Below are 115,343 nucleotides of genomic sequence, written 5' to 3' on the forward strand. Positions count from 1 at the left end.
AAGATGTCGCAGCGGTACTGAAAAGCGCCTATCCAGCTATGAAAATACCCAGGGCTGTAATGCCCAATGTCTTTGTCCGTTGGTTTTCACGGTTTGATACGGCATTGAAACCAATTTTGATCGATTTGGGGAAAACCCGGAAATTGGATAGCAGTAAAGCGAGAAAAGAATTAAATTGGACCCCGATATCTAATGAAAAGGCTATTCTCTCCTGTGCTAAAAGTGTACTGGAGCTGGGACTGATTAAACGATTCTAAAAATGCTGAATTTAAAAATGGCGTTAAGCTTCGGCGGGACATTGAACCAGGAGGAGGTCATCACGGTGTGCGCCGCGTTCAAGGAGTACCGATTTAAGCCGGGTGAGCAATTTCTTTCGATAGGTACCATCTCCAGAAAGATAGGTTTTCTGGATTCAGGCATATTGAGGGCTTACATTGTAGACACGAAGCTTAATGAAGTCACCACTTACTTCATCAGAGAAAACCAATTCGCAGTCGAGATAAAGAGCTTCTATGACAACGAACCTAGCCACTTGGCTTTTGAAGCAGTTACAGACTGTTGTGTGTTTGCGATAGACCGAATGGAATGGGTCAGGCTGAGCGAGAGGGTGCCAAAGTTGTACATCCTGACCAAAAGCCTGACGGAAGCGGCCCTATTAAACAAAATAAAGGATAACGAATTTTTGCATTTCGGTGCGGCAAAAGACAAATACCTTTTTTTTCTTGAAAATTATCCCGAATTAGCACTTCGCGTTCCGATGCAATATATTGCCTCCTATTTGAAGATTACGCCGCAATCATTAAGCCGAATACGCAAAGGGCTCGGCGAACAACAAAAAGCAACCAACGATTAAACTGCCACGCGCTATTGTGTAATACGCCAGCCTATGCAATGCACCACGCAATTTACAGCTGCGCTTCAAAACATGTCGTACCTGTTATTGTTGTCACAGAAAGTCATAGCTATAATATGCTTTATCCAGGTGGCAAAAAGAGAGTAATTATTACCAACGTATCTCCAAAGGTTGAAGAAGGTAGATTCCCCGCTAAGGCCGTTGTCGAACAAGACGTAATCATCGCAGCAGATATTTTTAGCGATGGACATGATGCCATCGCAGCCAGCGCATACATAAGAACTGCCGGCGAACGGCAGTGGGCCGAGTTGCCAATGCGGTTTGTGATCAATGATTATTGGCAAGCCGTCTTCAGGGCAACGCAAAAGGGGATGCATGAGTTTCGGGTCACTGCCTGGGTCGACCACTACACGACCTGGAAGAAAGGCGTGAAAAAAAAGTATGATGCCGGACAGGATGTACGGGTTGAGCTGCAGATCGGGGCCGAGCTGTTAAGGGATGCCGCGTCTAAGAACAAAGGCGAAGCGGACCGGTTAAATGCCTGGGCAGCTCAACTACTGGAGTTTACAGATCCAGGCCAGGGCGTGCTTCTGGCACTTAGCAATGATGTTGCGGCAGTAATGTACTGGCATCGCGACCGCGATACCATAACCGAATACCCTGTTACGTATCGCGTGGAGGTTGAGCGCAAGAAAGCGGGCTTTAGCACGTGGTACGAGTTGTTTCCTCGGTCCGCGTCTCCCGACGTCTCCCGACACGGGACCTTCCGGGATGTGGCTAAGTTATTACCCCGCATTGCTCGGATGGGGTTTGATGTGCTGTATTTCCCGCCCATACACCCCATCGGCGAGGTAAACCGAAAGGGGAAGAACAATTCACTGACCGCGAATCCTGGCGACCCCGGCTCGCCATGGGCAATAGGGAATCGGCTGGGGGGTCACAAAGCCATTCACCCCGAATTGGGCAGCTTGGCTGATTTCAAAGAGCTGATAAAAGCGGCTGGTGACCATGATATTGAAATCGCGATGGACATTGCCTATCAATGCGCACCTGACCACCCCTATGTGAAACAACACCCGCAATGGTTTACCTGGCGGCCGGACGGAACGGTGCAATATGCTGAAAACCCGCCAAAGAAATATGAAGACATATTGCCTTTCAATTTTGAGACCGACGATTGGGAAAACCTATGGAAGGAACTGAAGAGTGTGGTAGATTATTGGATAGATGCGGGTATACGAGTGTTTAGAATCGACAACCCCCACACCAAAGCGTTTGCTTTCTGGGAGTGGATGATCCGTGAGGTCAGAGAGCAATACCCCGATGTCATTTTTCTGGCAGAGGCCTTTACCCGCCCGCGTGTTATGGAGCGGTTGGCTAAGGCCGGCTTCAATCAATCGTATACCTATTTTACCTGGCGCAACACCAAGCATGAGATCGAACAATACATGACCGAACTGACGGGTACGGAAATGCGGCACTATTTCCGGCCCAACTTCTGGCCGAATACTCCGGACATCTTGCCGCCGATATTGACGCACGGTGGTGAAAATGCGCACATCATGCGCGTGGTCCTGGCTGCCACGCTTTCTTCGAATTACGGGCTTTACGGCCCCGTTTACGAATTCGGGATAAACACCCCGCACGGCGCTAAAGAGGAGTATTTGGATAATGAGAAATACGAAATCAAACATTGGGAATGGGATCAGTACACGCGTATAGGTGACATCATCACGCGGTTAAACCGCATACGGAGGGAAAATGCGGCATTGCAGTCAACGTGGAATATTCAGTTTGCGCAAACCAGTAACGACCAGATTACCTGTTATGTTAAAATAGATGCAGATGCGGATAACCAGCTGATTATTGTGGTAAACCTGGATGTGTACCATACGCAGGCCGCGCATGTAACCCTTCCTGTCGGCATGTTAGGCATCGGCCATCACGAGCCTTACATGGTGGTCGACTTATTAGGCGGCGGAAAATATCGCTGGGTCGGCGATATCAATTATGTAGAGCTGAATCCCTATCAGATGCCAGCGCATATCTTTAAAGTAGTAAAGCTGCAACAGCATGAGCAATAGCAACAAACTGGACGATAAATTACACTGGTATAAAGATGCCATTATCTATGAGCTTCACATCAAAGCTTTTCGCGATGGGAACGGCGATGGTATAGGGGACTTTGACGGGTTAATGGAAAAGCTCGACTACTTGCAGGACCTGGGTGTGACAGCAATCTGGTTGCTGCCCTTTTACCCATCGCCCTTGCGTGACGATGGCTACGACATTGCCGATTACTACACCATCAACCCATCATACGGAGACATTAAGCAGTTTAAGCGGTTTTTAAACGCGGCACACAAAAGGGGGCTTAAGGTGATTACCGAGCTGGTCATTAACCATACCTCTGATCAGCATCCCTGGTTTCAGCGGGCCCGAAGCGCACCTAGGGGATCAGACGAACGTAACTACTATGTATGGACCGATGATCCTCACCAATTCAAAGATGCGCGAATTATCTTCCAGGATTTCGAAACGTCTAACTGGACATGGGACCCGGTGGCACAGCAATATTATTGGCACCGGTTTTTCTTTCACCAGCCTGATCTGAATTACGACAGTCCGTTGGTTCAACAGGAAATAATCAAAATCCTGGATTATTGGTGCAAAATGGGAGTAGACGGTTTCAGGCTGGATGCCGTTCCGTACCTCTTCGAACGCGACGGTACCAATTGCGAAAACCTGCCCGAGACCCATGCCTTCCTGAAGAAGCTGCGAAAGCATGTTGATGAGCGTTACCCCGGAACGTTGCTGCTTGCTGAAGCCAATATGTGGCCGGAGGATTCAGCTGCTTATTTCGGAAATGGCGATGAATGTCAGATGAACTATCACTTTCCGGTGATGCCCCGCATGTTCATGGCCCTCCAAATGGAGGACAAATATCCGATTACCGATATTTTTGATCAGACGCCGGAAATTCCGGAAACCTGCCAATGGGCCATTTTCCTGCGCAATCATGACGAGTTGACGTTGGAAATGGTCACTGACGAGGAGCGTGATTACATGTATAAAGTTTATGTGAAGGACCCGAAAGCACGTATCAATCTTGGTATCAGACACCGATTGGCGCCGTTGCTCGACAACAACGGGAAGAAAATTGAACTACTCAATACGCTTCTGTTTTCGCTACCCGGAACACCCGTTATTTATTATGGCGATGAGATTGGCATGGGCGACAACTTTTACCTTGGAGACCGGGACGGGGTGCGCACACCGATGCAATGGCACTCGGGTCGTAACGCCGGCTTCTCAGAAGCCAACCCGCATCGCCTCTATCTTCCCTTGATCCTGGACCCTCAGTTTCACTACGAGTCGGTAAATGTAGAATTGCAATCGTACAACACCTCGTCACTGTTATGGTGGATGAAAAGAGCAATAAGCACACGGAAAAGGTATAAAGCGTTTAGCCGGGGGGATCTGAAGTTCGTGGAAAGCGAAAACGCAAAGGTGCTCGCTTTCACACGCACGTATGAAAGCCAGACGATGTTGGTCATCACCAACCTCTCCCGTTTCTCCCAGCCTGTTGAGCTGCAGTTAGGCGACTACAAGGGATATGTACCGGTAGAAATAGCCAGCCGTAACCGATTCCCTGTGATTCGGGACGATGTTCCGTACTTCGTGACTTTAGGCGCTTATGGAAGCCAGTTGTTTGTGCTAGAAAAAGTTCACCCGGAGATGGAAAATGAAGACCGCCTGCATACCTTTAGGCTGGAGAGATGGAGAGACTTGCTAAACAGGGCCGTGGTAGACGAGCTTGAAAACGAGGTGTTGCCAGATTATTTGATGCGCTTGCGCTGGTTTGGCGGAAAGAGCCGGGGATTGGAAAGTGTTCGCGTTGTAGACTACGCGAATGTACCGATAGACGAGGTTAGCACCTACATTTTGTTAGTGGAAGTTAGCTACCGTGATGGCCTGCCTGACCTGTATCAGTTGCCCGTCGCGTTCGCGAAAAGCCAGCTTGCTTACAAACTAAACACAAACTGTCCACAATCAGTCATCGCCTATGTCGTGCTGAACGGCGATGAAGGCATTTTGTACGACGCTATATACGGCTTACCCTTTCAACAGGGCATCATAAAAAACATGGCGGGGAGCCATAGTGTACCGCAGCCCGGCGGGGAAGTTCAATTTTCGGGCAGCCCTGCACTGAAGGAGTATGTCCGCGATAACCCTGAAATCAAACCAAGAGTGCTTTCGGGCGAGCAGAGCAACACCTCGCTGACGTATGATGGTAAGTTTTACCTGAAAATATACCGGAAGGTAGACCGGGCAATCAACCCCGATGTTGAGTTGACCAAGTTTTTGAGTCAGAAAGCCGGGTTTAAGAACATTCCCGGATACATCGGTTTGGTAACATGGAAATTCGGGAAAGAGGCCATGGTGTTGGGAATGATGCAGGAGATGGTGACAGGTGCCAGTGATGGCTGGGAATATATGCTCGATCGGCTTAATGACTATAATGAAGCACTTCTTTCTGATGCAAACGCCTCCGAACCGGGTGAGCTGATAGGTAGCCTGACTTCACCTGCAGCTTATGAAGAACTTCCCGAAGTATTGCAGCAGAAGCTGGAAGCAACGGTTGCCGAGCTTGTAGGCCTTTTGGGTGTGCGAACGGCCGAAATGCATCAAGCATTGGCTTCTGAACACAACGATCCTGCGTTTAGGCCGGAGGCATATTCGTTGCATTATCAGCGTTCCATTTTTTCCTCGTTGCAGTCCATGGTCCGGGCTGCTTTCCAAAGCCTGAGCCGAAACTTCGAAAAGCTGCCGCATGATGTACGAAAGGTGGCAAAGGAAGTGCTTGGTATGAAGGATGAGATTCTCGGCATCCTGAAACGGATTTACAGCCATAAGATTGATGTCACCAGAATACGCATCCACGGAGATTATCATTTAGGTCAAACGTTATACGCAGGCAACGACTTTTTTATCCTTGATTTTGAGGGCGAGCCTGCCCGAAGTTACAGCGAAAGGCGGTTGAAGTACTCGCCGATGCGCGATGTGGCAGGTATGATACGGTCATTTCATTATGCGGCATACGGAAGTCTGCTTCTTGATAATCAAATCAGACCTGAAGATGTAGATAAATTGATACCGCATATCGAGCAATGGTACCACTATATGTCCGGCTTCTTCATCAAAGCATATCTGGAGCGAGTGCAAGGTGCATCTTTTGTCCCTCGGGAAAGCGGCGATCTGGACATCCTGTTGCAGACTTTTATTCTGCAAAAAGCCATTTATGAGCTCAATTACGAACTTAATAATCGGCCTGGCTGGGTATTGGTTCCGTTGAGGGGCATTCAATCAATAGTGATGAAAAACAGGCTTGAAAAGGTCTAATAGGACGTAAAAATGGAAATAATGGTCGATTTACCTGAGCAGACGCATGGATCATCCGGTTGGTTTTCGCTGTTTTCTGACTTTGATATCGCGCTGTTCAAAGCAGGCAAGCACTACCAACTGTACAATAAGCTGGGCGCACATCAGGTCGAGCATCTGGGAGAAGCAGGGACATACTTTGCCGTTTGGGCACCGAATGCAGCATATGTGTCCGTCGTTGGCGACTTCAATGGATGGGACAGGCACAGTCATCCCATGCAAGTCAGGTGGGATGGTTCCGGCATATGGGAAATATTCTTAGCAGGTGTCGGCCTCGGACAATGTTATAAATATTTCATCAGGTCAAATAACGGATACCAAGTTGAAAAAGGCGATCCCTACGCCTATCAATGGGAGACGCCGCCGCAGACAGCTACAAAAACGGCAATGATCGACCACACATGGTCCGATGAAAACTGGATGGAGAGCCGGCGGACGTTGAATGCGTTGGAACAGCCGTTGTCCATATACGAGGTGCATGTCGGATCCTGGCGGAGGGTGGAAGACGCCGGGACGAGGTACATGACCTACCGGGAAATGGCCGTTGAACTTGTAGCCTATTGCAACGAGATGAAATTTACCCATGTAGAGTTCATGCCCATTATGGAACACCCATTTTTCGGCTCGTGGGGCTATCAGATAACCGGATACTTTGCGCCATCGAGCCGTTATGGTTCAGCACAGGATTTTATGTACCTCGTCGACCAACTCCATCAAGCAGGTGTTGGCGTGATCCTGGATTGGGTACCTTCTCATTTTCCAACGGATGAGCACGGGTTGGGCTATTTCGACGGGACCCACCTTTATGAGTATGCAGATCCGCGAAAAGGTTTTCACCCAGACTGGCAAAGCCTTATTTTTGACTATGGCCGAAATGAGGTCCGGGCCTTTTTAATATCAAACGCCCTGTATTGGCTGGATAAGTACCACATTGACGCGCTTCGAGTGGATGCGGTGGCGTCAATGCTTTACCTTGACTATTCACGTAGCGAAGGTGAATGGATTCCCAATCAATACGGAGGACGGGAAAACCTGGAGGCGATCAGTTTCTTAAAGGAGCTAAACGACGCCGTACACCACCATCATCCCGGAGTGATGACTATTGCAGAGGAATCAACGGCGTGGCCAGGTGTCACCCAGTCCACGGGCGGCGGTGGTTTGGGCTTTGATCTGAAATGGATGATGGGCTGGATGCACGACACGCTGGATTATTTTCAAAAGGACCCGCTTTACCGCAGTCACCACCAAAATCAATTGACGTTTAGTTTGGCCTATGCCTTTGCCGAGAAGTTTGTGCTTCCGTTGTCGCACGATGAGGTAGTTTACGGCAAGTACTCCCTAATCAACAAAATGCCCGGTGATACCTGGCAACAATTTGCCAACCTGCGGCTGCTCTACGGCTATATGTTTGGTCATCCAGGAGCAAAGATGATCTTCATGGGTGGTGAGTTTGCCCAGCGGCATGAATGGCGGCACGACTTTAGCCTAGATTGGCACGAATGCGATGACCCGGACCATCGGGGCCTGCAACGGTGGGTGCAGCAGCTGAATTCGTTTTATCAGGCGCAGCCCGCACTTTTTGAACAAAATTACTCGCCGGAAGGTTTTGAGTGGATAGATATCAATGATCACGTGAACTGTGTGATCTCGTGGATACGAAAAGGGCATCATAATGATGGAAATCTGATATTTGTGGCTAATTTTACGCCGGCAGTGAGAGAAAATTATCGCATAGGGGTGCCGGCTATGGGGAAATATATTGAATTGCTGAATTCGGATAGTCTGACCTATGGCGGGAGTGGCGTATCGAATACCGGCGAATTGGAAACATATCCCATTCCAGTGGCGGGAAAAAGCCACTCGTTGATTTTGACATTACCGCCATTGGCCATCATAGTTCTAAAGCTCCATGCCCAGGAAAGCGACCTGCCGCCCATTGATTAGCCTTTAGTTTTCGTGACAGGGGCTGGCTTTTCCGTTGGTGGTGGATTGGCATGTCAATAAAACGGAGATTAAGATGGATATAATTAAACTTATACAGCTGCGACACGCAACACTTGGCAGGCGGATAGCGCTCGTTGATGAGCCGATGGTCACGCTACTAGACAGTTCCGTCACGTCCAGTTATGACTTTGTGACGGAAGCGCTAGCTAGCGAAACAGCCATCCACGATTTTCTGATGGCACGTTTATCTGCGGAGTCCATGGCTTATGACCCGATTTACAACGGTGAATCTCCCTGGCAACTGCTTCCCGCGTTTGATCATCCAACAAATCCGTTCGCCTGCTTGGTGTCCGGGACAGGGCTTACCCATCACTCCAGCGCCAAAAGCCGGCAGCTGATGCACCTTAAAAATGTCGGCAACCTCACGGATAGTATGAAAATGTACCAGTGGGGGGTGGAGGGAGGCAATCCGCCTCTGGGAAGCATCGGCGTTCAACCGGAGTGGTTTTACAAAGGCAATGGATATATCCTAAAGGCTCATGGTGAGCCATTGGAAGTTCCGCCATATGCCGACGATGGTGGCGAAGAAGCAGAGCTAGCAGGCATTTACCTGGTCGACCAAGCCGGAACACCCGTGCGCATCGGATTCTGCAATGGCAACGAATTTTCGGACCACCTAATGGAGAGCAAAAACTACCTATATTTAGCTCCGTCAAAAATGCGCGAATGTGCCATTGGTCCGGAGCTTGTAATGGGGCTTGATTTCAATGAGTTTCGGGGGGAGGTAAGCGTTGTCCGCCAAGAAGAGATGATGTGGCGGAAACCTGTTAAAAGCGGCAGCGCCCATATGGCACATTCGCTTGCCAACCTCGAATATCATCATTTTAAATACCCCACCCATCGGATACCCGGTCAGGTGCATGTTCATTTTTATGGTGCGGATGCTTTTAGTTATGGAGAGCAGGTACGGCTAGCTGAGGGCGATAAGATGATTATCCATTGGGAAAAATTAGGAAGGCCGTTGATCAATACCATGAAGAGCGGTGCCAAAGTCGACGAATTGGTCGCGTTGAAGCAAATTTGCTGACATTGAGTGACCACTTCCCCTATCCCGAAATCGCATCGATGATATCGTATTGAGTGATGATGGCAATGTGGCCGTACTCATCTTCCACCAATACCGCTTGGTTGTCTTTATGAATGAGTGCCGATATTTTGTCTATAGAAGTTTGGAGGTCGACAAAAGGGAAGGGGGCGGTACATATTTCTGCGACCTTCGCCGATTTCAATGTGGGGTCTTCCAATAAGGCATGCAGGATGTCGGCTTCTGTGACTTTGCCAATCACCATCTCTTGCTGGGTCACGGGTATCTGTGATATATTGAGCGTTTTCATGATGCTGAACGTTTCCATCACAGACTGCTCCACATCTGCCGTGACGATGGGTACATCGCCGCGTTTCCTGAGGATCGCTTGTGCCGTTAGTTTCTCGTCGTTAAGAAAGCCACGCTCCCGGAGCCAGTCATCATTGTACATCTTGGCCATGTAGCGCGATCCATGGTCGTGCAGGATAACCACCACGACCGCGTCGTCGTGAAGCCTATCCTTAAGCTGTAAAAGTCCAGCGATGGCAGCTCCTGCGGAGTTGCCCGCAAAAATTCCTTCTTTACGGGCGATTTCACGGGTCATAAGAGCCGCATCCTTGTCGGTCACCTTTTCGAACAAATCAATGACGCTGAAATCCACATTTTTCGGCAAAAAGTCTTCGCCGATACCCTCTGTGATGTAGGGATGGATTTCGCTCTTGTCGAAAATTCCGGTCTCCTTGTACTTTTTGAAAACGGATCCGTAGGAATCAATGCCCCATACCTGTATCCCCGGGTTCTTTTCCTTGAGGTACCTGCCGGCACCGCTGATGGTACCACCGGTACCGACGCCCACAACGAGGTGGGTCACTCTGCCCTCGGTCTGCTCCCAAATTTCCGGCCCCGTTTGTTCGTAGTGCGCTTGCGTATTTGAAAGATTGTCGTATTGGTTAGCCTTCCATGAGTTGGGGATTTCCCGCGCCAACCGGCTCGATACAGCGTAGTACGACCGGGGATCTTCCGGATCAACGTTGGTAGGGCACACGATTACCTGTGCGCCGAATGCACGCAGAGCATCGATTTTTTCTTTCGATTGCTTGTCCGTTGTGGTGAAAATGCACTTATATCCTTTGATCACGGCTGCAATCGCCAACCCCATCCCCGTGTTGCCGGAAGTGCCCTCAATAATGGTTCCCCCTGGCTTGAGAAGGCCCGCCTTTTCGGCGTCCTCAACCATCTTTACGGCCATGCGGTCCTTAATGGAGTTGCCGGGATTGGTAGTTTCGACTTTTACTAAAATCGTACCCCTCACATCCTGGGTGATGTTGTTGAGCTTCACTAACGGCGTGTTGCCGATAGTTTCCAGTATGTTGTTATACCACATAGCACTACCCTCTAAAATTTCAGGTGCTTCACTGTCAACCCATTGTTGATGAGTTGCTTGAGTGAATCGATGCCGACTTTGAGGTGTGTTTCCACAAAATTGGCGGTCACACTGGAGTCGCTTTCCACTGTTTTCACCCCTTCCGGAATCATGGGCTGGTCCGAGACGAGCAACAGGGCACCCGTCGGAATTTTATTCGCAAAACCAACGGAAAATATGGTGGCGGTTTCCATATCGACCAGCATGGCCCGGATGCTTTTCAAGTATTTTTTAAACTCACGGTCGTGCTCCCATACCCGACGGTTGGTGGTGTACACCGTTCCGGTCCAGTAGTCCAGTGCGTGGTCGCGTATTGTCGTGGAAATTGCCTTTTGAAGCGCAAAAGCCGGCAACGCCGGGACCTCCGGCGGAAAGTAATCGTTTGATGTCCCTTCGCCGCGGATTGCAGCGATGGGAAGTACAAGGTCGCCGATCTTGTTTTTTTTCTTCAGCCCGCCGGCTTTGCCGAGAAATAGCACGGCTTTGGGGCTTATTGCAGACAGTAGGTCCATGGCCGTCGCGGCCATGGGGCTGCCCATGCCGAAATTGATGATGGTGATGCCCTGTGCAGTGACGCTTTGCATGGGTTTGTCGAGACCCATGATCGGGGCATTATCATGCATTTCGGAAAACAGCTTGACGTAGTGGGAAAAGTTGGTTAGCAGTATGTAATCCCCGAATCCGCTCAGTGGGCGGCCGGTATACCTCGGAAGCCAATTCCTGACGATTTCCGGCTTGGACTTCAATCCGGGTTCAATCGGACTCTGAACGGGTTTCGCTGGTTTCTGCTTAGCCATCTACTACGCTGCTTTCAACTTCTGTAAATCAGATTTTTCAAACTTATGTTTGGCATATTCGAGCGATATGTAGAGCTCTTTTTGTTCGTTTTTACTGCCCTTGGTTGAGGGAACTTCGAACATGGCATCAAGCAAGATGGCCTCGCAGATAGAACGCAGTCCGCGTGCCCCGAGTTTAAACTCGTCCGCCTTGTCGACGATGAACTTGAATACATCGGTTTCGAACTTAAGTTCTACGCCCTCATAGTCAAACAGTTTCTTATACTGCTTAACCAACGCATTTCTAGGTTCGGTAAGGATGCTCAGCAACGTTTCTTTGTCCAACGGATTGAGGTAGGTGAGCACCGGCAATCTACCGATCAACTCGGGAATGAGCCCGAAATTTTTCAGATCCTGCGGTGTGATGTATTTATACAGGTTGTTAAGATCGATATCCGTATCCTCTTTGTTGACCTTGTATCCGATCGTTTGCGTGCGCAGGCGGTTGGCGATTTTTTTCTGAATGCCATCGAATGCCCCCCCACAGATAAACAGGATGTTATTGGTGTTTACCGCAATCATTTTCTGGTCGGGGTGCTTACGGCCTCCTTGTGGCGGCACGTTGACTATGGTCCCTTCCAAAATCTTCAGCAGCGCCTGTTGTACGCCTTCACCCGATACATCCCGGGTGATGGAGGGATTATCGCTTTTACGGGCTATTTTGTCGATCTCATCAATGTAGATGATGCCCCTTTCTGCCGCGGCAACGTCATAGTCTGCCGCTTGCAGCAGGCGGGTAAGAATACTTTCGACATCTTCACCCACATAGCCCGCCTCCGTAAGTACGGTAGCATCGCATATGCAGAACGGCACGTTTAGAATCCTTGCGATGGTCTTGGCCAGCAGGGTTTTTCCGGTGCCGGTTTCGCCCACCATGATGATGTTCGACTTCTCAATTTCGATTTCGTCCTTTTCCACCTTCTGATTGAGCCGTTTGTAATGGTTATATACCGATACGGCCATCACCTTCTTGGCATCATCCTGCCCGATAACATATTGGTCGAGATGCTCTTTAATCTCGATGGGTCTGATCAGCTTCAGTGTAGTCTGCAGTGCCTTGCTTTTGCGGAGGTTCATCTCCTCAGCCAGTATCTCGCCGGCTTGGGTGATGCAGCGGTCACAGATATGCGCGCCATCGCCCGCGATAAGCATGAGCGCATCTTGTTTTCTAATGCCGCAAAATGAGCAGTTCACTTCCTTCATATTTTTTGCCATTTTATTTTTCCTTTTTGGCGGTCAGTACTTCGTCTACCATGCCATGCTCTTTCGCTTCGGATGACGTCATCCAGAAATCACGATCAGAGGCTTTTTCTACCCATTCATAAGGTTTCCCCGAATGGCTAGCGATAATTTCGTATAGCTCTTTCTTCAGTTTCAACATTTCACGGAGGTTGATTTCCATATCCGTAGCCACGCCCTGAGCACCTCCGGAGGGCTGGTGAATCATCACCCGCGAGTGGTTCAATGCCGCACGCTTTCCCTTGGCGCCGGCGCAAAGGAGCACTGCGCCCATAGAAGCCGCCATTCCGGTACATATGGTAGCCACATCGGGGGTGATATACTGCATGGTATCGTAGATGCCCAATCCAGCATACACGCTGCCACCCGGGGAGTTAATATAAATCTGGATGTCACGTTGCGCATCGGCCGATTGCAGGAACAGCAGCTGCGCTTGTATAATGTTGGCTACCTGGTCGCTCACCGCATCGCCGAGAAAGATGATTCGATCCATCATCAGCCGGGAGAAGACGTCCATCTGCGCGACGTTCAATTGCCGCTCTTCGATGATATACGGGGTGAGGGATGTAGGAATCTTGCGCTCTGCGCGCGATATGAAACCATCTACATGGTGGCTGCCGATCCGATGGTGTTTAATTGCATATTTCCGGAATTCGTTTTTATCTATACTCATGGTTTTTATCTATTAATTTGCTAATATATGTGATTTCGTTTAAATGTTGAAAAGCAGAATGTATTATCTCTGTCATTTCCGGTCGACAAACATCGAGCCACTGGGTGTCCATCAGGCGGTAGACTGCCAAAATGCCGTATACATTCGCCAGCCTGTCTGTATTTTCAGGTTGGGTTCAATGCGTATAATCGGGCAGGTCTGGTAAAAACTCAAAGGTGCCGAAATCAAAATGAATGCGGCAATAAAAATGTTGCATTCCGTTGCTTACCAATAAAAACGGAATGCGGTATACGGTATTATAGCGAGCTACCTGCTCAAACGCAGCTTGGGTGATCTTCACAGTCGGCGCCTTGAATTCGGCCAACAGTATCTTGTTTCCTGATGTGTCATAGATAACCAGGTCGCTTCTCCTGCGCATATCATTAACCGTAAGGCCGCCCTCTATTTTAATCAGGGAACGGGGGTACTTTTTCACGTGGATCAGGTGCTGCACCCAATGCTGGCGCACCCATTCCTCAGGGGTCAGCACCAACCGTTTTTTGCGCAGTTCATCAAAAATAAACAATTTAGCTCCCTCCCGTTGGATTTTGGCGGAATACGTAGGCAAATTGAGCGGAATGGGAGTAAACATATTGCAAACTTAGGCAACTTACCGGTAAATGACAAGCTGGAGATATCCCATCCGCCATTGAAAACTTCCCTTTGCGGATGACAACATAATGCTTAATTTGGCAACGCGAAAAGAAGGGACGTAGACGCCGTGATGTGACGGATTATTCGTTATCTGGGCTGTGATCCGTATGTTCCGTGCTCAATTGCTGTTAAGTTAGATGGATGCAAGTAAAATTATTGCCGATATAAAAGGAGGGAAGCTACAGCCAGTGTATCTGCTGCACGGCGAGGAGCCGTACTACATTGATCTGGTGAGCTACTGTATTGAGCACCAGGTGTTAGACGAGGCGCAGAAAGGGTTTGACCAAACGGTGTTGTATGGCAAGGACACCGATATTGTTACGATTGTGAATGCGGCCAAGCGCTATCCGATGATGAGCGATCATCAGGTTATCATTGTCAAGGAAGCCCAGAACCTAAAGTGGAAAGATGACGATCTCCTGCTTGCGTACCTGGAAAACCCCATGAAAAGCACCGTGCTGGTGCTCGCGCATAAGCACGGCAAGTTTGACAAGCGCAAGAAGCTTTATAAAGTGGCTCAGAAGGCAGGCGTAGTGCTTGAGTCGGCTAAATTGTATGACGACAAGGTGGCGCCATGGATCACTGCTTTTGTGAAAGACAGGGGGTGGAATATCCACCCGCAAGCGGCGGCGATGATGGCCGATTACCTCGGCGCTGATCTGTCCAAAGTAGTGAACGAGCTGGAGAAGCTTATGCTCAACGTACCACCCGGACAGGAAATATCGGCGGTGGAAATCGAGCGTAATATTGGTATTAGCAAGGATTTCAACGTATTCGAGCTCAATACCGCACTGGCAAAACGTGATGCGGCTAGGGCGTTCCAGATCGTAGCTTATTTCGCAGCCAATCCGCGCAGTAATCCCATACAGGTAATACTGGGAGCTATGGCGGGCTACTTCATTAAGATATTGAAGTACCACTACCTTACCGATAAGTCGCCGCAGGCCGTGGCGAGAGAGCTGGGCGTCCACCCGTTTTTTACAAAGGAGTACGACCAGGCTGCCCGCAGCTACAACCGCCGTAAAACCTTCGACATCGTGGCCGACCTCCGAGCATATGACCTCAAGTCGAAAGGGCTGAATGCCACGAATGTGGAGTCAGGCGACCTGCTCAAAGAATTGGTTTATAAAATCCTTAACTGATCACTATGTTTAGCTTTTTTCCCCGAGTTAAGTTTTCGCGCCGTTGCCTGACCTGCATTGTCACTACGGCCTTCGTCTGTTGTTTGATGCAAGCCAACGCTCAGCGGAGGGGTACATATACCGCGTTGCAGGCGGGCGGCATTTTCGGGCTGGCCAGCACGGGCATACAAGATCCGATGTCCGGTTATCAGTTTCAGTTTTCATTCGGCCGCAACTTTTACGACCGGATGTACCTCGGGCTGGGAATCAGCAATGATGTGTACCGGGGCAAGTCTACGCTGGCCGACGGTAGTCGGTCTACGCGCCGGGTAAATACATTACCTGTTTTCGCAGACTTCAAAGCCCCGTTTGCGCGGTTGTCACCCCTGGGTACGCTTGGCACGATGGTCAATGCCGGGTACGCGCCCAGTATCGGCAACGACTATTTCAAGGGGTTTGTCGGCAAGGCAGGTATCACCTATGGACACCTGCTTGTAGAAGGATCTGACCTGTTGTTCAGTGCAGGGTATAGCTTCCAGCAATTCGATTCGCGTTTTGCCAGCAACCCGTTCAGCCAGCATAACGTTTTCATCACTATAGGGCTGTTTGTACATTAACGGATATCGGGATGGCGAAGCAATACGTATGGCAGGGACTTTATTATCGTACAATGGAATACCTTTCCGTAGAGCAGCTTGCTTCTGGTTGGTGGATGCATGGCAAAATCGTTGGCGAAACCTCCGGAAAACCGATGAACATGCGATACAACATCTCGACGGATGCGGATTGGGTCACACAACAGGTGTCCGTTTGGGTCGATGGCGATCCCGTAGTTGAGTTGACCGTTCCGAACAAGGATTTCGGTGAATGTAAGGACGTGGACATCTCAATGACACCATTTACCAACACACTGACCATCAACCGAACAAAATTAACAGTCGGTGAAGTTACCGAAAACACGGTGCTGTATATCGATGTTGAAAATCGCCTCCGAAAACCAGTACGCCAACGGTATTCACGCGTGGATGCCGATTGGTACCGTTATGAAAACCTGGAGAGTGGCTTTGTGTCGATGATCAAAACCGATGCGGATGGCATTGTTATCCACTATCCCGGTATATTCGAGCGGGTATATCCAGCCAGCTGATGCCAAAACAGCCCGCGTCGCGGCTCAAAGCATGCAATTAAACCGTCTTCACGCATACATCGCTTCGCGTTGCTCCTTTACGGCCTCACTGTTGATGTAATCGTCATAGCTCATTAGCTTGTCGATAACGCCGTTTGGTGTGAGCTCGATGATGCGGTTGGCCACAGTCTGCGTAAGCTCGTGGTCACGCGAGGTGAAGAGGATGTTGCCCCGGAAGTCTTTCATGCCATTGTTGAGCGCCGTGATTGATTCAAGGTCGAGGTGGTTGGTAGGCTCGTCAAACAGCAACGTATTGGCCTGCTGCAGCATCATCCGTGAAAACATGCAGCGCATTTTTTCGCCGCCTGACAGTACGGAGCATTTTTTGAGCACTTCCTCTCCGGAAAACAGCATCTTGCCTAGGAATCCGCGGATAAACTGTTCATCCTTGTCCGTTGCGGAATACTCGCGCAACCAGTCAATGAGGTTTTCGTCCTTGCCATCGAAATACGAGCTGTTGTCCATCGGAATATCTGCGACGCTGATGGTAACCCCCCATTTGAAACTACCTTCGTAGTCTGTTTCGCGCCCGGTCATGATGTCATAAAACGCTGTAGTAGCTAAGCTGTTCTGCGAGAGCACGGCGATTTTGTCGCCCTTATTCACCATGAAACTGACATCCTTGAATAGCACTTCGCCGTTTAGGTCCTTGCCCAGCTTTTCCACCTGCAAGATTTGGTCGCCGGCCTCCCGTGCCATCGTGTTAAACATAATGGCGGGGTATTTCCGGTTGGACGGTTTGATATCTTCGAAATTGATTTTTTCAAGCGCCTTTTTACGGCTGGTGGCCTGCTTGGATTTGGAAGCATTGGCGCTGAACCGGCGGATGAATTCCTGTAGCTCCTTGACCTTGTCTTCCATTTTTTTATTCTGTTCGGCGCGCTGTTTCAGGGCAAGCTGGCTGGATTCATACCAGAACGTATAATTGCCGGTATAGATGGTCATCTTGCTGAAGTCGATATCAACCACATGTGTACAGACCGAGTCCAGGAAGTGCCTATCATGCGATACCACCAACACAATGGCTTCGTAACCGGCCAGAAAATCCTCCAGCCAGGCAATGGTATTGATGTCGAGGTCGTTGGTGGGCTCGTCCAGCAGCAGGATGTCCGGATTGCCGAACAGTGCTTGTGCAAGCAGAACCCGTACTTTCTGGTTTCCGTCCAGTTCCTTGACCAGTTTATAATGCAGGCCTTCATCTATGCCCAGGTTGCTGAGCAGTGTTGCGGCATCGCTCTCGGCATTCCAGCCGTCCATCTCCGCAAATTTTGCCTCCAGCTCGCCGGCACGCTCGCCGTCTGCATCAGAAAAGTCTTCCTTAGCGTATACGGCATCTTTTTCCTTCATGATGTCATAAAGCTCCTTGTGGCCCATCATGACCGTTTCGATAACCGAAAATTCGTCAAAGGCATAGTGGTCTTGTTTCAATACGGCCATCCGTTCACCAGGCGTAAAGCTTACCGAACCGGTGGTGGGATCCACATCGCCGGAAATGATTTTCAGAAAAGTGGATTTCCCTGCTCCGTTGGCACCGATGATGCCGTAGCAATTGCCTTGAGTGAATTTAAGGTTGACGTCTTCAAACAACACACGCTTACCATAGCGCAACGAAAGATTGGATACATTAATCATAAATGCAAAGGTACGGTTATTATATGAGGTACGGAATACAGAGGACGAGATAGGGGCACCCAAAGCCGGCTATCGCGAAATCAATTCCGTGCTTAATACAGTGTTCTCAAACTCATACACAGGATAATGGCTTTCGATGAGTTGGATAAGCATTTCCATGGCTACACGGCCCATTTCGAAGGCGGGTTGCCGGATGCACGTAAAGCCCGGCTGCAGGAGATCAAGTACATCCGAATTGGAAAAGCCTGCAACGGAGAGGTGCTCGTCTTCAGGGGCCAGTTTGTTGAAAGCGCTCAGGCAGCCCATGCTCAGGCGGTCGCTGGCTACAAAAATAGCATCGGGTTTTTCATCAAGGCTAAGGAAATAGCGTACAGCATCCTCGACCTCCTGTTGCACCCGGCCGCCGTGATGACAATAGCGGACGAGCGATTCGTCTAATGGAATGCCATGTTGCTTCAACGCAGTCTTATAGCCGTCCAGCCGTTCGGCGGTAATGGAAAGGTGCGGAGCGTTAGCCAGATGGGCGATTTTTCGAAAGCCACGGTCAATCAGTGATTGGGTACCCATACGGGCGCCCTCGCGATTGTTTGAGGTAACCGTGTGTGTCTCGAACGAGTCAATGATGCGATCAAAGAATACAATGGGCAAGCCATGTCCATGCAGGTTGGCGATATGCGAGAAATCCTTTGTTTCGGCCGACATCGAAATGAGCAAGCCGTCGACCGCCCGGTTAGCCAGGTGCTGGATGTTGACCACCTCACGCTCATAGGAGTCATGGCTCTGCGATATGATCACATGATAGCCTTTGCCGTAAGCTACCGATTCGATGCCGTCGATGGCCTGAGAAAAAAAACTATTGGCCACTTCGCAAACCACCACGCCGATGGAATAGCTGCGCCCATGGCGCAAGCTGGAAGCCATAGGGTTGCGACGGTAATTGTGCTTCTCGGCGTATTCGATGATACGCTTTTTGGTTTCCTCGTTGATCTCGTAACTGTCGCTCAATGCCCGCGAAACCGTTGATGGGGACAGTTCAAGCGCTTGCGCGATGTCTTTTATGGTGATGGGTTTGAACACGGTTTAAACTTAGTTTATACAAAACTAAGAAAAATCATCGGGTTCCGCAATCGATACCGGTATCGATTGCGTAGATTCCGTTAATTGCCAAATTTTATACTTATCATGCTTATAATGTATGATTTATGCTATTTTATAAGCTGTCCGGTCAGGACGCAGCAGGATGCCAAAACTCGATTCTACTAATAATATTGCATGAGCTGACCAAGCAAAAAGTGAGTTATAAACCAAATTTGATAATTCGTTATGTTTAGTTTCTATTTACAAACGCTCTTCATTTTTCGAGTAACCACGTGTCCATATTTCTGTTGACGATTGCCGGCGGAAGGTATTATGGCCGGTTTATGAGCGCTGATGAATTGAATAGGCTTGAAGCAATGAATACTTCCAATATTTAGAAAGGAGACGAGACGATGGTTATCAACATCATCAATAGAAGACGTTTTTTGACAGCAGCCGGACTGCTGTCGCTCGGCCTGACCTCGGTGCCACGTGCTAACGGTCTGTGGAATGCCCCAGAGCCTTCGACGTTCAGCAAGCGTTTGCGGCCGGTGGGGCGGGCCTTGGAGTCGGAGGGATATTATGTTTGGTGCAACAGCCCCATCTTTGGAGAGGATGGGAAGGTTCATCTATTCTATTCCCGCTGGCCGGCCGACAAAGGCATGAGCGGATGGATCAGCAAATCGGAAATAACCCATGCCGTGGCAGACAGCCCTGAAGGGCCCTTCGAATACGTCGGTACGGTGCTGGCCCCACGGCCGGGATACTGGGACGCCACCACGTGCCATAACCCGCTGATTAAGCAGGTGAACGGAAGGTATTGCCTGTTCTATATGGGCAATTCCAATGGCAAAACGAATACCAAGCGCATCGGACTGGCTACTGCCGACTCCCTATATGGTCCCTGGAAACGGGGTGACGCACCGTTGTTGGAGGCCGGTGAGCCGGGGGCGTGGGACGACCATTGCACCACCAATCCGGCTTTTGTGGAGGCGCCCGACGGAACCTGCCAGCTTTTTTACAAGTCGTGGAGTACGTACGAATACGAGCATAGCGTTCACCCCTCCATCCGGGGCAACCGGAAATACGGCCTGGCGACTGCCGCTGACGCGCACGGGCCGTATACTCGGCATCCCGCCAACCCGGTAATCGATTTTTCCGGCAGGGGCGGCAATGCCCAGTTTGAGGATGCCTTTATATGGCGGGAGAACGGCACGTACTTTCTTATCGCCCGGGATATGGGGGTGTTTAACCATGAGGTAGGCCTGATTATGGAATCAGCCGATGGCATCCATTGGTCTGAGCCGCTCATTGCCTACCATGAATTGGCGCATTACGTGAATGAGCCGCCGGCCCCCGCTCATCTGAAGCGTTACGGCCGGCTTGAGCGACCGATGTTGCTGATGCAGGATGGAAAGCCGGCTTACCTCTTTTGTGCTGCGCAAGGCGGGGAGTATAACACGTCCAGTGCGTTTGTGTTGCGTTGTGAAGGAAAATAAGAGTATATGAGCATATAACTACAAAACCATGTGGCCTGATTTTAAAACGCTCCTGTTCCGGAGGCTAACCAATCATGAACGGTAGCGGCCTGATTGACATCGCCTGCAATTGCGCGGGTGGGGCAATAGTCTTGTGAACATTTGTTTGTCCGGGAGCGGACTATACCTAATTAAACCAATTGAAGTATGATGCATAAACCTATTTGTAGATTTTTATGGGCCTGTTTTCTGCCCTTGTTCTTCTGGCAATGCCAGAAACAGCCTTGGGAGGAACATTACGAACGGCCCGACTGGCTGCGCGGAAATGCGTGGGAAGTGCTGGAAGAAAGGGGAAATTTCGGCATGTTTCTCGAGGCGGCGGAGCGCGCCGGCTTTAAAGACGTGCTCACGGGCAAGGTCATCGCCACGGTGATGGCACCCGATGATGCGGCTATGCAGCAGTATTTGCAGAAACACAGCATCACGTCCATAACCGGCATGCCGATAACGGAGCTGCGCAGATTGATAGGCTTCCACCTCATTTACTATGCGTATGATCAGCAAAAGCTGGCGAACTATCAACCGTTCGGTTTTGGTCTGGAAATCCCGGACAACGCGGGCCTGTACTACAAGCACCGCACGCGCAGCCGAGACACCGTCTCCGTGTGGCGTGACCCGGCCACGCAGCTCAACCGCACCGTGTTTCATAAGGATCGCTTCCTGCCCGTATTTTCCCAACGGCATTTCATGACCAAGGGTATCGACGCGCAGCGCAACTACGAATATTTCTATCCGCAAAGCGCCTGGAGTGCCGGAACGGATGGATTCCACGTTGGTAATGCCGCCGTGTCCGAATATGCCATACCCACGGACAACGGCTATGTATACGTCATCGACGAGGTGTTGGAGCCCCTGGAAACGGTACACAGCCTGTTGAAGAACGAGCCGGATTACAGCACATTCATGGCCATCTATGACCGGTTTGTCGACTTTTGGTATGACGAAAACACAAGCACTCAATACAGTGGCCTGGCCGATTCGCTGTACATCGTCACACACGGCTCATTGCCGCAGATTGCATCGGAGTGGTCGTACAACGGCGAGTCGGGCATGCCGGACTATGCCAACCTGCCGGAATTGACTTACCGGGCATTTAACGTGTTCGCGCCGAACAACCAGGCACTCAACGATTTCTTCCAATACTATTGGAGCAACCATTATTCGTCCATTGATGAGGTCAACCTGCTGCCGTTGTCCCTGCTGCTAACCAACCACGTTTACCAAGGCAATATCGTGTTCCCCGACGAAGTTGTGCAGGGCGATAAAATCACCAGCACGTTCGGCAACCCGATTACCTTCGATCCCTATACGGAGGTAGCAGGCCGAGGCATCGCAACCAACGGGGTATATTATGGGCTCAATAAAGTAGTTGTGCCAGGGATGTTCTACAGCGTAACGGGGCCATTGCTGCAAAACCCAAATTATAAAATGTTCCTGCACATGGCCGTCCAATCCAATGTGATGGCACCATTGATGAGCCAGGTGTTAGCCTATACGCTGTTCGTTCCGTCCGATCAGGTACTGCTCAATACGCTGGTGGGCGAAAGCTACCTGTTCTGGAACGAAGGCCATCCACTGCGCTTCGGCGATGAAGCGGTGGAGATAGAAAACAACGACGGCATCCGGGTCCCGCTGGGGGTGGGTACAATGAATCAGCTGGTTTCTAATCATATCGTCTCGGGCCGCATCACGCAATTTTCGGGGAAGCAGGTGTTCCGCACGCGCAATCCATTCAGCTATATCTACGTAACGGACCAAGGCGTCGCTTCATCGGCAACCTACAATAGCGGCAGGTTCTTGCCCGTGCGGGAAATCACGGGCAATTGGACCAACGGGGTGGTTTATGCCGTCGATGAGGCATTACAGCGCGAAGTGGGCAGTATCAAGTTCTTAATCGCCGGGGCGTCGTCTACTACCAGTCCGCTGCATGAGTTTTCCGAGTTTGCCATGCTGCTCAACCGCGCCGGGTTGCTACCCTCGGGGGCACCATTGTCTTTCCTGCTGGGTGAGCGCTTTTTACTGTTTGCCCCTACGAACGAAGCCATCCGCGCGGCCTTGCAAGCGGGCGGCATTATCCCCGAAGACAACGCCGCATTGGCGGAGTACCTCAAGTATTATTTTGTACCCATCAACGAAAATTCGCTGAGCGATTACCCGTTTCCGGGGTTTGGCGTGCAGGGGCAGTGGAATACGGCCCACATGGCTCAGGGCGGCCGGTCGAGGCTCACCGTGATGGACCAGGGTACCGGGCTGTCGGTTCAGGACGCCACCGGGCAGACGGCGACGGTCGTCAGCGAATTTCCCAAAACGTTTACCGACGGAGCAATTTACCAAATCGACGGGTTACTTACTGCAAATTAATAGAGAATGAAAGGAAAAATAATCATATTGTGCTGGTTGTTGCTGTGGTCGGGATGGTCAATAGCGCAGCAGTCCAATATTCTTCGGGGCGGCATTTCAGATGAGCAGGGGAGCCCGTTGGCGGGCGCAACCGTGTTCATTGAAAATCAAGATAAACGGAACCTCAGGGGATCCTCTACAGACGCCAACGGGCTCTTCCAGTTGGAGGTGCCCAACCAGCCTGATTTGACCATCGTCTTTTCGTGCATCGGTTTTCAGACGCAACGGATACCCTACAGCGGCCAGCGGGCTTTGCAGATACGCTTGAAGATGGCCGACCTGCAAATCGATGAAGTTACCATCGAAGCCCGTGGCAAAAAGCAAATCAACAGCATGGGCATATCTTACCGGGATCAGGTGTCTTCCACCGAACGGTTTGACCTGAAGGAAGTGGAAACCATGCCCTTCACGTCCATCGAAGAGGGCCTACAGGGGCGTATGGCCAACGTAGACATCGTTACCAGCGCCGATCCGGGCGCCCGCAACTCCATCCGTATCCGGGGTACCTCCTCGCTCAATGCCAACGCCGATCCGCTCATCGTCATCGATGGGGTGCCTTATCCCACGACCGTACAGGAGGGGTTTGATTTCGCGACGGCCAACGATGAGGATTTCGGCGCATTGGTCAATATTTCACCCAACGATATCGAATCCATCGAAGTGCTCAAGGATGCGGCCGCAACGGCAATATGGGGGTCGCAGGGCGCCAACGGGGTGCTGCTGTTTACCACCAAGCGGGGGCGTTCGGGCAAAACCCGCATATCGTTTTCCAGCAAACTGGACATGCGCCGCGAGCCGGCCACGATCCCGCTGCTCGACGGCAACCAGTATGTCAGCCTAGTCCAGGATGCCGTATGGAATTCGGTGAATGACCTCGGATATGCAGCCGGATCCGGTTACCTTGACCTGCTCTACAATACCAATGAGATTAACTTTAACCCCGACTGGGTATATTTCGATGAGTACAACCAGAATACCCGGTGGATCGACCAAGTCAATCGGTTGGGCTACTTTGTGGATAATTCGCTCTCGATAAGCGGTGGGGGCGATAAGGCCACTTACCGGCTTTCGCTGGGCTACCTGAACGATGTGGGTACGACCATCGGCACCGACCTCAACCGGTATAACGCCCTGCTGGCGGTAAACTACCGGTTTTCGAACAAGCTGGAGGTGATGGCGGATATGGCTTACACCCGGAGCAACCAGAATAATTTCTGGACGGCCAACAACTTGCCGACACCCCGGGGCATTGCCATGACGCGCATGCCCAATATGAGCCCCTGGGTCATCGGCGCGAACGGGCAGCCCACCAATGAATATTTTACGCCGCGGGTGAACTTCCAGGGTGGATTTGAAGAAGGAAGTATGGGAAGCAAAGTGTTCAACCCTGTGGCGATGGTGCACGAGTCGGTCAACCGGACAAATAGTGAGAATGCCCGGGCCAACTTCCGTCTCCGGTACGATGTTTTGCCCAGCCTGCAATATCACGGCATGGTCGGGTTTGACATGCGGTCGAGCAAAAACCGGAGGTTCCTGCCGCAGTCCGTTACCGGGGTGTCGTGGGTGAATGAATTTTTTAACCAGGCGTCAGACCGCATCACGGATGCACTAAACCTGACCACTGAGAACCGCTTTCTGTATAATAAGCTATTCGGGGAAGACCATCACCTGATAGGCAATGCCATCCTCCGCACTACCGAAGAACTGAGTTACCCCTATAGCAGCGAAACATCGGGCAATGCATCATCGGGGATGTCCGACCCAGCGCTGGGCGGCAATGTCGTTGGTATGGCTTCAGATTTCAGTGCCATCCGCCGGATTGCAACCATTGCCAACGTGTTTTATTCCTATAAGGGCAAATACAACCTCAACGGCGGGTATACCTGGGAAGCCAATAACAGCATCGGCCGGGAGCACCGTTGGGGCGGGTTTCCAGCCGTGGGGGCTGCGTGGCTATTCGGCGATGAGCCGTTCATGCAGCGGTTGAAATTTTTTGATCTGGCCAAAATCCGCTATAGCTGGGGGCGCACGGGCAATGCGCCCAGCGGAGCCTGGCGCTACCTCGGCACGTTCTCCCCGCTGGTACCCGGTTATATGGATATGCCGGCTATCCGGCCGGAGCGCATGCAGCTGGAAAACCTGCGATGGGAAACGATTACCCAGTCGAACTTTGGCCTCGAACTGGCCATGCTGGACAACCGGCTTTTCGTCACCATGGAGCGGTATGACCGCCGTACCACGGATGTGCTGCATAAAGATGTGCGCATCCCCGGGTCAACGGGCTTTTCGCAGCTGGCCTGGTTTAACAGCGGGGAGCTGTACAACCGCGGATGGGAGCTGATTGTCAACTACGACGTAATCCGGAAATCCGACTGGGGGCTGCAAATGATGCTCAACTTCTCCCGCAACCAGAACGAAGTGGTGGAGCTTCCGGAAAATATGCAGTTTGAAAACTATACGTTTGAAAACAAACGCTATGCACACCGCATTGTAGAGGGCAATCCTATCGGTTCGTTTTATGGCTACCGCTACCTCGGGGTATACCAAAACCAGGACGAAACCTACGCCCGTGACCCGAACGGCAATCTGATCTACAACCTCAACGGCGAGCCGGTGTTTACGACGTATAACAACCAGCGGCAGGCATACCCCGGCGATGCCCGGTATGCTGACATCAACGGCGACGGGGTGATTGACCAGTACGACATTGTGTATCTGGGCAATGCCATGCCGCTGTTTACCGGGGGGCTTAGCCTGACACTGCGTTACAAAGGGTTTACGCTGAGCTCCTTTTTCCACGGCCGGTTCGGCAACAAGGTGGTCAACAGGGCACGGATGGATACCGAGGATATGCGGGGAACGAGCAACCAAAGCCAGGCGGTGCTGCGCCGGTGGCGGCACGAAGGCGACCAGACCGACATCCCGCGGGCATTGTTCGGCGAAGGGTATAACATTTTGGGGTCGGATCGGTTCGTGGAAGACGCCTCGTTTGTACGGCTCCGTAACCTGTCGTTGCGGTATTCCCTGCCCAAACCCTTTTTACAGCGGGTCAACATCCAGCGCTTTGATGTGTTCATGACCATCCAAGACCTGATCACCTGGACGAACTATACGGGAATGGATCCCGAAGTATCCCTGAACGCCAACGATGTGTACATGCTCAGTGTGGACAGGGCATCGACGCCCCGGCCACAGCGTTATGCGGTAGGGATAATGTTTGACTTTTAATGTGGACAACGATGAAACGAATCTGGATATATAGTATGGTATTGCTGGCGCTGTTGCCTGCGGCGGGTTGCAACAAGTGGTTGGACGTGCTGCCGGAAAACCAACAGGTAACCGACCTGTACTGGCAGGATAAGGAAGAAGCGGAAGCCGTGCTTGGGGCTGCTTACGTGCGGTTCCGGGGCACGCTGCAGCGCCAGTTGATCTGGGGCGAAGCCCGGGGGAATGGATTGGCCTTGTTGGGTTCCGTCCCCGCTTCGATCTTTCGGCTCAAGCAATTTGAGATACTGCCCGAAAACGAGTGGGCACAATGGAGCAGTTTTTACGAGGTAATCAACTACGCCAACATGGTCATTAAATATGCTCCCGAGGTGGTTGTGCGCGATCCGTCGTTCAGCCAGCCGGTGATGCAGTCGCTGCTCTCAGAAGCGTATTTTCTACGGGGGTTATGCTACTTCATCTTGGTGCGCAACTTCCGGGAGGTGCCGCTGATTACTGAACCGTACATGAACGATTTGTACACCTTCGATGTGGCAAAATCGGCCGAGGCGGAGATTTACCAGCAAATCATCTCCGATTTGGAGACCGCCATTCCGGCCAGCAAGGAAGTGTGGCCGCAGGTGTGGGAAAATAAGGGTCGGGCCACCAAATGGGCCATCTATGCCCTGCTGGCCGATGTGTACCTGTGGACCGAACAGTATGAGCAGGCTATTGCCGCATGCGACCAGGTGCTGCAGTCGGGCTGGGTCGGGCTGCTCGACGGGATGGTCAACAACCGGAACCAATGGTTTACCATATTCAGCGAAGGCAATAGCAACGAAAGTATTTTTGAGCTGCAGTTTGATTTTGCCCGCCAGCAAACCAATGAGATGACGCAATGGTTCAGTACCGGATCGTATACCTGGATTATCTCGCCGTTAATGGTTGAGCGGTTCGACCTGTCCGCAGAAGATATCCGCGGCGACGGCGCATCGTACAACGCAGGCACATTTCGGTTGTGGAAATACCTGGGAGCTGAAGCCAACACCACCGTTCCGCGGCCGAACAACGACCAAAACTGGATACTCTACCGGATGGCCGATATTTACCTCATGAAGGCAGAAGCCCTGATCATGCTGGGCGAATCTAACTACGCGGAGGCACTGACCCTGGTCAACCGGATTCGTCAACGCGCGGGAATTTCCGTGCCCGTGGGTTTAGGCTCCAGCGAATTGGAAATGCTGGACATCGTGCTGAACGAACGGGCCCTGGAGTTTCTGGGCGAAGGCAAACGCTGGTATGATATCCTCCGCGTGGCAAAGCGTAACCAATATCAGTATAAAGAATACCTGATTAGTCAGGTGCTGCTGGGGGTGCAGGGAGGGTCAGCCCCGGTCATCCGCTCGAAGCTGCTGAACGAAAACAGCCACTACCTGCCCATCCATATCAATGAATTGCTGTCGAACAGGCTGTTGAAGCAAAACCCGTATTATGATAACGTTAATTAATAGGAGAAGGCCATGAAAACGAAGATATTTCTTTTTGCGAAGCGCTGCGGTCTCTTGATGCTGCTGGGCCTTGCTTTCCAGACCTGTAAAGACGCCTTTGAAGACCAGACCTTCGCCGCGTATGAAGAGCTTCCCATCGGGATGTACCTGCGTGAACATAGCGACGAATATGGCCGCTGGGTGGAGCTGATGGAACACGCGGGCGTGTATGCTACCCTTAACCTGCGGACCACCTATACGTTTTTCGTGCCAACCAATGCGGGGGTCGAGCGGTATTTGCAGGCCCACGGTTATGGTGCGGTAAGTGATATCCCACAGGAAGATGCGGCTTACCTGGTCCGCTACCACCTGATTCACCTGGCTAAGGTAGACCTCGGGCAATTCCAAAGCGGCGCCATTAACGACCGCAACGCAACCGATGACAACCTGTTCATCGAGTTCAGGGACGGCGGTCTAGAAGCGGTATACCTAAATGGCGAATCGCGTTTCCTGCGGTTTGATATCCAGGCCACCAACGGGGTTATCCATGTCATCGAAGACGTGCTGGAGCCGCTTACCGCCACCATCGCCGATCGCCTGGAGTCCGGCGGTTTCGGGATTTTTCGTGAAGCGGTCGTCGCCACGGGCTATGAGACCATGCTGCGGACGGTCTATACCGAAGAAATCGGCCCGGGGGGCTTCCCCATTCAAGTGCGGTACCGCTACACCCTGTTTGCGGTAAGTGACGCCACGTTTGCCGCAGCGGGCATCGAGACCCTTACCCAATTGGCCGAGCGACTGGGCGCCGGCACCGGATCGTATGACAGCCCGGAGAACCCGCTGCACCAATACGTTTCCTATCACCTGCTGAGCCAATTGCGCTCTTATGCCGAGCTGGGGCAGTTCCCCGAGGGGGAAACCGTGAAAAACCTTAATACGCTGGCCGGCAGCCAGCTCGTCAGCGTCACGGACCGGGGTGGCGAACTGTTGCTGAATTACGATCCCGACCGGGACAGCGAAATCCGCTTTTTGGAGTTTGATATTCCCTGCAAGAACGGCGTGGTGCATGAAGTGGACCACTGGATGCCGATGTTTGCGCCACCCCCCGTGGTTGTGGTGTGGGAAGTAACCGATTATCCGGACCTGGCGGCAAACGTAACGCAATACCGTAATCCAAGCCTCGGCGCGCAATACAACCGCGTGTTCCAGCAGGGCGAGCTGGAAAGTTTCCGCTGGGTTTCCCAGCCCGAAGACCGAGCCGGGGTACTCACCTACCGGAACAACCGGGCGGCAGATGGCATCTGGTATTCCGACGTGCTGAACCATGACCACCTGCGCATCGAACTGGGTGAGTCTGGCTGGATCGAGATGGAAACACCCGTCATTGTACAGGGAACATACCGGCTGACGCTGGTATGGCCCAGTCCGCGGCAGGCCAACCCTACCGGGATCTGCGCATTTGCACTCGATGGGCAAATGCTGCGCGAACGCCATACCATTTCGAATACCAGCAGCGATCGCGTACTGACGGAAACGCTGGGCACGGTGACGTTTGCGGAAACCGCTACCCACACGTTGCGCGTGATCTCGCTCGATGGGCGCCTGATCACCCTGGATTATATTCGCTTTGAACCTATACAATAACACAAGATGGTCATGAAAACATGGTATAAAATAATGTTCGTCGCATGCCTGGCAGTAGCTGCCAGCGCATGCCGGCAAAAAGTCTGGGACGATCATTTCAACAGCACGGGCGACGGCGATGCAATCGTATCGCCATTGAACCTGCTGGACTACCTGAAGTCGGTGCCGGAATACAGCCGGTTCGTCGAGAAATTGGAAGAACTGGAAATTGCCGGCCAACTGACCCGCGACCAGAATCTGTCGGTATGGGTGGTGCCAAATGCCATCATGGACCAGCTGGCCGGTATGGGGCTCGACGAGCGGTACGTGATGAACTATCACCTGAATCTCCTGGCGTTCGACTATACGAAGCTTAAATCCGGGCTCCGGATACAGACCCTGAACGGTAAATACATCCAGGTGGAGCGCGTTTCGGATGAAATCATGGTGGGCGACTCCCGCATCACCAAGGGTAACCAGCTGTGCCGGAACGGGGTGGTGCATGAGATAGATGCCCTCATGCGGCCCGATGAAAGCATCTATGATTACCTGGAAAGTTTGGGTGCCGAATACTCCATCATCCGCGACTCGGTGCTGGCGCTGAACGATACCGTATTTGATGTCGCCAACAGTGTGCCCATCGGGGTGGATCCCACAGGCAATACCTTGTATGATTCGGTATTTGTTGTCACCAACCCGATTTTTGATGCAGCCAATATCCGGTCGGAATTTTCGCAGGTAACCATGTTCCTGCCCAGCAACGCCGTGATACAGCAGTGTTTCGAAAGCCTGGCTACCCTGTACGATCAGTTCGGCAAGGATTTCCTTCGGGAAGACAGCCTGAAGGCGTATCAATGGATACGCGAAGCGGTATTCTATAACCGGGTGATCGAGGATTATGGAAGTGAGCGCGACCTCGTATCGGCGTTCGGCCGCCTCTGGCGCACCGATGTGCAGCAGGTAAATGCCGATTTCCGGCGCATGAGCAATGGCCGGATATATGAGGTTACGCACCTGAAAATACCCAATAACGTGCATATCGCCATGATCAAGCAGTTATTCCATTACTATGAGTTCGTGCCCGAAGCAGACCGGCCGGCCTTGTTCACGCTCCATAACGTCACGGATATCGTGCCCACCAACCGGGATCACGTCACCTTCCCCACACTGGGTATCGAACTCACGTACCGCACGCTGGTGGTGCGCGGGGCACTGACTCCCGGCCAACCGGCCAGCATTGATTTTACGCCCATAATGCTGGAGAACAATCCCGACGGATCGGTCGGTTACCGGGTGGTGGAGGTACCTCCCGGCGAATATAACCTGTATATGGGATTCCGGTCGAGCACGCATCCCTTCGTTAACATTTATGTAGATGGGCGGCAAGTAGCCAACCGGCTGAACGTTGAACCGGCTACGCCCTGGAACTACGACCGGTCCACAAACACGGTATCCGGCACGCGGTACAACGGTTGGGGCGGGCTGGTCGGGCCCGTGACGATTGATGGCGACGGGGTGAGGAGTTTCCGGATTAAAGTTGAATTTGCTGGACTTAGTACGGGCTCCGCCGAAACCCTGGAACCCTACCATTGGGCCTTGGTGCCTACCCAGAATAACTATTAATGAAGATATGATTGTGATAAATTATTTGAAACTGTCGCTGTGGTGGATAATCCTGTGCATGGCCATAACAGCACATGCGCAACAAGACAGCGTGGTCGTAACCGGCCAGGTGACCAGCGGTTACGATGGCAAGCCCTTAGCCCGCGCCGTGGTATCTGTACCCGGGTTTGACGTGATGGTTGAAACCGGCACAGACGGGAGCTACCGGGTGGTCTTGCCATCCGAAGCGTCTGAAATCATGTTTTGGTCTCCGGGCTACTACCGGACCACTTTTCCCATATTGGACCGGCGCGAGCTGGACGTCACGCTGGTGCCGGACAGCCGGCCGAATTACTACGACGATGAGCTGGTAGCCAACCCGCTGCACCGCGCTGCACCGGCCATTTACCAGCGCGATTTCCGCCGTGGCGCGCTCAACGTGGAAAGTGTGCTGCAGGGGCGGTTTTCCGGACTTAACGTTGTCAATAAGAGCGGGATGCCGGGAGAGGGGGGCGCAATGTATTTCCGGGGCGTCCGTTCGTTTGAAGGGGATAATTCACCCTTGATGGTCATCAACGGCGTTCCCTACCTGCCTGAATCGAGCAACTCGGCAGTTATCGGCGGCTATTCGCGCAACCCGTTGCTTCCGTTTAACCTGCACGATATCCAGGAAGTGCGTTTATTGAAAGGAGCCGAAACGGCGGTATACGGTTCCATGGGATCAAACGGTGTGCTCGTCATCGAGACCGCCAAACCGGCCGACCTGGAGACCGTCATAGAGTTCAGCGGACACTATGGCGTGGCCCAGAACCGCGCCACGCTCCCGGTGCTGGGGCCCAGCGATTTCAAAAGTTATATCGGCGACGTGGGGCTGACGCAGTTCGACGACATGGGCGAAATGCTCAATTTTTTCCCGTTCCTGCGCGACGACCCCGACTATTATTTCAATTTTCTGTATAACTCGCAGACAGACTGGCAGGGCCTGATTTACCGGCCGGCTTTCGTAACCGACAATCACCTGCGCGTTCGGGGCGGCGATGCCGTGGCAAAGTATAACCTTTCGCTGGGGGCTACCAACCAGGGCGCCGCGTTGGATAACAGCTCGTTGACGCGCTACTCCACCCGGATGAACGCTTCGGTGGCCCTCGGGCAGAAATTCGACTTTCTCGGAACGGTGGGATTCACTTACCAGAACACCAACCTGCACGAGCAGGGGATGCTAACCGCAACCAACCCCATCCTCACGGCGTTGAGCCGGGCGCCTATCCTGAGCCCTTATACCAAAGACGAGCTCAATAATGAGCTGCCCAGCTACGATGTCGTGCGGCAGTTCAATGTAAGCAATCCGCTGGCGGTACTCAATACGGCACAGCTGCGGCTCGGCGGCTACGACGTTTTCGTCAATGCCGGCGTCAGCTACCGACCAAACACGTATTGGAACATCGGTACGACGCTCGGCATTTTCTCCAGCTTTCTGCGCCATACCGCCTTTATACCCGGGGTAAGCAGCCGTACCGTGATGCCGCTGGAAAACGGTGTGGCCTTAAACACCTCGCGTGCAGGTGCGGCTCAGGTGTCTAACCTGTTTTACCGGCTTAGCGGGCAGTACGAACGGCAAATCGGGGCGCACCGCGTGGAAGCGGGCGGGGGCTACCAGCTTATCATGGCCCATTCCGAGCTGGATGCGGGCAGTGGCCGGAATACGCCCTCCGATTTTTACCGGACCATCAGTAATGTCAGTGTAGACGGCAGGCAGTTTCAGGGATATATTGAACCCTGGAACTGGATGAGTGTTTATGGCTTTGGCCGCTACCACTGGAACAACCTCCTGACGTTTTCGGCCTACCTCTCGGCAGACGGCGCTTCGTCTACGGGCAACGGCACCGATCGCTTTGGCCTATTCCCGGGCGGTGAGGTACGGTGGCGCGTGGCTAATATGGACGGCCTGCATGCCGTCACCTGGCTGGACCAGCTGGACCTGCGGGTGGGGTATGCCCTCACGGGCAACAGTCGGTATTCGTCCAAGCTGAGCAGGCCTTCATACGGCAGCCAGTTGTACCGGCAGCTTTCGGGCATCGTGGTGGCCAATGTTCCGAACGATGCGCTGCGCTGGGAGGATAACCGGACGTTTGATGCGGCCATAGACATGGGGGCGCTCAACAAACGCGTGCGGGCTACCGTGGGTTATTACCAAACCCTTTCCAAAAATGTGATACAGACGATCGCCGCATCGCCGATAGCTGGCCTGGACTTCCGGTTGGCCAACGGGGCCGAGATTGGAAACCGCGGCGTGGAGGTGGATGTTTCCGCGACGCTGGTAGAACAACGCGATGTTGGCCTTACGGTGGGGGGAACGTGGAGCACTTACCGCAGTGAAATCAAAAGACTGGACGGCAACGGCCAGCGTGTCGTCGAACTGAGCAACGGCGTGGCGCTGGTGTCGGCAGTGGGGCATGCTCCGTACGCGTTTTACGGCCATATCGCCAACGAGGTAATCCCGTCGGCCAACGCGGCGCAGTCCCTGGGCCTGGTCGATTACAAGGGGTTTCCGTTTGAGGCGGGCGACATCCGGTTTACCGACCTGAACCATGACGGGGTCATTGACCGGGCCGACCGGACGATTATCGGCGATCCGAACCCTGATTTTTTCGGCGGTGCCTTTGTTGATGTCCGCTATAAGCAGCTATCGCTGTCGGGCTATTTCAATTTCAGCTACGGTAACCAAATCTACAATGCCGTGCGCAGGCACTCCGAATCCATGAGTAGGTATGATAATCAGTCAACCGCCGTGCTGCGGCGCTGGAAGGCAGACGGGCAGGTGACCGATATGCCCCGCGCCGAGTATGGCGACCCGCTGGAAAACAGCCGGTTTTCTTCTCGCTGGATTGAAGACGGTTCTTTCCTCCGGCTGTCTAACTTAGCCCTGCGCTACCGGATACAACGGGCAGCCATACGTGTGCTTGAGGGGGCTGAAATCTATGTGATGGGCGAAAACCTCGTTACCTGGACCAAATACCTGGGGCTCGATCCGGAAACTGCGTATGCGCATAACCCCATGTATATGGGGCTGGACTTCGGTAATGTAGCGCAACCCCGGACATTCAGGGCAGGGATTAATTTGACATTCTAATACTTACGATATGATGATGAAACGACAGTTGACAATCCTTGGGTGCGGACTGCTGCTGCTCTCGGCAAGCTGTTCCAGCTTCTTTGACGTGGATGCAGATGACATGCTGAAAGAGGAGGATTACATCGGCGAAAGCAACGAACTGTATTCGGGTTATATGGGCATCGCAGCCAAAGTGCAGGATGTGGCCGACCACGCTATATTTCTGTCGGAGCTGCGAAGCGATTTGCTGGAGCCTACCGCCAATGCGCCCCAGGAGCTGTGGGATATTTACAACCACCAGCCGTTGGAAGGCAATTCCTTTGCCGATCCGCGGGGCTACTATGCGGTGATCCTCAACGCCAATAACTTTATCCATAAAGCTTTTGAATACCGCACCAAGTATCCACGGGCAGTAGACGAAAGCCATTTCGGTCCGTTGGTCAGCGGGGCAATCCGCTTCAAGGTATGGGCCTACCTCATGCTCGGCAAGCTGTACGGGCAGGCCGCCTATACCGATGCACCCAACGTAAAGCTGGACGAGCTCCACACCATTCCCGTGTTGGGCATGGATGAATTGGTTAACCGGCTGATCCAGCTGATGGAGGTGGGCACCAACCAAATCAATGGCCAGTTGGTGCTGAACTGGGGGAATGTGCTGTTCCCGGGAGTTAACGCTGCCGACCAGGATCTTGTGTGGAATATGATATGCCCGTCGCCCGAGCCGCTCCTGATGGAATTGTACCTTTGGGCCGGGCAGTACAGCCGGGTGGTGGAAATCGGGATACCGTTTATTTATGACAATGGGGGCAACCGTTACAAAATCGGGAACGACGACTACAATGGGGAATGGATACAGGTGTTTACCCGCAACCCCGTGACCAAAACACGGGTGCTCATCAATATCGTGCCGTTCGATTTTGAACGCAACCAGACCAACCGGTTGATCCGCTTCTTTTCCAATACCTACCCGTCGGTGTATTACCTCCGCCCTACGGAAGTGGCCATGAACCGCTTCAGGCGGCAGGTACGGCAAGACGGGCATACCATCGGCGACTTTTACCGCGGTGAAAATTATACGTTTGTGCAGCAGAATGGCGACTGGCTGATCCGTAAATTCTCCCGCGATCGGGAAACAGCATCCGAAATCCATAAGAACAACGTGCACATTGTCTTGTACCGTGATGCCGATGTGCACTTTTTTATCCTGGAAGCGCTCAACCAGCTGGAATTGTTTGATGAGGCCGAAGCGTTGCTGAACGGTGGCATAAACCTCTACCTGTCCACGCATGCGGGCAATCTTCAGTATCCGTTCAACAACGAGGTATGGAATGCGCAGCTGAACCGGAACTGGGGCATCCGCCGGCGGGTAGACTTAGGTCCCGTTTATCCGGCAGGCCTGTCAAAGAACGACCTCGATACGCCGGAGAAGGTGGAGGCTTATAAACGCGCGCTGGACGAGCTTATTGTGGAAGAAATCCTCATGGAGAGCGCGGGTGAAGCGCGTTCGCTCTTCGCGATGATCCGGATGGCCAAGCGCTGGAACGACCCCGCGATAGTAGCGGACCGGGTGAGTGCGAAATTTAATGCGGGCATGCGGGAAACGGTACGTGCGCGGATGATGAATCCCCAGAACTGGTTTGTGCACTACCCGCTTTAGGGTAGTGAAGCTGCCACTCATAAGCTGTTAACCAATTATGTAATCAATAGACAATGAAGAAATTACTGAACTTTTTTTGTGGTATTACAGTCGCCGTTGGGGCCTTGCTTTTGTGGTGCTCGCCAGGCCCGGCTCAGGGACAGACCCTGGCGTTTCCCGGTGCCGAAGGTTTCGGGCGGTATGCCACCGGCGCCCGCGGGCATGCCAACCCCCAAGTATATGTCGTAACCAACCTGAACGACAGCGGCCCCGGCTCGCTCCGCGATGCGTTAAGCCAGCCAGGCAGGTTCGTGGTGTTTGCCGTAGGGGGCGTCATAGCGCTTCAATCGCGCCTGGTCATCCCGTCTAACACAACCATTGCCGGCCAGACGGCACCGGGAGACGGGATCGTAGTATATGGCCGTGGCATTTCGTATAGCGGGGCAAACAATGTTATCACGCGTTTCATGCGGTTCCGTTGCGGCGTGAACGGCGGCGCCGGCCGCAGCGAAGATGCCCTGGGAATTGCCAACGGGCACGACCTGATTTTTGATCACCTGTCGGTCTCCTGGGGAATCGATGAAGTATTCTCCATCAACTGGGATAACCGGGGCACCGACCCCGACAACATTACCATCCAGAACTCCATCATCGGTCAGGGGGTGCACCGCCACAACCATTCGGCCGGTGGCCTCATGGAACCGGGCGGTAAAGTAAGTATCCTCAGGAGCCTGTACCATAGCAACAAAACCCGCAATCCCAAAGTGAAAGGCATCAACGAGTTTGTAAACAACGTGGTGTATAACTTCGGCAATGTAGGCAATACCTACGGGCATTCCGTCTCCGGCGATGGGTACATCATGGGCGGGTCGGCAAGCACTTCCCATGTGAATATCGTTAACAATTATTTTATCGCCGGTCCTCATACGCCACCAAGGAACACCCCGTTTTCCCGCGGTACGCCCACCTTCAACCTGTACGCATCGGGCAACTATTGGGATGATAATAAAGATGGCGCATTGAACGGGTCATTGATTCCGGAAGACGACAGCGGCTATCCGGGTGTGGAACCCGGTAACTTTCATGCACAGCCCTACGAATACCCCTATACGCCGAATGCCCTGACGGCCCAACAGGCCTATGATTGGGTGGTGGCCAACGTGGGGGCGAATTTCCCCCGCAGGGATCAAGTGGACGAACTGATAATTGCCGAATTGGCGTCGGTGGGTACCGAAGCGGTATACGTGTACCGCGAAGACGACCTGCCGTTGGCCAATGGTGGGCTGGGTGTGGTGGACGGTGCCCCGGCACGTTTGGATACCGATGGCGACGGTATCCCGGACGAATGGGAAGATGCAAACGGGTTGGACAAACATGATCCTGCGGATGCCCTGGCGGAAAGCAACATCGATCCGAATTACCTGAACATAGAGGTTTACATCAACAGCTTGGTAGACGGAGAGGCTCCGGATTTTATCCGGCCGCCATCGCAGATTGTGATGGCGGCAGAGTCGGAAGAAGATCCGGTAAGAAGCACCATCACCTTGACGTGGAGCGATAACGGTAATGAGGCCGGTATTGTAGTTATTGAACGCTCTGCAGATGGAGAAGCGTATACCGAGGTGGCTGCGGTAGCCGTGGGTACCGAAACGTATGTAGATAAGGAAGGAACACTGCCCAATACCACCTACTATTACCGGTTAAAAATCGTAACAGATAACGATGAATCGTCTTCGTATGTGTTCCGTTCGATAACCACGCCACCCATTCCAACGGCACCAGAAACGCCGTCGCGGCCCATGCCGGGCGATAGTTACGGCTACGTGTCTATTGATGCCACCGGGCAAGCCAGTGTGCGGTGGTCCGGCAGCGAAAATACGGATACCTACGTGGTGTTTCTGGGCACGTCGGCAGCAAGCCTCGCACAGGTTGCGGAAGTGCCCGCCGCATCCGGGCCGACCGCGGTATTGGAAGGTCTGGAGCACGGCCAAACGTACTTCTGGCGGGTGGATGCGGTTAACGACCGCGGAACAGCCACCGGCGCGGTTTGGTCTTTCCGCGTGGCCCCGGAGTTCGAACGTGGCCTGGTAGGCCACTGGGCGTTTGACGAAGAAGAAGGGCCAGAACTTCTTGACGCTTCGTCTTATGAGACACACGGCCTGCTGGGTACCGACGATGCCGGACAGGTACGTATTTCAGGGATAAAGGGCGGCGCGGTGGATCTGGCCACCGTAGACCGCAATATGTATCCCATCAGCATCCCGCATGCCGACCACCTGTACTTAGGCCAGGGGTCATTCTCCATTTCGTTCTGGATGAAAGGGAGTACGACAGACCTGCCCCCCGACAATAACAGCAGCGCTTACCTCCTTTGCAAGGGTTCCATCACGAGGAACGAGAATACCGGAGCTACGGGGAAACGCTTTAATATTGAGTTGAAAAACAATCAGTTCCGATTTGCCATCGACGACGATAATGACGCCGGTGGCGGAGGTAAGGATGAAGTGGGGATAGACGGCCGCCCTTTTTTCGTGGACGATTGGGTACATGTGGTTGTTATCCGGGATGCCGAAGCCCGGCAGCTCCGCGTTTACAGGAACGGGGAGGTGGTGGGGCAAACCGCTATACAGCGTGCGCTTTCGGGAATCGGGGAGGCCAGCGATCTGGTTATCGGCAACATCGGTGCGCTGGAATTTCTGAGTTCCCAACATGCGTCGGCACCCTATACGGGCCAGTTGGATGAACTCCGGTTGTTTAACCACGTGCTGAGCGAACAGGAGATCATGGAAGAATTTGCCCGTGCGGCCGGACTACAGCAAGCCCATACGCCGGTGCCGGCTCATGGCCAGCGCGGTCCGGAAGCCAACCGCGCCGAAGTCACCTGGGCAGGCGGGGCATTGGCCGAAATATTCCTGGTTTACTTTGGTGCTTCCGAAGATGCACTGGAGCAGGTCGCCGAACTGCCGGCCACCACCATGTCCTATGTTTTTGAAGGCCTGCAGGCCGAGTCAGCCTATTTCTGGCGGGTGGATGCCAGGGCAGGCGAAGATGTGGCCGAAGGCGATACCTGGTCGTTTCAAACCGCGGCGCCGCCCCCCGAAAGCCGCGAACTGATTGCCCACTACAAGCTGGACGAAACCAGCGGCACCGTAGTGCATGATGCCAGCAAATACGGCAACCACGGCACGCTGCGCGATTTCGGGGAAGATCCCTGGATTACCGACGGAATGTTCGGTGGCGGCATCCACTATACCACAACGGCATCTACGGGCGCCATCGTGGTACCCGCAGCGGCGCAGAACGCGTTTGACGAGCATTCTTTTACGATATCGCTGTGGATGCGAGCCGATGAAAACACCTATACCCCTTCGGCCAATAATGCCTACCTCATCCACAAGGGGGCGTTCGCCTCGGCAGAAGGCGGCAAATGGTACGGCATCCAGCTGCACCACAACGGAAATATCAATTTTTCCATCGATGACGATGTGGTGAAGACCGATGCGTCGACCAATGCAACGAATGCCGGACTGTTCAGCGGGGAGTGGAAGCATGTGGTGGCCGTGCGCGACCGCGATGCCCGCAAGACACGGCTGTACGTCGACGGCGAACTCCTATCGGAAGTTGACGACGGTACGGAAGGCGGCATCGCCATGCCGGAGATGGACCTCACCATCGGCAACTCCCGCGAGAACCGCCCCTACCGGGACGACCTGGATGATGTCCGCCTATACAACTATGCCCTGTCTGGCGAAGAAATCGCAGCCCTTTTCGAGGGGATGGCGGATCGGGAGCTGGTGGCACACTACCGCTTGGACGAAACATCGGGGAACGTGGTGACAGACTCCAGCCCCTACAGCAACCACGGTGTATTACGGGACTTCGGCGAGGATCCCTGGATCAGCGACGGTAAACGGGGCGGTGCCATCCACTATACCACCACGGCACCCACCGGGGCCATCGTGGTGCCCGCAGCGGCGCAGAATGCATTTGACCAAAACTCCTTTACGATATCGCTGTGGATGCGTGGCAACGAAAATACCTACACCCCCTCGTCGAACAACGCCTATCTCATCCATAAGGGGGCCTTCGCCTCGGCCGAAGGCGGCAAATGGTACGGCATCCAGCTGCATCACAACGGGAACATCAACTTTTCCATCGATGACGACGTGGTGAAGACCGACGCGGGCACCAATGCGAACGATGCGGGGCTGTTCAGCGGGGAGTGGAAGCACGTGGTGGCCGTGCGCGACCGCGATGCCCGCAAGACCCGGTTGTACATCGACGGGGAGCTGAAGGCGGAGACCGACGACCGCACGGAAGGCGGCATTGCCATGCCGGAGATGGAGCTCACCATCGGCAACTCCCGGGAGAACCGCCCGTACCGTGACGATTTGGACGATGTGCGTTTATACAATTGCGCGCTGACTCCCGAGGAGATAGCAAAACTGTTCACCCCGCCGCGGGAAGAACTCCAGCCAGTGGCGCACTACAAGCTGGATGAGACTTCCGGCACCGTAGCGCACGATTCCAGTCCGCATGCCAACCACGGCACGCTGCGCGATTTCGGGGGCAGCCCGTGGATCGGCGACGGTAAGCACGGCGGCGCCATCCATTATACCACCACGGCACCCACCGGGGCCATCGTGGTGCCCGCAGCGGCGCAGAACGCGTTTGACCAAAACTCCTTTACGATATCGCTGTGGATGCGTGGCAACGAAAACACGTACGGCCCTACTTCGGCGACCAACGCCTACCTCATCCATAAGGGAGCATTCGCCTCGGCCGAAGGCGGCAAATGGTACGGCATCCAGCTGCATCACAACGGGAACATCAACTTTTCCATCGATGACGACGTGGTGAAGACCGACGCGGGCACCAATGCGAACGATGCGGGGCTGTTCAGCGGGGAGTGGAAGCACGTGGTGGCCGTGCGCGACCGCGACGCCCGGAAGACCAGGCTGTACATCGATGGGGAGCTGATGGCGGAGACCGACGACCGCACAGAGGGCGGCATCGCCATGCCGGAGATGGAGCTCACCGTCGGCAACTCCCGCGAGAACCGCCCGTACCGTGACGACCTGGACGATGTGCGGCTGTACAATGTCGCGCTGTCGCCCGCGCAGATAAAAAACCTGTTCGAATCAAAACCCGTGATGAATCCGGTGCAAAACGTCAGTCCGGAAAACGGAGCGACAGACATTCCCGTATCCGGCACCACCTTTGTCTGGGAGGGCAAGGCCGAATCCTACACGCTTCGGTTAGGCACCTCCCCTGACGACCTGGCCCCTGTGGCCGAAGGCATCACCGAGCAACTGTATGCCCATACCAGCCTGCTCACCCATGGAACAACCTATTACTGGCGGGTGGATGCGCTGGCAGACGGAGGGGTGGAATACGGCGAAACCTGGTCGTTCCAAACGGAAGCCCTGGCGTTGCCCGTTATCCATGTCGACGAAGTGCTGGGCGTGAACCAATACAGTCCGGAAGGCACGGTGATAGCCCAGCTGACCGCCAGTAATCCCGAAGGGGAAGTGCTGACCGGCTGGCGGATTACGCAAAACACGGACGTGAACGGAAACGGGGTAGCAGCATTTGCATTAAACGCTGAAACCGGCGAACTGACCATTAACGATGCCGGCGATTTCGATTACGAAGAAGGCCGGGTACTGGAAGTGAAAGTGCGGGTGAGCAACAGCCTGGGCGAAAGTGACGAGGCGACTATCCAGGTTGTCGTAAACTTTGTCAATACCCAGCCATCGTTTGATGAAATAGCGGACGTGGCCTATTGTTTTACGCCCGAAGAACGCACCATCACCATCAGCGGCATCAACGCCGGTCTGGAAGAAGGGCAGACGGTTGAGCTGTCGCTAAGCGCCAACCCGTCGCGGCTGTTCCACACCCTGTCTATCACCCAGCCGGAAGACGGTGTGGCCCACCTGACCTATACGCCAAAAGCCGGGATTGACGACCAGGTAACCGTAACGGTTACGGCCAAAGACGACGGAGGCACCGCCCACGGCGGGCAGGATACTTACAGCCAGACGTTCACGCTTACCATCGCCGCACAGCCGAATATCAGTTTGCTGGCCGACAAGCAGCGGCTACAGCGGGGCGAAAGCGTACGCCTGGAGGTGCGGAACAACGCAAGAAGCGCCGTAGCGCTGACGTGGACATACAATGACCAGACCATCGAAACGGATGTGCTTACCGCCCGGCTTACGGAGACAACCACCTTTGCCGTTAAAGCGGTCAATGAATTCGGCTGTGAAGGCGAAGCGTCCATCACCATAGAAGTATTTGAACCCGAAGCCTTGGAGGTGAGCAACGTGGTGACGCCCAATGGCGATGGCATCAACGACACGTGGGTCGTCCGTAACATCGAACATTACCCCGGCAACGAGTTGAAAATATTCGACATTTCCGGCCGGGTTATCCACCAGGCCAAAGACTACCGGAACGATTGGAACGGCACCTATCAGGGTAGGCCGCTGGCCGAAGGCACCTACTATTTCGTCATCACGTTCGGCGGCAGCCGCCAGCCGCAGAAAGGGTACATCAATATCATCAGGGACAACCGATAAAAGGCAACATCATGAACACCAACATAAAAAGCAGCAGTCGCTATCTATTAGCCCTCCTCACCACGGTGGTGGCGGTGGGCATTGCGGAGGTGCGGGCCCAGCTGTCGCCCATGGGTACCGGCTATTTCCAGAACCCATACCTCTTCAACCCGGCCCGCGCCGGCATGGAAGGCGGCACCACGCTCAACCTGGGGATACGCGCCACGGCCAATACAATGCCTGGCGCGCCCCGCAACCAAGCCTTTACCGCGGAGCACGGCTTCGGCCGTTCCGGCATTGGTCTGGTGCTGGACAACACTTCGGTAGGGTCGGTACGGCATACCGGCGGTTCACTGGGCTATGCCTACCACCTGCCGCTGGCCGCTGACCACCAGCTGCATTTCGGATTGTCGGCCACGCTGTCGCGGAGCCGGCTGGATATGACCAAGGTCAATGCCACGGGTTACGACCCCATGCTGGCCGCCTACAACGAACGGGGGGCCAGGCTGGATGCCAACTTCGGGCTTGCTTACACCTTTAGCGAACTCTGTGTGGAGTTTGCGATGGGTGATCTGATCCGGAATATCGAGAAAGACGAACGGCAGTTGGTAAACAATCCCCTGTTTTTCTCCGCGGTGAGTTACACGCTGCCCGTAGGCGACGGCAGCGGGGCGATGGCGCTTACCCCCAAGGTGTGTTACCGTGGCGCACGGGGTACAGGCAACATCCTCGATGTGGGGCTGGACTTCCGGTTTGCCGAACGCTTCCGCATACTGGGGTTGTATCATACCTCGCAAAACGCCTCTTTTGGCTTCGGCGCCCGCTTGGGTAACCTGCAGTTGCTGGGCATGTACAGCCTGGAGACCTCCTCGCTGAGCCGCTATGCAGGGAATGCATTTGAAGTAGGGCTGGGCTGGCATATTGAGAATTGATATTATTGCCCTGACGTGAGCATCCGACAACGCCGTTGCGGGATAGCAAAAATTCGAGAATAACCGGGGTAACAATTGGCCGCCTCGGTTAGGTATTCTTGTGTTTTATATCCCGCGCACCTGCCAGTGGCTCCTCGGACAAGCCCGTTACTGCGTATCGCCAGGTAATCCGGATGGCTATGCACGGAAGCACGGATCAAAAAACGTAACGAAGCTGTTTCGGTAACGATTGCGTGTTTTTTTCTTACGGCCTGTTTCGTTGTTATCAAACTGTTAGTTAGTTGGTTACTATATACTGGGGTGGGTAAGGGTCAGGATAATACAGGATACTTTAGGTGTTTTTTATCGTAATATTGCTGTAGTTGTTTATGCCGGGAAACTGGCGGGCAACGGCTAATTATAAATCAAACATATTTTCCAGGTACATGTTCAGAACAAGCTTTTCAATAGATTTTTTTGCGCGGAACGTTCGGTGTTTAGCGGGATTATGGCTGATTTTCCTGATGGCGGGCGTTGCGAATGCCGATGAACCGGAGTGGACGCGATATGTAGGTGTCCGGAAGCTGGATATTCCCGATCGCACGGTGCAGGCGAATGCACACGGCGCCGTGGGCGATGGGCAGACGCTCAATACCGCTGCCATACAGGCGGCCATCGATGCCTGCGCGGCCCAGGGTGGCGGAAAGGTGGTCTTTGATAAAGGGGATTACCTGACCGGATCGGTATTCCTGAAATCGAATGTGCAGCTGCATATCGGGGAAGGCGTCCGCCTGCTCGGCAGCCAGCGGCTGGAAGATTACCCGGAGATACATACCCGCGTGGCGGGGGTGGAGATGCTGTGGCCCGCGGCGTTGGTTAACGTTATCGGCCAGCGGAATGCCGCGGTTACGGGCAGTGGCATCATCGATGGGCAGGGAAAACCTTTCTGGGATGCCTATTGGACACTGCGAAAGGAGTACGAACCCAAAAAGCTTCGGTGGATTGTAGACTACGATGCCAAACGACCGCGCACACTGCTCGTGGACGGCTGCTGGGATATCCTGATTGAAGACATAACATTTCAACGGGCGGGTTTCTGGACGGTGCATATCCTCTACTCATCATACGTGACCGTGGATGGCATCACCGTGCAGAACAACATCGGCGGGCATGGGCCAAGCACCGACGGGATAGACGTTGATTCGTCGTCATGGATACTGGTGCAGAACGCGGATATCGACTGCAATGATGATAATTTCTGCATCAAGTCGGGGCGCGACTGGGACGGATTGCGCATCAACCGGCCTACGGAATACGTGCTTATCCAGAACTGCATTTCGCGCCGGGGTGGCGGGCTGATTACTTTCGGCAGCGAAACGTCAGGCGGGATGCGCTACATCATGGCCCGTAACCTCCGGGCGCAGGGCACCAAGGTGGGCATCCGCTTTAAGTCGGCCCGCAACCGCGGCGGCGTGGTGGAGGATATTTACCTGCGGAACATCACTATGGACAGTGTGGGGGTGGCCGTGGAAATCACGCCGAACTGGAATCCGTCTTACAGCTATTCCGAGTTGCCCGACGGGTATGACTATCGTACTTTGCCCAACCACTGGCGGGTGATGCTGGAACCGGTAGTGCCGGCTCAGCGGGGCATCCCGACGTTCAAGGGGATTTACATCGACCAGGTGAACTGCCGGAATGCGCGGAGGGCGATCTTTGCCGACGGCCTGGCCGAAAATCCGCTGCAGGGCTTCCACTTCGCGGACGTGTACATCCGGGCGCAGGAGGCCGGCAAAATACAGCATGCGAAGGACTGGACTTTTGAAAAGGTAACCCTGGAAGCCGCCGACGGCAAACCATTGACAATGACCAATACCGATAATGTTAAACTTTAGAACCGAGCTTTAGACCGATGAGATTACTTGCTATTTTATGGATTGCCGCCGCGGCGGCTTGCAGCAACGCGCAGCAGCGCAACAGTGATGGATATATGCCCTGGCAGTCGATAGACGAGCCGTTGGCCGAATTGGAACGGGTACGGGCGCTTATCAAGGCCCCGGAATTTCCCGACCGCGACTTTCCGGTGACCGACTACGGGGCGGTGGGCGATGGGCAGACGCTGAACACCGAGGCATTCAAGGCGGCTATCCAGGCGTGCCATGAAAGCGGAGGCGGCCGCGTAGTGGTGCCGTTGGGTACGTTTGTTACCGGCGCAATTTACCTGAAGAGCAACGTAAACCTCCACCTGGCCGATAGCGCCACGGTGCTGTTCAGCCGCGATACCACGCAGTACCCGATGGTCTTTACCCGCTGGGAAGGGATGGAACTGGTTAATTATTCGCCGTTTATTTATGCATACGGGGAGGAAAACATTGCCATCACCGGCAACGGCACGCTCGACGGCAATGCCGACAACGACAATTGGTGGTGGTGGAACGGCGCCGAGCGCTACGGCGGGCGCAAGCACATCGGCTACCAGAAGGCCGCGCGCGATTCGCTGCATGTGCTGAACGATATGCAGACCGACCCGGAAACGCGGGTGTTTGGCGATGGCTATTACCTGCGGCCGAACTTCATACAGCCTTATAAATGCAAAAACATCCGGATTGCCGATGTGAAGGTAATTAATTCGCCGATGTGGAACATCAACCCCGTGCTTTGTGAAAACGTCATCGTGGAGCGCGTGAAGGTGATTTCTCATGGGCCCAACAACGACGGATGCAACCCCGAGTCGAGCAAGAACGTGCTGATTAGCCATTGCCTCTTCGATACGGGCGACGATTGTATCGCCATCAAGTCGGGCCGCGACGGCGACGGCCGCCGCATCGGCGTACCCTCGGAAAACATCATCATCGAGCATTGTCACATGAAGGAGGGGCATGGCGGCGTGGTGCTGGGCAGCGAGGTGTCCGGCGGTGTGCGCAACGTCTTTGCGCTGAACAACACGATGGACAGCCCCGAGCTGGACCGCGTACTGCGGCTGAAAACCAGTTCCAGCCGTGGGGGCATCCTGGAGAATATTTTCATGAAAGACACCAAGGTGGGTACCTACAAGGAGGCGGCCGTGCGCTTCAATATGTTTTACGAAAAGCCCGGCGAGCATATGCCCACCATCCGCAACGTGTGGGTGGAAAATATGGAAGTGGAGCGCGGAGGCAAATACGGCATCTTGGTGAACGCGTACCCGGAGTCGCCCGTGCAGGACTTCCGGATGGTTAATGTGACGATGCATGGCGTGAAAACGCCCATCAAGGCAAACAACGTGCGCAATATGGTGCTGGAAAACGTGTCCATCGAGGAAAAGAGTCTGGCTAAACCGGAGGAGTTTAACTAACATGCGGTTGCGAATCACCTGTTTGGCGGTGGCAGCAGCGGTCGCGGCCGGCGTGCTGCTGCCTGATGGGCCGGCTGCCGGACAACCCGTGCAGGGCGGCGACCGCGGGCGCGAGATCCGTTACCTGCCCGATGGGGAAGATTTTGTTATCCGGAATGGCACGCGGCGCTTCAACCGGGCGCTGTACGGTACGCACACGGCCTTCCGCGTGGAAGCAGGCGATCTGCCTGAGTTCGCCCTTTACCTGCCGGGGGTGGGGGGCAACCTTCAGCTGGGGCTGGTCAGCGGCACGCAAAGCAAGTGGCTAATCCATGCGGACGCCATAGAAGCGCGCTACCGGCCGGGGATGATGCTGTACCGCATTGAGGATGCGATGCTGGGCGACGCGGTACTGGACCTGCAGGTGCTGGCCCTGGCGGATGCCGAGGGCCTGGTGTTGAAGGCAGCCGTGACGGGAAGCGTGCCCGATGGGGCGCAACTGGTTTCGGTCTTCGGCGGCGCGAGCGGTAAGAAATTCAGCCGGGCGGGCGACATCGGCGCGGACCCCGAGTCGGGCTTCTATCTGCACCCCGAGTATTGTGTGGGCAATACGTACCAATTGCAGGGCCCCCGCTTTGTGCTGGACTATACCCAAGGGCGCGATGGGCAACGCCAGCTTACGGGCTCGTTCCCTGAAGGGGGCGTGCTGCGGCTGGGCGACGCGCATGCGCTGGCCAGTCCGCATACGCTGTTGGCATCGTCGGCATCGGCTGCACCTGTGGTGTATGCAGCGCTTGACGCCGCTCCCGGAGTCTCCCGCTACTGGATGGTACGTACCGGCGGCCTTCAGGAAAAGCCGGACATGGATGCCGCGGAGGCCTGCCGGCGGGCAGAAGCGGCCCGGGCGGCGTTGGCGGGCACCGTCAAATTGCATACGCCGGATCCGTTTGTCAATACGCTGGGTGGCGCGCTCGCCGTGGCGGCCGATGCGATATGGGAAGACCCCACCTTCCTGCACGGAGCGGTGGCCTGGCGCATGCGCTTGAACGCTTGGCGGGGAGCGTATGCAGGCGACCTGCTGGGGTGGAGCGACCGTGCCCGGAGGCATTTCGAAAGCTATGCGCGTTCACAGGTGCTCACGCCCGAGTCGGCGCCGGTGGTAATGGACACTGCCCTGCACCTTGCCCGCCATCTGGAAGAGATGGGCACGGCTATGTTTTCCAGCGGCTATATCTCCCGTAACCCGAACGACAATACCCGCCCGCACCATTATGACATGAATCTGGTGTTTTTTGACCAGTTGCTTAACCACTTTGACTGGACGGGCGATACGGCATTCGTCCGCGAAATGTGGCCCTACATCAAGCGCCACCTGGCGTGGGAGAAGCGCAATTTCGATAGTGACGGGGACGGGTTGTACGATGCGTACTGCGCCATCTGGGCCAGCGACGGGCTCCAGTACGCCGGCGGCGGCGTAACGCATACCTCGGCCTATAATTACCGGGCTAACCGCGTGGCGGCACGGTTGGCGCAGCTCGTGGGCAACGACCCCGCACCGTACGATAAGGAGGCGCAGAAGATAATCGGGGCGATGAACACCCGGCTTTGGCTGGCCGACAAGGGATGGTATGCCGAATACGAAGACCTACTGGGCAACAGGTTGTTGCACAAGCAGCCGGGGGTGTGGACCATCTACCATGCCCTGGATGCGGGTACGGCCGACCCGTTCATGGCTTACCAGTCGCTGCGCTATATAGATACACAGATCCCGCACATCCCGGTCAGGGCACGCGGACTTGAAGATACTACGCTGTACACGCTGTCTACCACCAACTGGCAGCCCTACACCTGGTCGGTCAACAACGTGGCGCTGGCCGAGGTATTGAACACCGCGCTGGCCTACTGGCAGGGCGGCAGGCCGCAAGAGGCATTCCGCCTGTGGCGGAGCAGCCTGATTGAGAGCATGTACCTGGGCGCCAGTCCGGGCAATTTCCAGCAGCTTTCTTACCACGATGCGCGGCGCGGCGAGTTGTACCGCGATTTTGCCGATCCCATCGGAGTGGCCGCACGTACGGTGGTGGAAGGGCTGTTCGGCATCCGCCCCCGTGCATTGGACGGTGTGCTGCACGTGGGGCCGGGCCTGCCGACGGAATGGACCTTTGCTTCGTTTGAAACGCCGGATGTCCGTTTCGATTACCAACGGAAAGACAGCAGCGAGCATTACCTGCTGACGCCCCGGTTCCAGACGGCAATGCGGCTGGTGATGCGGCTGCCCGTCAGGGCCGCCGGGATCCGGTCGGTCACCATCAACGGGGTGGCCGTACCCTGGCGGGCCGACGATAACGCCGTTGGTACGCCGGCCATCGTGCTGGAAGCGCCGGCAGCTCCGGCGTACGATATTGTGGTGGAGTGGGATACGGCGCCAATTGAAAGGCTGGACATTGCTGGTACTTGCGTGGCCGGCACTGACCTGACGCTGGAAACGCGCCGGGCCGCGTTTATGGATTACCGCGATCCGCAGGGGTCGCTGACGGCAGCTGTGCGGCAGCCGCACCGGCTGACGGCCACGGTCGGCCCGGAGGCCGGGCACGGCACGTTTTTCGTGCAGCTGCGCCAGGGCGCGTTTACCTGGTGGCAGCCGGTAGACGTTGAGCTTGTGAGCCGGGTGCAGGTGAGCGCTGATATTGAGCGCGGGGAACAGGCGACCGGCCTTACCCTGCATAACCGCGGTGCGGCGATGCGCGTGCGGCTCCTGCTGAACGGACAGCCGCCCGGAGGGCAGCATGCGATTGCCCTGCCCGGTAACGGCACGACGCACGTAGCCTTGCCTGCTACCCAACTGGTGCTCGGCACCAACCGAATAGCGGTGCTGGATGAGCACGATAGCCTGCTCGTGCAGGCGGATATACCGCATTGGGACGCGGAACCGGCAGCCCAAAAGAACTATGACATGGTGCCGATGGACAGCTGGATGAATGCGCGGGTCGACGAAATTTTCGAGCAGCGCTACCTTTCGCCCCGCCCCGTATCGCCAACGCTCCAGCTGCCCTGGCAGGGTATCGGCAACTGGTGCTACCCGCTCACGGAAGCGCATATCGACGACAGCGGACTGCGTAGCAGGGCGGGGACCGGGAACACGATTAAATTGCCCGGCGGCATCCCGATGCGCACGACCAGTAAAACCGAAGCGCCGAATGTACTGTTTGTATCCATGTGGGATAACTATCCGGATGAAGCCAGCATCCCGCTTGCAGGGCACGCCAGCCATGCGTACCTGCTGATGGCGGGCAGTACTAACCCGATGCAGAGTCACGTGACCAACGGGGAGGTGGTTATCACTTACACAGATGGCACCACGGAACGGCTCGAACTGCGTAATCCGGACAACTGGTGGCCCATTGAGCAGGATTATTACTTAGACAGCCCCGCTTTTCGCACCGGGAAGCCGCATCCTTACCGCATACACTTGAAGACGGGCGAAATACACCGGGAGTCACCCCGCTATACGGAAATCAAAGGGTTTACGCAGCGGGCCATAGACGGTGGGGCAGCCACCCTGCTGGATGTGCCTTTGGATAAAAGTAAGTTCCTGAAATCGCTGCAGCTGCGGGCGGTGGCCAACGACGTGGTTATCGGCTTGATGGGGGCAACGCTTTGCCGGGATTAATTATGCATGAAACAACTACACAACATAAGACAATGAAGCTACTTTTAGGCAGTACACTGCTGGCCGTTGTTATGGCCGGCTGCGCAGGCGGGGGAACGATCGACCGACAGGAGGTGGTTACCCGCCACAATATCGTGAACACACATATCGACTCCCTGGAGTCGCTGACCGTGGGCAACGGCGCGTTCGCCTTTACGGTAGACGTGACCGGACTGCAGACCTTTCCGGACCGATACGCCAAGGGAGTGGCGCTGGGCACACAGGCCGAGTGGGGATGGAACCGCTTTACCGATACCGTGGGCTACCGCTTTGAGGAAACGCTGAAGACCTATGATTTCAACGGCGACGGGCATGAAGCGACCTATAGCGTGCAATGGAAAGAGCCCGGCCGCAACCAGGATGCGGCAAACTGGTTCCGCAAAAATCCCCACCGCCTCCAACTGGGTAATGTGGGCTTTGATATTTACCTGAAGGACGGCTCGCTGGCGGGGCCGGAAGCGATAACAGCTATCCGGCAGGAGCTTAACCTGTGGACGGGCGAAATTAACAGTCGCTTCGCGGTGGAAGGTACCCCCGTGGAGGTGGTTACCGTGGGGCATCAGGAAGTCGACCTGATAGCCGTGCGGATTGCTTCGCCATTGATTGCGGAAGGGCGCCTGAAGGTACGCCTGCGCTACCCTTATCCCACCGCGGAGTTTCTGGATGAAGGCACTTATTATGCACACCCTGATCGGCATAAGACGGCTATCGAACAGCAGGACGGCAGCGGGGCTGTCATCGCGCATGTGTTGGAAGGGATAACCTACCGGACGCTGCTGAGCTGGACAGCTGGCGAGGTGGCGGCGGCAGATACGCCCCATTACTACCGGGTAACCCCGGCAACGGATACCGATGTGTTTGAGCTGAGCGTGCAGTTCAGTCCGGAAACCGGTGACGCTTCGGGCATCGCCAGCTTCGCCGCCACGACAGCCAGCAGCGAAGCAGGATGGAAGGATTTCTGGTCGCGCGGTGCTGCCATTGACTTCGCCGGAAGCACCGACCCTCGGGCGCATGAGCTGGAGCGGCGCGTGGTGCTCTCCCAGTACCTGACCAAGGTGCAATGCGCCGGTGCGTATCCACCGCAGGAAACCGGACTGACGTTCAACAGCTGGTTCGGCAAGCCCCACCTGGAGATGCATTGGTGGCATGCCGTACACTTTGCACTTTGGGGACGGCCGGATTTAATGGAGAAGAGCCTTGGCTGGTATGCGGAAATCGCCGATAAGGCGCGGGCATTGGCCAAGCGCCAGGGATACGAGGGGGTACGCTGGCCGAAGATGGTCGACCACGAAGGGCAGGAGTCACCTTCTTCGGTGGCCGCATTCCTGATTTGGCAGCAGCCGCACTTCATCTACCTGGCCGAACTGGCTTACCGCCATGAGCAGGACCCAGCCGTGATAGAAAAATACAAAGACCTGGTGTTCGCCACGGCGGAGTTCATGGCCGATTTCCCGACCTACGATGCGGAAAATGACCGCTATAACCTCGGAAAGGGGCTGATTCCGGCACAGGAAGTTTTTCCGGCCGTGGAAACTTTTAACCCGACGTACGAGCTGGCTTACTGGGATTGGGCCTTGCGCGTGGCACAGCAGTGGCGCGAACGGGCCGGGCTGCCCAGGGAGGAGAAATGGGACGAGGTAATCGACAAGCTGGCGCCGCTGCCGCAACAGGACGGTGTGTATCTTGCCACGGAAAGCGCGCCGGACTCCTACACGAATGAACGTTGGCGGAAGGATCATCCCATTGTGCTGGGGGCGTTGGGCATGGTGCCCGAATCGGCCAAGCTCGACAAGGCGGTGATGGCTTCCACCCTGAAAAAGGTATGGGATACCTGGTTCTGGGAACATACCTGGGGGTGGGACTTCCCGATGACCGCCATGAACGCCGCCCGGCTGGGGTTGCCCGATAAAGCGCTGGATGCATTATTCATGGATATCCAAACCAATACGTACTTGAAAAACGGGCATAATTACCAAGACAGCCGGTTACGGATATACCTTCCGGGAAATGGCGGTTTGCTGACCACCGTGGCCATGATGGCCGCCGGATGGGACGGCAGTGAGGGTAAACTACCGGGATTTCCGGCAGACGGATCCTGGACGGTGAAGGCCGAAGGATTTAATCCGATGCCCTGATCCGGCCAAGTGGATGACCCTCACTGAAGCCCTCTACCCCGATCACTTCCAGTACGTTCCTGCCCGACTCGATAATTGGCACGGGATATCCGCCTATTGTTTTGTAAAATGAGATGCCGAAACAAATGATCAATGCGTCCGATGGCGCCCCTGGCAGTTCCAGGCTGAACGATTGAGGAGGCATGCCCCGGTAGTCCAACGAGAGCAGTTCGTGATGTTGCGCCGCGATGGGTAGCCACTCATAACTTTCGTTGAATGATAGCGCTGTAACGTGAAAGCTGCACAGTACAGCATCCCTGGGTGCCGCCATCGCGGCATCTGGACGGAGGCCTGGAAGTGCTAACTCCACTATGCCCTTATCCCATTGGCATACGTAACGAGGAGGAACCAATAGGACATCTTTCAAGGCGGCTGTTGACGTAAAGCCGAACCCAGAAAGCATACCTAAGTTGCCGACTTGCACGATGCGGTTTCCGCGCTCATGCTCGACGTCCGCCCGGATGATGGCGCCCATGCGGGTCGATAGCCTGTTTACCATACCCGGGTCTTTAAACAGCTCATAACGGTCGCCCAATGAACGCCGCACCGCCACGCGGATAAGCTTGGCAGCATTGCTGGCCCGGCCGAATTCTAAGTTGTTTTCACGCGTTCTCGCAAAACGAGGATCTTTGGTGATGCGATCCTTACTGACTCCCGAATGTTGCCTAACCTGTGGTTTACCGTTACTCCGATAGAAAGACAGATTCCCAATCTGCCCTTCCAAAATGATTGAACCTTTCTGAATGGCCATGTTTGATGGCGTTCTAGTTATTAGGAGATACAAAATTACGGAACGTCTGCAAGTTACCCAAGGATATGACAGACTTTCTTAACGGATAGCACAGCCCATATTCATCTTTACATGGTGAATAAAAGGTGACCAATACGTGGCAAACATGTGGCAAATACGTGGCAAAAAGGCTAGGGTTATCCACAGGAGGAACAGCAAACTGATGGTACGTAACGACGTTTTTCCGGTGACGATTGCGCATTTTAGCGAAGAGCGCAATCTGTGTTATTATGATGCTCTGCAATCGTTGCCGGTATCGTTTGCGTAGTTTTTTCTAAAGTATCAGTGGCATTTGCTATTGCAAATACGCTAAACTTGCAACGTCGCGTCTTGACAATCAGGTGTGGCTGCTGACGTTTGCGTAATAATGCGAACGGCTAAACCAAGTATAAACTATAGTAAATCAAATCATGAGGAATTATGTACTGTTAATTGTTGTGCTTTTGATAACCATTGGCCACAGCGGTTATGGCCAGGATGCAGTAAGCGGGACCGTTATCGATCAGATGACCCAAACCGGCATCGCGGGCGTAAGTGTTTTGGTTAAAGAGACGGGCGCAACCGTACAAACGGATGAGTCTGGGCGGTACCGCATTCAGCTTCCTTCGGGCCGTACGGGTGTTACACTGGTGTTTCGGTATATCGGGTACCGGACGCGGGAAGAAACCGTTACATCAGGGCAGACCGTCAATGTCAGCTTGGAGCCTGAAGAAAATGTATTGGAAGAAGCCGTGGCCATAGGCTATTCCACGGTGAGCCGCCGCGACCTGACCAGCGCCGTGTCGTCGGTGAATGCGAAACAGCTGAGAGATATTCCGCTGAGTTCGGCAGCCGAGGCCATTACCGGCCGCTTAGCCGGTGTGCGGGTAACCACTACGGAAGGCGCTCCGGGGGCGGAAGTTCAGATCCGGGTGCGGGGGGGTGGATCGATTACGCAGGACAACTCACCGTTGTACATTGTTGACGGGATTCAGGTTGAAAATGCGTTGTCAATCCTCTCGCCGCAAGAAATCGAATCCATCGATGTACTTAAAGATGCCGCCTCTACGGCAATTTATGGAGCTCGGGGCGCAAACGGAGTGGTAATCATTACCACGAGAGGTGGTATGAACATGAAAACCCAGGTGACTTATAATGGCTTCGGCGGCGTGAGGCACATCACCAACCAATTGGACGTTATGCGTCCGTATGACTATATATTATATCAGTACCAAGCTTATCATTTGAATACCGATGAGCAGACACGCAATGCTTTCCGCGACCGCTACGGCCGCTGGGAAGACCTTGAACTGTACCGAGACATGCCGTTTGTGGATTGGCAGGATGCCGTGTTCGGACGTCAGGCGCGGAACCAGACACATATTTTAGGACTGGTGGGCGGCAGCGACAAGACGTCGTTTAATTTTAACCTGAACCATACCGATGAAGAGGGGATTATGCTCCACTCAGGTTTCCAGCGTACGCTGGCTTCGTTGAAGTTTAACCATAAGGCGAGCGAACGCCTCGACGTGGGATTCAGCGTGCGGTACAGCAAGCAGCGGACAGATGGGGTGGGCACATCCGCTACCGGCACACAGAGCAACAACCGGCTGCGAAATGCCGTACGCTTTATGCCGTTCATTGCACCAGGTATGGAGTCCATCGTCGATGAGTTTGATCCGGATTTTGCCAATCAGACCAACCTCGTCAATCCGGTCGTGCTGGCCAACGATGAGGTACGCAACCAGTACCGCGACGACGTGATATTCAACGGAAATGCAAGCTTTAAGCTGACCAAGGATTTGACGGCGCGGACTACCCTGGGCATTAACCATACGATGCGGAAAGATAACCGCTTTGCCGGCGTTTCCACTGGTCTGGCCCGGCAGAACAATAATCAGCCCGTGGTCAACATGGGTAACGGCGAGTCCCTTTCACTCACCAATTCCAATACGCTGACTTACCGGAAGGCGTTCGGTCAGCACCGCGTTCAAGGCATGTTGGGCCATGAAATCTACCAGATTGAAACTAAAAACCAGTCGATGGAGGTAAAATGGCTTCCGGTAGACATCTCGCCGGAGGAGGCGTTTGCGGGTATCCAGAAGGCGACACCTGCAGACGGCATGATCCAGACACCGCCCTCGACCAATTGGTCTGAGCATCGGCTATTCTCGCTCTTCGGACAGTTTAATTACAGCTACGACGATAAATACATGGCTACGTTGACGGTAAGACGGGATGGCTCTTCGCTGTTTGCCAGGGAAAACCGGAACGCATTTTTCCCTTCCATGGCGCTGGCATGGCGGGCTTCCGAAGAGCAGTTCATGGAAGGTACCAGCGACTGGTTGTCTGACCTGAAAGTCCGCTTCAGCTACGGTGCAGTGGGGAACAACCGCATCGGTATCGATCTATTCAAGACCATGTTCGGTGTACACAACAGTTATTCTTACGCTTTCGGCGAGTCGATCACACCGGGCTTCGCACCCCTGTCGCTGTCAAACACCGGTCTTAAATGGGAAACCACCATATCCCGTAACCTCGGCCTGGACTTTGCCGTGCTGAACAACCGAATCAGCGGTTCAATTGATATCTATAAGAACAGCACCAGAGATCTGCTGCTTGAAGCGCGGGTTCCGGCCACCAGCGGCTATGCTACCCAACTCAGGAACATCGGAGAGACGGAAAACAAAGGGCTTGAAATTCAGTTGAGCGGAACGGTGGTGCAGAACCGCAATTTTACGTATCAGAGCCAGTTCAATATTTCATTTAACCGGAATAAAATCGTTAGCCTGGGTATAGATTCCGACGGCCGGCCGTTGACGTATTACCTGGAACGTGCCGGCTGGGTAAGCAGTCAGTTTGAAGACTTTATCGTACAGGTGGGTGCACCCGTTGGCCAGTTTTACGGTTACGTGACGGACGGCTTCTATACCGTTGATGATTTTAATTTTAACCCTACCACCCAAAGTTATACGTTAAATGAGGGCATACCCAGTACGCGCAATGTTGCATTGGGAAATCGCGACCCGATGCCGGGCGACCTGAAACTGAAAAAACTGAGCGATGACGGAGAACCGATGATTAACGCCAGTGACCGGACGGTACTGGGTAATGCCCAGCCGAAGTTCATCGGTGGGATGAACCATCAATTTGCCTATAAGAATCTTGACCTCAGTATATTCCTGAACTGGTCTGTGGGTAATAAAGTGTACAACGCCAATAAAATTGAGTTTACCACCCAATACCTCTACCGGGACAATAACATGCTGACCACGGTGAACGACAGGTGGCGCTGGTTTGATGACAACGGCGTGCGGGTGACCGATCCGGAAGCACTGGCGGCGATGAATGCCGGTACCACCATGTGGAGCCCACCGATGGGCCCGTATTTCCTGCATTCGTATGCAATAGAGGATGGCTCGTTTTTACGCATCAGTAACCTCACGCTGGGCTATTCCCTGCCCCAAGACCTGATGCGCCGCGCACGCTTGTTTTCGAATGTGCGGATCTATGCCACGGTGAACAACCTTTGGACGATAACCGGCTATAGCGGCTACGACCCGGAAGCTAACACCAGAAGGGGCAATCCGCTGACCCCGGCGGTCGACTACGCCGCTTATCCGAGAAGCAGATACATGTTAGCCGGAATCAATGTTACATTTTAACCAGCATTCGTCATGAAGAAATACATTTTAAACCGCCATATTCCATCCATCGCGCTGGCTACCGCCATCTTGCTGGCCATGCCGTCCTGTGAAAAATATCTTGATGTGCGTAACCCGTCGAACCTCTCGCAGGACGCGGTATTCAATAGCGTTTCGTATACCGCGTCTGCAGTCACCGGCATTTATAACCGGTTGATGGGCGACGACGGCTACGGCAGCCGCTTGTCCATCATCTATCCGCAGTCGGCCGATGACTTCAAGACGTCTGGCAGCTATAATCCGCTGGACCGCCGAGGTATCAGCGAATATGGCGTGGCACCACAGAACACGGAGCTCAATAATCCGTTCCGTCAATTATATGAAGGCATCGAACGGGCTAATATCTGTATAAAATACATTCCACAGTCTTCATTATATGCCGATGGAACACCGGCAGAACAAGCCCAGATGCGTAAATTCCTGGGGGAGGCGCTGACGTTGCGGGCGTGGTTTTTCCACGAGCTGATCCGTAATTGGGGGGACTTGCCGGCTCCGTTTGAACCAGCGGCCGACATTCCTGATCTGTACCTGGAAAAGACCGACCGTGATGTGATCTACGATCAGGTGCTTGCCGATCTGGAACAGGCCGTCGAATTGATTCCCTGGCGGTCTGAAAGCAATGACCCGTCTACACGGATTACCAAAGCAGCAGCCAAAGGCATCAGGGCTCGCATCGCGCTGGCGCGGGGCGGCTACTCCTTACGCCGGGAAACCCGTAAAATGGAGCGCCGGGCCGACTACCTGACCTATTACGAGATCGCCCGGAAAGAATGCCGGGACATCATCGAACAGGGCGAACATCAGCTGAACCCAAATTTTGAGGATGTTTTTAAATCGCTCCACGGTAGGTCAAGTCTTGATGCCACGCGCGAACTGATTTTTCAGGTAGGGGCATTCGGCGGAAACGCACGCACCGATAGTAAACTGGGATACGGCAATGGCTTGAGGCAGCATACCAATTCCAACTATGGTTATGCCAATGGAGGCGTGCGGGCTATACCCACATTCTTCTACGAATTCGGCATAGGAGACACACGCCGGGATGTTACCCTGGGACTTTTTGAGTTGGATGCGGCTGACAATAAGCCCATACAGCAGGCAACGAACATGACAGATGCCAAGTACCGCAAGTATTGGACGAATATCCATGACCAATCGCAGAGCTTGGGTATTGACTGGCCATTCCTGCGCTATGCCGATGTGCTGCTGCTTTTTGCTGAGGCAGACAACGAGGTGAACGGCGGGCCGTCTGCGGAAGCCGTTAACGCCCTGCGCACCGTACGGGTGCGTGCCTACGGCGGCGATGAGGGGCTGATTGGCGGTATTCCGGCGGACAAAGAAGGTTTTTTTCAGGCTATTGTGAAGGAGCGGCTGCTGGAATTCGGCGGGGAGGGTATCCGGAAATATGACTTGCTGCGCTGGAACCTGCTCGAGACGGTGCTGGATGAGACCCGCGAGAAGCTTCGGCAGTTTAAAGACGGTGAAGGAATCTATGCAGCGGTACCGCAGTATATTTACTTTAAGCTGGGGCCGTTCCAGAACACGGGGGCTTCCGAGGAATTGGAAAGCGTGGAGTTTTATGGAGGCGGCATCAATGAAGCGTACTTCCAGCCTACGCCACTCTCGGCCCCGGATGGTTATACCCGGGTGAACTGGCGCCAGGCGGTAAACAGCGGCTATATCTATGGGCGGGACGACGCGGGAAATCCGTCCGGAAGCGGCTATGCCATCCACTTTACCCCTGGGCAGAGCGAATTGTTGCCGATCTACAGCGAGATTGTGTCGGAGAATTTTCGGCTTGAGCAGGACTACGGTTATCCTCAACATTAATTGATTAGCTATGAAACAGTTGAAAATAATGAAGCTGGCGGGCCGATTTTTCATCGTAATGATGTTGTTGGCAGCATGTAAGGAGCAAGACGAATTGTTTAAGGAGTTCAGGCCCGATCGCATGTTTATGCCGGCCGGAGAAATAAGCGCGGAAAGTGGCGAAACGGAAGTGAAGCTTACCTGGAAGGAAGCGCTGAACACGGACGCCGCTCCCACCTATACGGTGGAAATAGCGAAAGATTCACTTTTCAGCGAGGCAGCGCTGCTCACGCTGCAGACGGATACCACCGGCATTGTGTTGACCGATGAGCAACTGGAAGTACGTGAAAAGTACTTCGCCCGTGTGCGGACCAATGAAACGGTGGGCATACCTGCATCCAAGTGGCTGCATAGCAACGGATTTAACATCCGGGGCAAGCAGCTGTTCATGCCCCCCAATGAGCAGACAGACTTGAAAGATACGTGGGTCATCCTGAAGTGGCGGTATGACGAGACGGTGACCCAGGTGGTCATCTCCGAATTCGAGAGCATTGAAGGCCCGGGCCGGCCGGTGCAACACATCGACCTTGACGAGGAGGCCGTGGCAAACGCTACGCTAACGGTGGGGAGCCTAAAGCCGCAGACCAATTATGGAGCTATTTTAATGGCCGGTAATACGCAGGTGGGTGACATCACATTTACCACGCAAGAACCCAGTATGTTTACCATTGAGATAACGCCTGATGATGATTTAAAAGCCGTCGTGGAAGAAGCTTCCGATCAGGATGTAATCGGCCTCCACCCGGGCACATATGTGGCTACGGAGGCAGTTACCACGTTGATGAAGAAGCAAGTATCCCTCGTATCTGTCTCAGGCAATCCCGCTGAAACCATCATCCATACCAGAGGATTTGACCTGCGGGGAGACGGTGCGGGTATCGTTCTCCGAGATGTAACGCTTGACATGCTGGCGGTAGACGGCACTTATCTTATTGACCTGAAGGGCGAAACCTCAGATGGCGGCGCTGCCCACTTCAGTTCCATCACCATAGCGGGCTGCGTGGTTCAACGCGTCGGGCGCGCGCTGATACGCGGAAGCCGGGCCGGAAACCGTGAACACCAGATTGATTTCATCCGGGTAGAAAACAGCATCCTGCAGGACAATGATACGGATTATGCACTGTTTGAGATCCAAAAACTGGGGATGAACCAATTTGAGGTGATCAATTCCACGATTAACCGGGTGAGCAACAACATGCTCCGGTATGACACTAACATCGGGCAGCCCGCGGCGTCAATTGTGTTTGACCAGGTAACCATCAACGCCTTCGGAAGCAACAACCGGCGCCCGTTATTCGATATAAACACGCCAGCTAACATTGTGGTAAGGAACAGCGTGCTTGCCAATTCAAAATGGGCGTCAGTTCGGTACCCATCACCCACGGTGCATAATGAATTATTGCGCAGTGGAAATGGGGCGACGGCGCGGTTTGAATACGTCAACCTGCATAACCTGATGAACAGCGCCCAACCGCCCGACGAGCTCAGCCTTCCTTCGTCAGTGGAGCAACAGGGTGTGCTCCGGACATCACTGCCGTGGGGTTATGGAACGGATAATTTTGCTTTCCCTGCCGGTTCGCCCTTGTTAACCGCCAGTGGCTCGGCTGGACCAATAGGTGACCCAAGGTGGAATCCCTGAAACGGTGCAATAGGGAGGTAGCTATCATGAAGAATCAAGTATGGACAATAGCCCTTATCGCCATCGTGCTGATGGCCTGCAAGAGAGGCGGCGCTACCGGTGATGACGACAACGGTGGTCCGGACGTGCTGGACCCTGTGGTGGAGGAGGCGCTGGCTTTTCCCGGTGCGGAAGGATTCGGGCGCAATGCCACGGGCGGCCGGGGCGGAAAGGTGCTGTTTGTAACCAAACTGGCGGACGACGGCACGCCGGGAACCCTGCGGCATGCCATCAACCAGAGCGGGGCACGGTACATCCTCTTCAAGGTGGCTGGCAACATTGCACTGGAATCGCCCTTGCGGATACGCAACGGCAATGTCACCATCGCCGGACAGACCGCGCCGGGAGACGGGATATGCGTGCAGAACTATCCGGTAATCATTCAGGCCGACAATGTGGTTGTCCGCTTCATGCGCTTCCGCATGGGTGACAAGGGAGAAGCCGAGGGCGATGCGCTGGAAGCGCGCGGGCAGAAGCAGATCATTGTGGACCACTGCTCCATGAGCTGGTCGACCGATGAATGCGTATCGATGTACAACAATGAGTACACCACCTTGCAGTGGTGCATCATCTCCGAAAGCCTGCGCAATTCTGTGCATGAGAAGGGTGCCCATGGCTACGGCGGCATCTGGGGCGGCCGCTATGCATCGTTCCACCACAACCTGCTGGCACATCACGACAGCCGTAACCCGCGCCTGGGCGAGACGGCAGGCAGCGCTTTTGCACTGACCAACTTGACGGACGTCCGGAACAACGTGATCTATAACTGGGATGGCAACAGCATGTACGGCGGGGAGGCAATGAACGTAAACATCGTGAGCAACTACTACAAACCGGGCCCAGCCACCCGAAGCAGCCGCGCGGAGCGGATCATCTCCATTGACAAAAACAGCATAGCCGGTACCGAGGTATATGACGTGTGGGGCAAATTCTACATCGAAGGCAACCACGTTGCCGGCAGTATGCGGGCAACGGACGACAATTGGACATACGGCGTATACAACCAGTTCCATAGTCGGTATATGCCAGTAAGTGAGCCGGATAAGGCAGTGATGCGGGTGGCCGAACCGCATGTGCATGACATGGGTGCCGATAACGGCGTCGAAGCGCAGACCGCCGCGGCGGCCTATGAAGCGGTGCTCGCCCATGCCGGTGCCAGCTTGAGGCGGGACGTATTGGATGCTCGGGTGGTGCAGGACGTACGGAACGGGGGGTATACCCATGAAGGATCGCGCGGAAGTACCAACGGCATCATTGACTCGCAGGAAGACGTCGGCGGCTGGCCGCTCTTGCGGGGAGGGGAATACCCGGCGAACCAGTCGGGCGATGGCATTGCGGACGAGTGGAAGCTGGCCAAGGGGCTCGACCCCGCCAAGTTTCAGGCTAATGGCCGCGATTTGAGTACGGCGTATGACAACCTTGAGGTGTATATCAACAGTTTGGTGGAAGCGGTGGTGAAACGGTGAAAGGAACACGTATGCGGTTATTTGTGATTTCTATGATATGGTGGCTATGCACTATTCACGCATCTGCGCAGCGGCAGGCCATTGTTCAGCAATTCGTGGTGGCGCAGGACGGCACGGGCGACTTCCGCACAATACAGGAAGCGGTGAATGCCGTGCGCGACCACTCGCAGGCGCGGGCAGCCATCTTCGTGAAAAACGGGGTGTACCGGGAAAAGCTCGTAATCCCTTCGTGGAAGAAAAACATCCTCATCGAAGGCGAAGACCGCCGGAAAACCGTGATCACGAACGGCGACTATTCGGGCGACGTGTTCAGCACCTACACGTCTTATACGGTGCTGGTGCAGGCGGACGACTGCGTGCTAAAAAACCTGACCGTGCAGAACACCGCCGGGCCGGTGGGACAGGCCGTAGCCCTGCACGTGGAGGGCGACCGTTGCGAGGTGGTGGAATGCGATATTTTGGGGCATCAGGATACGCTCTATGCGGCCAAAGGCCGCCAGTATTACCGGGGCTGCCTGGTGGAAGGTACCACCGATTTCATCTTCGGGGAGGCCACGGCCGTATTCAGCGGGTGCACCGTGCGCAGCCTGCGGAACTCGTACATTACCGCGGCCTCAACGGCCGTGTACCAGCCATTCGGCTTCGTTTTCCTGAACTGCCGACTGGAGGCAGCACCGGGCGTAGACAAGGTATACCTTGGCCGTCCGTGGCGGCCGTTTGCCAAGACGGTGTTCATCAACAGCGAACTTGGTCCGCACATTGCGAAGGAAGGCTGGGATCCGTGGAAGGGGGATGCGTTTTTCCCTGAAAAGGAGAAGACCGTGTTTTATGCCGAATACGGCAGCTGGGGCGCGGGGGCGAGCCCGGACACGCGGGTGGCCTGGGCAAGGCAGCTGACCGATGCTGAAGTTTGGCGCTATGCGCTGGATTCCGTGTTTGCGGGTTGGCAGCCAAGCGCCGTGGTGCGGCGTATGGACGGGGTAAACGGGATACGGGATACCGGCTTCACACCGGAGCGGGAGCTGGCCCGGCTGGCCGGTACGTACCCGGGTATCCGGCTGGCGGGCACGCAGCCGGAGGACGGAAGGGTGGCGCGCGATGTGCCTTACCGCGACGTGGATGGTACGATGCTGGCGGCCGATATCTATTCCGCTCAGCGGAAGGGGAAGGCGACGCCCGGGGTGCTGCTGCTTTTCGGGGGTGGCTGGCGAACCGGAGACAAGGCCCAATTGGAGCCGCTGGCCGCTGGCTTGGCAAAGGCGGGCTACACGGCTGTGGCGATTGACTACCGCTTATCGACGCACGCCCTGTATCCGACTGCGGTGTGCGACGTGAAAGCGGCGCTGGGCTGGATGCGGCGTCAAGCTGATAGTCTGGGCATCGACCCTGAAAAGATAGCGGTGCTGGGTTTTTCTGCTGGGGGGCAGCTGGCGGCGTTAGCGGGGACGACGGCGGGGAATGCGGTGTTTACGGATTGTTGCGGTATCACTGGCGACGACCGTGTGCAGGCCATCATTGACATCGACGGCATCCTGGCCTTCATCCATCCCGAGTCGGGCGAGGGTAACGATACCAAATCAATTTCGGCCGCAACCCGCTGGTTTGGCTACTCCAGGTTTGAACGGCCCGATCTCTGGCGGCAAGCATCAGCCCTCACATATGTCTCGGCCAGAACACCGCCAACCCTGTTCGTCAACAGCTCGGTAGAGCGTATGCACGCGGGACGGGACGACTTCACCCGGGTGCTGGATAGCCACGGCATCCACCATGAAACGAAGGTGTTTGCGGATGCACCGCATTCCTTTTGCTTTTTTGAACCTTGGTTTACGCCCACCCTCGCTACCGTCACCAAATTTCTGGAAAGGGTGTTTGTCGGAAAGGTCAGTTCCCTTCGGTAAGGCCTTTCAGCCATTTCTTATAACGCTTGAGCACTTTATCACCCCATCCGCCGTACCACGAATAGCCCACCCGTCGCTCGTTTTCGACGTCTTCCATCCGCCGTCGTGGGCGGCCGTCGCGCCCTGCAAACAGTGGTTTCTGCTCCTTGAGGTCATAAAAGCGGGCCCATAGGATTTCGCCGGGGGCTTCCGCAAGTATGCGGTCTTTGCCAGTGGGTTGCCCCGGCGCATCAATGATTTTCACAGCATACCCTTCAATGGCGTGATCTTTAAACCACCGGGCACCGCAGCGCACGGCTTGCTGCACCGCTTCGCTCGGATGCTCCAGGGCCATCAGGAACATCAGGATATTGGCAGACTCAGCAGTGGCCAGCGACGGAAGTTCGTAGGACCGGGCCGTGGCCGGCTTCAATGTGTCTTTGTCGTACTGGGCGGCCCAGATGGTTTTCCTCCCACCGATAACCACCTGCGTGGCCAGGATGTTCTGCACACCCCGGGCAATGGCTTGCTGTACCTTTTCCCGATAATCGGCAGTGAAAACGGCGTTGTGGGAGCCGCCGGCAATGGTTCTCAGCAGGCTTAGCACGTTGATGATGGCGTCGTCATTGTAGGTGATCTGCGAGCGGTAAACGCGGGTATCCGGATAGTACTGGGGCCAACCGCCGCCGGGATACTGGGCTTCCAGCAGGTAGTCTACGCCGCGCCGCGCGGCATCGGCATACCGGGTATTTCCTGTCTTTTGATACGCCTCCAACAAATAAACAATTTCCTTAGCGGTGGCGCCATTGTCAATGGTAGCGTCGCGGGCATCCCGCTCCTCGCGCGCCAGGCGAATTGCAGCGTTGTCGAGCGGTTTGCTGTAGTCCACAGCCTTGCCGTTGAACGTCTTTGACCAGCCGCCATAAGAACGCTGGAGTATGACCATCCGTTCGGCGATGCTGTCGACCGTGGCGGGCTGTGCCGTGGCGATGCCCATTACCGCCCAAAGGATTGCTCCTATCGGTATCAGGCGGTTTATCCATGTTGCACTTGCTATTGCCATCGTTACGGGGGTGTTATGGGGTTATGCGGAACCAGTCTACATCCATCCATCCGGCGTCGTTGATGGTTTCTGTGCGGGTGCTGAAGAATCCGACTTTTGCACCTATCCAATGGCCTTCCACCGCCTGGAACGGCTCGCCGGCCTCGTGGTAGGTGGTGCCGTCGGTACTGTAATAAAAGCGGCAACGGCCGCCTTCTTCTACCGACACACGCAAATGCAGCGATCCGTTTTCCAGTTTGGTGATTATCCTTTCATTTTCAGGCTTCCCTTGGTGTGCGCCGTTGGCGATGCCCTGCACCAACGACAGGCCATCGGCATCCTTCCGCAGGGCGAGCGCCGCGTAGCTGCGGCCCATGATGACCAATCCGGCACGTTCGCCCAGCAGCCTGTCGGGGTGGGGCGTGAATGTTATTTTAGCCGTAGCGGTAAACGCAGGGGCTGGGAATTTCTGCATCAGCACGTTCGGCACTTCATAGAGGCTGCGGCTGGCTTCGGGGCTTTGCTGCGTGTACAGGCGCAGTACCCCTTTTTCCGGATAGCAGAAGGCCCACGTAGCCTGGGGGTTGGCCTGCCACTGCCATTGCAGACCGATGCGTAAGCCGTTAAATTCATCGTTTTCCGGCGGAGTGGCCAGTGGATACGCCCTGCCAACGTCCGGCTTGCGGTGGGTGAGCACCGGTTCGCCGCAGCCCTTGCCCTCGTGGCCGATACCGATAACGGGCCACCCGTCGCCCCGCCATTCCATGGGCTGCAGGTGCGTCACCCTGCCGTACACACCCTTGTCCTGGAAATGGACAAACCAATGTTCGCCAGTTGGCGTATCCACCCATCCCCCCTGGTGTGGGCCGTTGATGGGAGTGCTTCCCTGGTGCATCACCATGCGGCGCTCATAGGGGCCGTAGATGTGCTTTGCCCGCAAGACCGTCTGCCATCCGGTGGATACACCTCCGCCGGGGGCGAAGATGTAGTAGTAGCCGTCGCGTTTATAAAACTTAGGCCCTTCTATGGTGGGATCTAGCTCATGTCCGTCGTAAATGATCACCCCTTCGTCCATCGTGTGGGTGGCCCCGGCGTCCATCCGCTTAATGGCAATAACGCTCTTGATGCCGGCCCGGCTGCCGGCATAGGCATAGGCGATATAGGCTTGCCCGTCATCGTCCCAAATCGGACATACATCAATGATTCCCTTGGCGCTTTCCAGGAGCACTGGAGGTTCCCATTCGCCCCGAGGGTCTTTCGTTTTCACCCGGTAGATGCCGAAATCGGGGTCGCCCCAGAAGATGTAGTATTCGCCGTTATGGAACCGGATAGAAGGTGCCCATACGCCGTTGCCGTGCTGGGTTTTGCTGAAGTGGTCGTACGGCGGCTGCCGGCGCAACGCATGGCCGATGAGCGTCCAGTTGACCAGATCATTTGAATGCAGGATGGGCAGGCCCGGGATGGCATCGAAGCTGGAAGCCGTCATGTAAAAGTCAGCGCCCACCCGCACCACATCAGGGTCAGAATAGTCGGCATGGATGATCGGGTTTTTATACGTCCCATCGCCTTGATCGGCTACCCATACCGCCGAAAGCTGCTCCCGTTGCGTTTGAGCATTGGCACACATCCCGCAGCAAAAGACTGCAAGCCCTACGGTAGTAATCAGTTTGTTCATTCCTTCAAACGTTATCGGTTTTCAAATTAGCACGTACTGCAAGGATAAGGAGTTCGCGGACAATTTGGAAGTAATATGGGTTGAATAAGTATGCAAACGATACCGGTATCGTTTGCGTAGATTTATCTCCTGTCAAAGCATTCGGATTAACGTGATTGCGATTATAATTGCAAATGAGTAAGCCCACCGTATGAGCGGTGCGTACACCAATTAAATGAATCTATACGTTGCGATGTCTTATTGGAAGTGTCTCTATTACTGTTTTTTGTTTGTTCCCTTATGGTTGCATGCCAGCGTACTTTCGGCCGAATTGGTGGTGGCGCAGGACGGCTCCGGCGATTACAGCACCATACAGGAAGCAATCATGGCGGTTCCGGATATGCGCAGTGCGCGGACCGTTATCCGCATCAAGCCGGGGGTGTACAAGGAAAAGCTGGTGCTGCCCGCCTCGAAAACCAACGTGTCGTTGATCGGTGAAGATGCGGACGTAACAATACTAACCTACGATGATTATTCCAGCAAAAAAAACCGGTTCGGTGAAGCGATCGGCACATCTGGTTCTTCTTCATTTTTCGTTTTCGGCGATGGCTTTTATGCCGAAAACGTCACGTTTGAAAACAGCGCCGGCCCGGTAGGCCAGGCGGTAGCCGTCCGCGTGAGTGCTGACCGGGTGTTTTTTAACAGGTGCCGCTTTTTGGGACACCAGGATACGCTATATCCGCAGTTAGCGGGGAGCAGGCAATACTACAAGGACTGTTACATAGAAGGGACAACCGATTTTATTTTCGGCGCGGCAACCGCGCTGTTTCAATCGTGTGAGATCCATTGCAAACTTGGAGGCTCGTACATTACCGCGGCTTCTACGCCAGATACCGTTCAATACGGTTTTGTATTCCAAAACTGCATCATCGGCGGCGAAGCCTCTCCGCAGTCTACCTACCTCGGACGCCCTTGGCGCCCGTATGCAAAAACGGTTTTCATAAACTGCCACATGGGTGAGCAGATCCGGCCGGAAGGCTGGCATAACTGGGAGAAGGAGAGCAATGAGCGGACGGTCAGCTATGCCGAGTACAACAACCGAGGTGAAGGGGTGCACTGGGAAAAGCGTGTATCCTGGGCGGATGGGCTGACCGCCGCACAAGCTGAGTATTATACCAAAGAACGGATACTGAACGGATGGAATCCTGAAAGCGGTGACGGGCATCGGACCGATTGATGAGCGAATTTCATCGATTATTGATTAACTTATAGTAAACAGATTATGGTTAAATTAGTGTTAATGATTTTGCTGGTAGTTTTCACGACAGCCAATGTGTGTGCCCAAACCAGGCAAATTAGTGGGCGGGTAACGGATAGCAGGGGCATGCCGCTATCCGGGGTGAGTGTCGCTATCGTGGGGACCACGCAGGGTACGAGCGCCGGCGAGGATGGAACGTTCAGCTTAGCGATACCCGCAACGGGAGAGGTACGCATCCTACTCCGCCTCATTGGATTCAAAGAACAACAGGTGACTGTCGGGCAGCAACAGCAGTTGATCGTCGTGATGGAGGAAGATGAAGCAGCGATGCTGGACGAAGTGGTGGCGGTAGGATATGGAACGGTGCGGAAAGGAGACCTGACGGGATCTGTAGGAACCGTGAGTGCCGACGCGTTGGTGGCGCGGGGTACCACATCGGTTATGGGGGCGCTTCAGGGAGCGGTAGCCGGCGTGGATATCAGCAGCACCTCGGTACGTCCCGGTGGAAGCTTCAGCATACAAATCCGCGGGCAGAACTCCCTGCAAGCCGGTAGTCCGCTGTACGTGGTGGATGGGGTAGTGACATCGAACATTGATTTCCTGAACCCGGCGGATATCGAACAGATCGATATTTTGAAAGACGCATCGTCTACTGCGATTTATGGCTCGAGAGGCTCAAACGGTGTTGTTATCGTAAGGACAAAAAATGCTGGGACACCGGGCACCGAGCGGACAACGGTCACCTACGATGGTTATTACGGTATCCGGCAGCTGGCGAGGATTCCTGATTTCATGGATGGCAGGGAATGGGTGGATTTCCGGACCTCCGCTTATTATACATTTGAAGATGGACGCTATGTGCTGTCAACACCGCAAGCGATTCTGCAAAATAGCCCGTTGCTGGAAAGCAGGCTGTACAATGAACAATATGAGGATTGGCTAGGGTTGGGGACGCGGTCCGGACAGCAGCAAAACCATTACATCGGCATTGCGGGAGGGGCGGAAAAGATGAACTACAACCTTGGGATGGGATACCAGAATGAAGAGGGTAATTTCGTGCGGGAAGACCTTAACCGCTACACATTGAAGCTTGCCGTGGAGCACAGGACCTCCGACTATTTTTCGGCCGGTGCCAGCGTGAACCTGGTGCATGGGGTAAACAATTATGGAAGTGAAACCGGCTACCGTGATATCCTGCGGATGCCACCCATCTTATATGCATACGATGACCAGGGGAACCTGATAGACCAACCCGGCATCGCGGCGTCCATCCAGGGGACCGGCAACTTTACCAGCTCGCCTAACCCGCTCAACGAAATCAACAGCGGCACGCGGGAGGTGCGGCAATATGATTTTCTGGGAAGCATTTTTGCGGAGTTGCGGCCCATGGAGAACCTCTCGATCAGGAGTACCTTCCTGCCGCGATTTAACCGGACGAGGGACGGACGGTACTACGGGGTGGTGCTGGGCCAGCGCAACCAGGACTATGCTTACCAAGCTAATACAGAGGCTTTCGAATGGACATGGGACAACGTCATTAACTATGACAAGCAGTTCAACAATGACCACCGCCTGAATGTATCGCTCATTCAGAGTGCATACAAGACGCGTTTTGAACGAATACAGGCGGCCGCGAACGACTTGCCCTACCCCTCATGGTGGTACAACCTTTTTAGCGGTACCTTCGTGCCCGGAAGTTCAAACACAGCCTATAGTGAAACGGCTTTACTGTCGTATGCCGCGAGGGCTAACTATGACCTGAAAGGCAGGTACCTGCTTACGGCTACGGTCCGCTACGACGGCAGTTCTAAATTGCGGGATAAATGGGAAGCGTTTCCCTCGGCCGCCCTGGCGTGGCGCATCTCAGAAGAGAATTTTATGCAGCCAGCCAACTTTCTGAGCGATTTGAAAGCGCGGTTTAGTTTCGGATACTCAGGCAATAACAATGGTATCAGCGCGTTCGGCTCTCAACAGACACCTGAAACCGATGCCTTGGTATGGTATGACTATGGAAGTGGGGCGGTAACAGGTTTTGCACCGGGAAGGCCCGTAAACCAGTCAGTAACCTGGGAAAAGACACGTGAGATCAATGTCGGATTGGATTTTGGATTGTTCAATAACCGGTTGAGTGGGAGCGTAGATTGGTATGATAAGTTGTCTGACGGGCTGCTGATGCAGCGGACGCTGACGGTTGAGTCTGGTGTGCCATGGATGATTGACAACATCGGCTCGGTAAACAACCGGGGTGTGGAGGTGGCGCTCAACGCCACCAACCTACGTACCGCCGACTGGGAATGGACAACATCGTTGATGTTTTCGCGGAATAAAAATGCCATCCGTACCTTGTATGGCAAGGCGGAAGATGTGGTGGGCGAAGCCCGATTTATCGGCCAGCCAATCAATGTCATCTACGATTACCGGATCGTTGGGCTCTGGCGGATGGACCAATTGGCGGAAGCTGCGGCCTGGGGGCAACAGCCGGGGCAGGCGATAGCCGGTGATACAGACGGCAATGGCGTGATTACACCCGCAGACCGGGTGATACTGGGTTCACCGGACCCGACCTGGCTTGGCAGTTTCACGTCTAACCTCCGTTACCGTAACTGGGATCTTTCGTTTAACCTCTATATGCGGCAGGGCGTGTTTGTCAGCGATCGTTTCCTGGAAGAATTTGGGCCCGATAACGTGCAGCGGGGCCGGCCTAAGATTCGTTATGATTATTACATACCACCGGATGTTCCGCGCTACGATTGGAACAACTGGGGTACGCATGCAGATGGGCGCCCCCAAGCGATATGGGGAGACAGCGGTGCTGGCAACGAAGATGCACAGTTTCCCCATCCGCAGAATAAGGGGCCGTATTATGGCGGCAACGGAAGGTATACCGATGCGTCTTTCGTAAAGCTGCGCAACATCATTATGGGGTACTCATTGCGCCAAAACGTGATTTCCAAATGGGGCATGTCACAATTTCGGATTTATGCAAACGTGCTCAATCCCTTTGTCTTTACGAACTATGAAGGGTGGGACCCGGAGTATGCCACTACAGCGCTGGCCAGTGGAAACGGCCCAAGCAATATCACATACCAGTTGGGTGTAAATGTTAGGTTTTAATTTGGACAGAAATGATGAATAAGTTCAGTTTGGTTATCCTGTGTTTGTTGGTCGCCACGGGATGCACGAAATTCCTTGAAGAGGATAACTTGGGTGGAATAACGAACGAGGAATTCTATCGCACGGCGACGGGGTACGAAACCCTCGTGACCGCTTCTTACAGTTCGTTGCGGACGACATTCAGGACCACACCGTGGCTGCTGTTGGCGGGTACCGACATGTATCAGATGAACCGGGGATTCGAAAACCGGGCGCTGATGGAATATACACAACTTTTTGCGGATAATGGCGATGTGTTGACCTTTTACCGGAATTGCTATAACGCCATACAAATCACCAATATCGGGCTGCATTACAATGCGTTGGTCGAAACGGATGAAGCCAATAGGGCCAAATGGAGGGCAGAACTTCGCTTCTTGCGGGCGTTCTACCACTTTTTGTTGCTCGAGCAATTTGGGGCCATCATCATCAACGATGAACCGACCCTGGTAGGCCCGCGCATGAACCTGCCGAGAGCCTCGCTGGCCGACACCTACCAATTTGTGATCGGCGAGCTGGAAGCTGCACTGCCCGACTTGCCGGACGACCGCACACGGGCGAGCAAGACGGCCGCAAACCACTACCTGGCCAAAGCATACCTCACCCGGGGCTGGGACCTGGGGCAGGCCGCAGATTTTGAGCGTGCCAAAGCATATGCCGACGCGGCTATAGCGGGTTACACGATTTCCATTCCCTTCGACGAACTGTGGAGCCCTACGAATGAAAATAATGCCGAAGTCATCTTTGCCGTGCAATATGACAGCGAGTCCATAGCCAGCCCAACGAATGGCAACGACCAGCAATCACTCTTTGGCCCATACCTTGGCGGTCCTGAATTAAACCACAAATACATGAACTCAGCGTTCATGCCTTCGTGGAGTTTGCATACCTTTTTCGGTGAAAACGATGCCCGCTATGAGGCAACCTTTATGCTGACGATTTACGACCAGTACTTTGATTACTACGACAGTAACAAAGACAAAGATGAACTATTGATTCGTGCATACTACCCCAGGGTTTGGGGGCGCGAATACACCACTGCCGATTCGTTGGCCTGGGTGGCGGGACGGGAACACCGAATCGCCGGCAATTTCAGGCATTATCCCTTCAGGTATAATGAAGAAGCATACCGGGCCGCCTATCAGATAGATATGAATTCGCCGGTCATTAAGAAATTCGATAGTCCTTCAACACGCCATGTGTTTAACACGCAGGCCAGTGTGAGGGATATTGTGCTGGCCCGCACCGCGGAAACTTACTTTCTGTATGCCGAGGCGTGTATCGGGCTGAATGATTTCGCTACGGCGGCGCAATACGTGCAGGCGGTGCTCAATCGGCCTGGTAACGCGAAGGACGGCGGAACATTGCTGCCGGGTCGGTCAATTGCCTCTGCCTCGGGGCAGAGCGAGGCCTTGGATAGCTACCTCATAGAAAGTGCCAAAGAGTTTGCAGGCGAGTACCTTCGGTGGCCTGAGCTGCGGCGGACGGGGAAATTGAAGGAATTTTGCGGAGCTTATAATTATGATATCAAACGGGTCGGTGTTGACAATGCGTTTCGTGGAGTGGACGGACAGGACAAAATTTACCGGCCTATTCCACAGACTGCCATTGACATCAATGAGGCTGATATCACGCAGAACCCTGGGTACCAGAACTAAACAACAACTATATATGACAGCTTTTTCAAGAAGAGACTTTTTGCATGCGTTGAGCATGCTGGCGGCGGGAGCAGCGGCGCAGGTGCCGCTGAAAACATTCGGAATGGAGCGCAAACTGCGCGTTACGCTGGTGGGCACCGGTGTGCGGGGCATTTCGTTCTGGGGCAAACGGTTGGTGGATCAATATCCGGATTTGCTCGAGTTTGTCGCGCTCAGCGACATTAACCCCGGCAGGCTTGCTTACGCCAAAACATATATGGGGGTAAACTGCCCCACATTTGTGGATTTCGATGAGATGGTGCGGAACGTGAAGCCGGATCTGATTATCGTGTGTACCAAAGATTCAACTCACGACGAATTCATTATCAAAGGCCTGGCCGCCGGCTGTGACGTACTGACCGAAAAGCCAATGACTACCGATGAGGTAAAGACCCAGGCAATTTTGGATGCCGAACGCAAATATGGTAAGAACCTGATAGTGGGATTCAACTACCGGTGGAGCCCGTATATGACGAAGATCAAGGAGCTGCTGCAAAACGGTGAAATCGGAGACATCACGTCGGTGGATTTCAATTGGTACCTGAATGTGCATCACGGTGCCTCGTATTTCAGGCGCTGGCACGGACTGATGGACAGCGGCGGTTCGTTGTGGGTGCATAAAGCTACCCACCATTTCGATTTGCTGAACTGGTGGCTGGACTCCGACCCCGAAGAGGTATTTGCATACGGAGCGCTTGAGCATTATGGAAGTAATGGTCCCTTCCGGGGCAAAAGCTGCCGGAGCTGTCCGCATAAGCAGGAGTGTGCATATTATTGGGACATTACCAAAGATCGCCATAGCATGAACCTGTATGTTTCGAATGAGGAACACGACGGGTACATCCGCGACGGCTGCGTATACCGCCACGAGATTGACATTTATGATAAGATGTCAGCCCAGATCAAGTATGCGAACAATGTGGTCGCCAACTATTCCCTGACCACCTACTCGCCTTTCGAAGGCTGGCGAATTGCGTTCAATGGGCATAAGGGCCGGATAGAGGCGTGGCTGGATATCCCATGGATGAAGAATGATCAGCTGGATCAGGAAAGTCTGCATGCGGCGGAAATGGACCAGACCCCGGATGACGTGATTCACGAACCCCTGATTCTGTATAAAAACTGGTCGGACTACACGACAATCCAAGTGGCCAGCGAGCGTGGCGGGCATGGTGGCGGCGATAGGCGGCTGCACGACAGGCTGTTCAAAGACAAGGGTGCACCGGACCCGTACAGCCACACGGCGGGCGTGCGCGATGGGGCCATGTCTATCCTCGTGGGGATAGCTGCAAGAAGAAGTATTGAGCAGAAAGCACCGGTGAAGATCGCATCGTTGACCGATCTGAAGCCCATGCCTAAGCGTGTAGTTTGAATAGCTTGAAATGAGGTCACGACCGATAAAATGGGCAATTATCCCTTGCCTTATGTTTGTAGCCGCTTTTGTATGGGACAGCGAACCACGGGTAACGGTGTTCCTGATCGGCGATTCAACCGTGGCGAATAAGCCCTATGAAAAGAGCAACCCGGAAAAGGGATGGGGTCAGGTGCTACCGCTCTATTTCAATGAACGGGTACGGGTGGAAAACCACGCCCTGAACGGGCGGAGTACGAAAAGTTATCGCGAGGAAGGCCATTGGGACAAGGTAAGGCAACGGATTAAAGCGGGGGACTATGTAATTATTGAATTCGGGCATAACGACCAAAAAGTGAATAGCCCCGAACGTTATGCCGATCCTGAAGTGGAATTTCCCCGCCAATTGAAGCAGTACATCGGCGAAACACGCGAGCGCGGCGGGATTCCCGTGTTGGCAACGCCCATCGTACGCCGCAAGTTTGACAGCCGGGGATACCTCGAAGAAACGCACGGCGACTATCCGGACGCCGTGCGCCGCGTGTCCCACGAAACGGGGGTGACATTGCTGGATATGCATGCGCGGACGCGCGAACTACTGCTGGCGTGGGGCCCGGAGCGCTCTAAAATACTGTTTCTGCATCTGATGCGCGGACAGTATGACGCATTGCCTGATGGCGCCGCGGACGATACGCACCTTTCCGGCACCGGCGCGTTCAAAGTCTGTGACTTGGCCGTTGCCGAAATGAAGCAGCAATTGCCGGAGCTGGCGGCGTCATTTAACGAGTAATATGGTGAATGTGTGCTGCGCAATCGTTGCCGGAAACGATTGCGCAAATAAAGGGGACGAAATGTTTTTGATGCTGATTGGATAACGATAAAATTGCAATTATGCAACGACTGGGACGATGGATACGAAAATTTGCCGTGGCTGCGGTGTGGTGGTTAGGTGGCATGGCCTATGCCGGTGCACAAGTGGTGTGGCCGGAACCGGATATCCGGTTACCGGTATTTAAAGCGGATACCTTTGATATACGCGACTTCGGCGCGTCTGACTTACCGGGTGTGACGAGTACGGAAGCGATACAAGCGGCGATAGACGCCTGCCACAAAGAGGGGGGAGGCGTGGTTCGGATTCCCCGCGGTGTCTGGACGTCTGGACCACTGTCGCTCAAGAGTAAGGTAAACCTGCACCTGGTGCGCAACGCCATCCTGCAGTTTTCGCGCAATTTTGAGGACTACCCGCTGGTGGAGACATGGTGGGAAGGGCTGCCGCAGGTGCGCCGGCATTCGCCTATCCGTGCCGAAGGCCAGCAGGATATCGCCATCACGGGCGAAGGTGTGATTGACGGGAATGGCGATGCCTGGCGCTACGTGAAAAAAGGAAAGATGACGGAAGCCCAATGGAAAACGCTGGTGGCTTCCGGTGGTGTGCTCACGCCCGACGGCAAAGAGTGGTATCCTTCTGAAAGTGCACTGAAGGGACGGCAGTATCGGGATGCCGGATTGATTACACCAGACAAAACCCAGACGTTTTTTGAAGAGATAGCGGATTTCCTGCGGCCCAACCTGGTGGTGCTGGAACGGTGTGAGCGGATTTTGCTGGAGGGAGTGACTTTCCAGAATTCGGGGGCATGGAACATCCATCCACTGATGAGCAGGGACATCATCATTCGCAACATCACCGTAAGAAACCCTTGGTATTCGCAGAATGGCGATGGACTGGACATCGAGTCGTGTGTAAATGTGCTGGTGGAGGGAAGTTCCTTCGACGTGGGAGATGATGCCATATGCATCAAGAGTGGCAGGAATGCGTATGGACGGGAGCTGGGCATGCCTACCGAAAACCTGTGGGTGCGCAATTGCACGGTCTATCATGCTCACGGTGGCTTCGTGGTGGGCAGTGAGATGAGCGGGGGAGCACGTAACCTGTACGTGTCTGACCTGACGTTCATCGGCACGGATATCGGTCTGCGCTTCAAGACGACCCGCGGCCGTGGAGGGGTGGTGGAGGATGTGTACATCAATAATATCTTTATGAAAGATATCCCTGGTGAGGCGATCCTCTTCGATATGTATTATGAGGCGAAAGTTCCGGTGCCGGCGGCAGGGGAGGAACGCCAGCCACCGCAGGCGGAAAAGCTGCCCGTGTCTGAAGAAACGCCTCAATTCCGGAATTTCCACATCAGCAATATTCACTGCAATGGCGCGAAAAAGGCCATTTTTGTCCGTGGATTGCCCGAAATGCCCATCCGGGGGATTCATTTCTCCGGACTGCAGATGGCAACGACGGAGGGCATCGACATCCAGGAGGGAGCCGATATCACCATCTCACAATCGATCATCAAGGCGACGGACACCGAACCGCTGATCTACGTGCTTAACGGTAAAGACGTTGTGATTGACGGGCTGTCTTATGGTGGCCATGCCGCCACCTTACTCCATGCCCAAGGTGAACGGACAACGGGCGTGGTGGTGCGGAATACCGATACGGCCGTTGCCGGTAATCCGCTGAAAGTGGATTATGGTGCGAATGAAAACGATGTTAAAATCAATTAACTAATGAAGTATATTTTATTATGTAGTTTGACGCTGGCTTTAATGGGCTTGGGCCACGCGCAGCCGCAACGATACAGTGAGCAGATGGCCGAGACCGCCACGAAACTGTGGCCCGATTCGTTCAGCTTGGGAAAACCGGGTACGCCGGTAAAATGGAGCTATGATCTCGGTGTCATCCTGAAGGGCGTGGAAGCGGTATGGCGGGCTTCAGGAGATGCCCGGTGGTTTGCCTACATCCAGAAACAAATGGATTATTACGTGCAGGACGATGGTTCCATCAAGGCGTACAAACGGGAAGATTATAACATCGATTTCATCAACAACGGCAAGCTGCTGCTGCTGCTGTACCAGGTAACGGGCAAAGAAAAATATTACAAAGCGGCCGCCTTGTTGCGGGATCAGCTGAATACCCATCCACGGACTTCGGAAGGCGGCTTCTGGCACAAAAAGATTTATCCGCACCAGATGTGGTTGGATGGGTTGTATATGGGCCAGCCGTTTTATGCAGCATACGCCAAACTGTTCGGAGAGCCAGAGGCGTTTGACGACATTACCAATCAGTTTGTGCTGATGGAGCGGCACAGCCGCGATGTCCAGACCGGCCTGCTGTACCACGGCTGGGACGAAAGCCGCGAACAGGCGTGGGCGGATAAGGTGACCGGCCGCTCGCCAAACTTCTGGGGCCGCTCGCTCGGCTGGTTCGGCATGGCGCTGGTGGATGCCATAGAACATTTCCCGGAAGGGCACCCCGGCATCGATTCGCTGGCGGGTATCCTCCAGCGTTTCGCCGACGCGGTGGTGGCGTTTCAGGATCACCGGACCGGCGTCTGGTATGACGTGGTGGATATGGCGCACCGGCCCGAAAACTACCTGGAGGCATCGGCATCTTGCATGCTGGTGTATACGCTGGCCAAAGGGGTGCGCCTGGGCTACCTGCCGGATCGCTACATCAAGTCCGCACAGAAAGGCTACCGCGGCATCCTGAAAACGTTTGTCTCCAACCGTGAAGACGGCGGCATCAACTTAGAGGGCACGGTGATGGTTTCGGGGCTCGGAGGCACGGGGCGCTACCGCGACGGTAGCTTTGAATATTACATGAGCGAACCCGTTATCCAGAACGATCCAAAAGGCATCGGGGCCTTTATCAAATGTGCGGCGGAAATGGAGATGGTGCCCACACGGAAGCAGGCGCGGGGCAAAACGGTGATGCTTGACTATTATTACAACAATGAATACCGAACGGACGCTACGGGTAGGAAGGTGCGGTACCACTATACGTGGGAGGACCAGTCGAACGGTGGATATTCGTTTCTCGGGCACCTGTTCAACCGGTACGGGGCTACCCTGGTGTCGCTGCCCACGAGGCCCGGCACCGCAACGCTGGGCCAGGCGGATGTCTACATTATCGTAGACCCGGATACCGAAAAGGAAACGGCTTCGCCGAATAAGCTGGAACAGCCGGAAATCGATGCCATAGCAGCGTGGGTGCGGCAGGGCGGCGTGCTGGTGCTGCTGGGCAACGACGCGGGCAATGCGGAGTTTGAACATTTTAACCAACTGGCGGGGCGGTTTGGCATCCGCTTCAACGAGGATAACGAACTGCTGGTGAAGAACGACAACTTCGAACAGGGCACCGTGCAGTTGGAAAAGGGAAACCGTGTGTTCAAAAAGCCCTATAAACTCTTCCTGAAGGAAGTGAGCACACTGGAACTGAACGCCCCCGCTAAGCCGCTCGTGCAGCATGGAGGCAAGTGCCTGATGGCCACTGCCCAGTACGGGAAGGGAATGGTATTTGCCCTGGGGGACCCCTGGATTTATAATGAGTATATCGATGGACGAAAATTGACGCCGGATTTTGAAAACTATGAAGCGGCTGATGCGTGGGTGCAATGGTTGCTGAAAAATGCAAAAACGATAAGGGTGCAATGAAAACGTTGAGTAAAGCTATATTAAACGGCTTGAGCGGCAACATGGCGGCGGACTTGCCTGAGCGGGTGCTGCAGTTCGGAACGGGCGTGCTGCTGCGTGGGCTGCCGGATTATTTTATTGAAAAGGCAAACCGGCAGGGACTTTTCAATGGCCGGATCGTGGTGGTAAAATCCACGGGGCAAGGCAGTGCCGATGCGTTTGCCCGGCAAGACGGGTTGTATACGCTGTACATCAAGGGCTTGCAGCATGGCAAGGAAGTGCTTGAAACCATGCTCGTATCGGCCATCAGCCGGGTGTTGCATGCAGCGACCGAGTGGGAAGAAATTGCCCGCGTAGCGCATAATCCGGAGCTGGCCATCGTGATTTCCAACACCACGGAAGTGGGTATTGTGCTGGATGAGGATGACGACCTGACGGCTGCTCCGCCGGCGTCATTTCCGGGAAAGCTTACAGCGCTGCTGTACCAGCGTTTCTTGCACTTCAACGGCGATACCGGCAAGGGGTGGGTGATATTGCCAACTGAATTGATCAGCGACAACGGCGACCAACTGAAGTCGGTGGTCTTGGAACTGGCCCATAAGCACGGATTAGGGGATGCTTTTATCGCTTGGCTGGAAGAGGCCAATGACTTTTGCAATACGCTGGTTGATCGCATCGTGCCGGGCGCGCTGCCCCCGGCGGAGGTCGCGGCGCAGGAGGCACGGTTGGGCTACCGCGACGAGTTGGCCATCATGGCCGAACCATTCCGGCTGTGGGCCGTGGAGGCCGACAGCGCCCGCGTGCGTGACCGGCTGTCGTTTGCCGGTGCCGATGAGGGCATTGTGATTGCGCCGGATATCCATAAGTTTAAGGAACTGAAACTTCGTTTGCTCAACGGCACACATACCTTTACGTGCGGACTTGCCATCGCATGTGGCTTTACCACTGTCAAAGCGGCTATGCAGGATCTGGAATTTGCACGGTATGTGCGCCAGCTGATGCAGGAGGAGATTGTTCCGGCAATTACGGGCGGTGCAATTGAACATGACGAAGCACTTGTATTTGCCGATTCTGTGATAGACCGGTTCAGCAACCCCTTTCTCGACCATCGTTGGCTGAGTATCAGCATGAACTTCACGTCTAAAATGCGGATGCGAAACGTGGCGCTGATCCGGCAGTATGTACAGCAGCGGCAAATGCCGCCGAAATGCATGGCGTTGGGTTTTGCTGCGTACCTGCGATTCATGAAGGGCGAACAGGAATCGGACGGGCAGTACATCGGACAGATCGGCGATGTGCGGTACACCATCCAGGATGAATATGCTCCCTATTTTGCAGCGGCCTGGCAACGAATGGGGCACCATGCGCTCGTGGATCAGGTGCTGGCCGACCAGTCCCTGTGGCATGACGACCTAAGCCGTCTGGCAGGGTTTGCCGATCTGGTAAAACAGTATGTCGGCAAATTGCTTGCAACAGACCGAATTAACTTAAAACAACAAGTTGAAACCCTACCCGAGGGGCAATAAAAAGCTATGATATGAAGAAATTTCTGGATGAGCACTTCCTGTTAAATACGAAAACAGCACAGCGGCTGTATCACGACTACGCAGCCGGTATGCCGATCATCGACTATCACTGTCACCTCCCGCCAGCACAGATTGCAGCGAACACGCAGTTTGAAAACATCACGCAGGTGTGGCTTAACGGTGACCATTACAAATGGCGGGCCATGCGGACCAACGGTGTGGATGAAAGCTATATCACCGGTGACCGGCCCGATCGTGAGAAATTCCGCAAATGGGCGGAAACAGTGCCTTATACGTTAAGGAATCCGCTATATCATTGGACTCACCTGGAGCTTCGGCGCTATTTTGGCATCACGGAATTGCTGAATGGGGAGACGGCCGACCGAATTTTTGACGACACACGGGAGAAATTGCAATCGCCGGAGTACCGGGTGCGTGGGCTGCTTGGTAAAATGAACGTCAACATAATATGTACCACGGATGATCCGTTGGATACACTCGGAAACCACCAGCGGTTGAGCGAGGAAGGCTATGAAATACCTGTTTACCCGGCCTTCAGGCCGGACGCGGCTATGGAGCTTGGTAACCTGGAGAAGTTCGGTGAATATGTGAAAATACTGGGGCAAACGGTCGGCAGACCCATCGGTTCGTTCGATGATTACCTGAGTGCCCTCAAATCACGCCACGACTTTTTTGCGTCCAGGGGTTGCGTGGTGTCAGACCATGGTCTGGAAGAAATATACGCTGAAGACTATACGACGGACGAGGTGGAACGCATCTTCGGGAAAGCCTTGGCAGGTGAAGCACTGTCGGTGCCGGAAGTCAGGAAGTTCAAGTCAGCTATGCTGGTGGTGTTTGCCCAATGGGATGCGGAAAAGGGATGGGTACAGCAATTTCACCTGGGGGCACTGCGCAACAACAATTCGCGCATGATGCGCAGGCTCGGCCCGGATACTGGATGGGATTCCATTGGGGATTTCAGCCATGGTCGGGCGCTATCCAAGTTTCTCGACCGGCTCGACAAGGATAATCAATTGGCCAAAACCATCGTATATAATCTCAATCCGGCCGATAACGAGTTGATGGCGACCATGATCGGAAATTTCAATGATGGGTCTGTGACGGGTAAATTGCAGTTTGGATCGGCATGGTGGTTTCTCGATCAGAAAGACGGGATGACCAAACAAATCAACGCCTTGTCCAACATGGGGTTGCTAAGCCGTTTTGTGGGAATGCTGACCGATTCCCGTAGTTTTTTATCGTTTCCGCGGCATGAATATTTCCGGCGCCTGCTGTGTGACCTGTTTGGCACGGAGATCGAAAGCGGCGAATTGCCGGATGATATTGAGTGGATCGGGCAGGTGATTCAGGATATTTGCTACAACAATGCTAATCGGTATTTCGGCTGGAATAAATAGGCTTTTTTCTCCTACACGAAAACGATTTCGTGAAAATTCCGCGTATTCGGTGGAAGCGTAGTTGATTTATCTTTCTATATTTGAGCAGCATAAAGGCTTACGCCTGCATAAATCTAGGGACATTTGATACAAGAATTTATGGTGTCGTTGCGTACACATATACACGGGAGGACTTTTGCCTATATCATTGGTGTTTTGATATCTAGCGCACTGTTATCCTGCCACGAGACGAATAAAACAAAAGTCATCAAGCTGGGGCACGGGCTGGATATTTCACATCCGGTTCATGAAGCGATGACTTATATGGGTGAGCTGCTTGCCGAGAAATCGGGTGGACGCATGCAGTTGAAGATATATCCAAGCCAACAGCTTGGAACCGAACGGGAGTGCTTGGAGTTGCTTCAAATTGGGAGCCTGGGAATGACCAAAGTGTCCGTTGGGGTATTAGAAAATTTTGTTCCGGATTACAAATTGTTCGGTTTGCCTTTTCTTTTCCGAGACAAAGAGCACGCGCACAACGTACTTGATGGGGAAATAGGGAAAGAGTTGCTGGATGCGAGTATCGGGGTACGGCTAAAGGGGATGGCTTTCTACGATGCCGGGAGTCGAAGCTTTTACACCAAGAAGCCTGTAAATAAACCAGAAGATCTGGAAGGACTGAAACTGCGCGTTATGGAAAGCCAGACCGCCATGGACATGGTACGGAACCTGGGTGGATCTCCAACGCCCATTTCTTGGGGAGAGCTGTATACATCACTACAACAGGGAATTGTGGACGGAGCGGAGAACAACCTGCCAAGTTTTTATCTTTCTCGCCACTATGAGGTCTGTAAGTATTTCATTATGGACGAACATACGATGCTTCCGGATGTGCTGCTCATCAGCACATCGATATGGGATGACTTGGATGACCAGCAGAGACAATGGCTGGACGAAGCGGCACGGGGGTCAATTCCCTATGAACGGAGGGCTTGGGAAGAAGCTGAAAACCATGCGTTGGAAGAGATCAAGAAAGCCGGGGTGGAAGTCATTTATCCGGATAAAGACCCATTCCGGGAAAAAGTGTCGGGAATGTACGATGTTTTCAAACGGGATGCACGGCTAAAAAGACTTATTGAAGCGGTACAGGCAAACTAATTCGATTCGTAAATCGCAAATGAAATCAATTGTAAAAGCTAATGAAGAAAAGGTTGGATAGGTTTCTCGAGGTATTCCTCGTGTTCCTGCTGAGTATCCTAGTGGTCGCGGTGGTATGGCAGGTGTTCTCGCGGTATATACTGAATGCTCCAAGTTCGGTAACGGAAGAAATAGCCCGGTATTTATTGGTTTGGGTGGGGATTTTGGGGGCTGCGTATTGTTCAGGACAAAACGACCACTTGGCCATTGATATTTTACCGTCCAAACTGGATGAGCAGACGCAACGAAAACTAAAGTTAATTGTAAACGTGCTGATTATCCTGTTTAGCACGTTGGTTTTTATTATCGGTGGTGGCCGGTTAGTTTATCTCAATCATATCTTGGGGCAGAGTTCGGCGGCACTGCGTTTGCCATTGTCTTGGGTGTACGTGGTCGTCCCGTTTAGCGGTGTTGTGATCCTTCTTTACAAATGGATAGAAATTAGAAACTCCGAAAAGTCGTTGATATGATTACTGAGATACTTATTTTACTGATATCATTCGTGTTGTTGTTAGCTATAGGCACACCGGTCGCCTGGAGCATCGGGATATCGAGCGTGGCCACTATGCTGGTAACTATCGATACGCTTCCGGCATTTACAACCGTCGCACAGCGGATGGCCACCGGGTTGGATAGTTTTGCATTGCTTGCTATCCCTTTCTTTGTGCTGGCAGGGCAAATCATGAACCAAGGAGGGATAGCACAACGGCTCATCGCGTTTGCCAAGGCGGTGGTGGGCTCGCTTCCGGGCGGACTCTCTTACGTGAATGTTATCACAGCGATGTTGTTTGGCGCGATTTCGGGTTCGGCCTTGGCGGCTACTTCGGCAATAGGCGGTATCTTGGGCCCGCATATGAAAAAGGAAGGATACTCCAAGGAATTTAGCGCGGCATTGAATGTGACGTCCTCTACAACCGGACTGATTATTCCGCCTTCTAATATTCTGATCGTATATTCTTTGGCAAGTGGAGGAGTGTCTATCGCGGCCTTGTTTATGGCCGGATATCTCCCAGGCATTTTAATGGGCGCGGGCTTGATGCTGGCTGCTGCGATATGGGTGAAGAAAAAGAAGTACGCGTCGGGAGAAAAATCGACCTTTAGTCAGGTTTCAAGGACGTTCATGGACGCATTTCCCAGCCTCTTTCTGTTGGTGGTGGTTATCGGTGGTATCGTAGCCGGAATATTTACGGCAACTGAAGCCTCGGGTATTGCCGTGGTGTACAGTCTGGTACTCGCCTTCGTGTACCGGGAGATGAATATGAAAAAACTGTACAGCGTGTTCCTGAGTTCGGTGCGGACGAATTCCGTGGTGATGCTGCTTATCGCCACATCCATGGCGATGTCTTGGGTGATGTCTTATGAAGACATCCCGCAAGTGATAAGCAGTGTGCTGTTAGGGTTAAGCGATAATAAATATGTCATCCTCCTCATCATCAACCTGATCTTGCTGTTTGTAGGAATGTTTATGGATATGACCCCTGCGGTGCTGATCTTTACGCCGATTTTTCTTCCGGTGGTAGTGGATTTTGGGGTCGACCCGGTTCACTTTGGCATTATCATGGTGATGAACCTTTGTGTGGGCTTGTGTACACCTCCTGTAGGCTCGGTGCTGTTCGTTGGGGTAGGTATTGCCGGGACCACGATACAAAAAGTGCTGAAGCCATTGATTCCATTTTTTGTCGTCATGATCATCGTGTTGCTGTTGGTGACGTACATTCCCGGAATCAGCGTATGGCTGCCGGGATTGGTGGAATAAATAAAGCTGGTGGAATAATATAAAACAAGGCCTCCCGATGTCTTCTCATCGGGAGGCCTTGTTTTATTAATTTGCAGACGGTAGCTTTTTACCAGCCGCTTTTTTCGCGGCGTTTGCCGGAATAGCCACCGCGAAACCCTCCTCCGTTATGCTCGCGCTTGCGGCGGTTCCCGTTTCCACTTTCACCACCGTGTCGGAATGAGCGGCTCCGTTTTTCTCCCCGGCCTTCGCCGTGGCCTTCACCGGCATTCTCTACCCGAACGGTGCGCCCGTTGAAATCAACGTTTTGAAACCCGCTGAAAACCTTGTCTACCGAGGTGTTTTCCACTTCAAAGAAGGTATATACACCTTTAAGGTCGATCTTACCGATAGCTTTGCCGCTAATCTGTGTGGCGTTACAAATGTAGCCTAGGATATCTCCGCGACTGAAATCATCCACCGAACCGAGATTGATGAACAGCCGGGTGTAATCCGACCTGTAGCTATCCCGGCCGAAACGATCGGCTTTGCCTTTGCGCTCACCGCCGCGGGCTTCGTTGGCATCGACGTTAAGATCGGGTGCGTTCTGATAATATTCCAGAAAGCGGTTGAATTCAAGCGAGGTGAACCGTTTAATGATTTCTTCCTTGCTTAGATCAGCAAAGCTCTCCATGATCTGCGGCAGATAGCGATCGATATGGTCGTCATTTACAGCTACATCGTGTACTTTGTTGATCAGCGCAAAAAGCTGCTTTTCAACAACGGCTTCACCCTTGGGCACTTCCATTTTCACAAATGGTTTGCCAATGCCCTTTTCGATTTGGCGGATCTTGCCCAATTCTTTCAAGTTGACCAACGAAATGGAAATACCGGTTTTTCCTGCGCGTGCTGTACGGCCGCTACGGTGGGTATAATTTTCGAGTTCATCGGGCAACGAGTAATTGATGACATGCGTCACGTCGTTTACGTCTATACCGCGCGCGGCTACGTCCGTAGCGATAAGCAACTGCAAGCTGCGCTCGCGGTAACGTTTCATCACCTTGTCGCGCTGTTGCTGCGACAGGTCGCCATGCAGCGAATCGGCATTATAGCCATCCTTAATCAGTGCCTCGGCAATTTCCTGGGTCTCGATTTTGGTACGGCAAAAAACAATTCCGAAAATCTCGGGATTGGAATCCACGATCCGCTTAAAAGCGGGGTACTTGTCGCGGGCGCGGACTACATAATAATGGTGCTCAATGTTGGCATTGCCCGTGTTTTTGGTGCCCATGGTGAGCTCGAACGGATCGGTCATGTATTTTTTCGCGATCCGGCGGACTTCAGTGGGCATGGTGGCTGAAAACAGCCAGGTTTTTTTCTCTTCGGGAGTGGTGGACAGAATATTGTTGATGTCTTCCTGAAAGCCCATATTGAGCATTTCATCGGCTTCATCCAATACTACATAACGCACATTAGAAAAATCAATGGCTTTGCGGCCAATGATATCGAGCATACGGCCGGGGGTGGCAACTACAATTTGCACGCCACGGCGGATCTGACGCAACTGGTCACTGATGTTTGCGCCGCCATAAACAGCGACAACATGTACATCAGGGAGGTTTTTTGCGTACTTCTCAATGTCTTTGGAAATTTGCAAGCACAGCTCACGCGTAGGACAAAGGATCAGTGCCTGTGGGTGTTTTTGCGAAAAGTCCAATAATTCTAACAAGGGCAGACCAAATGCTGCGGTTTTGCCGGTACCGGTTTGGGCTAATCCGACAAAATCGTTGCTGCCTGCAAGTAATACGGGAACGGCTTGTTCCTGGATAGGAGTGGGGGTTTCAAACCCTAACTCTGTGATGGCATTAACAATATCATGACGGATCCCCAGTTCAATAAATGGGTTCATGAATATTTAATATACAATAGGCACTATTGCCTAAGGCGGTGCAAAGGTACGGATAATAAATTGAAATTGAAAGAGAAGCGAGAAGTAAAATGTTGGAAGGCAGTGGTTAGCCGATATTTATAAGAAAAAAGCCGGTCTGATCATTCAGTACCGGCTTTCGCTCAATTATTTTTCGTTAACTTCTTAATACAACGTGAATTCTACACGGCGGTTCTTTTGCCGGCCTTCTGCTGTCTTGTTGTCAGCGATAGGCTGCGTAGGCCCGTATCCCGTGGCTTCGATACGCGATGGGTTGGCACCTTTGCTGACGAGGTACGCTTTTACCGCTTCCGCACGCTCTTTGGAAAGCCGCAGATTGGTTTGCATCGATCCGGTGTTGTCGGTGTGGCCGGCCAGCTTGAGGCTAAAGTTTTTCTCAATAAGTAATGCAGCAACCTTGTTGAGGCTGGGATAAGAAGGGGGCCGGATGGTGGCTTTGCCGGTGTCGAACTCCAGGTTCTGAATAGCTTCATCCACTACGCGCCGATCTTCATCGGTAACAACGACCTGCTGTACAACGGGGGCTTTCGGTTCGGGTAATGGACATCCTGATCCGTCTACTTTGGTGTTCTCGGGGGTGTCCGGACATTTGTCGTAGCGGTTCGCCACGCCATCCCCATCGTCATCGGCAAGGTCAGCATAGAGCCGTTCGACCTGTGATCTTAGTTTTTCGTTTTCTGCACGTTGGGCTTCCATCGCATTTTTGTGTGCCACCAAGTCATCGTACTGTGCCAGGTATTCCTTTTGCATGGCTGATACCGGATTGCTGTTGGCTAAGACCGGCTTACTTTTGCTGCCCAGGGCGAATTCGACGCCTAAGTGAGCGTAAGAGAAGATGTCTTTGGATCCGCCACCGGATACGCCGTCAAAATTGGTCGACTGCACAAGGTTCATCCGATAACCCAGATCGATCGCGATGTCATGAGTTACGCCAAACTTCAATCCCAAGCCGCCCGGAATGAAAAGCTCGGTCGTTCTGTCATACGTCGTGGTATTGCCGTCTATTTCAGTTGAAGGTTCAAAGCCTAACACACCTAATCCGGCATTCAGGTATGGTTTTATAATCCCTTGATGGTGCCGCCAGTTGATATTAGCCAGGGTGACGTGCGCCGACAGTGCTGCAGACCAAGGCAGTTTGGTCTCAAAGGTGTTGTTATTATCCTTATAAGATCCGGCTACTTTTCCGCCGACATACTCTGCCTGTACGCCGAATCCGGGAAGGATTTGCCGCTTCACATAGACACCATATCCGAAATTGTTTTCTACCTTGTCAAACCGGCGGCGCAAGCCGATTAGGTTTGATTGGTTCAATAGACCGCCATGCACGCCGACAGACCAGGTACGGTATTCGGATTCCGGGGCAAAAGGTTTAACTTGATTGACCTCAGGTGTCTGAGCAGCCAATTGGATTGTAGAGAGAATACCTGCTCCTGCAAGTAGTCCGACCCTCTTCAGGTTCATTGTCATCATTAGTAGTTGTTTTTCTGATACGATTTATTTGTTGTGATGCGCTTCTGCAATTAGCGCGCCAAACTACTTTAGGAGGCTTGTAAAATGTAAATAACCCAACCCGATCAGGATCGCGGAACCGAAACTAAGCAGTGTGCCGATGAGCACATATTCGGTCAGCTTTCGGTCTTTCCCTTGCCGCAGGTCGCCAAAGCGGAAGATGGATTTTGCTGCCAACAGAAATCCGACGGCTTCCCAATGATCGATGATGACGAATATGAACACGAATAGCCGCTCCAGTATACCGATAAATCGTCCTGCCCGGATAAGTGATTCTTCGTCTTTTCTGAAAAGTGAATCCCTTTTTGCTTGGTCCGTTTCTTCCGTTTGCGGGCGCCATTGGGCGATTAGCATTTTAATCAGCACCGCGGGAACGAAGATGGCCAGTGCCAAGGCGGTGATAAGAAGCCAATGGGATGCAGAAATGCTGACTGCAAATGCCGCATCAAAAGGGGCGTAGTGGTGGGTTACACCGATGAGGACTGTGATGTGCAGGGCTTGGTCGAGTAAGAAATAACGTACGGCATGCTTGCTGTTTTCCACATATAGTTTTGCCAGATCAATCAGGTAGTGCGTAGATAAAATCAAAAGGAATCCTGCCCAATAGGCGATATCAAAACTAAGCAATACGGCTAGCACGGCAGCGTGGACCGCGATGTGGATATAAAGCCTACTGGACTTGTATCGGTGCAACCGTTTGTCTGCTACCCAGTTATCTGGCTGGAAACAAAAGTCGCCGAGGATGTGTGCGAGCAATAATTTCAAAAACAGTGTCATGGCGATAGTTTTTGTTGCACCAGGTCGCTGAAGTATGCTTCCATTTTCATGATTTCTTCATATCCGGCACGTTGCTGCCGCTCGCTCACACGGCCCTGGCTGATCTGTATCATACTGGCCAATTCTGACTGGGTTTTTTCTGGATGTTCCAAGGAAAGCACAATCATTTCCGCAGAATTGGGTGTCCAGCGATCCATGGTAAGCGAGGCCAGTTCCAAGCATATATTGACAGCCCTGTCGACGTCCTGCCAAGGTGACTTGACAGCCAGTGTGTTCTTTTTTAGTTGATCGAACAGCCTTCCGGAATAGACAAAGGCCTCGCCGTTTGCTTCACTGATTTTGGTTGCTTCATAAGTTTTGGCACCGATGCCAATAGCCATCCGTGCATCCAGGCCAGGTATGGTTTTTATGGTGGCCTTGATATACAAAGCTTCCCTCAAAGCTTCATTGGCTGTGCCGATTTCCAATTGGAAGCTGTCTCCCCGGATGATCTCCCATACCTTTGGCGCTTTACCGAGGCGGTTAAGCGCGGTTTTTAATTTGGATAACCAAATTTCGGGATCAGCAATTTTCCGGGAATTTACCACATCGCCGGTTATAACAGCTATCATTTCGTCCAGTAGTTAGTAAAGCAAAGATAAGGTGCGGACTCGTTAAACGCAACATTTAATCTGCTTTTAGGCAGATATTGTTATTTATCTGTCTATAGGCAGATATTTAAAATTATCCGGTTAGCCAGTGTATTTGCTTGGATTGGTGATAATTGCATAAACAGCCAATTTTGCCTAAGTTTGCCGGAAATAACAACTATTTTTTCTTTCATGACAAGCAGGGAAATCCGCGAAGCTTTTTTGACTTTTTTCAGCGATAAAAGTCACCAGATCGTACCATCGGCACCGGTAGTAATCAAGAATGATCCCACATTGATGTTTACGAATGCTGGAATGAATCAGTTCAAGGATATCTTTCTGGGTGAGGGTCGTGCGCCATATCCGAGGGTCGCCGATACGCAGCGCTGCTTGCGCGTGTCAGGTAAACACAACGATCTGGAAGAGGTAGGGATAGATACCTATCATCATACCCTGTTCGAGATGCTGGGCAACTGGAGTTTTGGCGACTATTTCAAGCGCGAAGCCATTGCCTGGAGTTGGGAACTGCTCACAGAGGTTTATAAGCTGGATAAGGATAGGCTGTATGTTACCATATTTGAGGGCGATGCGGCGGATGGACTGCCCAGGGATGAGGAAGCTTACGGATTTTGGAAAGAAATGGTGCCGGAAGACCGGATTCTGCTTGGAAACAAAAAGGACAACTTCTGGGAAATGGGCGATACCGGCCCCTGCGGTCCTTGTTCCGAAATCCATGTAGATTGCCGCGCTGACAATGAGCGCCAGGAGATTGACGGGCGCACACTGGTCAATGCGGATCATCCGCAGGTCATCGAAATCTGGAATCTCGTGTTCATGCAGTTCAACCGCCAAAAAGATGGTTCGTTGAAACCGCTGCCTGCCAAGCATGTCGACACCGGTATGGGGTTTGAACGGCTGGTACGTGTTATCCAGGGTAAAAAATCCAATTACGACACAGACGTGTTCCAACCGCTCATAGGATATATAGCACAACGCGCTAATATAGCCTACGGCGCCAACGAACAAACGGATATCGCTATGCGGGTATTAGCCGACCATATCCGCGCGATCAGTTTCGCAATTGCTGACGGCCAGCTGCCATCCAACAATAAAGCCGGCTACGTTATCCGCCGCATTCTACGCCGTGCGGTGCGGTATGCCTATACTTTCCTGGGATTCAAAGAGCCTTTCTTGCATGAATTGGTGCCACTTTTGGCCAATCAATTCGCCGGTGTATTTGATGAGTTGAATACACAGCAGGATTTTGTTCAGAAAGTGATTTTAGAGGAAGAACAATCATTTTTGAGAACATTGGTAACCGGCGTGCAACGGTTTGCGCACTACATTTCGGAGGGCGGAACGGGTGATCGAATAATAGCGGGAGGGTTCGCCTTTGAGTTATATGATACGTACGGCTTTCCCATTGATTTGACCGAACTGCTGGCGCGGGAAAAAGGGTGGAACGTGGATATGCCCGGATTCCAGCAAGCGCTGGAGCAACAGAAGAACCGGTCGCGGGCTGCTACAGCCATCGATACCGGCGACTGGGTGGTACTGCGGGCAGGAGAATCTGTAGAATTTGTAGGCTATGATCAACTGGAATGCAATACCGAAGTGCTGAAATACCGCAAAATTGCTGCAAAAGGAAAAGAGCAGTACCAATTGGTACTCTCGGTTACGCCTTTTTATCCAGCTGGCGGCGGCCAAGTGGGGGACACCGGAGTACTGGTCTCAACGGCCAATGAACAGCTAAAGGTTACGGACACGAAAAGAGAAAACGGGTTGATTGTGCACTACACAGACCGGCTGCCAGCCAAACCAGACGATGCCTTCATCGCTAAGGTGGATGCTGTGAAGCGCCGTGAAACCGAAGGCAACCATTCCGCAACCCACCTCCTTCACGCCGCGTTGAAACAGGTGTTGGGCGATCATGTAAACCAAAAGGGATCGCTCGTCAATGCGGATTATCTCCGGTTTGATTTTTCGCACTTTTCCAAAGTGAGCGAGGAGGAATTGCAGGAGGTCGAACGTATCGTAAATGCGAAAATCCGTGAAAATATACCGCTTCAGGAAAAACGCGATGTGCCATTCCAAGAGGCTGTAGCATCCGGAGTAACGGCGCTGTTCGGAGAGAAGTACGGTGAGACGGTTCGAGTCATCACATTCGACGACCGTTTTTCGAGGGAATTGTGCGGCGGCACCCATGTACGCGCAACCGGTGCCATCGGGTTTTTCAAGATTGTTTCAGAAAGTGCGGTTGCCGCGGGCGTTCGTCGCTTGGAAGCCATTACGGGCTCCAAAGCAGAAGCGTTTATTTATGAGCAAGCCAGTATGGTCAATGAACTGAAAGTGCTGCTCAACAACCCGAAGGACTTCGTAAAAGCATTAGGCAAAGTAATAGAAGAAAATAGCCAGTTGAGGAAAGAGCTGGAACGGGCCATCGCGGCGCGCGCATTGGCGTTGAAAGATGAGCTGGCCGAAAAAGTGGAATCCGTTAATGGTATCAACTTTTTGGCACAGCAGATCGATGTGGCCAATACGGAAGCGGTTAAGACATTGGCTTTTGCCTTGAAGGAGCGTGTGCCTGACCTGTTTATGGTGCTGGCAAGTGTCAGTAATGATAAACCAAGCCTTACCGTGGTAGTTTCAGAGAACCTCGTGCAAGAGCGTGGACTCAATGCAGGAAAGATTGTCCGGGAGCTCGCTCCAATGATACAAGGCGGTGGTGGCGGTCAGCCGTTTTACGCTACGGCGGGGGGAAAGGATGTCAGTGGTATTCAACAAGCATTGGCTAAGGCCCGGGAATTTGTGGCCCTTTAGCTTACCATAGAACAAGTGTATGAAAAAGCTTTCGATAATTTTTGGATGGATGCTGATTTTCTTCGCGGCCTGCACAAGCAACGAAGAATTTACGCTCGATGGGCAGGTGCATAATAAGGGTAATATCCGTACGGTTGTGCTTTATGAAGGCGACCGGAGGCTGGACTCGGCTTTTCTAAATGAACGCGGTGAGTTCAGGATTCAGCGTGTGGCATCCCATCCGCGGTTGTTTACATTGGGAGTGGGCGACACGAGGTACCATTTGATTCTGCAAAACGGTGATCGCGTATCGTTTGCTGCTGACCTCAGCAAGGGGAGTGAAGCCTATGAGATCACTGGGTCACCGCTCTCAGCGAAAATTAAAGCTTTCGCCGCAACGATTGCCGAGAAGGAGCGATTCCAATCAGAGTTGGAAGCATCATTTGCGGAGGAGTCAACCGGATTGGACAACGCCGGGTTGCTGAACCTACGGCAGCAGTTTCAACGAAAATACCGTGAAGGTATGAAACAATATACAGCGGCAGCGGTGCAGTTTGCCAACGAGCATGACGACTTGGCGGGCTTCTATGCGATGAATACGTTGGATCCTGAGCTGGCGGAGGCGGAGATGATCGCCTATGCTGACCGCATTGCCGGGCGCTGGGATGACAATGCACGGGTAAGACAATTTCTGGAAGAAATGGCCCGGTTGAAACGCTTGGCTATTGGCCAACCTGCCCCTGATTTTGAGTCACTCACTCCTCATAATCAGCGGGTCAAGCTGTCTGATTTCCGTGGGAAATATACGCTGGTTGATTTCTGGGCTTCATGGTGCGTACCTTGCCGTGAAGAAAACCCAAATATTGTAAAACAGTACCATGCTTATAAAGATAAGGGCTTCACGGTGCTCGGCGTCTCTTTGGATGGCAATCCGGGTTCATGGATGCGGGCCATTAAAGAGGACGACTTGGAATGGACCCAGGTGTCAGACCTGCAGCAGTGGGGGAGCGAGGTAGTAGGACTGTATCGTATCAAAGCAATTCCGACTTCTTACCTTCTGGACCCTCAGGGAATCATCATTGCGAAAAATTTACGGGGGCCAGAGCTCGGGGCCTTCTTGAAGAAAACGTTTGATTAATGCTTCTTTTGTGTTAATGGCCTAGGTGGTTTAATGATTAATTAATATTAACTTAATCATAATTTGCCTTTAAGTACATAATTTAGCAAAAAATAATGCCATGAGCACTGCAAAACAAAAGATACTGGTGGTGGATGACGAACCGGACATCGTAGAACTAATTGCCTATAACCTTAAACGCGAAGGTTATCAGGTGTACACCGCATCCAATGGGCAGGAAGCGGTATCCACAGCCAAAAAAATCATGCCTGACCTGATCATTCTAGATGTGATGATGCCGAAAATGGACGGCATAGAAGCCTGTCGGATTATGCGGGCGATGCCTGAATTCAAAAGTACGTTTATGGTATTCCTTACAGCCAGGAGTGAAGAGTATTCGGAAATTGCCGGTTTCAATGTGGGTGCGGACGATTATATTGCCAAGCCGATAAAACCGCGGGCCTTGCTGAGCCGTATAAATGCTATCCTTCGCCGAAATGTGCAGAATGACGAACTTCCAAGTGAAAAGCTTGAGATTTCCGACCTGGTTATTGACCGTGAGGCTTTTTTGGTGTTTAAAAATGGTGAAAAAATTGTCCTTGCCAAGAAGGAGTTTGAACTACTCTACCTGCTGGCCTCCAAACCGGGGAAAGTATACACGCGCGAAGTCATCCTGAAAAACATCTGGGAGGATTCGGTGGTGGTGACCAACCGTACGATAGACGTACACATCCGGAAATTGCGTGAGAAGATCGGAGAAAGCTACGTTTCTACGGTGAAAGGGGTGGGATATAAGTTCGAAGCTTAGTGCCTGTCCGCTAAACGCGCTATTACATGGAAAATCAAGCTTGCCGCTAGCCGGGCTGTCCGATTATCGATATCAAAATCAGGATTTAGTTCAGCAATATCCATAGAAACAACCTTTCCGCTATTGAACAGACTATCCAAACACTCGAAGAATACCCTGTCTGGTAAGATGCCACTGTAGGCGGGAGCGCTTACGCCGGGGGCATAAGCCGCGGCAAATACATCTAAGTCAATGGTCAGGTATATCGAGTCTACGGCTTCTATAAATGCTGCGATAAGCCCTTGCGGTATGTGTTGATCATCCTTAGTGAAGTGTTCAGCTAGCACATATTGCGTGCCGGTCTGGTGTGCGGTATTAAATAGGCTAGGGGTATTGCTTGTCTTTTGGATGCCCAAAGCCAGGTAATGGAATGGGTGATTCTCTTCTTTGCAGTCTTTTGCGATTTGCCAGAATCCGGTTCCGGAATTTGGTTCGGAACCTTTGGGTTCTCGGTTGTCGAAATGCGCATCAAAATTGACTGTGCCTACGCGGCGTGCACCGCTCTCATGACGAATCGATTCTGCTATTCCCCGGTAATGACCATAAGTGACTTCATGCCCGCCTCCCAGTACTAAAGGGAAGGCGCCGTGTTCACAAATGCGTTTTACCGCGGCAGCAAGTTGCACCTGAGCGGTTTTGAGATCGTTTTCTCGGCACACGATGTCGCCCGCATCATAGATGGATAAATCCGGGTAAAATACAGGCAGGTTGCACAATGCGTCCCGAAGTGCAGCGGGCCCCTGAGCGGCACCTGTCCGGCCTCCGTTACGCTTTACGCCTTCATCGCACGGAAACCCCAGCAATATCACGCAGCCTTCAAGTGACTGCTTAAACGGGGCGACCAGATTCAGCGGCTGCACGTGTTGGTGCCAACGCAATTCCGTTTCGGCCGTGCCGTCTATGCGGCCCTTCCAGCACTGCATATCAGGTGCATGGTAAAATTTTATATTTATTGGCAGCGGATCCCTTTTTTCCATGTGTACATCGGTTTTAATGAACCCTGGTTATATAAGATGTCCCGGTAGTCTGCTGTAGGATAGGCCTGCACATCGGCGAGGGAACCTACGTCAAGCGTTCCTCGGTCACTAAGCTTAAGCGCCATCGCCGCGCGGAAGGTGAGTCCGGCAAGCGTTTCGGCCAAGGTAAGCTTCTCGTACGCCCCAAGTACAGCGGCCTGCGTGAGCAAGTCTCCCATCGGCGCTGAACCGGGATTCCAATCGCTGGCTATGGCTACGCAAGCGCCTGCATTAAGCAATCTCCTGGCGGGCGCAAACCCCATGCCAAGTCCCATAGATGCACCCGGCAGCACCACGGCCACCGTGTTTGAGCGTGAAAGTAAATTAATCTGCTGATCGGTACTTGCTTCCAGGTGGTCAGCTGACACAGCTCCGCATTGCACAGCTACTTCAGCACCACCGGTGCTGAACTGGTCCGCGTGGACCGTAAGTACAAAACCTAAGGATTTGGCTTTCTGAAGGTAATATCTTCCGTTTGACGGCTTGAAAGCGGACGCCTCGATAAATATATCGACGCGCTGTGCAAGCCCCTCATTCCGGACGACCGGGAGTAAATCCATGAGGATATGGTCAATGTACGCAGACTCATCCCCACTGAAATCACGCGGTTTCATGTGTGCTGCTAAACACGTCGGGATGAGGTCCGCTGGTGTATGCTCCCGCGCTTTGGCGATCGCCCGTAGCATAGCCAATTCACTATCCGCGCTAAGCCCATATCCGCTTTTTACCTCTATGGAGGTCACTCCAGCTTGCAGCAATCGGTTTGCGCGCCCGGCGGTAGACAGTGCCAGCTCATGGGGATCAGCAGCCCGCGTCTGGAGTACCGAGTCCCATATTCCGCCACCAGCGGCGGCTATATCGAGGTAACTTCTCCCTGCCACGCGCATCGCATAATCTCTTGCTCGGTTCCCCGCAAAACAGATGTGGGTGTGGCAATCGATAAAACCCGGTACCAGCGTGTGGTTGCCGTGTATTTCTTCGATTGCGGCGTGGGGATACCCCCGTCCTAGTTCGTCGAAGCGGCCCACCGCACGCACATAACCGTTGTCGACCACTATCCCCCCATTGGTGATGATTTCCAATTGATCATCGGCGATGGGGCCTTTCAATGGAAGCCGGCGCAGCGTAACAACTTGGGAAAAAGGACCTATTCGTTTCATCTTTACTGTTCTGCTTCAGTTCCCAGATTAACCGCCAGCTCGCTATGGCCGGTCATATCAACAAATCAAAACGTTTTCCCCATCCGGTTGCTTCGTCGTATCCCGCATCGTGATGCCGGAAAATGCCCATCGCCGGGTCATTATGCAGGACACGGCGGAGACATTCGTCTGCGCGGTCCGAGCCGTCAGCCAGCACAACCATGCCCGCATGCTGAGCATACCCCATGCCGACACCACCTCCATGATGAAACGATACCCACGTTGCTCCGCCAGCGGTATTGCCCATGAGATTGAGCAGGGCCCAGTCTGATACTGCATCTGACCCGTCTTTCATCGCTTCTGTTTCCCGGTTGGGTGAGGCCACGGAGCCACAGTCGAGGTGGTCTCGCCCAATGACAATAGGCGCCTTTATTTTGCCGGATCGCACCAGGTTGTTGAAAATCAATCCAGCTTTTTCTCGTTCGCCCATTCCCAACCAGCAGATACGCGCAGGCAAGCCCTGGAATGCAATTTTTTTTCGTGCCTGCGTCAGCCAGTTGTGCAGGTTTTTGTCTTCGGGAAAGGCTTCCATCAGTGCCTCATCGGTGGCATAGATGTCTTGCGGGTCGCCTGATAACGCCACCCAGCGGAAAGGCCCTTTGCCTTCACAGAACAATGGCCGTATAAATGCCGGGGTGAACCCCGGAAAGTCAAACGCTTGGGCCTCACCACCTTCTTTAGCAAATTCACGGAGGTTGTTGCCATAATCAAACGTGACGGCACCCCGGCGTTGCATTTTTAACATGAACCCGACATGCCGTGCCATGCTCTTCAATGCTTCTTTTTTATAGGCTACCGTATCATTCTTTCGGAGCGCGGCAGCCTCGTCAAGTGACATGCCGTGGGGGACATAACCGTTTATGGGGTCATGTGCCGAAGTCTGGTCTGTAAGGATGTCTGGAATGATGCCATCGTGAAGCAGCCGCTCCAACAGGTCGCCGGCGTCACTAACTAAACCGACCGACAGCGGTCGGCGCTGAGTTAGCGCTTCCCGTATCCAGCTGATCGCCTCATCGTACGATTCGGTCATCCTGTCCAGGTAATTGGTGTCAAGCCGCTTCCGTATTCTCGATTTGTCCACCTCGGCTCCGAGGAAAACCGCTCCCGCCATGGTAGCTGCAAGCGGTTGAGCGCCGCCCATTCCGCCTAGGCCGGCCGTAACCAATAGCCTGCCCTGCAAAGAGCCGTTAAAATGCTGCCGACCACATTCGACAAAAGTTTCATAAGTACCCTGCAGGATGCCCTGCGAACCGATGTATATCCAACTGCCTGCGGTCATTTGGCCATACATCATTAAACCTTTACTGCGCAGTTCGTTGAAGTGCTCCCACGTAGCCCATTTGGGTACGAGGTTGCTATTAGCGATCAATACCCTTGGCGCCTGGGGGTGCGTGCGGAGGATTCCTACCGGCTTGCCAGATTGTACCAGTAGTGAATGGTTTTCGTCGAGTTTGAGTAGTAATTCTATGATTTTCTGTAGCGCTTGGGGGCTTCGTGCCGCTTGGCCGATGCCGCCATAAACTACAAGGTCCGCTGGGTTTTCCGCGACTTCGGCGTCGAGGTTGTTCAGCAACATGCGGAGAGGTGCTTCTGTCTGCCAGCTTCTGGCATGCAATGTATTGCCCCTCGGCGAGGTAAAATGGGGATGGTTGGCGTACTGTTCAAGAAATGCTGAAAGCGTCATATGCGGTTTTGTTGAGGTGATAGTCGTATAGCTCAGCGGCCTGGTTTGCCTTTTTTACCAGTCGCCCGCTGCAAATCAGCCGCTGTAATTTTTGGATGTCATAAGCAAAAATACGGTCCTTGTCGGTAAAGGGCACTTCCGTCCTTACCAGTGCATGACAGGCTTCCAGCACCTCTGATGATTTAAGCGGCCTGCGCAAATCTAATGCCTGTGCTGCGTAAAGAAGCTCGATAGCCAGGATGTATTCCAGGTTGTCGATGACCTTATTCAGCTTCCTGCCGCTTATGGAACCCATGGATACGTGATCTTCTTGGCCTAACGATGTAGGAATACTGTCGGCGCTTGCAGGAAAGCACAAGGTCTTGTTTTCAGATACCAACGCTGCCGCAGTATATTGTGGTATCATGAAGCCCGAATTCAACCCGGCGTCTTGGATAAGTAATTTTGGGAGGCCGTATCGCCCTTCGATAATTAGGTAGCTACGCCGGTCAGAAATATTACCGAGTTCGGCGGCTGCAACAGTGGTATAGTCAAGTGCGATAGCGAGCGGTTGTCCATGAAAATTGCCTCCGCTGATGGTATCATGTGGCCCGAGCAAAATAGGGTTGTCGGTTACGGCGTTGATTTCGATTTCTGTGAGTTCCTTGAGGTGGAGCCACGCCGTACGCGAGGCACCGTGCACCTGGGGCATGCAGCGAAGGGAGTAAGGGTCTTGTACACGGCCGCAGTCGGGATGTGAATTAGCGACTTCAGAACGATGCAACAGTTCCCACAGCCGGTGCGCCACCAACTGGTTGCCTGGGAAAGGGCGGATATTGTGCAGGCGGGCATCGAATGGTTTGTAGGAACCCATTACGCCTTCAAGAGACATTGCGCCTATAATATCAGCGGCTTCCAGCGCGTTGTGCATACGATACAGTGCATGCACCGCATGTGCGGCAATGAATTGCGTGCCATTAATCAGTGCCAAACCTTCTTTTGGGCCAAGCTGCAGGGGAGTTATCCCTTGCATCCCCAAAGCTTCCTCGGTCGATACTATCTCACCTTTATAATACACCTCGCCGAGGCCGATGAGCGGCAGGAAGAGATGTGAAAGCGGGGCGAGGTCCCCAGAGGCCCCTACTGAACCCTGCTCGGGAACAACGGGGATAATATCCTGATGGGCCATCCAGATAATGCGCTCAAGGGTGCGAAGCTGTATGCCGGAGTACCCTTGCGCAAGCGCCTGTATTTTGATAATCATCATCGTTTTGGCGATGGGGGCAGGGATAGGGTTGCCTACGCCTACTGAATGGCTTTTGAGTAAATTGTGCTGAAGGTTTGCGGTATCTTCCGCGGAGATGATGGTGTCACAAAGCGGTCCAAACCCGGTATTGATGCCATAGACAATGTCGCTATGCGCCACAATATCTTTTACAAGCGCCGCAGATTGGTCTATTTTATGCCTTACCTTTGGCGTGAGGGTTCCGTGGAGTCTGCCCTGGGTAAGCGCCATAGCCGTTCCTATTGTCAGCTTATCGATACCGTATCGGAAATTTTTCATTCGATTGATTTTTGTTAAAGATAATGAAGTGTGTATACATTATTTTCACTTCTAATACGTTCTTCGAAGCATTCAAAGAGACCGCGTATGGCTTGCGCATACGTGGAGTGATTTTGTGATGCGATCAGAAAGTGCAGTTTCTGTAAATGCTTGCTCCAGGGCTGCAATTCCCTGAAACAAGGTCTCTGTTTGGACGTTTTCGTGCGCTAGCTGCGAAAATGCGGCGGAAATCGCCGTCCAAACCGGTGTTATCCGTTGTAGCAACTCCTGACCTTTGGGTGAAAGCCTCACCAGTTGCCGGCGTGCGTCTTCGCCGCTGACCTCCGTATCAACCAGCTGCTTCCTTTTTAGATTGCCGACCAGTTGGCTTATCGCGGAGTGCGAAACTTGGAGTCTGCCGGCGATTTCCTTGATGGAGACGGGTTGCTTTTCGGAAAGGATATAAAATACCGGAAACCAGCTTGCGTCAAAGACGATACCTTGTTCATGGTATACCTTATTGATCTCTGCGATGAAGTATTCGCTTGTCCGTCGCAAGCGGCTTCCGAGCATCAATGGGCCGAGTGAATGATAAAAGTCCATTTCGGAATACGTAAGTGCTTATACAATATTCGGAACTATTTGTATGAAATGCAAATAATTGCTAGATTCTTTCGTTATTTGTCGTGCACGCTTTGTAGGGTGGGTTTATTAAGAAATAAGAAGGCCTATGTCGGTGTTTCGTTTTAAGCAATTTGCAGTGGACCAATCGGACTGCACGATGAAGGTCAATACCGATGGTGTTCTGTTGGGTGCTATAGCTGCCACAGCGCACCCGAGGCGTATTCTTGATATCGGAACGGGCACCGGCGTCATCGCGTTGATGCTGGCACAGCGTTTTCCGTTGGCTTCGGTAGACGCGATTGAGATTGACGTATTGGCTGCGCAAGTGGCTGGTAAAAATTTTCAAGGGTCTCCTTTTGCAGATCGGGTTGCCAGCTATGCCGTGGCAATGGCTGATTTTGAAACAGGTAAAACATATGACTTGATTGTTTCTAACCCTCCTTATTTTTTGCATTCACTTAAAAACCATGACAAGCGTAAGCAGGTGGCCAGGCATACTGATATGTCTTTCTTTTCGCAATTATTGGCCCGGGCGGCCCAGTGGCTTGCGCCTGATGGCAGTTTACAGTTGGTACTCCCCATACCCCTTGCGGAGCAGATAGCCACGAAGGCCATCAGCGAATATAAAATGGGGGTGCAGTGGGCCATAGATATCCGTTCGTTTGACGCTCATCCCCCGGTCCGGCGCATTCTGGCAATCGGTAAGTCGGCAAACAGCTGTAAGACCTATTCTGGCGACAACTTTGTGATTTACCAAAGAAAGGGAGTTTACAGTCCAGCGTACCGGGAGCTACTTCAGGATTTTTTCCTGTCATTTTAGGAATCCCTATATTCGCGTTTGTATGATTAGAATCGGCCTACTTGCGGATACCCATGGACACCTTGACGAGGCGGTATTCCGCCATTTCGATCAGTGCGACGAAATCTGGCATGCCGGCGACTTCGGTGATATTGCCGTAGCGGATACGCTGGCCGCCTTTAAGCCTTTGCGGGGTGTTTATGGTAATATTGACGGGCAGGATGTTCGCAAAATATATCCCGAACACCTGCGTTTTACCTGTGAAGCGGTGGATGTGTGGATGACCCATATCGGTGGCTACCCCGGCCGCTACAGTCCATCCATAAGGAAAGAAATCAATCAGCATCCGCCAAAGCTTTTCATATGTGGCCATTCGCATATCCTTAAGGTGATGTACGATCAAAAGTTACAATGCCTGCACCTGAATCCGGGAGCTGCGGGAAAGCAAGGCTGGCATAAGGTACGCACACTTTTACGATTTAGCATCGACTATAACCGCATTGAAGGGCTGGAGGTCGTAGAACTGTCAGGACGGTAAAGGATGGTTTTACACTAAGTGTTTTTAAAATCTTTGTTATATTGCCATTTTGTGCGTAATATTGCATGTTTTTTAATTATAAAAGTACACTAACTAACGCGCCGTTTTATGACAAAAGTAACCACCCTGGGTCAATTCATTATCGAAAAGCAGGCAGACTTCCCCTATGCAAAAGGCGAGTTATCGAGGCTATTGCGCGACATCGGCATTGCAGCAAAAATTGTCAACCGGGAGGTTAACAAAGCGGGTCTCGTTGATATCCTCGGTGACAATGGCACCACCAACATCCAGGGGGAAGGGCAGAAGAAACTCGATGTATATGCCGACGAACAGTTTATTTCTGCATTGCGAAGCGGCGGGGAATGTTGCGTAGTGGCGTCGGAAGAGCATGACGACTGTATCTTTATCAATTCCAAGATCTCCCAGAACGCTAAATACATTGTTTGCATTGATCCATTGGATGGCTCATCAAATATCGATGTGAACGTCTCGGTCGGGACCATTTTTTCCATTTACCGGCGCACGACCACGGACGGCCCTGCTCAGATTGACGAAATTCTCCAGAAAGGCGAACGCCAAGTGGCGGCCGGCTATGTGATCTACGGTTCTTCCACGATGTTGGTGTATACGACCGGGAAGGGTGTAAACGGATTCACACTTGATCCATCCATCGGCGAATTTTGTCTTTCCCATCCGAATATGACCATTCCTTCGCGTGGCACAATTTATTCGATCAACGAAGGTAATTACACGAAGTTCCCGCAGGGTGTAAAAGATTACATCAAGTACTGCCAAGTGGAGGATGCAATGTCGGATCGGCCATTTACCTCCCGCTATATCGGATCAATGGTGGCCGACATTCATCGCAACCTGATCAAAGGCGGGATTTTTCTTTACCCTACCACTTCTTCCCACCCCAACGGTAAGCTCCGGCTGATGTACGAGTGTAATCCATTGGCTTTTGTTATTGAACAAGCAGGGGGGAAAGCGACGGACGGCCACCGCCGGATTATGGAAATTGAGCCGCATCACCTGCACCAACGTACGCCTATTTTTATTGGCAGTTCTGAGATGGTAGAAAAAGTCGAAGCGTTCGTCCGGTTGTCTGATACACAATTGATAGGAGCCGCCGACTAAAGGCTGTCGCGTACTTCCAATAAAAAAGTTTTCAGGCGTTCGAGCGAATCTATCACGCGTTGGTTTTCACGGGCTTCGTTCTTATTGTTGCGCAGATAGTCTCTCGCCCCTTGGAGGGTGTATCCTTTCTCTTTTACCAGGTTAAAAATGATCCGCAGGTTTGTAATGTCCTCTGGAGTGAATAACCGGTTGCCTTTTTTGTTCTTTTTAGGTTGGATGATGTCAAATTCACGCTCATAAAACCGTATTTGAGAGGCGTTGACACCAAACATGGACGTTACCTCACCCATTGTGTAGTACAGTTTGTTTATTTCGCGCTCCTTGTATGGCATATTACTGATAACGTGTAGCCGTTGTAGACAAATATACAATTACCTTGGGATTTTCAAGAAACCGTGTCAATAATTACAGGCCTGAGTATTCCGGCTGCTATCTCACTGACGCTAATCGAAAGATTGGTTTTCCTGCGATGCAGCCTCCAAAATAGCAGCATATTCCGATGGTGTAAGATCATTGTATATGAAATTAATCGGATTTACCGGTTTGTCGTTTTTGTGAACTTCGTAGTGCAGATGCGGACCTGTTGACGTGCCTGTATTGCCTACATAACCGATAAGGTCGCCGCGTTTTACCTCTTGCCCGACCTTTACGGTGAATCGGCTCATATGGCCATAAAGCGTCTTATAATTATAGCCATGGTTAATGACTACCCGGCGTCCATAGCCGCCATCAATGCCGGCGGCTTCAACCAGCCCATTACCGGTTGCATAGATCGGGGTGCCTGTCGGTGCGGTGAAATCGATGCCAGCATGCATTTTTCGGATTTTGTATACGGGATGTATCCTTATGCCAAAACCGGAAATTCCACCCTGTATTCTGCGGCTATCGATAGGTTGTATTGCAGGTATACTAGCCATCATTTCGGCTTTGGATTTAGCCATTTCAGTTAGCTCGTCATACGATTTGGACTGTACGTAAAGTGCCCTGGAGATATAATCCAATTTTTTTGTAGTCTCTATCATTAAGTCCGAGTTACTGAAATGTTCCAGGTTTTTATAGCGATTGACACCGCCGAAGCCAGCCTTGCGAACATCAGGGTCTATCGGGTCAGCCTCAAAGATGACGCGATAAATGTTGTCGTCACGGTGCTGCATGTTTTCCAACGCGCCATCGATTTGCTTCAGCCGTTCCTGCATGATGCTGTATTGCAAAGCCATTTGGTCAACCTCCCGTTGAAGTTGTTTTTCCATTGGTGAATCAATGAAGGTGAACCCGATGTAGAGGAGGAAAATAGCGCAAGCAAAAGAGCTGGTTAGAAATCCGAGTGCACGCAATGCCCAGGTTTTGGTGCTAGTTTTTACTTTCTCATACTTTAATGTATGCGAATTGTAATGATACTTCGTTTTCGCCATTCGCGTTTTTCCGGTTAGTAAGTGATGGTTAGACGGAGTTTAAATCAGCATAATTAGTTTGAACGAAGCAAATATGAAAAAAAATAAGAAAATTCAAAACACAAAACCTACTTTACCATCCGCAGAAATAACGCCACTCTTTGCTTAAGCTGGCGACGGTCAATGATGAAATCAAGGAATCCGTGCTCAAGCAAAAATTCGGACGTTTGGAAACCTTTCGGCAAATCCTTTTTTATGGTCTCTTTGATTACCCTTGGCCCTGCAAATCCGATGAGGGCGCCCGGTTCGGCAATATTAATGTCTCCCAGCATAGCGTAGGAAGCGGTCACGCCACCAGTGGTCGGATCGGTCAGCAAACAGATATAAGGCAATTTGGCTTCGTTCAGTAGCGCAAGTTTGGCAGAGGTTTTGGCCATCTGCATGAGTGAAAAGGCCGCCTCCATCATCCGGGCTCCCCCGGATTTGGAGATCAGCATGAAAGGGATTTTGTGCTTTATGCAATAATCGATTGACCGGGATATTTTTTCGCCGACTACCGATCCCATGGATCCACCGATAAACGTGAAATCCATGCATGCCAACACAAGATCCTGCCCTTCTATTTTACCATGCGCGCAGCGGATCGCATCGTTCAAACCTGTTTTAGCGTAGCTCTCGTCCAGTCGTTCGGTGTATTTTTTCGTGTCTTCAAAAACGAGTGGATCTCCGGAACGAAGGTTGCTAAACAGTTCGTTGAATTGGTTGTCATCAAATAGGATTGAAAAATAGGCCGCCGAGCCAATGCGCAAGTGATAGCCACAGTAATGGCATACGTATTTGTTTTCAATCTGCTCGATATTCAGCAGCGGCTTTTTACAGGAAGGGCACTTGTTCCACAGGCCGTCTGGGGCTTCCTTTTTATGTTCGGTAGCCGTGTTTATCCCGGCCTTTTCACGTCTGAACCAACTCATGCAAATCGTCGTTATGGGTTGCAAACTTAGATAAACTTGTGTGGATATGCAAGTGCAGTAGATAGAAGTGGTCGGATGGCAGGGATTGCTGGCTTTGACAGGGGCGGTGTGCCACCAATAAAAAATGGGCAAGCTACTTTTATCGCACCGCTCAACCCAATACCCTTGCTGCGTTCCCGCCCTGGGGGATTCTCGAGGAGCTGGTCGTAAAAGACTTACCCACGGCAAAGGTAGTGAATTTTGTGATACTAGGCAATAAAAATCACAATAGTCGGTAAATTTTGCCCGGAAGCGCAGCAATAATGCCCTTCATTTCCATTTCAATGAGCGTGATAGCCAGCTTGCTCTGCGGCCATTTGAGCTGCCGTGAAAGTTCGTCAATTGAGATCTTTCCCGCCGCTTTGATGATGTCGTGTGTTTGACGTTCGTTGGGACTAAGCGACACGTGAAGAGGCAGCTGTGCCGGTTGTGGCTCTTCCACGGCCTGCCAGTTCATCAAGTACTCGAGATCCTTCGAGCCGGTGATCAGGTGCGCGCGGTTGGTTTTGATGAGGTAGTTGCACCCTGCGGAGAATTCGCGGTTAATGCTTCCGGGAAAAGCGCACACGTCGCGGTTATACGTATTGGCAATCTCCGCGGTGATGAGTGCGCCGCCCCGAGCAGCAGCTTCCACCACCACCGTCACGTCGGCCAAGCCGGCAATGATACGATTGCGCATGGGGAAGTTTCGCCTGTCCGGGTTGGTTCCCGAAGGGAATTCGGTGATCAAGCCGCCGCGGTCAAGCATTCGCGCAGCCATTTCTCTGTTGGTGGTTGGATAGATCCGGTCCAGCCCATGCCCCAGCACACCGACTGTAGGTACCTGGTTCGCGAGTGCATCTCGATGTGCGTAGCTGTCGATACCATACGCCAGACCGCTGACGATGGTTACTTGATAAGGCGAAAGTTCGCGAATGAACTCTTGGCAGATGGCCTTGCCATAAGACGTGGCGTTCCGAGTGCCCACAATGCTGATGATCCGTGGTGCATTGAGATCTGCCGTGCCCTTATAATAGATCAAAACCGGTGCGTCCGGACAGTCAGCAAGCCGTTTAGGATATCGCTCGTCGCCGAGGGAAAGAACTTGGATGTCATGTTTCTGGACGAAACGGAGTTCGTTTTCGGCTTCACGGAGTACCTGAGGCGCAAGAATATTTTCCGCTAAGCGGTTGCCGATGCCCGGTGTAACCATGAGTTGTTTCTTGGAGGCCGAAAATACGGATTTTGCGTCCCCGAATTGCGTAATCAGGTGCCGAGCTGTCATAGGCCCGACGCCACCCACGTAGGTCAATGCGATTTGATGAAGTAGGCTCATAGGATGGAGCCAATATAAGAAAAATGATTTAATTACTTGGGGAAAAAATTTGCTGCTTGGTACGCAGAAAAAGTTTCGGGGTCATACCGGAATGTAAACGATGTGTTTCGTTTCAAAAAAGGCCTCACTGAAAAAGCTTGAAAGCGGATGTACCTCCGCCTGCAAGCGCGCTTCGTTGATCTCATCACGCAGGTCGCCCCCTTTTAGGTACAAGATGCCATTGGCAATGGCATTTCGGTCTTTTTTTAAAATCTTGTTAGCCACCCAGCGGTAAAAGTCGGCGAGGCGAGTGACGGCGCGGGATACTACAAAGTCATACTTTTCATCCAGCTCCTCCGCGCGGATATGATAAGCCGCTATGTTTTTCAAACCGATGGCCGAAGCGACTTCCCGCACTACCTTAATCTTTTTGCCGATGGAATCGACAAGATCAAACTGGGCCTCCGGAAACAGAATGGCTAAGGGAATCCCGGGGAAACCACCACCCGTGCCCACGTCTAACACACGTGTGCCTGGCGTAAAGTTGGTGAACTTCGCTATGCCCAGCGAATGCAGTACATGGTGTAAGTACAAGCTATAAATATCCTTCCGTGAAATCACGTTGATCTGCGCATTCCAATAGGGATATAACTCGCCCAGCCGCCGGAATTGTTCCCGCTGCGTATCAGAGAGTTTAGGAAAATAATTATATATAATTTCGACGGATGGATCAAGCGTCACTTCCATTTCACTTCTTTCTTGAATAAGGCAAAAAATCCATTGACACAGATGTAGCTGTAGTATAATACATCCAAAACCGGCAGCCCCCATATCAGACCTTTGACTTGTAATTTATTCATGATGGGATAATAGATGGCAATTTGTACGGATAGTCTCGTTATGTAAAAACCGAGAATGACATACCAATACATCGGGTAAATTACTACGGTTACGGCGGCAGTCACGTAAAAAAGAAATGCACTTACCAATTGCGTAGCCAGCATCCGGCGGTGAGTGGGCCTATACGCTTGGGATGCCCCTGCATGCCGAGTTTTTTGACGGAAGTAAGCCGAAAACGAGGTCTTCGGTTCACTCCACACAAAGGCATCAGGGTGTATGCAGACGGTCGTATTATGTCGCGTGGCATTCTGGTTTACCATAAGGTCGTCGTCACCCGAGGGGATATGCATATGCGCGGCAAATCCTTTGCCCCTGAAGAATAAACTTTTAGTGTATGCCAAGTTGCGGCCAACGCCCATATAGGCGTTTCCGGCAAGCGCATAAGAAAGGTAGCTCATGGCAGTGTGGAAGGTTTCAAAACGGATAAGCGCATTGAGGAACCCTGGCCTTTTATAATAGGGCGAATATCCCAGCACGATTTCTTCCCCACCGGTAAAGGCATCTGCCATGTGTCTGAGCCACTGGCCCGATGCCGGAACGCAGTCGGCATCGGTAAATACCAAGTGTTCATATCGGGCGGCTTTAATGCCAAGGGTGACAGCAAACTTTTTCCCGTGCTTAAGCCGTACGTGTTCCGCGATTTCGACCACTTTGAGGTTGTGGTGTTGTGCGCACAGATCCTTCAGCAGCCATTTGGTATCATCTTCTGAGTAGTCGTTTACCAATATCACTTCAAATTCTGGATAGTCCTGATTCAGGACAATGGGCAAATTCCGGCGCAGGTTCTCTTCCTCATTACGTGCGCAGATAATTACAGATAGTGGGAGAGTAAACGCATTGGTCGGTTTCGGTGGGATCTTAAAAAACGCCAATTTGCCATAGACAAAGAGCAAGTAGTAGAGTTGGATAACCAAAAGCGCTCCGCAAATTCCTGATAATAGGAAAAAAACAAATTCACCCATTTGGTTGAGTATTTCCATATATGTTGCCAAACTTAGAGAAAAATCAGGAATTACAGTTCAATGATGGAACTTTTTAGTTTCATAAAATAGGTGGCCGGCATACCGTGCGTACGTACGCTGGATGGCAGGGAAGGTGGAAGACGGCGTGAAGTAAGGCCGCGGCGCCTATTGACGGATCGCTGATTTTTTGAGTTCCGTTCGGATGTATTGACCTGCGGGGCTCAATTGGGAAACCGGCCAGTTTCCAAGCGGAGATGCGCCGGGCAATAGCAGTCCGGTTGTTTCTGCTTTGTCTGTTAGGTTCCAGTTGGCCCAACTTAGTTGTCGGTCTTCCATCCATTGCAACCATTTGGCGGTTTTTCCGGTATCAAACACGCCGTCACCATTAGCCTCTCCGACACCCCATTCCGTCACTAAGAGTGGCAGCCCCATCTTAATGGCTTTGTCAGCTTTGTTGCGGAGACGTTCTTGGTGGTGTGGGTCGCTGGCATAAAAATGAAAGGCATAGGCGATATTGGTAAAGCCGCTGATGGGTTCAGCGGCTGCAATATCTACATCCTGGGCCCAACGGGGAGTGCCGACTACGATAAGGTTGTGGGGATCATGACTGCGGATGGCACTGATCACGGCTTCCGCATACGTTTTAATGACCGACCACGGCTGTTGTTCGGGTTCGTTCCAAATTTCATAAATGACGTTTGGAACGGCGGCATATCGTTTGGCCATCAGGCTGAAAAACGCCTCGGCCTGCGCTTTGTTTCGCTCTGCATTGTGGTCATGCCAATCGATGATGACGTATATGCCCCGTTCAATTGCCCTGTCGGCAAGTCGGGTGATCCGCTCTGTCTGTATTTCGGGCTGTTCGAGGTATCCGCCCGTGGGCTCAATGGCCATGGACAGCCTGACTAAACTGACGCTGAAGTCGTCTACCAGCCAGTCAACGGTTTCGGGGGTATAGTATTTTTGACCGTTCCAGATGCTCCACGAAAAGCTGATGCCTCGCAATTGTGGTGGCTGATTATGTTGGTTGACTATACGGCCGCCTTTCACTTCGAGCGGGCCGTGCTTGGCTATAGGCGTATTAATTAGTTGAGCATTTTGACCCGAAGTTGATAGGCCCAAAAGCAATATCAATAGTAGCTGGTTCATTTGTCTTATTTGATATCATTCATGAATAGCACGTACGATTGGTTAGCGCTAATATAAACCAAATCTTTGATATCGAAGCAAAACGCTACTCGATTTCCCGGAAGGTTGTGAGAATTCGGTTGGGTCTATAGATGAGCGATCTATAACTTGCATATCAGTGGCAAGTTATCTAAGTTTGCACCACAATGAAATTTACCCTTCAGGCAACAGACGAACAGTCCAAGGCGCGTGCCGGCGTCATGGAGACTGCGCATGGTACGATAGAAACCCCAATCTTCATGCCTGTGGGAACGGCGGGGACGGTAAAGGCCGTGCATCAGCATGAGTTGGCCGACGATATCAAGGCGCAGATCATTTTGGGCAATACTTATCACCTGTATTTGCGGCCGGGGCTTGACGTCTTGCAACGTGTTGGTGGGCTCCACCGGTTCAACGGGTGGGATAAACCGATATTGACCGATAGCGGCGGTTATCAGGTGTATTCGCTTACCGAGGTGCGCAAGATCAAAGAGGAAGGTGTGACATTCCGTTCGCATATCGATGGTTCCAAGCACCTCTTCACGCCTGAGAATGTGATGGATACCCAGCGCATTATCGGCGCCGATATTGTCATGGCATTTGATGAATGCACTCCCTATCCCTGTGACTACCGATATGCAAAGCAATCGCTGGATATGACTCATCGCTGGCTTAAGCGCTGCTGCGACCGCTTTGATAACACAGAGCCGCTATACGGTTTTGAACAGACCCTTTTCCCGATTGTTCAGGGATCTGTATACCGCGACTTGAGAGAGCGATCTGCCGAAACTGTCGCTTCCTTCGGACGCGAAGGCAATGCCATTGGCGGATTGTCGGTGGGTGAGCCAGCGGATGAGATGTATGCCATGACCGAAGTCGTTTGCGAAATACTCCCGCCCGAAAAACCACGTTATTTAATGGGAGTGGGCACGCCGGTTAACATTTTGGAGAACATCGCGCTGGGCATAGACATGTTTGACTGTGTGATGCCTACGCGAAATGCGCGGAACGGTATGCTTTTTACCTGGCAGGGCATCATTAACATAAAGAATAAAAAGTGGGAAGCAGATTTTGCTCCAATAGATGCCGACAGTGACCTCTTGGTAGACAGGGTATATAGCAAAGCTTATCTGCGGCACCTAATCCGTTCCCGAGAAATTCTCGGCGCGCAGATTGCGTCGTTGCACAACTTGCATTTTTACATAAGGCTGGTGAAAGAAGCGCGGGCCCGCATCATGGCAGGGGATTTTCTAGAATGGAAAAACCGTATGGTAAAGCAACTGGATGAAAGGTTATGAGCATGATGGCGTGGTTGAGGTCGTCTTTTAATATCATTGATCGGTATATCATCAAAAAGTACCTGAGTACGTTTGTGTTTACCATGGGTATTTTTACCGTCGTGGCGGTAGTCTTTGATGTGTCTGAGCGGTTGGATGATTTTATGAAGCATAAAGCCCCGCTATCCAAGATCATTTTTGAGTATTACGCTGGGTTTGTTCCGTTTTATCTCAACATGCTGTCGCCACTCATTAACTTCATCGCGGTGATCTTCTTCACCGCGAAGATGGCAGACCAAACCGAGATTGTGCCGATATTGAGCGGTGGAATGAGTTTCAACCGGTTTATCAGGCCATACATGATAGCGGCCACGGTTATCTTCGCACTCAATTTTGCTTTCAGCGTATACATCATTCCCCGTACCAACAAGCTGAAAGTAGGGTTTGAGCGCGTCTATGTGAAGCCGGTGGAAAATAATACGAAAAGCTCCACACATATGCAAATTGATAGCGACAGCTATGTTTATATCGACAATTTCGATAATAACCGGAAAGTGGGCTATAATTTCGTGTTAGAAAAATTTGACGGCGGCCGTATGACCGAAAAACTGATGGCCGACCGGATTACATGGGACTCAGTGAAAAACAATTGGCGCATCGAAAATTATACCATCCGGGTCATCGATTCGCTGAATGAGGAAATGATCAAGGGCACGAGCATGGACACGCTGTTGGATATGACGCCCCGCGACTTTGAGGTGTATGATAACATTTTCACTTCGATGAATATGACCGAATTGAACGATCGGATCGAAAAGGAAAAGATCAGGGGTACAGGTATGATGACCGACCTGCTGTTGGAGAAATACAAGCGTTTTGTCACGCCGCTGGCGGCTTATGTGCTGACCTTGATGGGTGTTGCGCTATCATCGAAAAAGGTGCGCGGCGGTATTGGCTTGAGCTTGGGGATCGGAATCGGATTGAGCTTCACTTATATTGTGTTCATTCAGTTTGCTACCATGTTTTCACTGAAAGGCGGTCTGCCGCCGCTTATCGCGGTATTTGTCCCGAATGTGATTTTCGGACTACTTGCCCTTTATTTGTTACGTAAGGCTCCAAAATAGCAACACCGCATTTAGGTATATGGGAAATTTTGTGATCAACCGCAACCTGCTCATTCTCCACCTCACCGTCATTGTCTGGGGCTTTACCGGAATATTAGGCAATTTGATTTCAATGTCGGCAATCCACTTGGTGTGGTATCGCGTGCTGATCGCTTTCGCGTCTTTGGCAGTGTATTTCTGGATTCGGCAGCAGTCGTTTGCTGTTAGCAGGCAGGAGTTTATCCGGTTTTTCCTTACCGGTGGCGTTGTGGGGTTGCATTGGGTATTTTTTTTCGGTTCCATCAAGGCGTCTACCGTGTCCGTTGCCTTGGTCTGCCTATCTTCAGCTACATTGTTCACGGCGTTGATAGAGCCTTTGTTTTATCGACGGCGCATTTCAACAATGGAAGTGCTCGTCGGTCTGCTCATCATTGTTGGTATTTGCTTGATCTTCAGATTTGAAAGCCGGTACGTCCACGGTATCGTCCTCGGGTTATTGGCAGCGCTGTCGGCCGCTTTGTTTGCTACCATCAACTCCAAGCTGGTTAAGGCAAGTGGCGCCACGGTCATCAGTTTCTATGAAATGCTTGGAGCATGGGTCTGGATTTCCGGGTTTATGTTAGTCACAGAAGGTTCCGTTAGGGCAATGGGGGCCACGATGACCGATTGGCTATACCTCTTGCTGTTGGGAACTGTATGCACCTCAGGAGCCTATGTAGCCGCCGTTTCGGTGATGAAGGAAATCAGCGCGTTCCGTGTAGCTTTGGCCAGTAATATGGAGCCTATATACGGTATTGTGCTCGCCTGGCTGTTTTTCGGGCAGCGCGAAAAAATGAGCGCCGGCTTTTACGCCGGCGCAATCATCATTTTAGGGGCTGTTTTCGTTTACCCTATTATTCGGCTTCAGTTAAACAAAAGGAGAAATTACAAGCGGGGGCTGACCGGCTAAGAAGCATAGTCAAACACCGCATCTTTGCTTTCCAGTTCCGAATATCCCATCAGATACTCATCCACTTTTCGTGCGCATTCGCGCCCTTCGGAAATGGCCCACACAACTAGCGATTGGCCACGTCGCATATCCCCGGCGACGAAAACCCGATCAGCCGAGGTTTGAAACTGCCCTTCTTCGGCTTTTACGTTCCCTCGCTCGTCCAGCGCTATGCCCAGTTGCTGCAAAAGTCCGTCGTGTTGTGGGTGCAGGAAACCCATGGCCAGCAAGGCCAGTTCGCAGGGGATTTCACGTTCGGATTCCGATAGTTCCACAAACTTCAGGGGGCGACCCAGTTGATCGCGCTCCCATTCCAAGTCTACGACGCGGGCTGCTATGAGATTACCGTTGCCGTCGCCGATAAATGCTTTGGTGCTGATGCTCCAAAAGCGCTCACAGCCTTCCTCATGAGAAGTAGTAGTTTTGAGCAGCATGGGATAAGTTGGCCAAGGCATGGTATCCGTGCGCGCTTGCGGGGGCTTCGGCATCAGCTCAAATTGAGTGACCGATTTTGCTCCGTGGCGATTGGATGTGCCCACACAGTCCGACCCGGTATCGCCACCGCCAATGACCAGCACATTTTTGCCGGTGGCCATGATTTCGTCTACTGCAAGCGGAGAGTTGCCCACCCGCTGGTTTTGCTGCTTCAGGAATTCCATAGCAAAATGTACGCCTTTAAGCTCTCTTCCCGGAATGTTGAGGTCGCGTGGAACCGTAGACCCTCCGGCTAACACCACAGCATCGTAGGCAAGAAGTTCGCTGACGGGCACGTTGTTGCCCACTTCGGCATTGCAGCGAAACACGACGCCATCTTCCTCCATCAGCTTTATCCGCCGTTCTATCACCCACTTTTCCAGCTTGAAATCAGGGATGCCGTAGCGTAAAAGCCCGCCCGGTTTGTCGTCCCGCTCATACACGGTCACCTCGTGCCCCACTTTGATCAGCTGCGCGGCTGCGGCCAGCCCCGCCGGTCCACTACCCACCACGGCCACACGTTTGCCGGTCTTGAGGTGGGTAGGGCGTGCTTTCACAAACTCGCGCTTGAACGCGATTTCGATGATGTGCTTTTCTATTTCCTCGATGGCAACTGGAGGCCGGTTGATGCCTAATACGCAGGCTGACTCGCAGGGGGCCGGGCATATCCGTCCGGTAAATTCGGGAAAATTATTGGTGGATACCAGTATCCGGTATGCCTCTTCCCACTTACCGTCATAAACCGCGTCGTTGAATTCCGGTATCACATTGCCCAATGGGCAACCCGAATGGCAGAACGGTATGCCACAATTCATGCACCGGGCTGCCTGTTTGTTCAGCTCTTCGTCGCTATAAGGCTCTACAAACTCGTTGTACGTTTTTTTTCGGTTTGCAACGGTTTCCTTCTGCGGAAGAACCCTGTCAAACTCCTTAAATCCGGTTGGTTTTCCCATCTTCTCTTATTCTTTTGTCGTGAGTCAGTTAGTCTAATTCTTTAATTACGCTCCATTCATCAAGCTTCCACTAATTTTGACCGCAGTACGTTTTTGTATTCCCTTGGAAATACCTTGATGAAACTGGTTTTTTCGATTTTCCAGTTTTGGAGTATGTCGGCAGCGCGTTTGCTTCTGGTAAGGTGAATGTGCTTTTTGAGCAGGGCTATTATGGTTGTTTCGTCTTCGGCTTCCAAAGGGTCGAGGTCTACCATCTCCATATTGCAGTTGTCCCTGAATGTGCCTTCAAGATCATACACCCATGCAATTCCACCGCTCATTCCGGCGGCAAAATTGCGGCCAGTAGCGCCCAAGATCAGCGCGCGGCCGCCGGTCATGTATTCACAGCCGTGGTCACCCACGCCTTCCACCACCGCCGTGGCCCCGGAGTTGCGCACAGCAAAGCGTTCGCCCGCTTGTCCGCAGACAAAGAGGTGGCCTGCGGTGGCCCCGTAAAGGGCAACGTTTCCGATGATAATGTTCTCATGGGCTACCCTCGGACTGTTTTGTGGCGGGTATATCGCCAGCTGTGCGCCCGAAAGTCCCTTGCCTACGTAGTCATTGGCCTCGCCTTCAAGCTCAAAGGACAGGCCTTTGGCCGCAAAAGCACCGAAGCTCTGGCCGGCCGATCCGGCAAACTTATAATTGATCGTATTGTCCGGAAGGCCTTCAGCACCGTATATCTTGGATACTTCGTTAGATAGCAGGGTGCCGATGGTGCGGTCGGTATTCTTTACGTTGAATGTGCCGAACACCGGAGTTTTACCTTCCAGCGCCTTGCGCGCCTGCGTCACTAACCCCCAATCCAATATCATGTCCAACCCATGGTCCTGCTGCTCTGTTTGGTACAGCGTGTCACCCGTGCGACTGTGTGCCACATGGAGTATGCCGGATAGATCAAGCTTGTTAATCTTCCAGTGGTCTATGTTTTCGCGTTTTTTCAGGAATTGTGCGCGGCCTACCATTTCATTGATGGTACGGAAGCCCAGTTCCGCCATAATTTCGCGCAGCTCCTCCGCCAGGAACCTGAAAAGGTTTACAATATCTTCCGGTTTTCCGGTAAACAATTTGCGCAGTTCGGGATCCTGTGTGGCTACCCCTACCGGGCAGGTGTTTAGGTGGCATTTCCGCATCATGATGCATCCTCCAGCCACAAGAGCAGCGGTGGCTACTCCCCACTCCTCGGCACCGAGAAGCGTAGCAACAGCGAGGTCCCTGCCGGTTTTAAGTTGCCCATCGGTCTGGAGCACCACACGGCTGCGAAGGCCGTTTTTTACGAGTGTTTGGTGGGATTCAGCCAAGCCCAATTCCCATGGCAGTCCGGCATGTTTGATTGAACTGATGGGTGAGGC

77 protein-coding genes and 1 other RNA gene (2 of these 78 cut by a window edge) are annotated in these 115,343 nt (G+C 53.0%); 49 read left to right on the top strand and 29 right to left on the bottom strand.

Annotated elements, in window-relative coordinates; all coding sequences use genetic code 11:
* The 6 genes from ACFOET_RS09375 to araD1 all read left to right on the top strand — a co-directional run.
* On the top strand, positions 1-257 hold the 3' end of the coding sequence (locus ACFOET_RS09375; RefSeq protein WP_379021896.1) for an SDR family oxidoreductase. Its footprint begins 778 nt before the window's first position; only the last 257 of its 1,035 coding nucleotides appear in the window; its start codon lies beyond the left edge, outside the window; it ends in the stop codon at positions 255-257.
* Between the two features lie 2 nt (positions 258-259).
* A complete protein-coding gene (locus ACFOET_RS09380; protein ID WP_379021898.1) occupies positions 260-853 on the top strand; it encodes a Crp/Fnr family transcriptional regulator in 594 nt (197 codons plus the stop codon).
* 116 nt (positions 854-969) lie between these two features.
* Positions 970-2,937, top strand: coding sequence for an alpha-1,4-glucan--maltose-1-phosphate maltosyltransferase (locus ACFOET_RS09385; RefSeq protein WP_379021900.1), 1,968 nt, complete (start codon positions 970-972; stop codon positions 2,935-2,937).
* Positions 2,927-6,256, top strand: coding sequence for a maltose alpha-D-glucosyltransferase (gene treS, locus ACFOET_RS09390; protein WP_379021902.1), 3,330 nt, complete (start codon positions 2,927-2,929; stop codon positions 6,254-6,256). The genes ACFOET_RS09385 and treS overlap by 11 nt, the downstream gene beginning before the upstream one ends.
* A gap of 12 nt (positions 6,257-6,268) precedes the next feature.
* A complete protein-coding gene (gene glgB / locus ACFOET_RS09395; RefSeq protein WP_379021904.1) occupies positions 6,269-8,239 on the top strand; it encodes a 1,4-alpha-glucan branching protein GlgB in 1,971 nt (656 codons plus the stop codon).
* 73 nt (positions 8,240-8,312) lie between these two features.
* Positions 8,313-9,326 (top strand): AraD1 family protein, encoded by a 1,014-nt coding sequence (araD1, locus tag ACFOET_RS09400; RefSeq protein ID WP_379021906.1) that lies wholly within the window; start codon positions 8,313-8,315, stop codon positions 9,324-9,326.
* 19 nt (positions 9,327-9,345) lie between these two features.
* Here the strand turns inward: araD1 and ACFOET_RS09405 are convergent, their stop codons facing one another.
* The 5 genes from ACFOET_RS09405 to ACFOET_RS09425 all read right to left on the bottom strand — a co-directional run bounded on the left by ACFOET_RS09405 (position 9,346) and on the right by ACFOET_RS09425 (position 14,125).
* The gene (locus ACFOET_RS09405; RefSeq protein ID WP_379021908.1) at positions 9,346-10,707 is read right to left on the bottom strand and encodes a pyridoxal-phosphate dependent enzyme; all 1,362 of its coding nucleotides are present in this window, start codon (positions 10,705-10,707) and stop codon (positions 9,346-9,348) included.
* A gap of 11 nt (positions 10,708-10,718) precedes the next feature.
* Positions 10,719-11,543, bottom strand: coding sequence for an AMP nucleosidase (locus ACFOET_RS09410; protein WP_379021910.1), 825 nt, complete (start codon positions 11,541-11,543; stop codon positions 10,719-10,721).
* A 3-nt stretch (positions 11,544-11,546) separates the two neighbouring features.
* The gene (gene clpX / locus ACFOET_RS09415; RefSeq protein ID WP_379021912.1) at positions 11,547-12,797 is read right to left on the bottom strand and encodes an ATP-dependent Clp protease ATP-binding subunit ClpX; all 1,251 of its coding nucleotides are present in this window, start codon (positions 12,795-12,797) and stop codon (positions 11,547-11,549) included.
* Position 12,798: 1 nt separating this feature from the next.
* The gene (locus ACFOET_RS09420) at positions 12,799-13,494 is read right to left on the bottom strand and encodes an ATP-dependent Clp protease proteolytic subunit (RefSeq protein WP_379021914.1); all 696 of its coding nucleotides are present in this window, start codon (positions 13,492-13,494) and stop codon (positions 12,799-12,801) included.
* Between the two features lie 175 nt (positions 13,495-13,669).
* Positions 13,670-14,125: a type I restriction enzyme HsdR N-terminal domain-containing protein gene (locus ACFOET_RS09425; protein WP_379021916.1), complete on the bottom strand. Its 456-nt coding sequence runs from the start codon at positions 14,123-14,125 to the stop codon at positions 13,670-13,672.
* Positions 14,126-14,324: 199 nt separating this feature from the next.
* Here ACFOET_RS09425 and holA point away from each other — a divergent pair, with 199 nt between their 5' ends.
* The 3 genes from holA (at position 14,325) to ACFOET_RS09440 (ending at position 16,455) form a co-directional block, all read left to right on the top strand.
* The gene (gene holA / locus ACFOET_RS09430) at positions 14,325-15,329 is read left to right on the top strand and encodes a DNA polymerase III subunit delta (protein ID WP_379021918.1); all 1,005 of its coding nucleotides are present in this window, start codon (positions 14,325-14,327) and stop codon (positions 15,327-15,329) included.
* Between the two features lie 86 nt (positions 15,330-15,415).
* Positions 15,416-15,925 (top strand): hypothetical protein, encoded by a 510-nt coding sequence (locus ACFOET_RS09435; protein WP_379021920.1) that lies wholly within the window; start codon positions 15,416-15,418, stop codon positions 15,923-15,925.
* Between the two features lie 11 nt (positions 15,926-15,936).
* Complete coding sequence (locus tag ACFOET_RS09440) at positions 15,937-16,455, top strand: putative glycolipid-binding domain-containing protein (protein WP_379021922.1); 519 nt, start codon at positions 15,937-15,939, stop codon at positions 16,453-16,455.
* A 48-nt stretch (positions 16,456-16,503) separates the two neighbouring features.
* On the opposite strand, the gene ACFOET_RS09445 is transcribed toward ACFOET_RS09440, so the two are convergent.
* A complete protein-coding gene (locus ACFOET_RS09445; protein WP_379021924.1) occupies positions 16,504-18,126 on the bottom strand; it encodes an ABC-F family ATP-binding cassette domain-containing protein in 1,623 nt (540 codons plus the stop codon).
* 69 nt (positions 18,127-18,195) lie between these two features.
* Complete coding sequence (locus ACFOET_RS09450) at positions 18,196-19,203, bottom strand: LacI family DNA-binding transcriptional regulator (RefSeq protein WP_379021926.1); 1,008 nt, start codon at positions 19,201-19,203, stop codon at positions 18,196-18,198.
* Positions 19,204-19,616: 413 nt separating this feature from the next.
* On the opposite strand from ACFOET_RS09450, the gene ACFOET_RS09455 reads away from it, so the two are divergent.
* The 14 genes from ACFOET_RS09455 (at position 19,617) to ACFOET_RS09520 (ending at position 52,430) form a co-directional block, all read left to right on the top strand.
* Complete coding sequence (locus ACFOET_RS09455; RefSeq protein WP_379021928.1) at positions 19,617-20,702, top strand: glycoside hydrolase family protein; 1,086 nt, start codon at positions 19,617-19,619, stop codon at positions 20,700-20,702.
* Between the two features lie 186 nt (positions 20,703-20,888).
* A complete protein-coding gene (locus ACFOET_RS09460; protein WP_379021930.1) occupies positions 20,889-23,102 on the top strand; it encodes a fasciclin domain-containing protein in 2,214 nt (737 codons plus the stop codon).
* Positions 23,103-23,108: 6 nt separating this feature from the next.
* Positions 23,109-26,369 (top strand): SusC/RagA family TonB-linked outer membrane protein, encoded by a 3,261-nt coding sequence (locus ACFOET_RS09465; protein ID WP_379021932.1) that lies wholly within the window; start codon positions 23,109-23,111, stop codon positions 26,367-26,369.
* Positions 26,370-26,380: 11 nt separating this feature from the next.
* A complete protein-coding gene (locus tag ACFOET_RS09470; RefSeq protein WP_379021934.1) occupies positions 26,381-27,853 on the top strand; it encodes a RagB/SusD family nutrient uptake outer membrane protein in 1,473 nt (490 codons plus the stop codon).
* A gap of 12 nt (positions 27,854-27,865) precedes the next feature.
* Positions 27,866-29,476 (top strand): fasciclin domain-containing protein, encoded by a 1,611-nt coding sequence (locus ACFOET_RS09475; RefSeq protein ID WP_379021936.1) that lies wholly within the window; start codon positions 27,866-27,868, stop codon positions 29,474-29,476.
* 12 nt (positions 29,477-29,488) lie between these two features.
* A complete protein-coding gene (locus tag ACFOET_RS09480; protein WP_379021938.1) occupies positions 29,489-31,078 on the top strand; it encodes a fasciclin domain-containing protein in 1,590 nt (529 codons plus the stop codon).
* A 7-nt stretch (positions 31,079-31,085) separates the two neighbouring features.
* Positions 31,086-34,187, top strand: coding sequence for a SusC/RagA family TonB-linked outer membrane protein (locus ACFOET_RS09485; protein ID WP_379021940.1), 3,102 nt, complete (start codon positions 31,086-31,088; stop codon positions 34,185-34,187).
* A gap of 10 nt (positions 34,188-34,197) precedes the next feature.
* Positions 34,198-35,826: a RagB/SusD family protein gene (locus ACFOET_RS09490; protein WP_379021942.1), complete on the top strand. Its 1,629-nt coding sequence runs from the start codon at positions 34,198-34,200 to the stop codon at positions 35,824-35,826.
* Positions 35,827-35,879: 53 nt separating this feature from the next.
* Complete coding sequence (locus ACFOET_RS09495) at positions 35,880-42,386, top strand: LamG-like jellyroll fold domain-containing protein (protein WP_379021944.1); 6,507 nt, start codon at positions 35,880-35,882, stop codon at positions 42,384-42,386.
* An 11-nt stretch (positions 42,387-42,397) separates the two neighbouring features.
* Positions 42,398-43,297: a PorP/SprF family type IX secretion system membrane protein gene (locus ACFOET_RS09500; protein WP_379021946.1), complete on the top strand. Its 900-nt coding sequence runs from the start codon at positions 42,398-42,400 to the stop codon at positions 43,295-43,297.
* Positions 43,298-43,722: 425 nt separating this feature from the next.
* Positions 43,723-45,171 (top strand): glycoside hydrolase family 28 protein, encoded by a 1,449-nt coding sequence (locus tag ACFOET_RS09505; RefSeq protein ID WP_379021948.1) that lies wholly within the window; start codon positions 43,723-43,725, stop codon positions 45,169-45,171.
* Between the two features lie 17 nt (positions 45,172-45,188).
* Positions 45,189-46,610 (top strand): glycoside hydrolase family 28 protein, encoded by a 1,422-nt coding sequence (locus ACFOET_RS09510; RefSeq protein ID WP_379021949.1) that lies wholly within the window; start codon positions 45,189-45,191, stop codon positions 46,608-46,610.
* Between the two features lie 253 nt (positions 46,611-46,863).
* Complete coding sequence (locus tag ACFOET_RS09515; protein WP_379021950.1) at positions 46,864-50,256, top strand: DUF4450 domain-containing protein; 3,393 nt, start codon at positions 46,864-46,866, stop codon at positions 50,254-50,256.
* Positions 50,257-50,288: 32 nt separating this feature from the next.
* On the top strand, positions 50,289-52,430 hold the full coding sequence (locus ACFOET_RS09520; protein WP_379021952.1) for a hypothetical protein: 2,142 nt from the start codon (positions 50,289-50,291) through the stop codon (positions 52,428-52,430).
* Here ACFOET_RS09520 and ACFOET_RS09525 read toward each other — a convergent pair.
* Positions 52,414-53,220 (bottom strand): hypothetical protein, encoded by an 807-nt coding sequence (locus tag ACFOET_RS09525; RefSeq protein ID WP_379021954.1) that lies wholly within the window; start codon positions 53,218-53,220, stop codon positions 52,414-52,416. The genes ACFOET_RS09520 and ACFOET_RS09525 overlap by 17 nt on opposite strands.
* A gap of 449 nt (positions 53,221-53,669) precedes the next feature.
* On the opposite strand from ACFOET_RS09525, the gene ACFOET_RS09530 reads away from it, so the two are divergent.
* Genes ACFOET_RS09530 through ACFOET_RS09550 form a run of 5 tightly spaced genes read left to right on the top strand, consistent with a single transcriptional unit; the run spans position 53,670 to position 63,853 of the window.
* Positions 53,670-56,903: a SusC/RagA family TonB-linked outer membrane protein gene (locus ACFOET_RS09530; RefSeq protein WP_379021956.1), complete on the top strand. Its 3,234-nt coding sequence runs from the start codon at positions 53,670-53,672 to the stop codon at positions 56,901-56,903.
* A 12-nt stretch (positions 56,904-56,915) separates the two neighbouring features.
* Positions 56,916-58,772: a RagB/SusD family nutrient uptake outer membrane protein gene (locus tag ACFOET_RS09535; RefSeq protein ID WP_379021958.1), complete on the top strand. Its 1,857-nt coding sequence runs from the start codon at positions 56,916-56,918 to the stop codon at positions 58,770-58,772.
* A 10-nt stretch (positions 58,773-58,782) separates the two neighbouring features.
* Positions 58,783-60,450 (top strand): right-handed parallel beta-helix repeat-containing protein, encoded by a 1,668-nt coding sequence (locus tag ACFOET_RS09540; protein WP_379021960.1) that lies wholly within the window; start codon positions 58,783-58,785, stop codon positions 60,448-60,450.
* Between the two features lie 26 nt (positions 60,451-60,476).
* A complete protein-coding gene (locus tag ACFOET_RS09545) occupies positions 60,477-61,955 on the top strand; it encodes a pectate lyase family protein (RefSeq protein ID WP_379021962.1) in 1,479 nt (492 codons plus the stop codon).
* A 32-nt stretch (positions 61,956-61,987) separates the two neighbouring features.
* Positions 61,988-63,853: a pectinesterase family protein gene (locus ACFOET_RS09550; RefSeq protein WP_379022435.1), complete on the top strand. Its 1,866-nt coding sequence runs from the start codon at positions 61,988-61,990 to the stop codon at positions 63,851-63,853.
* Here the strand turns inward: ACFOET_RS09550 and pelA are convergent.
* Together pelA and ACFOET_RS09560 are read right to left on the bottom strand one after the other, a co-directional pair.
* Entirely contained in the window at positions 63,837-64,895 is a 1,059-nt protein-coding gene (gene pelA, locus ACFOET_RS09555; protein ID WP_379021964.1) for a pectate lyase, read from the bottom strand. The two genes, ACFOET_RS09550 and pelA, sit on opposite strands and share 17 nt — an antisense overlap.
* A gap of 13 nt (positions 64,896-64,908) precedes the next feature.
* Entirely contained in the window at positions 64,909-66,549 is a 1,641-nt protein-coding gene (locus ACFOET_RS09560; protein ID WP_379021966.1) for a glycoside hydrolase family 43 protein, read from the bottom strand.
* A 214-nt stretch (positions 66,550-66,763) separates the two neighbouring features.
* On the opposite strand from ACFOET_RS09560, the gene ACFOET_RS09565 reads away from it, so the two are divergent.
* The 12 genes from ACFOET_RS09565 (at position 66,764) to ACFOET_RS09620 (ending at position 84,330) form a co-directional block, all read left to right on the top strand.
* Complete coding sequence (locus tag ACFOET_RS09565) at positions 66,764-67,765, top strand: pectinesterase family protein (protein ID WP_379021968.1); 1,002 nt, start codon at positions 66,764-66,766, stop codon at positions 67,763-67,765.
* 45 nt (positions 67,766-67,810) lie between these two features.
* A complete protein-coding gene (locus tag ACFOET_RS09570) occupies positions 67,811-70,900 on the top strand; it encodes a SusC/RagA family TonB-linked outer membrane protein (protein ID WP_379021970.1) in 3,090 nt (1,029 codons plus the stop codon).
* 11 nt (positions 70,901-70,911) lie between these two features.
* Positions 70,912-72,597 (top strand): RagB/SusD family nutrient uptake outer membrane protein, encoded by a 1,686-nt coding sequence (locus tag ACFOET_RS09575; RefSeq protein ID WP_379021972.1) that lies wholly within the window; start codon positions 70,912-70,914, stop codon positions 72,595-72,597.
* Between the two features lie 13 nt (positions 72,598-72,610).
* Positions 72,611-74,008, top strand: coding sequence for a Gfo/Idh/MocA family protein (locus ACFOET_RS09580; RefSeq protein WP_379021974.1), 1,398 nt, complete (start codon positions 72,611-72,613; stop codon positions 74,006-74,008).
* 52 nt (positions 74,009-74,060) lie between these two features.
* The gene (locus tag ACFOET_RS09585; RefSeq protein ID WP_379021976.1) at positions 74,061-74,777 is read left to right on the top strand and encodes a rhamnogalacturonan acetylesterase; all 717 of its coding nucleotides are present in this window, start codon (positions 74,061-74,063) and stop codon (positions 74,775-74,777) included.
* 101 nt (positions 74,778-74,878) lie between these two features.
* Entirely contained in the window at positions 74,879-76,546 is a 1,668-nt protein-coding gene (locus tag ACFOET_RS09590; RefSeq protein WP_379021978.1) for a glycoside hydrolase family 28 protein, read from the top strand.
* Between the two features lie 3 nt (positions 76,547-76,549).
* Entirely contained in the window at positions 76,550-78,475 is a 1,926-nt protein-coding gene (locus ACFOET_RS09595; protein ID WP_379021980.1) for a glycoside hydrolase family 88 protein, read from the top strand.
* Positions 78,472-79,980, top strand: coding sequence for a tagaturonate reductase (locus tag ACFOET_RS09600; RefSeq protein WP_379021982.1), 1,509 nt, complete (start codon positions 78,472-78,474; stop codon positions 79,978-79,980). Before ACFOET_RS09595 ends, ACFOET_RS09600 begins: the two co-directional genes overlap by 4 nt.
* An 11-nt stretch (positions 79,981-79,991) precedes the next feature.
* A complete protein-coding gene (gene uxaC / locus ACFOET_RS09605) occupies positions 79,992-81,398 on the top strand; it encodes a glucuronate isomerase (protein WP_379021984.1) in 1,407 nt (468 codons plus the stop codon).
* Positions 81,399-81,593: 195 nt separating this feature from the next.
* Entirely contained in the window at positions 81,594-82,535 is a 942-nt protein-coding gene (locus ACFOET_RS09610) for a TRAP transporter substrate-binding protein (protein WP_379021986.1), read from the top strand.
* A gap of 41 nt (positions 82,536-82,576) precedes the next feature.
* Positions 82,577-83,044 carry a TRAP transporter small permease gene (locus ACFOET_RS09615; RefSeq protein WP_379021988.1) on the top strand — a complete coding sequence of 156 codons (468 nt, stop codon included), beginning with the start codon at positions 82,577-82,579 and terminating at the stop codon, positions 83,042-83,044.
* On the top strand, positions 83,041-84,330 hold the full coding sequence (locus ACFOET_RS09620; RefSeq protein WP_379021990.1) for a TRAP transporter large permease: 1,290 nt from the start codon (positions 83,041-83,043) through the stop codon (positions 84,328-84,330). Before ACFOET_RS09615 ends, ACFOET_RS09620 begins: the two co-directional genes overlap by 4 nt.
* Positions 84,331-84,418: 88 nt before the next feature.
* Here the strand turns inward: ACFOET_RS09620 and ACFOET_RS09625 are convergent, their stop codons facing one another.
* The 4 genes from ACFOET_RS09625 to ACFOET_RS09640 form a co-directional block, all read right to left on the bottom strand.
* Positions 84,419-86,197: a DEAD/DEAH box helicase gene (locus ACFOET_RS09625; RefSeq protein WP_379021992.1), complete on the bottom strand. Its 1,779-nt coding sequence runs from the start codon at positions 86,195-86,197 to the stop codon at positions 84,419-84,421.
* A gap of 183 nt (positions 86,198-86,380) precedes the next feature.
* Positions 86,381-87,703, bottom strand: coding sequence for an OmpA family protein (locus ACFOET_RS09630; protein ID WP_379022437.1), 1,323 nt, complete (start codon positions 87,701-87,703; stop codon positions 86,381-86,383).
* 66 nt (positions 87,704-87,769) lie between these two features.
* Positions 87,770-88,522, bottom strand: a complete 753-nt coding sequence (locus tag ACFOET_RS09635) for a DUF3307 domain-containing protein (RefSeq protein WP_379021994.1) — start codon at positions 88,520-88,522, stop codon at positions 87,770-87,772.
* A complete protein-coding gene (locus tag ACFOET_RS09640) occupies positions 88,519-89,133 on the bottom strand; it encodes a hypothetical protein (protein WP_379021996.1) in 615 nt (204 codons plus the stop codon). Before ACFOET_RS09640 ends, ACFOET_RS09635 begins: the two co-directional genes overlap by 4 nt.
* 210 nt (positions 89,134-89,343) lie before the next feature.
* Here ACFOET_RS09640 and alaS point away from each other — a divergent pair, with 210 nt between their 5' ends.
* From alaS to ACFOET_RS09655, 3 genes are all read left to right on the top strand, one after another.
* Positions 89,344-91,971 carry an alanine--tRNA ligase gene (gene alaS / locus ACFOET_RS09645; RefSeq protein WP_379021998.1) on the top strand — a complete coding sequence of 876 codons (2,628 nt, stop codon included), beginning with the start codon at positions 89,344-89,346 and terminating at the stop codon, positions 91,969-91,971.
* A 19-nt stretch (positions 91,972-91,990) separates the two neighbouring features.
* The gene (locus tag ACFOET_RS09650) at positions 91,991-93,088 is read left to right on the top strand and encodes a redoxin domain-containing protein (RefSeq protein ID WP_379022000.1); all 1,098 of its coding nucleotides are present in this window, start codon (positions 91,991-91,993) and stop codon (positions 93,086-93,088) included.
* Between the two features lie 100 nt (positions 93,089-93,188).
* Positions 93,189-93,875, top strand: a complete 687-nt coding sequence (locus ACFOET_RS09655; protein ID WP_379022002.1) for a response regulator transcription factor — start codon at positions 93,189-93,191, stop codon at positions 93,873-93,875.
* Here ACFOET_RS09655 and hutG read toward each other — a convergent pair.
* From hutG to ACFOET_RS09680, 5 genes are all read right to left on the bottom strand, one after another.
* Positions 93,872-94,891, bottom strand: coding sequence for a formimidoylglutamase (hutG, locus tag ACFOET_RS09660; RefSeq protein ID WP_379022004.1), 1,020 nt, complete (start codon positions 94,889-94,891; stop codon positions 93,872-93,874). The two genes, ACFOET_RS09655 and hutG, sit on opposite strands and share 4 nt — an antisense overlap.
* The gene (gene hutI, locus ACFOET_RS09665) at positions 94,864-96,090 is read right to left on the bottom strand and encodes an imidazolonepropionase (RefSeq protein WP_379022006.1); all 1,227 of its coding nucleotides are present in this window, start codon (positions 96,088-96,090) and stop codon (positions 94,864-94,866) included. The genes hutG and hutI overlap by 28 nt, the downstream gene beginning before the upstream one ends.
* Before the next feature lie 52 nt (positions 96,091-96,142).
* Positions 96,143-97,813 carry a urocanate hydratase gene (gene hutU / locus ACFOET_RS09670; protein WP_379022008.1) on the bottom strand — a complete coding sequence of 557 codons (1,671 nt, stop codon included), beginning with the start codon at positions 97,811-97,813 and terminating at the stop codon, positions 96,143-96,145.
* Entirely contained in the window at positions 97,791-99,356 is a 1,566-nt protein-coding gene (gene hutH, locus ACFOET_RS09675; protein ID WP_379022010.1) for a histidine ammonia-lyase, read from the bottom strand. Before hutH ends, hutU begins: the two co-directional genes overlap by 23 nt.
* A 72-nt stretch (positions 99,357-99,428) precedes the next feature.
* Positions 99,429-99,938 (bottom strand): MarR family winged helix-turn-helix transcriptional regulator, encoded by a 510-nt coding sequence (locus ACFOET_RS09680; RefSeq protein WP_379022012.1) that lies wholly within the window; start codon positions 99,936-99,938, stop codon positions 99,429-99,431.
* A gap of 127 nt (positions 99,939-100,065) precedes the next feature.
* Here ACFOET_RS09680 and ACFOET_RS09685 point away from each other — a divergent pair, with 127 nt between their 5' ends.
* From ACFOET_RS09685 to fbp, 3 genes are all read left to right on the top strand, one after another.
* Entirely contained in the window at positions 100,066-100,779 is a 714-nt protein-coding gene (locus ACFOET_RS09685) for a tRNA1(Val) (adenine(37)-N6)-methyltransferase (protein WP_379022014.1), read from the top strand.
* Between the two features lie 22 nt (positions 100,780-100,801).
* A complete protein-coding gene (locus ACFOET_RS09690) occupies positions 100,802-101,296 on the top strand; it encodes a metallophosphoesterase family protein (RefSeq protein ID WP_379022016.1) in 495 nt (164 codons plus the stop codon).
* Between the two features lie 108 nt (positions 101,297-101,404).
* A complete protein-coding gene (fbp, locus tag ACFOET_RS09695; protein WP_379022018.1) occupies positions 101,405-102,433 on the top strand; it encodes a class 1 fructose-bisphosphatase in 1,029 nt (342 codons plus the stop codon).
* Here the strand turns inward: fbp and ACFOET_RS09700 are convergent.
* The 8 genes from ACFOET_RS09700 to ACFOET_RS09735 all read right to left on the bottom strand — a co-directional run bounded on the left by ACFOET_RS09700 (position 102,430) and on the right by ACFOET_RS09735 (position 109,139).
* The gene (locus tag ACFOET_RS09700; protein WP_379022020.1) at positions 102,430-102,765 is read right to left on the bottom strand and encodes a MerR family transcriptional regulator; all 336 of its coding nucleotides are present in this window, start codon (positions 102,763-102,765) and stop codon (positions 102,430-102,432) included. The two genes, fbp and ACFOET_RS09700, sit on opposite strands and share 4 nt — an antisense overlap.
* A gap of 111 nt (positions 102,766-102,876) precedes the next feature.
* The gene (locus ACFOET_RS09705) at positions 102,877-103,845 is read right to left on the bottom strand and encodes a M23 family metallopeptidase (RefSeq protein WP_379022022.1); all 969 of its coding nucleotides are present in this window, start codon (positions 103,843-103,845) and stop codon (positions 102,877-102,879) included.
* A gap of 107 nt (positions 103,846-103,952) precedes the next feature.
* A complete protein-coding gene (gene accD / locus ACFOET_RS09710) occupies positions 103,953-104,795 on the bottom strand; it encodes an acetyl-CoA carboxylase, carboxyltransferase subunit beta (RefSeq protein ID WP_379022024.1) in 843 nt (280 codons plus the stop codon).
* 123 nt (positions 104,796-104,918) lie between these two features.
* An RNA gene (ffs, locus tag ACFOET_RS09715) (signal recognition particle sRNA small type) lies at positions 104,919-105,016 on the bottom strand.
* A gap of 41 nt (positions 105,017-105,057) precedes the next feature.
* On the bottom strand, positions 105,058-106,149 hold the full coding sequence (dprA, locus tag ACFOET_RS09720; protein WP_379022026.1) for a DNA-processing protein DprA: 1,092 nt from the start codon (positions 106,147-106,149) through the stop codon (positions 105,058-105,060).
* Positions 106,150-106,230: 81 nt separating this feature from the next.
* On the bottom strand, positions 106,231-106,875 hold the full coding sequence (gene rsmG / locus ACFOET_RS09725; protein ID WP_379022028.1) for a 16S rRNA (guanine(527)-N(7))-methyltransferase RsmG: 645 nt from the start codon (positions 106,873-106,875) through the stop codon (positions 106,231-106,233).
* On the bottom strand, positions 106,866-108,008 hold the full coding sequence (locus ACFOET_RS09730; RefSeq protein WP_379022030.1) for a glycosyltransferase: 1,143 nt from the start codon (positions 108,006-108,008) through the stop codon (positions 106,866-106,868). The genes rsmG and ACFOET_RS09730 overlap by 10 nt, the downstream gene beginning before the upstream one ends.
* Before the next feature lie 147 nt (positions 108,009-108,155).
* The gene (locus ACFOET_RS09735) at positions 108,156-109,139 is read right to left on the bottom strand and encodes a glycoside hydrolase family 5 protein (RefSeq protein ID WP_379022032.1); all 984 of its coding nucleotides are present in this window, start codon (positions 109,137-109,139) and stop codon (positions 108,156-108,158) included.
* 185 nt (positions 109,140-109,324) lie between these two features.
* Between ACFOET_RS09735 and tgt the strand changes: the two genes are divergently transcribed.
* Genes tgt through ACFOET_RS09750 form a run of 3 tightly spaced genes read left to right on the top strand, consistent with a single transcriptional unit; the run spans position 109,325 to position 112,486 of the window.
* Entirely contained in the window at positions 109,325-110,455 is a 1,131-nt protein-coding gene (tgt, locus tag ACFOET_RS09740) for a tRNA guanosine(34) transglycosylase Tgt (RefSeq protein WP_379022034.1), read from the top strand.
* Between the two features lie 5 nt (positions 110,456-110,460).
* Positions 110,461-111,558 carry an LptF/LptG family permease gene (locus tag ACFOET_RS09745; protein WP_379022439.1) on the top strand — a complete coding sequence of 366 codons (1,098 nt, stop codon included), beginning with the start codon at positions 110,461-110,463 and terminating at the stop codon, positions 111,556-111,558.
* 19 nt (positions 111,559-111,577) lie between these two features.
* Complete coding sequence (locus ACFOET_RS09750; RefSeq protein ID WP_379022036.1) at positions 111,578-112,486, top strand: DMT family transporter; 909 nt, start codon at positions 111,578-111,580, stop codon at positions 112,484-112,486.
* Here the strand turns inward: ACFOET_RS09750 and ACFOET_RS09755 are convergent.
* The gene (locus tag ACFOET_RS09755; protein WP_379022038.1) at positions 112,483-113,952 is read right to left on the bottom strand and encodes a glutamate synthase subunit beta; all 1,470 of its coding nucleotides are present in this window, start codon (positions 113,950-113,952) and stop codon (positions 112,483-112,485) included. The two genes, ACFOET_RS09750 and ACFOET_RS09755, sit on opposite strands and share 4 nt — an antisense overlap.
* A 59-nt stretch (positions 113,953-114,011) precedes the next feature.
* Positions 114,012-115,343, bottom strand: partial view of a glutamate synthase large subunit gene (gene gltB, locus ACFOET_RS09760; protein WP_379022040.1) — the end only. 3,183 nt of this gene lie beyond the right edge of the window; the window shows 1,332 of its 4,515 coding nt (coding positions 3,184-4,515); its start codon lies beyond the right edge, outside the window; the stop codon is at positions 114,012-114,014.

It is taken from the genome of Parapedobacter deserti (assembly GCF_042646065.1).
Taxonomy (GTDB): domain Bacteria; phylum Bacteroidota; class Bacteroidia; order Sphingobacteriales; family Sphingobacteriaceae; genus Parapedobacter; species Parapedobacter deserti.

Bases quoted from the DNA above. Each gene is read 5' to 3' on its own strand.
- uxaC (WP_379021984.1), top strand. From the start codon at position 79,992: ATGAAGAAATTTCTGGATGAGCACTTCCTGTTAAATACGAAAACAGCA.
- ACFOET_RS09685 (WP_379022014.1), top strand. From the start codon at position 100,066: ATGTCGGTGTTTCGTTTTAAGCAATTTGCAGTGGACCAATCGGACTGC.
- araD1 (WP_379021906.1), top strand. From the start codon at position 8,313: ATGGATATAATTAAACTTATACAGCTGCGACACGCAACACTTGGCAGG.
- dprA (WP_379022026.1), bottom strand. From the start codon at position 106,149: ATGAGCCTACTTCATCAAATCGCATTGACCTACGTGGGTGGCGTCGGG.
- ACFOET_RS09505 (WP_379021948.1), top strand. From the start codon at position 43,723: ATGTTCAGAACAAGCTTTTCAATAGATTTTTTTGCGCGGAACGTTCGG.
- ACFOET_RS09750 (WP_379022036.1), top strand. From the start codon at position 111,578: ATGGGAAATTTTGTGATCAACCGCAACCTGCTCATTCTCCACCTCACC.
- ACFOET_RS09550 (WP_379022435.1), top strand. From the start codon at position 61,988: ATGATATGGTGGCTATGCACTATTCACGCATCTGCGCAGCGGCAGGCC.
- ACFOET_RS09445 (WP_379021924.1), bottom strand. From the start codon at position 18,126: ATGATTAATGTATCCAATCTTTCGTTGCGCTATGGTAAGCGTGTGTTG.
- ACFOET_RS09600 (WP_379021982.1), top strand. From the start codon at position 78,472: ATGAAAACGTTGAGTAAAGCTATATTAAACGGCTTGAGCGGCAACATG.
- ACFOET_RS09525 (WP_379021954.1), bottom strand. From the start codon at position 53,220: ATGGCCATTCAGAAAGGTTCAATCATTTTGGAAGGGCAGATTGGGAAT.
- ACFOET_RS09530 (WP_379021956.1), top strand. From the start codon at position 53,670: ATGAGGAATTATGTACTGTTAATTGTTGTGCTTTTGATAACCATTGGC.
- holA (WP_379021918.1), top strand. From the start codon at position 14,325: ATGGATGCAAGTAAAATTATTGCCGATATAAAAGGAGGGAAGCTACAG.
- ACFOET_RS09615 (WP_379021988.1), top strand. From the start codon at position 82,577: ATGAAGAAAAGGTTGGATAGGTTTCTCGAGGTATTCCTCGTGTTCCTG.
- ACFOET_RS09520 (WP_379021952.1), top strand. From the start codon at position 50,289: ATGAAGCTACTTTTAGGCAGTACACTGCTGGCCGTTGTTATGGCCGGC.
- ACFOET_RS09420 (WP_379021914.1), bottom strand. From the start codon at position 13,494: ATGAGTATAGATAAAAACGAATTCCGGAAATATGCAATTAAACACCAT.
- ACFOET_RS09705 (WP_379022022.1), bottom strand. From the start codon at position 103,845: ATGGCGAAAACGAAGTATCATTACAATTCGCATACATTAAAGTATGAG.
- ACFOET_RS09755 (WP_379022038.1), bottom strand. From the start codon at position 113,952: ATGGGAAAACCAACCGGATTTAAGGAGTTTGACAGGGTTCTTCCGCAG.
- ACFOET_RS09425 (WP_379021916.1), bottom strand. From the start codon at position 14,125: ATGTTTACTCCCATTCCGCTCAATTTGCCTACGTATTCCGCCAAAATC.
- tgt (WP_379022034.1), top strand. From the start codon at position 109,325: ATGAAATTTACCCTTCAGGCAACAGACGAACAGTCCAAGGCGCGTGCC.
- ACFOET_RS09545 (WP_379021962.1), top strand. From the start codon at position 60,477: ATGAAGAATCAAGTATGGACAATAGCCCTTATCGCCATCGTGCTGATG.
- ACFOET_RS09485 (WP_379021940.1), top strand. From the start codon at position 31,086: ATGATTGTGATAAATTATTTGAAACTGTCGCTGTGGTGGATAATCCTG.
- ACFOET_RS09700 (WP_379022020.1), bottom strand. From the start codon at position 102,765: ATGCCATACAAGGAGCGCGAAATAAACAAACTGTACTACACAATGGGT.
- ACFOET_RS09435 (WP_379021920.1), top strand. From the start codon at position 15,416: ATGCAAGCCAACGCTCAGCGGAGGGGTACATATACCGCGTTGCAGGCG.
- fbp (WP_379022018.1), top strand. From the start codon at position 101,405: ATGACAAAAGTAACCACCCTGGGTCAATTCATTATCGAAAAGCAGGCA.
- ACFOET_RS09680 (WP_379022012.1), bottom strand. From the start codon at position 99,938: ATGGACTTTTATCATTCACTCGGCCCATTGATGCTCGGAAGCCGCTTG.
- ACFOET_RS09640 (WP_379021996.1), bottom strand. From the start codon at position 89,133: ATGATAGCTGTTATAACCGGCGATGTGGTAAATTCCCGGAAAATTGCT.
- ACFOET_RS09735 (WP_379022032.1), bottom strand. From the start codon at position 109,139: ATGAACCAGCTACTATTGATATTGCTTTTGGGCCTATCAACTTCGGGT.
- ACFOET_RS09650 (WP_379022000.1), top strand. From the start codon at position 91,991: ATGAAAAAGCTTTCGATAATTTTTGGATGGATGCTGATTTTCTTCGCG.
- ACFOET_RS09480 (WP_379021938.1), top strand. From the start codon at position 29,489: ATGAAAACATGGTATAAAATAATGTTCGTCGCATGCCTGGCAGTAGCT.
- treS (WP_379021902.1), top strand. From the start codon at position 2,927: ATGAGCAATAGCAACAAACTGGACGATAAATTACACTGGTATAAAGAT.
- ACFOET_RS09460 (WP_379021930.1), top strand. From the start codon at position 20,889: ATGATGCATAAACCTATTTGTAGATTTTTATGGGCCTGTTTTCTGCCC.
- ACFOET_RS09730 (WP_379022030.1), bottom strand. From the start codon at position 108,008: ATGGAAATACTCAACCAAATGGGTGAATTTGTTTTTTTCCTATTATCA.
- clpX (WP_379021912.1), bottom strand. From the start codon at position 12,797: ATGGCAAAAAATATGAAGGAAGTGAACTGCTCATTTTGCGGCATTAGA.
- hutU (WP_379022008.1), bottom strand. From the start codon at position 97,813: ATGACGCTTTCAGCATTTCTTGAACAGTACGCCAACCATCCCCATTTT.
- ACFOET_RS09470 (WP_379021934.1), top strand. From the start codon at position 26,381: ATGAAACGAATCTGGATATATAGTATGGTATTGCTGGCGCTGTTGCCT.
- alaS (WP_379021998.1), top strand. From the start codon at position 89,344: ATGACAAGCAGGGAAATCCGCGAAGCTTTTTTGACTTTTTTCAGCGAT.
- ACFOET_RS09500 (WP_379021946.1), top strand. From the start codon at position 42,398: ATGAACACCAACATAAAAAGCAGCAGTCGCTATCTATTAGCCCTCCTC.
- ACFOET_RS09440 (WP_379021922.1), top strand. From the start codon at position 15,937: ATGGCGAAGCAATACGTATGGCAGGGACTTTATTATCGTACAATGGAA.
- ACFOET_RS09745 (WP_379022439.1), top strand. From the start codon at position 110,461: ATGGCGTGGTTGAGGTCGTCTTTTAATATCATTGATCGGTATATCATC.
- hutG (WP_379022004.1), bottom strand. From the start codon at position 94,891: ATGGAAAAAAGGGATCCGCTGCCAATAAATATAAAATTTTACCATGCA.
- ACFOET_RS09455 (WP_379021928.1), top strand. From the start codon at position 19,617: ATGGTTATCAACATCATCAATAGAAGACGTTTTTTGACAGCAGCCGGA.
- ACFOET_RS09510 (WP_379021949.1), top strand. From the start codon at position 45,189: ATGAGATTACTTGCTATTTTATGGATTGCCGCCGCGGCGGCTTGCAGC.
- ACFOET_RS09625 (WP_379021992.1), bottom strand. From the start codon at position 86,197: ATGAACCCATTTATTGAACTGGGGATCCGTCATGATATTGTTAATGCC.
- ACFOET_RS09405 (WP_379021908.1), bottom strand. From the start codon at position 10,707: ATGTGGTATAACAACATACTGGAAACTATCGGCAACACGCCGTTAGTG.
- ACFOET_RS09540 (WP_379021960.1), top strand. From the start codon at position 58,783: ATGAAACAGTTGAAAATAATGAAGCTGGCGGGCCGATTTTTCATCGTA.
- pelA (WP_379021964.1), bottom strand. From the start codon at position 64,895: ATGGCAATAGCAAGTGCAACATGGATAAACCGCCTGATACCGATAGGA.
- ACFOET_RS09590 (WP_379021978.1), top strand. From the start codon at position 74,879: ATGCAACGACTGGGACGATGGATACGAAAATTTGCCGTGGCTGCGGTG.
- ACFOET_RS09575 (WP_379021972.1), top strand. From the start codon at position 70,912: ATGATGAATAAGTTCAGTTTGGTTATCCTGTGTTTGTTGGTCGCCACG.
- ACFOET_RS09630 (WP_379022437.1), bottom strand. From the start codon at position 87,703: ATGACAATGAACCTGAAGAGGGTCGGACTACTTGCAGGAGCAGGTATT.
- ACFOET_RS09385 (WP_379021900.1), top strand. From the start codon at position 970: ATGCTTTATCCAGGTGGCAAAAAGAGAGTAATTATTACCAACGTATCT.
- ACFOET_RS09560 (WP_379021966.1), bottom strand. From the start codon at position 66,549: ATGAACAAACTGATTACTACCGTAGGGCTTGCAGTCTTTTGCTGCGGG.
- rsmG (WP_379022028.1), bottom strand. From the start codon at position 106,875: ATGGAAGTGACGCTTGATCCATCCGTCGAAATTATATATAATTATTTT.
- ACFOET_RS09655 (WP_379022002.1), top strand. From the start codon at position 93,189: ATGAGCACTGCAAAACAAAAGATACTGGTGGTGGATGACGAACCGGAC.
- hutI (WP_379022006.1), bottom strand. From the start codon at position 96,090: ATGAAACGAATAGGTCCTTTTTCCCAAGTTGTTACGCTGCGCCGGCTT.
- ACFOET_RS09465 (WP_379021932.1), top strand. From the start codon at position 23,109: ATGAAAGGAAAAATAATCATATTGTGCTGGTTGTTGCTGTGGTCGGGA.
- ACFOET_RS09620 (WP_379021990.1), top strand. From the start codon at position 83,041: ATGATTACTGAGATACTTATTTTACTGATATCATTCGTGTTGTTGTTA.
- ACFOET_RS09565 (WP_379021968.1), top strand. From the start codon at position 66,764: ATGAATCTATACGTTGCGATGTCTTATTGGAAGTGTCTCTATTACTGT.
- ACFOET_RS09380 (WP_379021898.1), top strand. From the start codon at position 260: ATGCTGAATTTAAAAATGGCGTTAAGCTTCGGCGGGACATTGAACCAG.
- ACFOET_RS09570 (WP_379021970.1), top strand. From the start codon at position 67,811: ATGGTTAAATTAGTGTTAATGATTTTGCTGGTAGTTTTCACGACAGCC.
- ACFOET_RS09490 (WP_379021942.1), top strand. From the start codon at position 34,198: ATGATGATGAAACGACAGTTGACAATCCTTGGGTGCGGACTGCTGCTG.
- accD (WP_379022024.1), bottom strand. From the start codon at position 104,795: ATGAGTTGGTTCAGACGTGAAAAGGCCGGGATAAACACGGCTACCGAA.
- ACFOET_RS09535 (WP_379021958.1), top strand. From the start codon at position 56,916: ATGAAGAAATACATTTTAAACCGCCATATTCCATCCATCGCGCTGGCT.
- ACFOET_RS09595 (WP_379021980.1), top strand. From the start codon at position 76,550: ATGAAGTATATTTTATTATGTAGTTTGACGCTGGCTTTAATGGGCTTG.
- ACFOET_RS09635 (WP_379021994.1), bottom strand. From the start codon at position 88,522: ATGACACTGTTTTTGAAATTATTGCTCGCACACATCCTCGGCGACTTT.
- hutH (WP_379022010.1), bottom strand. From the start codon at position 99,356: ATGAAAAATTTCCGATACGGTATCGATAAGCTGACAATAGGAACGGCT.
- ACFOET_RS09475 (WP_379021936.1), top strand. From the start codon at position 27,866: ATGAAAACGAAGATATTTCTTTTTGCGAAGCGCTGCGGTCTCTTGATG.
- ACFOET_RS09410 (WP_379021910.1), bottom strand. From the start codon at position 11,543: ATGGCTAAGCAGAAACCAGCGAAACCCGTTCAGAGTCCGATTGAACCC.
- ACFOET_RS09580 (WP_379021974.1), top strand. From the start codon at position 72,611: ATGACAGCTTTTTCAAGAAGAGACTTTTTGCATGCGTTGAGCATGCTG.
- ACFOET_RS09690 (WP_379022016.1), top strand. From the start codon at position 100,802: ATGATTAGAATCGGCCTACTTGCGGATACCCATGGACACCTTGACGAG.
- ACFOET_RS09495 (WP_379021944.1), top strand. From the start codon at position 35,880: ATGAAGAAATTACTGAACTTTTTTTGTGGTATTACAGTCGCCGTTGGG.
- glgB (WP_379021904.1), top strand. From the start codon at position 6,269: ATGGAAATAATGGTCGATTTACCTGAGCAGACGCATGGATCATCCGGT.
- ACFOET_RS09585 (WP_379021976.1), top strand. From the start codon at position 74,061: ATGTTTGTAGCCGCTTTTGTATGGGACAGCGAACCACGGGTAACGGTG.